The 90,709-nt window shown below is 64.8% G+C and carries 82 protein-coding genes, 1 pseudogene and 1 riboswitch (1 of these 84 running past the window's edge); of the genes and pseudogenes, 48 read left to right on the forward strand and 35 right to left on the reverse strand.

Annotated features, from left to right (window positions below; all coding sequences use genetic code 11):
* The 9 genes from QW887_RS17360 to QW887_RS17400 all read right to left on the reverse strand — a co-directional run.
* Positions 1–1,016, reverse strand: the 5' portion of a protein-coding gene (locus QW887_RS17360; protein WP_316175924.1) for a cation diffusion facilitator family transporter. 373 nt of this gene lie to the left of the window's left edge; only the first 1,016 of its 1,389 coding nucleotides appear in the window; its start codon is at positions 1,014–1,016; its stop codon lies beyond the left edge, outside the window.
* 108 nt (positions 1,017–1,124) lie between these two features.
* A complete protein-coding gene (locus tag QW887_RS17365; protein ID WP_316194737.1) occupies positions 1,125–2,093 on the reverse strand; it encodes a zinc-binding dehydrogenase in 969 nt (322 codons plus the stop codon).
* A gap of 137 nt (positions 2,094–2,230) precedes the next feature.
* A complete protein-coding gene (locus QW887_RS17370) occupies positions 2,231–2,650 on the reverse strand; it encodes a CBS domain-containing protein (protein ID WP_316194738.1) in 420 nt (139 codons plus the stop codon).
* Between the two features lie 220 nt (positions 2,651–2,870).
* Positions 2,871–4,190 (reverse strand): oxalate/formate MFS antiporter, encoded by a 1,320-nt coding sequence (gene oxlT, locus QW887_RS17375; RefSeq protein WP_315716168.1) that lies wholly within the window; start codon positions 4,188–4,190, stop codon positions 2,871–2,873.
* A 243-nt stretch (positions 4,191–4,433) separates the two neighbouring features.
* A complete protein-coding gene (oxlT, locus tag QW887_RS17380; RefSeq protein WP_315716169.1) occupies positions 4,434–5,720 on the reverse strand; it encodes an oxalate/formate MFS antiporter in 1,287 nt (428 codons plus the stop codon).
* A gap of 208 nt (positions 5,721–5,928) precedes the next feature.
* The gene (locus QW887_RS17385; protein WP_315716170.1) at positions 5,929–7,428 is read right to left on the reverse strand and encodes a tripartite tricarboxylate transporter permease; all 1,500 of its coding nucleotides are present in this window, start codon (positions 7,426–7,428) and stop codon (positions 5,929–5,931) included.
* 41 nt (positions 7,429–7,469) lie between these two features.
* Positions 7,470–7,964: a tripartite tricarboxylate transporter TctB family protein gene (locus tag QW887_RS17390; RefSeq protein WP_316194739.1), complete on the reverse strand. Its 495-nt coding sequence runs from the start codon at positions 7,962–7,964 to the stop codon at positions 7,470–7,472.
* A gap of 9 nt (positions 7,965–7,973) precedes the next feature.
* Positions 7,974–8,972, reverse strand: coding sequence for a tripartite tricarboxylate transporter substrate binding protein (locus QW887_RS17395; RefSeq protein ID WP_316194740.1), 999 nt, complete (start codon positions 8,970–8,972; stop codon positions 7,974–7,976).
* Between the two features lie 389 nt (positions 8,973–9,361).
* Positions 9,362–9,499 (reverse strand): hypothetical protein, encoded by a 138-nt coding sequence (locus QW887_RS17400; protein ID WP_315716173.1) that lies wholly within the window; start codon positions 9,497–9,499, stop codon positions 9,362–9,364.
* Positions 9,500–9,982: 483 nt separating this feature from the next.
* On the opposite strand from QW887_RS17400, the gene QW887_RS17405 reads away from it, so the two are divergent.
* On the forward strand, positions 9,983–10,459 hold the full coding sequence (locus QW887_RS17405; protein ID WP_315753028.1) for a peptidoglycan-binding domain-containing protein: 477 nt from the start codon (positions 9,983–9,985) through the stop codon (positions 10,457–10,459).
* A gap of 306 nt (positions 10,460–10,765) precedes the next feature.
* Here the strand turns inward: QW887_RS17405 and QW887_RS17410 are convergent, their stop codons facing one another.
* Positions 10,766–12,562 (reverse strand): ATP-binding protein, encoded by a 1,797-nt coding sequence (locus QW887_RS17410; RefSeq protein ID WP_316194741.1) that lies wholly within the window; start codon positions 12,560–12,562, stop codon positions 10,766–10,768.
* A gap of 937 nt (positions 12,563–13,499) precedes the next feature.
* Positions 13,500–13,811, reverse strand: coding sequence for a response regulator (locus tag QW887_RS17415; RefSeq protein WP_316194742.1), 312 nt, complete (start codon positions 13,809–13,811; stop codon positions 13,500–13,502).
* A gap of 654 nt (positions 13,812–14,465) precedes the next feature.
* Between QW887_RS17415 and QW887_RS17420 the strand changes: the two genes are divergently transcribed.
* Both QW887_RS17420 and QW887_RS17425 read left to right on the forward strand, forming a co-directional pair.
* On the forward strand, positions 14,466–15,602 hold the full coding sequence (locus QW887_RS17420) for an HWE histidine kinase domain-containing protein (protein ID WP_410051891.1): 1,137 nt from the start codon (positions 14,466–14,468) through the stop codon (positions 15,600–15,602).
* Between the two features lie 90 nt (positions 15,603–15,692).
* A pseudogene (locus QW887_RS17425) lies at positions 15,693–16,420 on the forward strand (PRC-barrel domain-containing protein).
* Positions 16,421–16,694: 274 nt separating this feature from the next.
* On the opposite strand, the gene QW887_RS17430 reads toward QW887_RS17425, so the two are convergent.
* A complete protein-coding gene (locus QW887_RS17430; protein ID WP_316194743.1) occupies positions 16,695–18,134 on the reverse strand; it encodes an IS1182 family transposase in 1,440 nt (479 codons plus the stop codon).
* A gap of 210 nt (positions 18,135–18,344) precedes the next feature.
* Between QW887_RS17430 and QW887_RS17435 the strand changes: the two genes are divergently transcribed.
* The gene (locus tag QW887_RS17435) at positions 18,345–18,944 is read left to right on the forward strand and encodes a hypothetical protein (RefSeq protein WP_316194744.1); all 600 of its coding nucleotides are present in this window, start codon (positions 18,345–18,347) and stop codon (positions 18,942–18,944) included.
* A 163-nt stretch (positions 18,945–19,107) separates the two neighbouring features.
* Here QW887_RS17435 and frc read toward each other — a convergent pair whose 3' ends face one another.
* From frc to QW887_RS17450, 3 genes are all read right to left on the reverse strand, one after another.
* Entirely contained in the window at positions 19,108–20,385 is a 1,278-nt protein-coding gene (gene frc / locus QW887_RS17440) for a formyl-CoA transferase (RefSeq protein WP_315718405.1), read from the reverse strand.
* Between the two features lie 66 nt (positions 20,386–20,451).
* Positions 20,452–22,185 carry an oxalyl-CoA decarboxylase gene (gene oxc / locus QW887_RS17445; RefSeq protein WP_315754568.1) on the reverse strand — a complete coding sequence of 578 codons (1,734 nt, stop codon included), beginning with the start codon at positions 22,183–22,185 and terminating at the stop codon, positions 20,452–20,454.
* Positions 22,186–22,246: 61 nt separating this feature from the next.
* A complete protein-coding gene (locus tag QW887_RS17450; protein WP_315718407.1) occupies positions 22,247–22,978 on the reverse strand; it encodes a GntR family transcriptional regulator in 732 nt (243 codons plus the stop codon).
* A gap of 188 nt (positions 22,979–23,166) precedes the next feature.
* On the opposite strand from QW887_RS17450, the gene QW887_RS17455 reads away from it, so the two are divergent.
* The 9 genes from QW887_RS17455 to arr all read left to right on the forward strand — a co-directional run bounded on the left by QW887_RS17455 (position 23,167) and on the right by arr (position 33,702).
* Complete coding sequence (locus QW887_RS17455) at positions 23,167–25,308, forward strand: acetate--CoA ligase family protein (protein WP_316187443.1); 2,142 nt, start codon at positions 23,167–23,169, stop codon at positions 25,306–25,308.
* Between the two features lie 126 nt (positions 25,309–25,434).
* Positions 25,435–26,256, forward strand: a complete 822-nt coding sequence (locus tag QW887_RS17460; protein ID WP_316194745.1) for an IclR family transcriptional regulator — start codon at positions 25,435–25,437, stop codon at positions 26,254–26,256.
* Positions 26,257–26,851: 595 nt separating this feature from the next.
* The gene (locus tag QW887_RS17465) at positions 26,852–28,654 is read left to right on the forward strand and encodes an adenine deaminase (protein WP_316194746.1); all 1,803 of its coding nucleotides are present in this window, start codon (positions 26,852–26,854) and stop codon (positions 28,652–28,654) included.
* A 171-nt stretch (positions 28,655–28,825) separates the two neighbouring features.
* Positions 28,826–30,613, forward strand: a complete 1,788-nt coding sequence (gene gcl, locus QW887_RS17470; RefSeq protein ID WP_315754561.1) for a glyoxylate carboligase — start codon at positions 28,826–28,828, stop codon at positions 30,611–30,613.
* Between the two features lie 34 nt (positions 30,614–30,647).
* The gene (gene hyi / locus QW887_RS17475) at positions 30,648–31,439 is read left to right on the forward strand and encodes a hydroxypyruvate isomerase (protein WP_316194747.1); all 792 of its coding nucleotides are present in this window, start codon (positions 30,648–30,650) and stop codon (positions 31,437–31,439) included.
* A gap of 149 nt (positions 31,440–31,588) precedes the next feature.
* A complete protein-coding gene (locus QW887_RS34925) occupies positions 31,589–32,122 on the forward strand; it encodes a HEAT repeat domain-containing protein (protein WP_410052610.1) in 534 nt (177 codons plus the stop codon).
* Between the two features lie 32 nt (positions 32,123–32,154).
* On the forward strand, positions 32,155–32,238 hold the full coding sequence (locus QW887_RS34930) for a hypothetical protein (RefSeq protein WP_410052612.1): 84 nt from the start codon (positions 32,155–32,157) through the stop codon (positions 32,236–32,238).
* Between the two features lie 295 nt (positions 32,239–32,533).
* The gene (locus QW887_RS17480; protein ID WP_316194748.1) at positions 32,534–33,166 is read left to right on the forward strand and encodes a glutathione S-transferase family protein; all 633 of its coding nucleotides are present in this window, start codon (positions 32,534–32,536) and stop codon (positions 33,164–33,166) included.
* Positions 33,167–33,288: 122 nt separating this feature from the next.
* Entirely contained in the window at positions 33,289–33,702 is a 414-nt protein-coding gene (gene arr / locus QW887_RS17485) for an NAD(+)--rifampin ADP-ribosyltransferase (RefSeq protein WP_315718415.1), read from the forward strand.
* Positions 33,703–33,873: 171 nt separating this feature from the next.
* Here the strand turns inward: arr and QW887_RS17490 are convergent, their stop codons facing one another.
* The gene (locus QW887_RS17490; protein WP_315718416.1) at positions 33,874–35,277 is read right to left on the reverse strand and encodes an ABC transporter substrate-binding protein; all 1,404 of its coding nucleotides are present in this window, start codon (positions 35,275–35,277) and stop codon (positions 33,874–33,876) included.
* 331 nt (positions 35,278–35,608) lie between these two features.
* On the opposite strand from QW887_RS17490, the gene QW887_RS17495 reads away from it, so the two are divergent.
* Both QW887_RS17495 and QW887_RS17500 read left to right on the forward strand, forming a co-directional pair.
* On the forward strand, positions 35,609–36,271 hold the full coding sequence (locus QW887_RS17495; RefSeq protein WP_315769951.1) for a hypothetical protein: 663 nt from the start codon (positions 35,609–35,611) through the stop codon (positions 36,269–36,271).
* A gap of 878 nt (positions 36,272–37,149) precedes the next feature.
* The gene (locus QW887_RS17500; RefSeq protein ID WP_315718467.1) at positions 37,150–37,539 is read left to right on the forward strand and encodes a DUF1236 domain-containing protein; all 390 of its coding nucleotides are present in this window, start codon (positions 37,150–37,152) and stop codon (positions 37,537–37,539) included.
* A gap of 52 nt (positions 37,540–37,591) precedes the next feature.
* Here QW887_RS17500 and QW887_RS17505 read toward each other — a convergent pair whose 3' ends face one another.
* The 3 genes from QW887_RS17505 to QW887_RS17515 all read right to left on the reverse strand — a co-directional run bounded on the left by QW887_RS17505 (position 37,592) and on the right by QW887_RS17515 (position 39,223).
* Positions 37,592–37,945, reverse strand: a complete 354-nt coding sequence (locus tag QW887_RS17505; RefSeq protein ID WP_315718418.1) for a VanZ family protein — start codon at positions 37,943–37,945, stop codon at positions 37,592–37,594.
* Positions 37,946–38,075: 130 nt separating this feature from the next.
* On the reverse strand, positions 38,076–38,675 hold the full coding sequence (locus tag QW887_RS17510) for a thiamine pyrophosphate-dependent enzyme (protein ID WP_315718419.1): 600 nt from the start codon (positions 38,673–38,675) through the stop codon (positions 38,076–38,078).
* Complete coding sequence (locus QW887_RS17515) at positions 38,672–39,223, reverse strand: thiamine pyrophosphate-binding protein (RefSeq protein ID WP_316194749.1); 552 nt, start codon at positions 39,221–39,223, stop codon at positions 38,672–38,674. Before QW887_RS17515 ends, QW887_RS17510 begins: the two co-directional genes overlap by 4 nt.
* Before the next feature lie 152 nt (positions 39,224–39,375).
* Between QW887_RS17515 and QW887_RS17520 the strand changes: the two genes are divergently transcribed.
* Positions 39,376–40,425, forward strand: coding sequence for a hydroxyacid dehydrogenase (locus QW887_RS17520; RefSeq protein WP_316194750.1), 1,050 nt, complete (start codon positions 39,376–39,378; stop codon positions 40,423–40,425).
* 432 nt (positions 40,426–40,857) lie between these two features.
* Positions 40,858–41,070 (forward strand): hypothetical protein, encoded by a 213-nt coding sequence (locus QW887_RS17525; RefSeq protein ID WP_315754543.1) that lies wholly within the window; start codon positions 40,858–40,860, stop codon positions 41,068–41,070.
* 9 nt (positions 41,071–41,079) lie between these two features.
* Here QW887_RS17525 and QW887_RS17530 read toward each other — a convergent pair whose 3' ends face one another.
* Complete coding sequence (locus tag QW887_RS17530) at positions 41,080–41,652, reverse strand: GNAT family N-acetyltransferase (RefSeq protein WP_315718423.1); 573 nt, start codon at positions 41,650–41,652, stop codon at positions 41,080–41,082.
* A gap of 8 nt (positions 41,653–41,660) precedes the next feature.
* Positions 41,661–44,018: an Orn/Lys/Arg decarboxylase N-terminal domain-containing protein gene (locus QW887_RS17535; protein ID WP_316184491.1), complete on the reverse strand. Its 2,358-nt coding sequence runs from the start codon at positions 44,016–44,018 to the stop codon at positions 41,661–41,663.
* A gap of 142 nt (positions 44,019–44,160) precedes the next feature.
* Here QW887_RS17535 and cobT point away from each other — a divergent pair, with 142 nt between their 5' ends.
* Genes cobT through QW887_RS17550 form a run of 3 tightly spaced genes read left to right on the forward strand, consistent with a single transcriptional unit; the run spans position 44,161 to position 46,525 of the window.
* A complete protein-coding gene (gene cobT, locus QW887_RS17540; RefSeq protein ID WP_316188181.1) occupies positions 44,161–45,216 on the forward strand; it encodes a nicotinate-nucleotide--dimethylbenzimidazole phosphoribosyltransferase in 1,056 nt (351 codons plus the stop codon).
* A complete protein-coding gene (locus tag QW887_RS17545) occupies positions 45,216–45,809 on the forward strand; it encodes a histidine phosphatase family protein (protein WP_315718425.1) in 594 nt (197 codons plus the stop codon). Before cobT ends, QW887_RS17545 begins: the two co-directional genes overlap by 1 nt.
* On the forward strand, positions 45,806–46,525 hold the full coding sequence (locus tag QW887_RS17550) for an adenosylcobinamide-GDP ribazoletransferase (RefSeq protein ID WP_315718426.1): 720 nt from the start codon (positions 45,806–45,808) through the stop codon (positions 46,523–46,525). Before QW887_RS17545 ends, QW887_RS17550 begins: the two co-directional genes overlap by 4 nt.
* Here the strand turns inward: QW887_RS17550 and cobD are convergent.
* Entirely contained in the window at positions 46,522–47,553 is a 1,032-nt protein-coding gene (gene cobD, locus QW887_RS17555) for a threonine-phosphate decarboxylase CobD (RefSeq protein WP_315718427.1), read from the reverse strand. The two genes, QW887_RS17550 and cobD, sit on opposite strands and share 4 nt — an antisense overlap.
* 37 nt (positions 47,554–47,590) lie before the next feature.
* On the opposite strand from cobD, the gene cbiB reads away from it, so the two are divergent.
* A complete protein-coding gene (gene cbiB, locus QW887_RS17560; RefSeq protein WP_315718428.1) occupies positions 47,591–48,562 on the forward strand; it encodes an adenosylcobinamide-phosphate synthase CbiB in 972 nt (323 codons plus the stop codon).
* Here cbiB and QW887_RS17565 read toward each other — a convergent pair.
* Genes QW887_RS17565 through cobU form a run of 3 tightly spaced genes read right to left on the reverse strand, consistent with a single transcriptional unit; the run spans position 48,549 to position 51,208 of the window.
* A complete protein-coding gene (locus QW887_RS17565; protein WP_315718429.1) occupies positions 48,549–50,042 on the reverse strand; it encodes a cobyric acid synthase in 1,494 nt (497 codons plus the stop codon). The genes cbiB and QW887_RS17565 overlap by 14 nt on opposite strands.
* 4 nt (positions 50,043–50,046) lie before the next feature.
* Entirely contained in the window at positions 50,047–50,655 is a 609-nt protein-coding gene (cobO, locus tag QW887_RS17570) for a cob(I)yrinic acid a,c-diamide adenosyltransferase (RefSeq protein ID WP_316194751.1), read from the reverse strand.
* 16 nt (positions 50,656–50,671) lie between these two features.
* Positions 50,672–51,208, reverse strand: a complete 537-nt coding sequence (gene cobU, locus QW887_RS17575) for a bifunctional adenosylcobinamide kinase/adenosylcobinamide-phosphate guanylyltransferase (RefSeq protein WP_315718431.1) — start codon at positions 51,206–51,208, stop codon at positions 50,672–50,674.
* Positions 51,209–51,242: 34 nt separating this feature from the next.
* A riboswitch (cobalamin riboswitch) is annotated at positions 51,243–51,436 on the forward strand.
* A 118-nt stretch (positions 51,437–51,554) separates the two neighbouring features.
* On the opposite strand from cobU, the gene QW887_RS17580 reads away from it, so the two are divergent.
* From QW887_RS17580 to cobJ, 8 genes are read left to right on the forward strand one after another with little or no spacing between them, the layout of a single operon-like run.
* Positions 51,555–52,187, forward strand: a complete 633-nt coding sequence (locus tag QW887_RS17580; RefSeq protein WP_315828430.1) for a HupE/UreJ family protein — start codon at positions 51,555–51,557, stop codon at positions 52,185–52,187.
* A 3-nt stretch (positions 52,188–52,190) separates the two neighbouring features.
* Entirely contained in the window at positions 52,191–52,586 is a 396-nt protein-coding gene (locus QW887_RS17585; RefSeq protein ID WP_315718433.1) for a DUF1636 domain-containing protein, read from the forward strand.
* A 20-nt stretch (positions 52,587–52,606) separates the two neighbouring features.
* Positions 52,607–53,644, forward strand: a complete 1,038-nt coding sequence (gene cobW, locus QW887_RS17590; RefSeq protein WP_315718434.1) for a cobalamin biosynthesis protein CobW — start codon at positions 52,607–52,609, stop codon at positions 53,642–53,644.
* A gap of 9 nt (positions 53,645–53,653) precedes the next feature.
* The gene (cobN, locus tag QW887_RS17595; protein ID WP_316192278.1) at positions 53,654–57,073 is read left to right on the forward strand and encodes a cobaltochelatase subunit CobN; all 3,420 of its coding nucleotides are present in this window, start codon (positions 53,654–53,656) and stop codon (positions 57,071–57,073) included.
* Positions 57,070–58,344, forward strand: coding sequence for a precorrin-3B synthase (gene cobG / locus QW887_RS17600; RefSeq protein WP_316194752.1), 1,275 nt, complete (start codon positions 57,070–57,072; stop codon positions 58,342–58,344). The genes cobN and cobG overlap by 4 nt, the downstream gene beginning before the upstream one ends.
* Positions 58,337–58,969, forward strand: coding sequence for a precorrin-8X methylmutase (locus tag QW887_RS17605; protein WP_315718437.1), 633 nt, complete (start codon positions 58,337–58,339; stop codon positions 58,967–58,969). The genes cobG and QW887_RS17605 overlap by 8 nt, the downstream gene beginning before the upstream one ends.
* Entirely contained in the window at positions 58,966–59,724 is a 759-nt protein-coding gene (locus QW887_RS17610; RefSeq protein WP_315718438.1) for a precorrin-2 C(20)-methyltransferase, read from the forward strand. The genes QW887_RS17605 and QW887_RS17610 overlap by 4 nt, the downstream gene beginning before the upstream one ends.
* Positions 59,721–60,488, forward strand: a complete 768-nt coding sequence (gene cobJ / locus QW887_RS17615; RefSeq protein ID WP_315718439.1) for a precorrin-3B C(17)-methyltransferase — start codon at positions 59,721–59,723, stop codon at positions 60,486–60,488. The genes QW887_RS17610 and cobJ overlap by 4 nt, the downstream gene beginning before the upstream one ends.
* Here the strand turns inward: cobJ and QW887_RS17620 are convergent.
* A complete protein-coding gene (locus tag QW887_RS17620) occupies positions 60,452–61,225 on the reverse strand; it encodes a cobalt-precorrin-6A reductase (protein WP_315718440.1) in 774 nt (257 codons plus the stop codon). The two genes, cobJ and QW887_RS17620, sit on opposite strands and share 37 nt — an antisense overlap.
* A gap of 14 nt (positions 61,226–61,239) precedes the next feature.
* Between QW887_RS17620 and cbiE the strand changes: the two genes are divergently transcribed.
* The 3 genes from cbiE to cobM are packed head-to-tail and all read left to right on the forward strand — an operon-like array spanning position 61,240 to position 63,634.
* Positions 61,240–62,475, forward strand: a complete 1,236-nt coding sequence (gene cbiE, locus QW887_RS17625; protein WP_315718441.1) for a precorrin-6y C5,15-methyltransferase (decarboxylating) subunit CbiE — start codon at positions 61,240–61,242, stop codon at positions 62,473–62,475.
* On the forward strand, positions 62,472–62,876 hold the full coding sequence (locus tag QW887_RS17630) for a cobalamin biosynthesis protein (RefSeq protein WP_315718442.1): 405 nt from the start codon (positions 62,472–62,474) through the stop codon (positions 62,874–62,876). The genes cbiE and QW887_RS17630 overlap by 4 nt, the downstream gene beginning before the upstream one ends.
* Positions 62,873–63,634, forward strand: coding sequence for a precorrin-4 C(11)-methyltransferase (cobM, locus tag QW887_RS17635; RefSeq protein ID WP_315718443.1), 762 nt, complete (start codon positions 62,873–62,875; stop codon positions 63,632–63,634). The genes QW887_RS17630 and cobM overlap by 4 nt, the downstream gene beginning before the upstream one ends.
* Here the strand turns inward: cobM and QW887_RS17640 are convergent.
* Positions 63,604–64,734: a cobalt-precorrin-5B (C(1))-methyltransferase gene (locus QW887_RS17640; RefSeq protein WP_315718444.1), complete on the reverse strand. Its 1,131-nt coding sequence runs from the start codon at positions 64,732–64,734 to the stop codon at positions 63,604–63,606. The two genes, cobM and QW887_RS17640, sit on opposite strands and share 31 nt — an antisense overlap.
* A 47-nt stretch (positions 64,735–64,781) precedes the next feature.
* Between QW887_RS17640 and QW887_RS17645 the strand changes: the two genes are divergently transcribed.
* Together QW887_RS17645 and bluB are read left to right on the forward strand one after the other, a co-directional pair.
* Positions 64,782–66,122: a cobyrinate a,c-diamide synthase gene (locus tag QW887_RS17645; RefSeq protein ID WP_315718445.1), complete on the forward strand. Its 1,341-nt coding sequence runs from the start codon at positions 64,782–64,784 to the stop codon at positions 66,120–66,122.
* Positions 66,119–66,775, forward strand: a complete 657-nt coding sequence (gene bluB / locus QW887_RS17650) for a 5,6-dimethylbenzimidazole synthase (protein WP_315718446.1) — start codon at positions 66,119–66,121, stop codon at positions 66,773–66,775. The genes QW887_RS17645 and bluB overlap by 4 nt, the downstream gene beginning before the upstream one ends.
* On the opposite strand, the gene QW887_RS17655 is transcribed toward bluB, so the two are convergent.
* Complete coding sequence (locus QW887_RS17655; protein ID WP_315718447.1) at positions 66,776–67,501, reverse strand: formyltransferase family protein; 726 nt, start codon at positions 67,499–67,501, stop codon at positions 66,776–66,778.
* 18 nt (positions 67,502–67,519) lie between these two features.
* Complete coding sequence (locus QW887_RS17660) at positions 67,520–68,851, reverse strand: hypothetical protein (RefSeq protein WP_316194753.1); 1,332 nt, start codon at positions 68,849–68,851, stop codon at positions 67,520–67,522.
* 941 nt (positions 68,852–69,792) lie between these two features.
* Here QW887_RS17660 and QW887_RS17665 point away from each other — a divergent pair.
* The 13 genes from QW887_RS17665 to cyoB all read left to right on the forward strand — a co-directional run bounded on the left by QW887_RS17665 (position 69,793) and on the right by cyoB (position 83,866).
* A complete protein-coding gene (locus tag QW887_RS17665; protein ID WP_316194754.1) occupies positions 69,793–70,497 on the forward strand; it encodes an RNA polymerase sigma factor in 705 nt (234 codons plus the stop codon).
* A gap of 138 nt (positions 70,498–70,635) precedes the next feature.
* Entirely contained in the window at positions 70,636–71,460 is an 825-nt protein-coding gene (locus tag QW887_RS17670) for a flagellin (protein WP_315718450.1), read from the forward strand.
* A gap of 61 nt (positions 71,461–71,521) precedes the next feature.
* Positions 71,522–73,237: a flagellar filament capping protein FliD gene (gene fliD / locus QW887_RS17675; protein ID WP_315718451.1), complete on the forward strand. Its 1,716-nt coding sequence runs from the start codon at positions 71,522–71,524 to the stop codon at positions 73,235–73,237.
* Positions 73,237–73,662, forward strand: a complete 426-nt coding sequence (locus QW887_RS17680; RefSeq protein ID WP_315718452.1) for a flagellar export chaperone FliS — start codon at positions 73,237–73,239, stop codon at positions 73,660–73,662. The genes fliD and QW887_RS17680 overlap by 1 nt, the downstream gene beginning before the upstream one ends.
* 231 nt (positions 73,663–73,893) lie before the next feature.
* Positions 73,894–74,166: a hypothetical protein gene (locus tag QW887_RS17685; protein WP_315718453.1), complete on the forward strand. Its 273-nt coding sequence runs from the start codon at positions 73,894–73,896 to the stop codon at positions 74,164–74,166.
* A gap of 364 nt (positions 74,167–74,530) precedes the next feature.
* Entirely contained in the window at positions 74,531–75,196 is a 666-nt protein-coding gene (locus tag QW887_RS17690) for a flagellar hook assembly protein FlgD (protein WP_315718454.1), read from the forward strand.
* 22 nt (positions 75,197–75,218) lie between these two features.
* Positions 75,219–76,457: a flagellar hook protein FlgE gene (gene flgE / locus QW887_RS17695; protein ID WP_315769942.1), complete on the forward strand. Its 1,239-nt coding sequence runs from the start codon at positions 75,219–75,221 to the stop codon at positions 76,455–76,457.
* Between the two features lie 2 nt (positions 76,458–76,459).
* Positions 76,460–76,729, forward strand: coding sequence for a hypothetical protein (locus QW887_RS17700; protein WP_315718456.1), 270 nt, complete (start codon positions 76,460–76,462; stop codon positions 76,727–76,729).
* A 15-nt stretch (positions 76,730–76,744) separates the two neighbouring features.
* The gene (locus QW887_RS17705) at positions 76,745–77,197 is read left to right on the forward strand and encodes a flagellar protein FlgN (RefSeq protein ID WP_315718457.1); all 453 of its coding nucleotides are present in this window, start codon (positions 76,745–76,747) and stop codon (positions 77,195–77,197) included.
* Positions 77,198–77,224: 27 nt separating this feature from the next.
* Entirely contained in the window at positions 77,225–78,982 is a 1,758-nt protein-coding gene (flgK, locus tag QW887_RS17710) for a flagellar hook-associated protein FlgK (RefSeq protein ID WP_315828417.1), read from the forward strand.
* A 15-nt stretch (positions 78,983–78,997) separates the two neighbouring features.
* Positions 78,998–79,906 carry a flagellin gene (locus QW887_RS17715; protein ID WP_315718459.1) on the forward strand — a complete coding sequence of 303 codons (909 nt, stop codon included), beginning with the start codon at positions 78,998–79,000 and terminating at the stop codon, positions 79,904–79,906.
* Positions 79,907–80,077: 171 nt separating this feature from the next.
* Positions 80,078–81,847 (forward strand): SDR family oxidoreductase, encoded by a 1,770-nt coding sequence (locus tag QW887_RS17720; RefSeq protein ID WP_315718460.1) that lies wholly within the window; start codon positions 80,078–80,080, stop codon positions 81,845–81,847.
* A 15-nt stretch (positions 81,848–81,862) separates the two neighbouring features.
* Positions 81,863–83,866, forward strand: a complete 2,004-nt coding sequence (gene cyoB / locus QW887_RS17725; protein WP_316194755.1) for a cytochrome o ubiquinol oxidase subunit I — start codon at positions 81,863–81,865, stop codon at positions 83,864–83,866.
* 60 nt (positions 83,867–83,926) lie between these two features.
* Here cyoB and QW887_RS17730 read toward each other — a convergent pair whose 3' ends face one another.
* From QW887_RS17730 to QW887_RS17755, 6 genes are all read right to left on the reverse strand, one after another.
* Positions 83,927–84,433 (reverse strand): hypothetical protein, encoded by a 507-nt coding sequence (locus tag QW887_RS17730; protein ID WP_315828413.1) that lies wholly within the window; start codon positions 84,431–84,433, stop codon positions 83,927–83,929.
* A 137-nt stretch (positions 84,434–84,570) separates the two neighbouring features.
* Positions 84,571–84,975, reverse strand: coding sequence for a BA14K family protein (locus QW887_RS17735; protein WP_316194756.1), 405 nt, complete (start codon positions 84,973–84,975; stop codon positions 84,571–84,573).
* Positions 84,976–85,098: 123 nt separating this feature from the next.
* Complete coding sequence (locus QW887_RS17740; RefSeq protein ID WP_316194757.1) at positions 85,099–85,881, reverse strand: alpha/beta hydrolase; 783 nt, start codon at positions 85,879–85,881, stop codon at positions 85,099–85,101.
* 3 nt (positions 85,882–85,884) lie between these two features.
* On the reverse strand, positions 85,885–87,180 hold the full coding sequence (locus QW887_RS17745; RefSeq protein ID WP_315718465.1) for an O-acetylhomoserine aminocarboxypropyltransferase: 1,296 nt from the start codon (positions 87,178–87,180) through the stop codon (positions 85,885–85,887).
* A 92-nt stretch (positions 87,181–87,272) separates the two neighbouring features.
* Complete coding sequence (locus QW887_RS17750) at positions 87,273–87,893, reverse strand: nitroreductase family protein (RefSeq protein WP_316194758.1); 621 nt, start codon at positions 87,891–87,893, stop codon at positions 87,273–87,275.
* An 81-nt stretch (positions 87,894–87,974) separates the two neighbouring features.
* Entirely contained in the window at positions 87,975–88,904 is a 930-nt protein-coding gene (locus tag QW887_RS17755; protein ID WP_315754570.1) for an aliphatic sulfonate ABC transporter substrate-binding protein, read from the reverse strand.
* 1,184 nt (positions 88,905–90,088) lie between these two features.
* Here QW887_RS17755 and QW887_RS17760 point away from each other — a divergent pair.
* Positions 90,089–90,709, forward strand: a 621-nt coding sequence (locus tag QW887_RS17760) for a transposase (RefSeq protein ID WP_316194759.1), incomplete at its 3' end; no start/stop codon positions are given.

Below are 90,709 nucleotides of genomic sequence, written 5' to 3' on the forward strand. Positions count from 1 at the left end.
AACAGGCTCATGTCGCCGTCGACCTCGAGGTCGATCGCCACGATCAGGCGGCCGCCGACGTCATGGACGGTGACGTGATGGATCGCGAGGCCGGAATTGCGCGCGATCACCATGATGCGCTCGCGCACGCTCTCATTGCTGAGCGCGACCGGCACCGTCGTGAAGGTGACGTCGGCGCCGGACAGGCTGGCATCGACCGCGGCCTGCGCATCGCGCTTGATCTCGTGCACGCGGTCGATCGGGTAGGTGCGCGGCACCTGCACCGTGGCGTCGACGAAATGCGTTGCGCCGACGAGCCGGACCCGCAGCCGCTCGACATCGACGACGCCGTTGATCGAACGGATCGCGGCGCGCGCCTTTTCGGCCGCGCCCTCTGGTGCACGGTCGAGCAGTGTTTCTACGGTGGAGCGCGCCAGCCGCAGGCCGAGCACCGAGATCATCAGGGCGACCGCGACCGCGGCGGCGGAATCCCCCCACCAGAATCCGAACGCGGTGAGGACCAGGCCGGCGATGACGGCAATCGAGCCGAGCACGTCGGAGGCGAAATGCAGCGCGTCGGCGGCGAGCGCCTGGCTGTGGGTCTCGTGCGCGGCGCGGTGCAGCGCGCGGGCGCGCCAGAAGTTGACGGCGATGTCGACCAGCAGCACCACGAACGGAATCGCCGACAGCGACGGCGGCGGCGCCGCCTCGCGCAGCCGGCTGACGGATTCGACCAGCACGCCGCCGGCCAGCACGTAGAGCAGGGCGATGACGCCGAGCGCCGACAGGCTCTCCAGCTTGCCATGGCCGTAATGATGTTCGTCGTCGGCCGGTCGGTCCGATACCCGAACCACCATCCAGGTGATCACGGTGGCGACGACGTCGACGGCGCTGTGCAGGGCCTCGGAGACGAGCGCGAGGCTGCCGATCAGGACGCCGACGATGAACTTCGCCGCGGCCATGCTGGCGCTGGCCGCGATCGAGATCGCGGCGACACGGGTTTTCCCGGAATCGACATGGGAGGCGGCGTCTCTCATGGCGGCGGATGTAGCAGCCGAGGCCGCACCATGAAAGCCGGGATCGCGCGGTCCATGTGCGTGGACCGCGCGCTGTTTTGAGTGCTTCTAAATCTCAGAAGGTTGCGTTCACAAGGTCACCACGATCTTGCCGAGATGCTTGTTCGCCTCCATGTGCGCGAACGCCGCGCCAATGTCGTCGAAGGCGAAGACGCGGTCGATCGGCAGCCGCAGCGTGCGCTGCTCGACCGCGCCCCAGATGTCCTTCTTCACCTCGTCGAAGATCGTACGGATCTCTTCGATCGAACGGGTGCGGAAGGTGACGCCGACATAGGTGATGCGGCGCGCCGCGTGCAGGTCGAAGTTGAAGTCGGCATGGGTGCCGCCGAGCCGGCCGACATTGACGATGCGGCCGAGGACCTTGGTCGCGGCGAGGTTCTGATTGGCGACCTTGCCGGACACCTGGTCGATGATCAGATCGACGCCCTCGCCGTTGGTCGCCTGCAGCACCTGATCGACCCAGGCGGGATCGCTGGAGTCGATGGCGAGATCGGCGCCGAACTCCTTGAGCCGTCCGCGGCGCATCGCATCGGTCGAGGAGCCCACCACCAGCGAGGCGCCCTTGAGCTTGGCGATCTGCATCGCCATCAGGCCGACGCCGGAGCTCGCACCCTGCACCAGCACGCGCTGGCCCGGCTGCAAAGCGCCGTTGGTGACGACGGCGTTGTGCATCGTGGTCAACGCGATCGGCAGCGTGGCGGCCTCGTCGAAATTCATGTTCGACGGCGCGTGGAACAGACGGCCGTGGTCGGCGAGAGTGTATTCGGCGAACGCCGCGCTGCCCGAGCCCATCACCTTGTCGCCGATCTTCACGCCCCTGGCATCGGGACCGAGCTCGGCGACCTCGCCGGCCCATTCCATGCCGAGCACCGTGCCGACGCCGCCGGCGGCGCCATGCACATGCCCCTTGGTCATGCCGAGATCGGCGCGATTGAGGCCGCAGGCGCGTACGTGAACCAGGACCTGCGTGCCCTTCGGCGCGGGCTTGGCGATATCGGTGATCGCGGCGCCCTGGGCGCCGTAGACATAGGCTTTCATCGCGAGGAATCCTGTCGGTCAGAATGAGCGGCGACCTTACTGTGCCGCTGTTCTCAGCGCACCGCCTAACCGGCGGCGCGCTGCTCCGACAAGACTCCCTGGGGGATGAACCGGTTCCGCTGACCGGGCTGGGCGCGTCAGGCGGCGACCGGAGCTTCTGCTTCGTCGAAGGCGCTGGAGACGTCGCGCATGCTGATGACGCCGGCGAGCGCGAAGTCGACGATGACCGGGAGGTGGCGGATGTGATGCACGTTCATCAGATGCCGCACGTGCTCGAGCGAGTCCTCGGTGCTGCAGGAGATCAGCCGCTGCGGCGAGATCAGCTGCGAGACCTTCATGGTGACGCCGGCGGCGCCGTGCTCGGCGATGGCGCGCACCACGTCGCGCTCGGTGAACATGCCGGCGGCGGTGTTGCCTTCCGTGCGGACGACGTCCTTCACGACGAGGGCGCTGACATTGCTGGCGCGCATCAACTGCGCCGCGACGCCGACGGTCTCATTCATTCGCACCGTGATCACGCGCGCCGTCTTGTTGCGCAGGATGTCTCCGACTTTCATGGCACCCTCCCGTTTGTTGTCTTGAACAGAAGGAAGTCTGGTATACGTTATGCCAGAAGTCAATTGGGATCTTGATGTTTTCTGGGCAGATGTCTGGAAAATAAGGTCAGTGATGCTGTCAAATGCATGCTCGGGTTGGCATCTGGCATGCACGGCGCGCCAAAAGAAAAGGAGGCGCATCGGGATGCGCCTCCTGCAGTCGCGGGAAGAAGCGGGTGATTTACGCCGTGGTGCGAACGTCCTGCGCCGCAGGCTGGGTGACCGCCGCCTCCTTGCCGAGGATGAAGGCGCGGCGCAGCGGCTTGATCACGAACAGCGCCATCAGCGCCGCCGTCGCGTTCAGCGCAACGCCGATCACGAACACGGCCTGCCAGCCATACTTGGCGGAGACGAGGCTCGCGAGCGGGACCAGGAGCGAGGCGGTGCCCTTCGCGGTGTAGAGCATGCCGTTGTTGGTCGCGGCATATTTGCTGCCGAACGTATCGCCCGAGGTCGCCGGGAACAGGCTGTAGATCTCGCCGAACACGCCGAAATAGACCGCGGTCGCGAGCACGAACACGATCGGGTTGTGGCCGTAATTCGCCAGCGTCAGCAGCATCAAAGCGGCGGTGCCGAAGGCGATGAACATGGTGTGCTCGCGGCCGATCGTATCCGAGATCCAGCCGAACACCGGACGGCCGAAGCCGTCGAAGATGCGGTCGAGCGAGATCGCAAACGTCAGCGCTGCCATCTGGAAGCCGGCGAGCGACACCGGCTCGTTGGCGATCTTGAAGTCGTGCGCGATCGGGGCGATCTGGGCGGCGGTCATCAGGCCGCCGGAGGCCACCATCACGAACACCAGATACATGATCCAGAAGATCGGCGTGCGCAGCACCTGCGGCGGCGTGTAGTCGATCTTGCTCTGCGGCAGGTTGAGCTGCTTCTTGCGCGCAGGCGCGGCGTGGGTCGGCGGCCGCAGGAAGATCGCGAGCACGAATACGATCAGGCCCTGGCCGATGCCGAAGGTGAAGAAGGCGCTCTGATAGCCGCTCGAGGCGATCATGCTGGCGATCGGCACGACGGTAAGCGCGGCGCCCGCGCCGAAGCCGGCCGCGGTGGCGCCGGCGGCGAGGCCGCGGCGGTCGGGAAACCATTTCAGCGCATTGCCGACGCAGGTGCCGTACACCGCACCGGCGCCGATGCCGCCGATGACGGCGCCGGCGTAGAGCAGGGTGAGCGAGTCGGCGTAGGAGTTCAGCACCCATGCCAGCGAGATCATGACGGCGCCGAACATGATGACGAGGCGCGGGCCGTATTTGTCGACGAACCAGGCCTCGACCGGCACGAGCCAGGTTTCGGTGACGACGAAGATCGTGAAGGCCAGTTGGATCGCCGTGCGACCCCAGTGAAACTTCGCGTCGATCGGATCGACGAACAGTGTCCAGCCATATTGCAGGTTGGCGATCATCGCCATGCAGATGATGCCCATCGCGAGCTGGAGCCAGCGGAAGCCGCTGGACTGTGCCTGGACAGGCGGTGTCGCCTCTGTGCTGGAAACCATGTGTCCTCCCTAACGCGCTCTCTTGGAGGATGCCGCTGCGAGCGCGCTCCTCGTCTGCGCACGAAGTCATTCTGGTATAATATATTCCAGTCTGCAATATGGCCTGCGACACAGCGTGCGACATGTTGCTTTGCAACGAGAGCGAAATCGTCCGCCAAGCAAAAGAAAACGCTCGGCAAAATGCCGAGCGTCGCCGATCTGGAAGCGTTCTTTTTTATTTTTGTTGCAGCGCGAAGGGGCGCGTCAGAGCGTCGATTTCTGCACCACGACCCTCCGCCAGGGCTTGAGCACCGCGATCGCCAGGATCGATGCCAGGATGTTGGCGCCGGCCGCGATGATGAAGACGCGGTCCCAATTGCCTGACGACTGCTGCATGTAGTTCGCGATCGGCACCAGCAGCGCTGCCGTGCCCTTGGCGGTGTACAGCAGGCCGGCATTGGTGGTGGCGAACTTGGTGCCGAAGGTGTCGGTGCAGGTCGAGGGGAACAGCGAGTAGATCTCGCCCCAGGCGAAGAACACGAAGCCGGACAGGATCACGAACCACACCGGATCGTGGCCCAGCATGTACAGCGCCCAGATGCCGATGCCTTCCATGCCGAAGGCGATGAACATCGTGTTCTCGCGGCCGATCATGTCCGAGATCCAGCCGAAGAACGGACGCGTCAGGCCGTTCAGAACGCGGTCGATGGTCGCTGCGAACGTCACCGCCGTCATCGTCATGCCGATCAGCGTCACCGGAATGTTGTCGACCTTCCAGTCGCCGGCGATCGGCTTGAGGTTGGCCGTCACCATCAGGCCGCCGGCGCCGACGATCACGAACATGAAGTACATCAGCCAGAAGATCGGCTGACGGATCACTTCGGTCGGGTTGTAGTTGCGGCGGCTCTGGACGAGGTTGGTGTTCTGAGTGACCGCGGGCACCTGGCCTTCCTTGGGGGCGAACAGGAAGAAGGCGAGGATGACGATGATGATGCCCTGGCCGAGACCGAAATACAGGAAGGTGGTCTGAAAGCCGGAGTCGCGGATCATGGCCTGGATCGGCGCGACGGTGAGCGCCGAGCCGGCGCCGAAGCCGGCCGCGGTGATGCCGGCCGCGAGGCCGCGCTTGTCGGGAAACCATTTCAGCGCGTTGCCGACGCAGGTGCCGTAGACGCCGCCGGCGCCGATGCCCGCGATGATCATGCCGAGATAGTAGCCGTTGAGCGAGGTGGCGTAGGCGTTGATCATCCAGCCGATCGCGCAGAGCACGCCGCCGACGAGCACGACGATGCGCGGGCCGTATTTGTCGACGAACCAGCCCTCGACCGGCACGAGCCAGGTTTCGAACAGCACGAACAGGGTGAAGGCCCACTGGATCGACGCGCGATCCCAGCCGAAGGTCTTGGCGATATCCGGGACGAAGAAGGTCCAGCCATATTGATAGTTGGCGATCATCACCATCGCCAGGACGCCAACCGCGAGCTGCGTCCAGCGATAGGCGTCGCTTACTCTTGCAGATGCGGGCGCCCCCGCGTGAGCCAAGTCCGTCATGTTTCCTCCAGGCTGTCTATTCTTGTCCTAACAGCTATGCGGAGTTTGGTATATGATATGCCAATAAACAAGCGGATTCATCGAGCCCGTGCCCGATGCTAGGCCAGCGAGCGATGAAAAAAGCCTGCAGAAGCAAGGCAAATCGCTGCAGCGACAATACGACGCAGCAGAGGATATTTGTAGTTCAACTATCGGAGCAAGGGCGAGTTTATGCGGCGAGCGCCCGCAACCGGTTGTAGCCCTGCTGGATCGCCGACCAGAACAGCGCGATCAACCCGAGTGCCATGATGGTGCCGACCAGCCCGTTGGAGAAGAAGATCGCGAGCGATCCCTGGGATCCCAGCAGTGACTGCCGGAAGGCCTCCTCGGCCTTGTCGCCGAGCACGATGGCGAGCACCAGCGGCGCGAGCGGATAGCCGCACTTCTTGAACAGATAGCCGAGCACGCCGAACACCAGCATCAGCACCACGTCGAACGTGCTCGAGTGCACCGAATAGGCGCCGATGGCACAGAGCACGAGGATGAGCGGTGCGATGATGCTGAAGGGAATGCGCAGGATCGCCGCGAAGACCGGGACGCAGGTCAGCACGACGAGCAGGCCGGCGAGGTTGCCGAGATACATCGAGGCGATCAGGCCCCAGACGAATTCCTTCTGCTCGACGAACAGCATCGGGCCGGGCTGCAGGCCCCAGATCAAGAGGCCGCCGAGCAGCACCGCCGCCGTGGGGGAGCCGGGCACGCCGAGCGACAGCATCGGCAGCAGCGCCGCCGTGCCTGCCGCATGGGCTGCCGTCTCCGGAGCGACGACGCCTTCGATCTCGCCATGGCCGAAATTCTTGCCGCGCTTGGAAAGGCGCTTGGCGATGCCGTAGCTCATGAACGAAGCCGGCGTTGCGCCGGCGGGGGTGATGCCCATCCAGCAGCCGATCAGGCAGGAGCGCAGCGACGTGACCCAATAGGCCGGCATCTCCTTCCAGGTGTGCAGCACGACACGCAGATTGATCTGCGCATTGCCGCCGCGGAAACTCAGGCCTTCCTCCATCGTGAGCAGGATCTCGCCGATGCCGAACAGCCCGATCACGGCGATCAGGAAGTCGAAGCCGTTGAGCAGTTCAGTGACGCCGAAGGTGAGGCGGAGCTGGCCGGTGATGGAATCCAGGCCGACAGCCGCGAGTGCGAAGCCGATCATCATCGCCGCAATCGTCTTGAAGGGTGGCTCCTTGCTCAGGCCGACGAAGCTGCAGAAGGCGAGAAAATAGACGGCGAATTTCTCGGCCGGGCCGAACTGAAGCGCGAAGCCGGCGACCAGCGGCGCGATCAGCGTGATCATGATGACCGCGAACAGCGCGCCGACGAAGGACGAGGTGAACGCTGCCGTGAGCGCCTCGCCCGCCTTGCCCTGCTGCGCCATCGGGTAGCCGTCGAAGGTGGTGGCGACCGACCATGGTTCGCCGGGGATGTTGAACAGGATCGAGGTGATGGCGCCGCCGAACAGCGCGCCCCAATAGATGCAGGACAGCATGATGATCGCCGAGGTCGGCGGCATGCTGAAGGTCAGCGGCAGCAGGATCGCGACGCCGTTGGCGCCGCCCAGTCCCGGCAGCACGCCGATGATCACCCCGAGCACGATGCCGAGGATCATCACCATGATGTTGAACGGTTGGAGGGCGACTGCGAAGCCGTGAAACAGATTGGCGAGTTCTTCCATACCAGCTTGGTCCTGCAACCCTCAGCGGATGAGTTTTCTTGTTAGAGCCCGAGCCAATCCTCGATCGGCCCCTTGGGGAGGGGGACCATGAACCAGCGCTCGAAGATCAGATAGGTCACGACCGGCGTGCCGACCGCGACCGCTGCCACCGTGAGCCAGCCATATTTGCCGAGCCACCGCATGAACCAGGCGATGAAGATCATGGACGCGAGGTAGAGGCCAATGAAGGGAAGGGCGCCGACATAGATCGCCGTCGGCACCACCACGCTCATGACCTGGCGGAGCTGGCCCCATTCGGCGAAGACACGGCCGTCGTTCTCGCGCAGCGTGTTGCGGACATTCATCGCGCTGGCCGCGACGATGAGCAGGCCGACGTAGAACGGGAAGAACCCCGCCCGCGGTCCCTCGGCGCCCCAATTGATCCCAGCCTTCACGCTGCCGATGATCACGATGATCCCGAACAGCGCGATGGCGAGCGTGACGCCGGCCTCGACCGCCTTATGGCTGGGGCCGGCCGATCCACCGTGACTTCTCATGCGAGCCGCTCAGTTCGAGGCCAGGAAGCCGGCTTCCTTCATCAGGAGCTCGTGCCGCTTCTCTTCGGTCTCGACCCACTTCGCGTAGTCCGCACCGGTCATGAAGGTGGTGTTGAAGGCGCCGGTCTTCATGAAGTCCTGCCATTCCGGCGTCTCTCGCACCTTCTTGAACAGGTCGACGTAGTATTCGATCTGGTCCTTGGTGGCCCGTGGCGACATGAAGATGCCGCGCAGCATCAGATATTCGATGTCGAGCCCCTGAGACTTGCAGGTCGGGATGTCCTTCCAGGCCTTGCCGTCGGCGATCGGCTCGTCAAAGCCCATCGGCTTGTCGTCGAACACGCAGAGCGGCCTGACCTTGCCGCCGCGCCACTGCGCCACCGCCTCGATCGGATTGTTGACGGTGGAATCGATGTGGTTGCCCACCAGTTGCACGGCCACTTCGCCGCCGCCCTTGTAGGGGATGTAGGTGAACTTCGCGCCGGTCGCCTTCTCCATGGCTACCGTGATGATCTGGTCTTCCTGCTTCGAGCCGGTGCCGCCCATCTTGAGGGTGCCGCCGGCCTGCTTGACCGCATCGACGTAGTCCTTGGCGGTGGTGTAGGGCTTCTCGGCATTGACCCAGAGCACGAACTCGTCGAGCGCCAGCATCGCGACGGGAGTGAGGTCCTTCCAGTTGAACGGAATGCCGGTCGCGAGCGGCGTCGTGAACAGGTTCGACAGCGTGATGATGATCTTGTGGGGATTGCCGGCCGACGCCTTGACGTCGAGGAAGCCTTCGCCGCCGGCGCCACCGGACTTGTTGATCACGACCAGCGGCTGCTTCATCAGGTTGTGCTTGGTGACGATGCCCTGGATCGTCCGGGCCATCTGATCGGCACCGCCGCCGGTGCCAGCCGGAACGATGAACTCGACCGGCCGGACAGGCTCCCATCCCGCCAGAGCCGGGATATGCCCTGCCATCAGGGCGATGCCAGCCATAACGGCCACGCGCACGGAACGCTTCATCGACGCTTTCTCCCCTTCATTCCCGAGAGCGCACGGCTTCTTCCGGCCGCTGTGCCCAATCGAACCACCGACCTGTCGAGCCCGCCGGTGTCATCCCCACCGTGACCAGCTTCAGGCCGTCGCCAGCCCCGGACTTCCTTGCCATGCCCATGCAGCCAAAAGTTGTGTTGGCAGCCGGGATCAGGCAGCAAGAGGAGCATCCGCAGCAAATCGACCGATTTGATTTTGGTATGAAGAGGTGACCGACCGCAATTGAGGAGATCGGGTGGGACGCCCACGGGGCCAATATGTCGCAGGTCGCGTGGGGGTCGCAAAAGCAAAAGCCCCGGAGATCCGGGGCTCTTGGTTGGGCTTCGAGGGTTGCCTGCGCGCGCGAAGCGCGCCGAGCCTCAGAGGCCGAAATAGGGCAGGTCGCCGTTGCGGTTGGCGGCGCGGGCGCTGGTCATCAGCACGCGGTCGAGGGTCGCCAGCAGGCGGCCGAACAGCGACACGGGCTGGACGAGGGGGAGGGCGACGGTCTTGGCCATGGTTTGTCTCCTTCAGTGAGGCGGTATGACGTTCTGACTGAGGAGAATTTACGTATACCAGATGCCAGATACAACGGATTATATTGCATGGCGGTATGAGCGTTTTGCGATGCAGCAGGAATGTGACGATTTGGATTTTCAATCGAAATTTGACTTCGCATGCAGAAAGAGCCGCCCAATGGGGAGCTCTGAGCAGTTGAAGGGTAATTAGATACGCATTCGCGGCTATGCGACGGCTTGCCTGCCGCGGCTGGCTCGCCCACGACGATCCGGGGATCGCGGCCACTGCTGGACACCTCCCAGGTGCGCTCCGATCGCGTGCTCCGCGTGCAACGCGAGGGAACAATGGCGCGGGGCCAGGGAACCGTGCCGCCCGGGCCGCAGTTACCCTGCAATCGCACGGAGCGGCATGACCGGATGTTGATCGTTCAGTTCGGCGCGCTGTATCTCTTCTAGAAACGTATCATCGGCGAAGGAAAGGCCATGCGCGCCTTGATCCTGGCACTGTCCCTCCTAGCGATCGCCGGAAGCGCGCAGGTCGCTCACGCTGGTCTGAGCAGCACACCTCGTGAAGCGTCGGCACCCGCCGATACCGTGATCGCTGCCCAGGACGCCAATCAGCAGGCCGAGAACCAGATCGGCCTCACCAAGGCGAAGCGTCGCGCGGTGCAACGAGGGCTGACCAGGCTCGGGTTCGGCACCAAGATCAACGGGACGTTCGACGAACAGACCCGCGCCGCCCTCGCCCATTGGCAGGAGGAGCGCGGCTACCCCACGACCGGCTTCCTCAATGCCGCCCAGCACAAGGTCCTGATGGACGCGGCCGCCGAGGCTGCCAAATCCGACCGCCAAGCCCGTCGCAGCACGGGACGCGCGCGACATCAGCGCAATGTCGGAGGTCCCATCGGCGCGATCGGCGGTGCGATGCACCGCGTGGTGGGCGGAATTTTCGGCAGGTAAGCGTTCAACCTCGAAAGAGCTGGAGGACGGCCATCGCAACCTGGCACGTTGTAGGACGGTTGTGACCACGATTCGCCGGGCGAACTCATGTTACCAGAGCATGCGCATGGCGGCGTGGATGTCGGGGGATGAAGCAGATCGGATCAACTTGCTTTGACCACTACGAGTCCTCCCACCCCTTGCGGGATGCGGCCTGGCGGGCCGCCGGATACGAAGAGGCTGTCGCATCTTCGGCAGATGTCTGCTGTGGCTCTCAACGACACCGTCGCAATCAATGACCTCTGGGCCCGAAATGGGCCAAGCACGTCACTTCACGTCGCCCAGGTCGGCGGCCCGGCCGAGCCGAGAGTCACCGCTATCAGTCGTTGCGTCGTTGCGCGCACGCGGCAGATAGATCGTGACCGTGGTTCCCTTGCGGAGCTCACTCTCGATCACCGCGACACCGCCGCATTGTTTGGCAAATCTATAAACGCTGGCGAGACCGAGCCCGGTGCCTTTGCCCGGCTCTTTGGTCGTGAACAAGGGCTCGAATGCAACCGCGAGGATTTCAGGCGGCATGCCCGAGCCCGTGTCGGAAACCGCGACTGCCACGTAATCGCCCGAGAGATTGTCGTGCTCGCTGTGCAGCGTCCTATTCATCGTCGATATTTGCACGGTGCCTTCCGCGGTCATGGCATCGCGCGCATTGACGACCAGGTTGATGATCGCCATCTCCAGTTGGGTTGCGTCGCCGCGTACGGGCCAAGCCTCCGATGCGAGGTTGAAGATCAGCTTGCCGATTGTGCCCAGCGACTGCTCCAGCACTCCCTCCATGGCAAGGATCGCCTGATTGATGTCGATGATCGTCACTGCCGACGGCTCTTGGCGTGCGAAGGCCATAAGGGAGCGGACGAGCTGCTGGCCCCGTTTGGCACTAGCCAGGGCATTATTGATACGCAATCGCGAGCGGGGATCATCGATCCGCTCCTCGAGCATATCCAAGTTTCCTAGGATCGGGGTGAGCAGATTTCCGAAATCGTGGGCGATGGTGGCGGCCATCTGGCCAATCGCTTCCAGCTTCTGTGATCGCCGGAGCGACTCCTCGATTTGCGCTTTTTGGTGCTGCGCCTCGTCGCGCTCGACCTCGCGCTGGTTGATCAATTGGGAAGCCGTTGTCAGAGCGTGACCTAGCTCGTTCACCTCCCGAATTTCGACCGTCGGGACATCAATCTTCCTGGACAGTCCCAGCGCAAGCGCCGGGGTCGTCATCGCGCGGATCGAGCGGACGATTCGCCTGCTGATACTTGCCGCCAACAACGCACCGAGCAACAGCACGAGGACCGCGGTAGCGCTCTGGATCATCAGTGCCCATCGCAGATTCGTCGTATAGACGCTCTTGGGAACGCCGAATGCGATCATCCAGCCCGTGATCGACGACCGGTGGTATCCGCCGATGACTGCGATACCTTCCAGCGTCGGGGTCTCGTATATGCCCTCCTGCGCCCTCGACGTCTGGCGTTGGAATTCAGGCGTTCCCTGCTGGCCGATGAACAGTTCCGGATCTTTGGTCCGGGCGACGATAGTCCCGCCGGTGTCGAGGATCGCCACGATCCAGCCCTCCGGTATCTTCTGCCGCTCCAAGATTACGGCAACATTCGCGGGAAGAATGCCCATCACAAGCGCATACGCGACCTTCCCGTCCCGAAACACGGGCACACCGACGGCGATTTGAGGCTGTCTCGATGTGGCTCCGATATAAAAATCGGAAATCGCAGGTCGGCCGGACTCGAAGATGGTGCGGACCAGGCCTGGGATGCTGGTTCTGGGCAACGGCTGACCGTAGGGGACCATCGTGCTGACCAGGAGTTGTCCGGCCGCGTCCGCGATGACAATTACATTGCCTGTCAGCCACTGCAGCAGTTCGCGCGAGTGCTCGTGAAAGGCAGCAAGATCACCGGACTGCAGGTAGGGTGACTTTGCAAGCACCCGCAAGCTCGACTGGACGCTGAGCAGCTCGCGGTCGACCGCCTGCATCAGCGCGCGTGTTGTGGCCACGGTATTGCGTTCTGCATTGTCGCGTGCCGCAATATACGAGTCGGTGATCAGGTAGCCGGCGACCAGCATTGCCGGAACCGTGCAGACCACGAGGAGCAACCCCAACCAGAACCGAATGGATCGACCACGGTTTTCGACAGGAGGTACGCGCCTGGACATGAACTCTTCACCGATAGAGTTTTGGAAAGAACCTCGCGACAGCCCACCATGCAAAACCCTATGAGCCTAAGGCGGGTTCTATTTGATTTGAGTCAAACGCCTACGATGAGAACGCGGGCCAACGCCCCGCCTCCAGGTATGGGATCGGGAATTTTCGCAGCCTCATGCCTGCCCTCAAGCTGAGGGAAGACCATCGTGTCGGTTCAAAGCAGAACTCTGGAAGGGGCCTTCGCTACTACAATGTGGGATGCTAGCGAGATGTCTCAGATGGGTCCACAAGCGGTCGAACCTCCGGCGACTGTGTCACGTCCGCTGCGTCCCTAATACCGGACATGCCGATACAGGCCCGATCGTCAGCCGTAGGCGGTGATCGCGCGGCTGGCCGTTTGTCCCCCTCTTGGCGGATTTCCACCGGTTAACTTTTCTGAGAGGTGATCTGTATTGATCAGCATGTTGGAGTGCGAGGGTAAAAGCTATTCCCACCGGTCAGTCGCGGGCATCTATCCGGTGACTGGGAGCATCGCGTTCACGTCTGATGCGAGGGAGTACGTCATGAGCCTGTTTTACGAGCCACCATGTCCTAAGTGCCGGAGACCCACAATCTTGGCGCGTATCACGCCCGGTTCGTCTGGTCTTGGTATCCGAACGTTCAAATGCCCCGCGTGTGAGGAAATTCATCAGCGGGTAATCGGATTCGTCGATCCAATGAAATCTCGAACGGTAGAGGGCTGGTTGCGCGGTGAATTGGGAGCGCCGGTGCAGAGCTCCGAGCGTAGCGTGTTCCAAATACACAACTCGACTCTGGAACAAGACAATTCCTTAAATGGAAACTACAATGCTTGAGAGGTTAGCTCCCGGAGTATCGAGGAGATGCTGTCAGAGCCATAAGGCTTAGGCAGAAATCTGCTTCCCTCCGGTAATCGGCTTCTTTGAACGCATGATGTCCTGAAGTCGCGATGATCTTGATCGGCGGCCAGCGACCACGCACAAAGTGCGCGAGCTTGAGCCCATCCATCGATCCGGCCATCTGGATATCGGTAAAGACGACATGAATATCCGGGCGCGTTTCTAGGATGGCAATCGCCTCGTCCGCGTTGCTAGCTTTAGCCGCCCTTCGCATCTGTTCCGCCACGCCGAGGGGCTTTTCGGAAGTGAGCACCGCGTCCGCGACTCCGGGCCTCCCCAATTGACGGCCTCACGCGCGCCAATCGGCAAATTATAGGCAATCCAGTCGCCGACGCGAGGATTGCGGAACTGGAACAATTTCTCGTTATGGCTGTTGTCATCCATGATCTCCGGAGTGGATAGATCGAGACGACCTGGGCAGCAAACCACAATGAAAAGATCATTCACAGCCCTCGGCATTTTCGCGCTTCTGGGAGCGCTGACAGTTGCCTTGCTTGGCTTTGCACCAAAGCTCGAAGCGAGCGAGGTCGCCGCGTTAGCCAAGGGAGACCGGCTGGCAGTGAGAACGGCGTCCGCAAACTGCTCAGCGCAGACGTGGCCTCACTTCACTACATCCTGTCTGCAAAATACGAGTTCAAGCCAAACAATCGTGCAAGCTCGTCTGGTAACGGCCGGCCGCTAAGGCGCTGAAAGCTATCATCGTCCAGCATACGTTGGTTCGTCGCGTGCCTGAAGACAATGGTCAGAAAAGCGCCAGCTTGCGAACTGGGGCTCGCAGAAGTGTCGGCCCGGCCGACGCGAACTCATGACGATGCCGTGAAACGCACTCATCTTCCTCTTTTCCAGGGTATGCATGACCTCCGATTTACCTGAAGTACCAAGAGTCCTCGTTGTCGAGGACGAAATGATGCTGCGTATGCGGGCGGTGGATATTGTGGAAGATGCCGGGTTCTCTCCCGTGCAGGCCGTCGATGCCGACGAGGCGCTCTCTATTCTCGAATCACGCTCTGACATATCGCTCCTCTTTACCGATATTCAGATGCCCGGCAGCATGGATGGGCTCAAGCTTGCTCACGCGGTCCACGACCGCTGGCCGGCCATCAAGATCATTTTGGTTTCCGGCCAAGTTGAGCCTTCCGACGCAGATAGGCCTCAGGACAGCCGCTTCTTTGGCAAGCCGCTAAGCAATGGCCAGATGATCACCGAACTGCAGGCGATGGTCGGTGCGGGCGCACTGACGACGATTCCAGACGCGTCCCTGTTGCCGACAGATAAGAACGGTTACAGCCCGGAAGCAATCGAACTTAAGCGAATATCCGCACAAGAGGCCGCGCTCTCCGCAGAGAATGATAGCCTTCGCTTATTACTTGAGCAGGCCAACATCGATGCCAAGGCCTTGCTCATGCAGTCTTCTATCGACGCAGAGCAGCGCGATGCAGCAGACAAGTTGCAGAAGCTGATCGTGGGCGAACTCCATCATCGCATAAAGAACAACCTCGCAACCGTCAGTGCCATCGCGTCGCAAAGCTTTCGGACCACAACCAGCATCGAGCACGGGCAGAAGGCTATGGAAGGCCGGTTGCTGGCGCTATCGCGCGCCCATGATTTGCTGATGCAAGTCAGTTGGTCGAATGCCAGCCTTACCCGCACCGTGAGCGGCGCAACCGAGCCCTTTGACAGTCAAGGAAACAGACGTTTCCATTTCAATGGGCCAGATATCAAGGTGGCCTCAAGTGCCGTTATTGCCCTCGCAATGACGCTCAATGAACTTTGCACCAACACCATAAAATTTGGCGCACTGTCGACCTCCGCTGGCAGCGTGGAGGTCGCCTGGAAGATAGATGAGGAAAAGCAGCGGCTTTGCCTGACTTGGACGGAACGAGGAGGTCCGCCCGTTCGGCCGCCCACGCGCAGCAGCTTTGGGACGCGCATGATGCAATCCCTCGGTCAGCAGCTCCATGGCCAGGTGCAGCTTTCTTACGAGCCGGCCGGCTTGATCTACTCGCTGGATGTGCCGCTAAGCTCAATCATCGCGAAAGCTTGAGCCATTCGGTCGATCCGGTTCGCAAGACTGTTGAACAGATTCGAGAACTGAGCGCATAAGAATATTACCGATAATCGGATCAACAAAATGATGAAGTTGCAAGCGCTGATAGTGACCATCTTTCTGGCAACCATTGGAGCCACAAGCGCTGAGGCAGAGTGTGAGATCGCCGACGCCAAGCTGGAGGAAGCTATACAACAGAATCCCAAGCTGCGTGGTCCCGCCAATAGTCAGTCGGTACGCGATCTAAGAAGTTTGCGGGATGCTGCATTCACGCTCCGATCCTACGGGCGTCAGGAGGACTGTGAGCGCCTTCTGGCAAATATCCGTGAATTGATAGCCGGGCCGCCAATGGGCTCGTTGGGCGATAATGACGAGGAAGATGCCGATAAACAAAACGCAGCGCGGGAGCCGAGAGCTAAACGCGGAGCGGCGCTGGGCAGTCGTGACAAAAAGGACGCAAAGCCGCTTTCAAGGATTGATGAACTCACCCCCGGCTTGAGGACGGACGAAATGATCGGCGCGGAAGTCCGCAGTTCCGACGACAAGATCGTAGGCGAGGTTAGAAATATCGTTTTTGGCACGAAAGATGGCCGAGATTACGCGATCGTCGCTTCTGGCGGCTTTTTTACAACGGGAAAGGAAAGCTCGTCGTGCCGATCAAATCGCTCAAGGTGACGCAGGATCGGTCGAGCTTCTTTCTTCCGATTTCCAGAGAGATCGTGAAAGCCGTGCCCCTCATGCCTGATCAGGACTACTTGTGGCTGTCGGATAAAAAGTGGCGTACCCATAATGACGGGTTTTTTCAGGGTCGCTGAGTACAGATGAACAATCTGGGTTCAGACTATAGGTGCGAGCAAACGCCCATGCTCGTCGGCCCCGATCGTCTGCAACGCTTCAATCGTTTCGTTGACCGTAACGTCCGACCATTCGATCTGGATGAAGAAATCTCCTAGATCGTCGTGAAACTCGGATCGTACGCGTTCATCTGGGCAACCTCGCGCAACTGCCTCAGGATGTCCGCTCCGGGTCTTGGTCGTGTAAAAACGGCCTTGCGGACGTCCGTCCTGACTACGAGGACGCGGGCGTTTCTCAGGCTGTGATTGCCGCGATCAACGGCTTGACCCCGACGATGTTCATGACCCGTGTGAGGTTGTAGGCCAGAACCGATAGGGCCATCTCGGCGGCTACTTTTGGGAGCGATTTAGTGAGGAAGTGCGTCGCTCCCATACGGGCCTTCATCGTGCCGAACGGATGTTCGACCGTCTCGCGCCGCTGGCGCATCGCTTCCGGGTTTGCGTCAAGGCGCTGCTGCACTGCCTCAAGCAGATGCTCGTGCTCCCACCGTGTAATCCGCCGCTCCGGCCCCGGCGTGCACTGGGATTTGAGCGAACAGGTTTGACAGGCTGTGGTCCAGTAGCGCCGCAACACCTTGCCGTCTTCTTCGTTTGTATAGCGATACGGTAATCGCTCTCCAGCTGGGCAGCGATAGGCATCCTGTTCTGGCAAATAGACAAAGTCCTGCTTACCGAAGCGTCCCTCCGACTTAGCATTTGACGTCTGCGGCTTGGGCAGCGTCACCGTGATTCCGGCCTCGTGGCACGCGAGGATCTCTGGGCTATTGAAGTAGCCGCGATCGGCTACAGCGTCGAGCGTCTCGCTCTTGAGAACGGCCTTTGCCTGTTTGGCCATGTTAGCAAGTTGGGCGCGATCTGAACCGCTGTTCGTGACCTCGTGCGTCACAATCAGATGGTGCTCGGTGTCCACGGCGACCTGTACATTGTAGCCGACAACGCCGGAGCCGCGGCCGCTCGTTGCCATCGAGCGGCTGTCGGGATCGGTCAGAGAGATTTGCTGATCGGACGACGCAAGCATCTGCTTCTCATACGCGGCAAGCATGCCCATTTCCTCCTTCAGCTTCGTGAGCTTCTCGGCAAGTCTCGTCACCTTCGCAGCCAGCGCCTCTGTCGGCTCCTGGCGGTCGGCCGTGTCAAGTTGGCTCAGATAACGCGCGACGCTCTCCTCCAGCTGAGCACGCCGCCGTTGGACCTTTGCCCGTGTGAAGTTCTTGTCTCGGTTGTTCACGGCTTTGAACTTGCTGCCATCGATGGCGACGCTCGCCGTCGCCAGAAGGCCCATCCCACGGCAGAGTTCGACAAAGCGCGCACAGACCACGCGAAGCGCCAGGCCGTTGTCTTTACGGAAGTCGGCGATGGTCTTGTGATCGGGCGCGAGCCGACCCAGCAGCCACATCACCTCGAGATTGCGGCCGGCCTCCCGTTCGAGCCGCCGGCTCGACTGCACCCGGTTCAGATAGCCGTAGATGTAAAGCTTCAGGAGAACCGAGGGGTGGTACGACGGCCGACCGGTGGCTGCCGGCTCCACCCCTTCAAAACCCATCTCAGACAAATCGAGCGCTTCGACAAATGCGTCGATCACGCGAACGGGGTTGCTCTCGTCAATGAAATCATCGAGGCATTCAGGCAACAGCGTCCATTGCCCACGATCCGCCTCTTCAACGAAGCGCCTCATCGATTCCCCCAAAAGAATCACAGGAGAATCATAACAGCCGCGCAGCGTTTTCACACAGCCAGGGTCAAAAGCCGTCGAATTCTCTACGACTGGGACAGGCGTCATCCAGACGCTCGCGTCGACATTGCAGATTTATCTAGCTAAGATCGACAACTATTGTTGTCCTCAGCTGGTCGATCGAACTGGAAGCGTTGGACGTTGGAGCCGGATATGGACGTCCCGAAAAGGCGCCTCATTTGGGACCTTGTGCAAGGAGGCCTCTCGGAGGAATCCTTCATCGCGCAATTCGGCGCAAATCCGCGAACTACGCCCGAGATCGTTCGCGTCGAGCTTGAGGAGAGTTTGACAGAGAGGTCGACCGATAACCTCAGATTTGCGCTCATCCTCGCATTTCGGTTTGGTCTCTCGCGGCAATGGGCTCCGTTGCTGTGCAAGCTGATGGGAGAAGATTGGCACCACAGTCACGAAGACATAGCCGGCGCCCTTCAAGATTTGCGTTTTCCGGTCACCATTGACTGCCTGTATCGGACCGCGTTGCGCAAGCATGATTATCTCGCCTACAACGACAATGAATCCCTGGCAATCAAGTGCATCTGGGCGCTGCACGATATCGGTACGCCCGAGGCAGCCGAGAAACTCCAACGTTTATCGCAGTCTGATTTGTCAGCGCGCGTTCGCGAGAAAGCTCTCAAGCGACTATCGGCGCTGGCGGTGACGCGACCCGGCGACCCGGTGCCAGCTTATCGCCGCGCAAGAGACCAAAAGGTTCGGCCCGACTGGGATTTGGGTGGATCTCAGCGCGACAAGTAGGGCAGCGGGCGATATCCTTCGCAGAAGCGTGCCAAGGAGAGGTCAAGTCAAGTCTCGGTGGGCGGGAATCAAAAAGCCGCCGGGCGATGCCGGCGGCTTGATGTCGGTGGGAGGTAGGTGCTGCGGCGCTCGCGCCGCTCCTGCCTTGGTGCTGCGTTGCCGCTTACTCAGCAGCTTCCTTGCGCGGCGGATCGAGTGCGCCGGAGTCGTGGATCTCGGCGACCTGATGGTCGCTGAAGCCCAGCACCTGGCGCAGGATCTCGTCGGTGTGCTCGCCGAGTAGCGGCGAGCGCGTGACGTCGGCCGGGCTGTCCGACAGCTTGATCGGGTTGCCGACCGAGAGATACTTGCCGCGGGTCGGGTGGTCGACCTCGACCAGGGTGCCGGTCTTGCGCAGCGACTCGTCCTCGGCGATCTCCTTCATCGACAGGATCGGGCCGCAGGGGATGTCGAACTCGTTCAAGATGTCCATGGCCTCGAACTTGGTCTTGGTCATGGTCCACTGCTCGATGCGGCCGAAGATCTCGTTCAGGCGCGGCAGGCGGGCGGCGGGCTTGGCGTAGTTCGGGTCGGTCTTCCAGGTCGGCTCGCCGATCACGTCGCAGATCTTCTCCCAGACCGGGGCCTGGGTGATGAAGTAGATGTAGGCGTTCGGGTCGGTTTCCCAGCCCTTGCACTTCAGGATGCGACCGGGCTGGCCGCCGCCGGAATCATTGCCGGCGCGCGGCACGGCGTCGCCGAACGGCACGCCCTCGCCGAACTGGCTGTATTCCTTCAGCGGGCCGTGCTCGAGGCGCTGCTGGTCGCGCAGCTTGACGCGGCAGAGGTTCAAGACGCCGTCCTGCATCGCGGCGGTGACGCGCTGGCCACGGCCGGTGTGGGTGCGCTGATAGAGCGCGGTGACGATGCCGAGCGCCAGGTGCAGGCCGGTGCCGGAATCGCCGATCTGCGCGCCGGTGACCAGCGGCAGGCCGTCACGGAAGCCGGTGGTCGAGGCGGCGCCGCCGGTGCACTGCGCGACGTTCTCATAGACCTTGCAGTCCTCGTAGGGACCAGGGCCGAAGCCCTTGATCGAGGCGACGATCATCTTCGGGTTGATCGCCTGGATCTTCTCCCAGGGGAAGCCCATGCGATCGAGCACGCCGGGGCCGAAATTCTCGACCAGCACGTCGCACTTCTTGATCAGCTCGGTCAGGACTTCCTTGCCCTTGGGGTTCTTGGTGTCGAGCGTGATCGACCGCTTGTTGTGGTTCAGCATCGTGAAATAGAGGCTGTCCACGTTGGGAATGTCCTGAAGCTGGCCGCGGGTGATGTCACCCACGCCCGGCCGCTCGACCTTGATCACGTCGGCGCCGAACCAAGCCAGCAGCTGCGTGCAGGTTGGTCCGGACTGGACGTGGGTGAAATCGAGAATGCGAACGCCCTCGAGCGCCTTGGTCATGTCTTGCTCTCCGTAACGATTGGTCATCCCGCGACAGCGGGCATCTGATGTCCTTGCGGGTGGCCTTTACTTCTTCTTCGTCAGCACGCTCTGCGGATTGAGGTTGCCGATGCGGCCGCTCTCGGATCCCGCAGCAGGATCGATCACGGCGTTGATCAAGGTCGGCTTGCCGGAATCCATCGCTTCGTTGACGGCGCGCTTCAGCTCGTCTGGCGAGGTCGCGTTGACGCCAACGCCGCCGAAGGCCTCCATCATCTTGTCATAGCGCGCGCCCTTGACGAACACGGTGGTCGCCGGGTCGTCGCCCGCCGAGTTCTGATCGGTACCGCGATAGATGCCGTCATTGTTGAAGATAACGACGCAGATCGGAAGATTGTAGCGACAGATCGTCTCGACCTCCATGCCGGAGAAGCCGAAGGCGCTGTCGCCCTCGATCGCCAGCACCGGCTTACCGGTCTCGACCGCGGCGGCGATGGCCGAGCCCATGCCGATGCCCATGACGCCCCATGTGCCGACGTCGAGCCGCTTGCGCGGCTGGTACATGTCGATGACGCCGCGGGCGAGGTCGAGCGTGTTGGCGCCCTCGTTGACCAGGATCGCATCCGGACGCTCCTTGATGATGGTGCGGAGCACGCCGAGCGCGCCGTGATAGTCCATCGGCGAGTTGTTGTTCATCAGCCGCGGCGCCATCTTGGCGACGTTGTCCTCGCGCTTCTTCTGCACCGCGCTCAGCCACTCGACCGAAGCCTTGGGCCAGTTGCTGCCCATCGCCTCGCTGAAAGCCGTGACGACCGAGCCGATGTCGCCGACCACGGGGGCCGCGATCTCGACGTTGGAGTCCATCTCCTTCGGCTCGATGTCGACCTGGATGAACTTCTTCGGCTGTTCGCCCCAGCTCTTGCCCTTGCCGTGCGACAACAGCCAGTTGAGGCGGGCGCCGATCAGCATGACGACGTCGGAGTCCTTCAGCACGGTCGAGCGCGCCGCGCCGGCGCACTGCGGATGCAGGTCGGGCAGGAGGCCCTTGGCCATGCTCATCGGTAGGAACGGCACGCCGCTCTTCTCGACGAAGGTCTTGATCGCCTCGTCGGCCTGCGCGTAGGCCGCCCCCTTGCCGAGGATGATCAGCGGGCGTTTCGCGTTCTTCAACAGATCGAGCGCGCGCTTCACCGAGTCGGGGGAGGGGATCTGCGCCGGGGCCGGATCGATCACCTTGACCAGCGAGGCCGCGCCGGCTTGCGCGTTCATCACCTGGCCGAACAGCTTTGCCGGCAGGTCGAGATAGACGCCGCCCGGACGGCCCGAGACGGCGGCGCGGATCGCGCGGGCGAAGCCGATGCCGATGTCCTGCGCGTGCAGCACGCGGAACGCCGCCTTGCACAGCGGCTTGGCGATCGCGAGCTGATCCATCTCTTCATAGTCGCCCTGTTGCAGGTCGACGATCTCGCGCTCCGAGGAGCCCGAGACCAGGATCATCGGGAAGCAGTTCGTCGTCGCATGCGCGAGCGCAGTGAGGCCGTTGAGAAAGCCGGGAGCGGAGACGGTGAGGCAGACGCCCGGCTTCTTGGTGAGGAAGCCGGCGATCGCGGCGGCGTAGCCGGCGTTCTGCTCGTGACGGAAGGAGAGCACGCGGATGCCTTCAGCCTGCGCCATGCGACCGAGATCGGTGATCGGAATGCCCGGCACGTTGTAGATCGTGTCGATCCCGTTCAGCTTCATCGCGTCGATGACGAGATGAAAACCGTCCGTGAGCTCCTCGTGCGTGTCGGGTGCCTCGGTCTTAACAGCAGTCTGCGCCATGCGCCTCTCTCCCTGGTCGTCTACGAAGGCGCTTTGCGGCGTCTTCTTCTGTTTGAACCTGTCAGCTGAATAATTCCTGGCCGTGCGTCTCGACATAGGTCGCGAGGCCCAGCGTGTGATCACGGGCGCGCTTCTCGGCGAGCTCGGTGTTGCGTTCCTCCAGCGCCTCGATGATCGCGAGATGCTCGGGCAGGGAGGCCGCGATACGATCGGTGCGCCCGATCGTGAGCTGGCGATAGCCACGCACGTGCAGCAGGATGTCGTTGGTCATGTCGACCAGCACCGGCGACTCCGACAGCGAGATCAGCGCCTGATGAAACGCGATGTTCGCCTTCGAATATTCCTCGACGTGCTCCTGCGGCGGGCGGTCCTTGCCGAAGTCCTTGAAGTAGTCGCGCAGCGCCGAGATGTCCTTCTTGCGCGCGATCGTCGTGATCAGGCGCGCCGCCATGCTCTCAAGCGCCGCCCAGGCGCGGATCATGTCGACGATCTCGCTCTTGGTCCGGCGCACCACGACGATGCCACGGCGCGGCACGGTCTTCACGAAGCCGTCCTGCTCCAGCATCGCGATCGCTTCGCGAATGGGCGTGCGGCTGACACCGAGGCGCTCGGAGAGAGCGCGCTCGTCGAGCATGACAGGCTCGGGCGAGGCGTAGATGTCCATCTTCAGAATGGCTTCTTTCAAGGCCTCATAGGCCTTATTCTTGAAGCTCGTCTCCGGGGCGATGCGAGCGATCGCGATGTCGGCCTCGGCCATGATGGGCAATGCCTTGTTCGTTTTTTCTGTAGACAAGACCGTCTCCTCTCCTTGGGAGATGCTTGTTTACAGCATTTTGCGTTCAAGTTTTTTGGCATACCAGATGCCAGGATGTCAAGCTGCGAGCTTTTTCAGCGTGTCCACATCTTCGTTGCGCTTGACAAAGTTTGCGTCTGGCATACCAAATGCCATAAACGACCAGCAATCCCCAGGAGGAAGCCCCGATGTCTGACGCCATCCCGAATGCCAAGGCCACGATCCGAGACGTTCTCGATCGTGTGAAGGCGGATAAACGCACCAGCCTCACCGCGCCCGAAGGCAAGATCGTGTGCGACGCCTACGGCATTCCGGTGCCGAAGGAGGGCCTGGCGAAGTCCGCGGCCGAAGCGGCCAAGCTCGCGGGCGACATGGGTTTTCCGGTCGTGATGAAGATCGTTTCGCCGGACATTCTGCATAAGACGGAAGCCGGCGGCGTCATTGTCGGCGTCAAGACCGCCGACGATGCGAAGACAGCGTATGAGACCATTCTCGCGAATGCGAAGAAGTACAAGGCCGACGCCAAGATCGAAGGCATCCAGGTGCAGCAGATGCTGACCGGCGGTACCGAGGTGATCGTCGGTTCGATCACCGACGGCTCGTTCGGCAAGCTGGTGGCCTTTGGCCTCGGCGGCGTGCTGGTCGAGGTGCTGAAGGATGTGACATTCCGCCTCGCCCCCGCGACCAAGGACGATGCCCTGTCGATGCTCGACGGCATCCAGGCCCACGAAATGTTGAAGGGCGTGCGCGGCGGCGATGCCGTCAGCCGCGAGGCGCTGGCGGACGTCATCGTCAAGGTGTCGAAGCTGGTCAGCGATTTCCCTGAAATCGTCGAGCTCGACCTCAATCCGGTGTTTGCGACCAAGACCGGCGCGATTGCGGCCGACGTCCGCATCGTCGTCGATTTCGACTACAAGCCCCGTCCGGCGCCGCGCTCGAACGAGGAAATCGTCACCGCGATGAACCGCATCATGAAGCCGCAGGCGGTCGCCGTGATCGGCGCCTCCGCCGAGGACGGCAAGATCGGCAACTCCGTGATGAAGAACCTGATCAACGGCGGCTACAAGGGCCAGATCTACCCGATCCACCCGAAGGCCTCCGAGATCCTCGGCTACAAGGCCTACAAGAGCGTCAAGGACGTGCCCGGCGTGATCGACACCGCGGTGTTCGCGATCCCCGCCAAGTTCGTCGCCGGCGCGCTGACCGAATGCGGCGAGAAGCAGATCCCGGGCGCGGTGCTGATTCCGTCGGGCTTTGCCGAAGCCAATGAACCGGAGCTGCAGGCCGAGATCGTCGAGATCGGCAAGAAGTACAATGTCCGCCTGATGGGGCCGAACATCTACGGCTTCTACTACACGCCGGCCAATCTCTGCGCGACCTTCTGCACCGCCTACGACGTCAAGGGCCACGCGGCGCTGTCGTCGCAGTCGGGTGGCATCGGCATGGCCATCATCGGTTTTTCGCGCTCGGCGAAAATGGGTGTGTCGGCCATCGTGGGCCTCGGCAACAAGTCGGATATCGACGAGGACGATCTGCTCGCCTTCTTCGAGCAGGACCCGAACACCAACCTGATCGCGCAGCACTGCGAGGACCTCAAGGACGGCCGTGCCTTTGCGGAAGCCGCCAAGCGCGTCTCCAAGAAGAAGCCGGTCATCGTGCTCAAGGCCGGCCGCACGTCTGCTGGCGCCAAGGCCGCCTCGTCGCACACCGGCGCGCTCGCCGGCAACGACAAGATCTATGAGGACGTGCTGAAGCAGTCCGGCGTCATCCGCGCCCGCTCGCTGCGCCAGCTGCTCGAGTTTGCCCGTGGCGTGCCGGTGCTGCCGACGCCGAAGGGTGAGAACGTCCTCATCATCACCGGCGCCGGCGGCTCGGGCGTGCTGCTCTCCGACGCCGTCGTCGACAACGGCCTGTCGCTGATGACCATGCCGGCCGACCTCGATGCCGCCTTCCGCAAGTTCATCCCGCCGTTCGGTGCCGCCGGCAACCCGGTCGACATCACCGGCGGCGAGCCGCCGATCACCTATGTGAACACGGTCAAGCTCGGCCTGTCGGACGAGCGCATCCACGCGCTGATCCTCGGCTACTGGCACACGATCGTGACCCCGCCGATGGTGTTCGCGCGCAACATGGTCGAGGTGAAGAAGGAGATGGAGGCCAAGGGCTTCGTCAAGCCGATCGTCGCCTCGCTCGCCGGCGACGTCGAGGTCGAGGAGGCCGCCGAATATCTCTACCAGAACGGCATCCCGGCCTATGCCTATTCGACCGAGCTGCCGGTCGAGGTGCTCGGCGCCAAGTACAAGTGGGCGCGCGGCGCGGGCCTGCTCTAAGTCAAATCGATGCGAATGCCGCTCCGGCGTCTCGCCGGGGCGGCACTTTCTTTGATAGCGTGACGAAGCAAGATCCGTCCGTCCGGCAACGGCGCCGCCTGTGAGGGCGGTGCAGAGAGGCGCCACGTGATCCGTCGCAAGACGATCGAGCCACGCGCGGATGCTGCGGCCGAACCCCGCGACGGCGGCGTGCAATCCGTCGGCCGCGCGCTCCAGATCCTGGAGATTCTCGCCGAAGACGACGAAGGCTATCGCCTCAGCGATCTCGCCGTCCGTGCCGGGCTTTCGACCTCGACCGTTCATCGCCTGCTGACCACGCTCGAGAAGCGCCGCTTCGTCCAGTTCGACCGCATGGAATCGAAATGGCACGTCGGCGCGCAGAGCTTTGCCGTCGGCGCGACCTTCACGCGTCGGCGCAATTTCGTCGCGCTGGCGATTCCCTATCTGCGAAGGCTGCGCGACCAGTCGCGCGAGACCGCCAATCTCGCCGTCGTCGACGATGAATCGCTGATGGTGCTGCTGCGGCTGGACAGCCGCGAGATCATGCGCTCGCTGACCAAGGTCGGGGGCCGCCTCGCCATGGTCGCCTCCGGCATGGGCAAGGCGGTGCTCGCGACCTATTCCGATGACGACGTCAACGGCATCATCCACCGCCAGGGCATGCCGCGCCTGACCGAGAAATCGATCATCCGCGCCAGCGACCTGTTCCGCGAGCTCGAGACCATCCGCCGCCAGGGCTACGCCGTCGACGACGAAGAGGCACGCCTCGGCCTGCGCTGCATCGCCGCCGTCGTCCACGATTCCTGCCGCGAGCCGCTGGCGGCGATCTCGGTGTCGGGCCTGGCGAGCCGGCTGACCGAGGATCGGGTGCCGGTGGTCGGGGGAATGGTGCGGGATATCGCAGGGGAGCTGACGGCGGCGCTCCGGGGCGTGGCGCAGCCTGACTAGCTTTGGCGTTCGGAACTACGCCGAATATAGCGGGGACCACGAGATAAATAGCTCGGTCGAGTGGGGGGACCTTAGAGGTCACCCCCATTTTCTATCCGACAGGAGAAATCTATCTACACTTTTGGCTGCAATTGCAGAACGGGAAGAGGTTGAGAGCCTAATGCTTCCTTGCAACACAATCTAAGGGGGAGTGCAAACTTTTTCACCATTTGCTCAAACGACTTGCCGAAATGGACGATCATTTGAACATAACAGGAACGAAATGTCAACCGAAAATCCGAAATCTAGTGTCAAACTTCGGAAGTCATAGGCCGGGGTCAACAGGATAAGCTAAAATCTGCGACCAACCACTATGATGCTAGCTTGTCCCGCAGTTACAACTTCCTTCATCGACTAGATTCCTCTTTATAGGCGTGAGTTGATTGCGTGAGGCGCTTACCCGCCGACTTGTTGCCCTCGAACCCGATCGGCACGGTCGTTCCCCCGCGTATGCTCAAGACGTGAGCAGGTCGCTAGCCTATTTGGGCTTGCGGGGGCCGCGACGTCGCGCAACGATCCTGCCGCAATAGGCCAGCACGTTCAGCGAGTTCACCGCATGACCAAACTCACGCGCTTCTCGGTCGGCCCCCTGCACACCATGACGCGGCGGCTCGCCGACGTCGCATCGGGTCGCGCCGCACCCGATCTCGTCATCACCGGCGCCCGCGTGCTGTCGACCTATTCGGAGCGCATTCTCCCGAACCGCGAGCTGTGGATCACTGGCGGACGCGTCGCGGCGGTGAAGCCGGCCGGGGCGCACAAGGCGATACCGAGCGGTTTCGCGATCCATGACGCGGCCGGCGGCATCATCGCGCCCGGCCTCGTCGATCCGCACATCCACATCGAATCCTCGATGGTGACGGCCTGCGCCTATGCGGAGGCCGCGCTGCTCAACGGCACCACGACGATCTTCTGCGACAGCCACGAGATCGGCAACGTCATGGACGTCGCCGGCGTCGAGGCGATGCTGGAGGATGCGCGACAGGCGCCGCTGTCGATCTTCCTCACCGTGCCCTCGACCGTGCCGGCGACTTCGGCCGCGCTGGAGACGGCGGGCGGGGATCTCACGCCGGACAAGATCGCCGGCCTGTTCGATCGCTGGCCGGAGGCGGTCGCGCTCGGCGAGAAGATGGATTTCGTGCCGGTCTGCATGGGCGACGAGCGCAGCCATGCCATCCTTGCGGCGGCTTTGCAGCGCGGACGGCCGGTGTCCGGGCATGTCTATGGCCGCGAGTTCGTCGCGGCCTATGCCGCGAGCGGCGTCACCGACACGCACGAGGCGATCGACCGCGACATCGCCGACGACCTGCTCGATGCCGGCGTCTGGATCTTTCTGCGCGGTGGTCCGCCGACGACGCCGTGGCACAGCCTGCCGCAGGCGATCCGCACCGTCACCGAGCTCGGCGCCTCGCACAAGCGCACCGCCGTGTGCACCGACGATCGCGATGCCGATGATCTCATGCTGTTCGGCCTCGACTGGGTGGTGCGCGAGGCGGTGAAGGCGGGGATGTCGCCGGAGCAGGCGTGGTCGATGGGCTCGCTGCACGGCGCGACGCGCTTTGCGATGGATGGCGAGATCGGCGGTCTCGGCGGTGGCCGCCGCGCCGATCTGGTGCTGCTCGACGACGGCCTGAAGCCGCAATCGACCTGGTATGGCGGCGAGCTGGTGGTGGACAAAGGCAAGATCACGCCGCGTCTCGATCAGGCGCTGTCGCAGCGCTATCAGTACCCGAAGGCCGCCTATGCCACGGTGAAGCTGCCAAGACAGATGACGCTGACGCCGGAGCTGCCCACCAAGGCCTGCACCGTCAATGCGATCAAGACGGCGCTGCCCGGCATCACGCTGATCCACGACAAGGTCGCGATAGAGCCGGCCAACGATTGGGAGACGCTGTTTGCGCGCTACGGTCTCTGCTTCGTCGCCGTGATCGAGCGCCACGGCAAGTCGGCCGGCAATGTCGCGCACGGGCTCTTGAAGGACTTTGGCCTCAAGCGCGGCGCCGTCGCCTCCAGCGTCGGCCATGACAGCCACAACATCATCGTCGCCGGCACCAACGAGGCCGACATGCGGGCCGCCGTCGCCGCGATCGGCGCGCAGCAGGGCGGCGTCTGCGTCGTCGCCGATGGCAAGGTGCGGGCGATGGTTCCATTGCCGATCGCTGGCCTGTTGTCGGACAAGCGCGTCACCGAGGTCGCCGAGGAGGTGAAGCTGCTCAAGAAGGAATGGGCGGAAGCCGGCTGCACCATTCCCTACATGGGCTTCAATTTGATTCCTCTATCGGTCATTCCGGAAATTCGTATCACCGACAAGGGCCTCGTGCTGGTGCCGCAGATGGAGCTTGCGCCGCTGTTCGAATAGCACCATCGAACCGTCATGCTGTTAGGACATGTCAGCTGTTTGTCGTCCTAACTAACTGAGGCCACCCGTGTTTTGCCGAGCGTGCCGCATCGTGGGAAAAATCGACGACTGAATTGAGATCGCAGCCGTCAGCAGCGATCCTCGCGCATCAACCAAAAGAGGAAGCGCGAGATGGCGAAGATGCGGGCGATCGATGCTGCGGTGCGAATCTTGGAGAAGGAAGGCGTCACCTGCGCCTTCGGCGTTCCCGGCGCGGCGATCAATCCGCTGTATTCCGCGCTGCAACGGCGCGGCTCGATCCGCCACATTCTCGCCCGCCACGTCGAGGGCGCCTCGCACATGGCCGAGGGCTACACCCGCGCCAAGGCCGGCAACATCGGCGTGTGCATCGGCACCTCGGGCCCGGCCGGCACCGACATGATCACCGGGCTCTATTCGGCGATTGCAGACTCCATTCCGATCCTCTGCATCACCGGCCAGGCGCCGCGCGCGCGGCTCCACAAGGAGGATTTCCAGGCCGTCGACATCGAGCAGATCGCCAAGCCCGTGACCAAGTGGGCGGTCACGGTGCGCGAGCCCGGGCTCGTGCCGCGGGTGTTCAGCCAGGCGTTCCACATCATGCGCTCGGGCCGTCCGGGCCCGGTGCTGATCGACCTGCCGCTCGACGTGCAGCTCGCCGAGATCGAGTTCGACGACGAGACCTACACGCCGCTGCCGGTCTACAAGCCCGCGGCGAGCCGCAAGCAGATCGAGAAGGCGCTGGAAATGCTCAATGCCGCCGAGCGGCCGCTGATCGTCGCGGGCGGCGGCATCATCAACGCCGATGCCAGTGATCTGCTCGTCACCTTCGCCGAGACCGTCAACGTGCCTGTGGTGCCGACCCTGATGGGCTGGGGCGCCATCCCCGACGATCATGTGCTGATGGCCGGCATGGTCGGCCTGCAGACCAGCCACCGCTACGGCAACGCCAACTTCCTGGAGTCCGATTTCGTGCTCGGCATCGGCAACCGCTGGGCCAACCGCCACACCGGATCGCTCGAGACCTACACCAAGGGGCGCAGCTTCGTGCATGTCGACATCGAGCCGACCCAGATCGGCCGCGTGTTCAATCCCGATCTCGGCATCGTCTCGGACGCCAAGGCGGCGCTCGAGCTGTTCATCACCGTCGCGCGCGAGTGGCGCAAGGCGGGCAGACTGCGCGAACGGCAGGCGTGGCCGGCGGCGTGCCAGGATCGCAAGCGCACGATGCTCCGGCGCAGCGATTTCGATCAGGTGCCGATCAAGCCGCAGCGCGTCTATCATGAGATGAACAAGGCGTTCGGCCGCGACACCTGCTATGTCAGCGTCATCGGCCTGTCGCAGATCGGCGGCGCGCAGTTCCTCAGCGTCAACCATCCGCGCCACTGGATCAATGCGGGGCAGGCGGGGCCGCTCGGCTGGACCCTGCCGGCCGCGCTCGGCGTCCGCGCCGCCGATCCCAGGCGCGAGATCGTCGCGCTCTCCGGCGACTACGACTTCCAGTTCCTGATCGAGGAGCTCGCGGTCGGCGCGCAGTTCAACCTGCCTTACATCCACGTCGTCGTGAACAATGCCTATCTCGGCCTCATACGCCAGGCGCAACGCGGCTTCTCGATGGACTATCAGGTGCAGCTCTCGTTCGAGAACATCAACGCGCCGGAGGTCGGCGGCTATGGCGTCGACCACGTCGCGGTCGCGCAGGGCCTCGGCTGCAAGGCGATCCGCGTCACCGACCCGCGCCAGGCGCAGGCTGCGTTCGCGACCGCGCGCGAATGGATGGCGGAATACCAGGTGCCTGTCGTGGTCGAGTTCGTGCTCGAACGCGTCACCAACATCGCGATGGGTACCGAGATCGACAACGTCGTGGAGTTCGAGGAGGTGCTCGATCTGCCGGTCGACGAGACGCCGGCCGAGCCGGCGCGCACCTTGCAGCCGGCTTGACCGCAGCCATCGCACTCAGTCGAGGACCCATGACATGCCGCGCTTTGCCGCCAACCTCACGATGCTGTTCAACGAGCTGCCGTTCCTCGACCGCTTCGCCGCCGCCAAGGCGGCCGGCTTCGGCGGCGTCGAATATCTGTTCCCGTATGATTTCGACAAGGCCGAGCTGCGCGAGCAGCTCGCGCGCCACGGGCTGACGCAGGTGCTGCACAATCTGCCCGCCGGCAATTGGGCCGCGGGCGAGCGCGGCATCGCCATCCTGCCGGATCGCGTCGACGAATTCCGCGACGGGGTGCGTCGTGCGATCGAGTATGCGAAGGCGCTGGATTGTCGCCAGCTCAACTGCCTCGTCGGCATTGCGCCCGACGATGCCGATCCGCGCGAGCTCAACCAGGTGCTGGTCCGCAACCTGCGCTTCGCCGCGACCGCGCTGAAGGCGCAGGGGATCAAGCTGCTGATCGAGCCGATCAACACACTCGACATTCCCGGCTTTGTCCTCAACCGCACGGCACAAGCGCTTCAGCTGATCTCGGAGGTCGAGTCCGACAATCTGTTCGTCCAGTACGACATCTACCACATGCAGATCATGGAGGGCGATCTCGCCCGCACGATGCAGAAGCATCTCGCCCGCATCGCCCACATCCAGCTCGCCGACAATCCGGGCCGCCACGAGCCCGGCACCGGCGAGATCAACTACGCCTTCCTGTTCCGCCATCTCGACGCGATCGGCTACCCCGGCTGGATCGGCTGCGAGTACAAGCCGCGGACGACGACGGGAGAGGGCTTGGGTTGGCTGACGGACCGCGCGGTCGTTCCCGCGAGCTGAGCTTGATTCCTTGGTCCCTTCACCGGCCTTTTCCAGTTAATGTCTGCGAGCCGACGTCGCCGGCGTCGGCTGAAAAGTCCGCGTTGGGCCAATTGCAGAACTGCCCCGCTTGGTGCAACAGTAGAACAATCCTACATTGGAACGCTGTCGTGTCCTGCAATTCGCCCTCCGGCGCGCACCCGCCGACTACCCACCAAGTCATACGCAAACTCGCCTTGCAAGAAGGTGCGGCGGCACTAAAGGCACTGGCCAACGCAGCCGGACTCGAAGATCAATTTGAACGACGGGCGGCTATTGATGCAATCGGACGTCACCCACATGGGCGCGAGTTGCGCTCTATCATTTTGAGGGCTCTCCGTGATCCATCAGAATACGTTGTGCGCACAGCGTGTGAAGTCGTCGCACAATGGGAGTTGCAAGAGGCGCACGAGCTTGTGGTAGCTCTACTGGCAAATCCATCCAAAGCGACACGGCAAACCGCTATTCGCACGCTGGGTAAAATCTGGGTCGATGCAGATTTCCGACGGTGTTTCGCATCTACAACGACGCCTCGGAAAATGAAATTCGGCGCGAAGCTGCTTGGGTCCTGCGGCAGCGAGCCCACTCTGCCCATTGGCGAACGCTTTTCGATGCATTCCAAGTTGATGAGCTTGCCCGACACCGGCAATGGGCTTGCGAGTTAGCCGAGAAGTTTTCAGTCCCTGACATTCTACCAGTGTTGTCACAGCTGTCCTCGGACGTCGACGGTCACGTTCGAAAGGCAGCGTGGCGGGCTATCCAAACACTTTCGAGCCGCTGATCCCAGCTCGTTTCGTAGGCTTAGGATGCCCGCTGCGGGCCAAATGCAGCCATTGAGGGCCTTGGTCGCCTGCTTCTGCTTCAGACCTGAAAGCGGGCTGTGCTCCCACCTGTTTGGACGGTTTGGGATGGGCTAGCCGCCGACATCTTTAGTGCGTCTTTTCATCTTCGAGTCTGATCACGATGTGCTGCGCCAAGCCGGAGTTCGAGGAGCCGCTGAGAAAATCTCCGGCCGCATGTCGGGCTGACGAACGGAGGGCCGTTCTGGGAGCGGACAACGGAGGAGGTTGCGAGCGATGATCACAGTGTTCGGAGAGGGCAGAGGCTTCCGGGTCGTCTGGTTGCTGGAAGAGATGGACCTCCCATACCGGCTGCGGGATGTGGATCTCCTGGCCGGGGTCGAGAACGACGCCGAGTTCCTGACGATCAATCCCGCCGGATTCATTCCGGCGATCCGCGATGGCGACGTCACGATGGTCGAGTCCGTTGCGATCATGGAGTACATCTTGGGGCGGTATGGGCCGACGGCGCTGGCGCCCGCGGCACATGATGTTGCTTTTCCTGCCTATCAGCAGTTTCTCCACCTCGGTGAGGCGGGCCTCGCAGCCTCGCTTTATTTCGTTTCGGGAGCCCGGCACCTTGCGCCTGAAAGCGAGTGCAACAACTGGAGCGCGCGGCAGGCGATGGACGTGTTCACGACCCGATTGAGCCTGGTGACGCGACGGCTGGAGCGCGGGCCATACATGGCCGGCGATGCGTTCACCGCGGCGGACATTTCGGTGGGCTACGCGCTCGAGATGGCGCGGAAGAACGTCGGTGTGGTGTTCGGTGATGCGGAGCAAGCATACATGACCCGGCTGCGAGTCCGCGCCGGCTACCAGCGGGCGCTGGAGACGTGCCAGGCCACGCGGCGCTGGTGGACCAGCTAGGTTGCGGAACGAGAGAGGCGAGTAGGTCGCCGACAATGTCTTCAACAGACGAAACGATCATTTGCATTCGACCGTCGCTCCGCGGCAGATGACGAGTGCTGGAAACCCATCCGAGGTCACCGATGTCATCTGTTGCGACCGTGTTTGCGCAATCGTTCTTCCACGGCACGCGCGCTGATTTGCGGCCGGGCGATCTGATCGCTGTCGGGTATCCGTCCAACTTCACCGAGGCGGAGCCGATGTCCTGGGTCTACTTCACGGCGACGCTGGATGCGGCGATCTGGGGCGCCGAGTTGGCTGCCGGTGACGGACGGGGACGGATCTACGTCGTCGAGCCCACAGGTCCGTTCGTTGACGACCCGAACCTGACGGACAAGAAGTTCCCGGGGAATCCGACGCGGTCTCATCGATCCCGCGCGCCGCTGCGCGTCATTGCCGAGGTCGTTCATTGGCAGGGGCACGCGCCGGATGTGGTGAGGCAGATGAAGGAGGGCGTTGCGCGCGCAATGACCGAGGGGCCGGGCATCATCGACTGAACGGCGCGGCGGCATCGCACTGCCGTCGATCCGTCGCGCCCGATGGCTGTTTGCGGATGCTGCGACGCGCTCGCCACGCGGCGCCCTCCGTCCAGAACATCGAAAAAGTCCGGTGGCAAGGTGCGTTCGAACTGGTGTCGACGCACGAAATCTCCTCCTCATGAGCCGAGCCTATCGCCGAGAGGCGAGGGTTGGACTTGGCGTCCATGATTGATCGGGGGCGCCGCTCGGCTGCGTCGCTCGCCTTTCGGCGACGGCATGGTTGAAGAGTTCGAGGACCAAGCCGAATGCCGCCAAGTCCTCTGGTTCGATGGCTCCATCGTCATAGCCCTTGAGTGTCTCGACGATGATCCCGTCGACCTCTCGTTGCCAGGTCAGCAGATCGTGTTCTGAGCCGGCATTGCGCACCTCCGAAACCACCGCAAGAATGCGGTTGCGGCCGCTGGTGTCGTCCTCCAGTTCATCCCGGTTCAGATAGCGGCGCAGCCATTCGGCGGCCGAACCGATGCCGGAAAGTACGAGCAAGGCGAACCAGAAATAATCGCTGTACTTGTCCAGAAAGGTTCGCTCCGTGCCGTTGATCACCGCCGCGGCGCCTCGATGTACGGAAGGCTCGGTCTCCTTCTCGGTATCGGGCTTCGTGATGTGCGAAGCACCGGCGAGGCCTTGCGTGATCGTGTCGCGGACCGCGAAAAGCTGCCGGTAGAAGGCCGCCGCCTTGGCTTCTGAAAGCTCCTTCTTGGCCAGGATCAGGTGATTGACGCTGATCGTGTCGACCTTGTCCTCCGGCCAGGCCGGTTTCGCGTTGAAGACGCTGGCTGGAATTTCCTCGGCCTCGTAGCGCGGATGCTTCAGGGCAATGGCCTCCGATGCTTCGATCGGAAGAAACGTCGGAGCTCCGCGGGCTCGGGAGGTCGCGGTGATGGCGTCCACCGTGATCCTGCTGTCGAGCGGACCGACGGCGAGATACGCATCGAGGGTAAGGTCTTGCGCAAGCTTCTCGATCTCGTCTGTCCCGAATTGAGCCGTGGCAACCTTATCGGGTTGCACGCCGGACCCCTCCAGAATGGTCTGGAGCACTGCGACGTTTGCTCCGGTCCTCCCGATGATGCCGACCTTGTGACCTGCCAGATGGGCGATATCTGCGATCTTGCCGCCGGCCTTCTGCTTGGGCTCGCTGCCGCGTCGCCCGGAGGGCGACCACAGCACGACATAGTTCTTGCGTAGGACCGCCAGCGTTTGCGCGTCGGGCGGCATGCCGAGGTCACCGCGGCCGACCGCCAGATCGGTTCTGTCGGCGGCCAGCAGGGCCAGGGATTCAGCCGCTCCGCCGGTCGTGATCGGGGAGAGCCGGACGGTCCTGCTTTCCTCACCGAAGGCGTCGGCCATCGCCTGGACCACCTTGTGGTCGTCGCTCGCCGCCGGTCCGACGGCGATCCGGAGAGTCTCGGGTTGCAAGACGTAGAACAGGCCGGCCGCAGCGGCGCCAAAGGCGACAAATCCCAAGGCCAACACGATCAGCAGCCTTCGTTGACGGCGGTCGTGAGCACTCCTGACCACATAGGACGATGACATCAGCGGACCCCTTGAGAAAACGCGTGTCGGCTCCAAGCGCACTGGAACTTGGGCGAACCGGTGTCAACCCGGAATGTTCCGTCGGCTGGATCAGGTACAGGGAACTTGGGGTCGACCTCGTCGATGTGCAAATGTCCGGTGCGCCATGGACCAGCTGTGGATGAAGCCCCCGCAACGGTGCTCTCAGAGAACAGACGTTTCTTGCGTCCAGTCGGAAGGTCCGCCGCCTCGGGCCGCAAGCAGACATGACCATCGCGCGTCTTTCGAAGCGATCATTTCATGGCTTATCAATCTGCGGTCAATATGATTGGAGCTTGATAGAGGAGTTGGAATGAAGCCCAGCCGATCATCTCAGCCGTGCCTTATGATTCTACGCATCTTGGTCATGGGTCTCGGGCTTCTCCACCCGCACCGGGCGACGGCCGCTGACGAGCTGCAATATTTCCACGACTGCGTGAAGCACGAACTGCCCGCGGCTTTGCGCCGCTTCGTCATCGCAAATGGTCCAGACAGACTGAACCGCGCGGAGGACAGTGCAAGAACTGACATTGTTAATGACCTGTTTTCGGCCTGTCGGCAGAGCGCATTGGATAGCGCGCGCCGCGCAGATGAGCGGTCCTACGTTGACGAGGCCGTAGGATCATTCTTCAAGGAGATCCCCTGGATCGTCGAACTGCAGCACCGGACGGAGCAGCTCTTGAAGACGGATCCAGATAAGGCGTTCGAAGAGCAAGCTGTACGCGCCTATTCCTTCTGTCTCGAGGGCACTGCTCGGCGGTTGGCTCAAACGTCCGAAGATCCTATCGACACGATTGAGCAAGGGGCACTCGTAGGGTGCAGCAGAAACAGACAAGTTGTCTTCGATACATATTCAAGTCATGGAAAGTCCTTTGCTCCAGTGGAGATGAAGGCTTTGGAGAAGGAGTTTCATGATAAAGTGTCTGCCATCGTGACAAAAATCCGGAACGATGTGCGTAAGACAAAGCAGCAGTAGCTGTGTCTGCTGTCGTCATTGATTTCAACCTCTTTGGAAACGTCAGAGTTGAGCTCGTGCCACGGCCTTCTTTCGTGCTCGTCGGGCAAATCACTGATGGGACTCGGCATGCGCCGTCCCATTTCGCGGTCGGATCGCCGAAGGTGTGTCCTTGAATCGATTCGAAAATCGCTAACTTGCTCAATCAGATGTCATCGATCGCCGTTGAGGAAGTGAGAATAGATGTTTCTTTTTTACAGAAATCATGCATGATGCACCCATCCTGTCTCGCCGAGAGGGGCGTTGCGCGCGATCGTCACGACACGTGGGGCAGGGATGCGGTGGCCGTGAGGTGTCGCAGCATGCGCTTACGCGCATGTGGACGAACGATGCAGCACGGACGCGAAGTCGTGTGGTCCTGGCCTCCCGGTGCCGAGGTCAAGCGCGCGACGAGGGCTCATGCCCTCGCGCGGGCGACGGGGTCAATCAGCCGGTCCCCGAGGAGAGCGCGAAAGAAGCGTTAAGACTGCCGCGCAGGGAATGCCGGTTGATCGGCTGAACCTGTGGTACCTGCCGCCTGCATTCTTTCAGCAGGCGGGCCATGGGTGAGGCCTTCACCCGGCATTCCCTGCGCCCTCTCGATTCATCGAAGGGCCGTCGATCGCGGGACTCGGGCGTGATCCGCCGCGAGAGTGCGAACCTGCGCGCGGTTGTTTGAAACGTGGATAGCAACTGAGCAATCTCTCCATCATCTCCGACGATGGTGAAGAGTTCGAGGTTTGGTTCCCTTGGCATGATGGTTCCCTTGGCATGATGAAGTTTCGGCCATTTGGAACCGGAACTGCAGGCGATCCCTTGGTGTTGAACGGCATCTCGAAAGCACTGGAGGAGAGACAATGATGAGAACCCGTCTTGCCGTTTCGCTGATCGCCACCTCGCTGCTGGCGTCGACCGCTGCGTTCGCCCAGTCCACGACCGTCGAAGGTGCCGCCAATGGTGCTGCGGCCGGCGGCGCCGTTGCCGGTCCGGTCGGCGCCATGGTTGGTGGCACGGTCGGCGCCGCCGTCGGTGCGGGCCTAGAGATTCCGAACGCGGTCATCAACTCGATCGAGGCCGAGCGCGCGCCGTCGGTGGTCGTCCATGAGCGTGTCGTGGTCGGCGAGCCGCTGCCCGCCACCGTCGAACTGCGTCCGGTACCGCGCTACACCGAGTATCGCTACGCCGTCGTGAACGATCGCCGCGTGATCGTCGATCCGCGCACGCGCCGCGTCATCAAGATCATCGAGTGATCTGACATTCTGACAGGCAGGGGCCTCGTCGCATCAGCGGCGGGGCCTCTTGTCATGCGGTTTGCGTGCGGATCTGTCGGATGAGCCAGTCGATGGCCGCGGACAGGCCGAATCCGATGCAGGCGGTCGCGGCGTCGACGACGAAGTCTTCCAGCCGTGCGTGACGCCCTGGCGCCAGGAACTGCGCGAGTTCGAGTGCACCGATCAGGATCACCGCAATCCCGGTGGTCAGCAGCCGATGACTGCGATAGGCGAGGCCGAACGCAAGGCCGATCAGGATGAAGGCGAGGGCGTGTTCGCCGTCCTGTCCAAGCTGCGAATGGGGCCTATAGCTGGGCGGGCCCAGCGTTGCGAAGGCAACGGCTGCGGCGAGCAGCCAGGCCGAGAGGCGGATCGCGATCTTCATGGACGCTGCTTAGCACGTTCCGGGCCACGAACCGGGGTCACGGTCGCTTGAGGCACCGGTGTAGTTAATGCGGCTCGGAAGCCGGACGTTGGCCTTCCCATCGTACCGCAGACAGCTTTCGTCAGGCGCCTCAGATCGGCTGCCGGACTCCCAGACCCTGCATGAAGCGCTCGCGGATCTGTGCCGGATCGCGCCTGGTGGCGCCCACACCGGGCTTGTCGTCGATCTTCGCCGCAATCAGCACCGGGCCGGGCGCCTCGAACGCAACATCGATCAAGCGTTCGAAATCTTCCTCGTCTGCGGCCCAATGGCTGGCGCCAATGCCGCAGCCGGCGGCAATGGCGACGATGTCGGCGTTCCGGGCCGGCGTCGGCTGGTTTCCGGTGATCTGGTAGACGCCATTGTCCATGACGATGATGGCCAAATTCTTCGGCGCCAGCGTCGCAATCGTGGTCAGGCAGCCGAGCTGCATCAGCAGCGAGCCGTCGCCCTCGAGCGCGAACACCCGGCGCTGCGGCTGCGCCAGGGCGACGCCGAGCGCGATCGGGCAGGCAAGCCCCATGCTGCCGAGCATGTAGAAATTCTGCGGCCGCGGGCCCGCCGCCCACAGATCGAAATTGGTGTTGCCGATGCCGCCGATGACAGCTTCCTCGTGCTTGAGTTTTGCGACCAGCCGGCAGGTGAGGTCAGCGCGGTTCATGACCTTGGTGTTGCTGATGGTCGCGCTCATGCGAACACCTTTCCGCCGGTCAGCAGCGGCGACAGGATGAGCGCCACCGGCGCCTGCGTCGCCACCGCCTGCTTGATCGAGCGGTCCATGATGAATTCGAGCTCGTCGAGGCGCGTCATGGTGTGATGCTCCATCGCCAGCGCATCGAGCACGGGGCGCATGGTCCGGCACACCAGCGACTGGCCGTAGTTGAATTCGCCGAGCGTGCCACGCTCGGACACGATCATGATCAGCGGGATCTGGCAGGGCAGGACCAGCGAGGCCAGCACGTTGGGCAAGGTCGCGAAGCCCGATGTCTGCATCAGGAGCGCGCCGCGGCGCCCGCCCATCCAGGCGCCCGCGAGAATGCCGACCGCTTCCTCCTCGCGCGCCGTCGCAAACGTCGTGAAGAACGGATCGTCGTGCAGGCTGTGGATCAGCGGCGTCAGGACGCGGTCGGGAACGTAGGGGATGAGGTCGACGGCGTTGCGCTTGAACGTCTGCAGCACGATCTCGTGCCAATTCGGCACGGTGCTTGCGGATCGCGCCGCATCGGCATCGGCGGCCATTGCTGTTCCTCCGGACGTCCCTGATGGGGGTGCGCTGTTTGGCGCTGAGCTTGACGGCACCGGGACGATTGTCAACATGCCGGCCCGGCCGGTCAGGCATCCGCCTTTCAAGTCCGACATCAAGAACCAAGACACCAGGAGGTCGCCTGTTCATGGCCGCGAATTCCAAGCGCGTCTTCTACGTCAAATATCTGGCCCACCCGATCTTCAGCGAGCTGCTCGCCGCACGCTCCGACGTCCGGCTCGACCGGCTGGAGAACGAGAGCTCCGAGGCCGAGACGGCGCCGATCCTCGCGGCGGCTCACGCCTACCAGATCGGGGCGGCCCGCGACGAACTCGCGCCGCGCTTCCATGTCGATGCAGACCTGCTGCGCCGCGCCCCAAACCTCCTCGTCGTGTCGAGCAACGGGGCCGGATACGACCCGGTCGACGTCGACGCCTGCACCGGGGCCGGCGTCCTCGTCGTGAACCAGTCCGGCGGCAACGCGCATTCGGTGGCCGAGCACACGCTCGGCATGATGCTGACCCTGTCGAAGCGCATCATCCAGTCCGACCGCCGGCTGCGCCGGGAGCGCGACGTCAACCGCAACGATCTGATCGGCAACGAGGTGCAGGGGCGGACGATCGGTATCGTCGGGCTTGGCCATGTCGGCCGCCGGGTTGCCGAGCTGTGCCGCGGCCTCCTCGGCATGACGGTGCTGGCCTATGACCCGTATCTCTCGCCGGAGGAGATCGCGGCACGCGGCGCGGAGAAGGTGGAACTCGATGACCTGATGCGGCGCTCTGATTTCGTCTCGATCAACTGCCCGCTGACGAGGGAGAGCCGGGGCATGATCGGTGCCCGCGAGTTCGCACTGATGCAGCCGAGCGCCTATTTCGTCACCACCGCCCGTGGCTTCATCCATGACGAGGAGGCGCTGCTCACCGCCCTCAGCGAAAAGCGCATCGCCGGCGCCGGCCTCGACGTCTGGGCCAAGGAGCCGCCGCCGCCGGACCATCCGCTGCTCCAATTCGACAACGTGCTGGCGAGTCCCCATACGGCCGGCGTGACTCGCGAGGCGCGGCAGAACATGGGCCGGATCGCCGCCGAGCAACTGCTCGCCACGCTCGACGGCGGGCGGCCGCCGCGCCTCATCAACCCCGAGGCCTGGCCGCGCTACAGCGCCCGTTTCCGCGAGGCATTCGGAGTGACACCCGCCTAGCCGGGGAGAGGGGAATTGCGAGGAGAAGATTTCATGCGTCGCAAGCCGCGAGGTGGCGACAAATCTTCTCTCCCGGGCGGCTTCCGCGAAGTGGACATTGCTATTTTCCGAGCTGTCTCGACAGCACGATGGAGGCTGATCATTTTTCCTGTGGCGCCATGAGCTTAGGCCACGTTTTTCGCTCGGCGCGGAAGGGAAGTTGGTCCGATGCGCAGGCTGAACGCGATCCTGAAGTCGACCCACGGCCGCGTCCGTCGCGCCGTCTCGCAGTTCGTCGCAATCGCCGCGGCGAGCCTGCCTTCGGTCGGTGCCTGAGCGCCGGTTCCACGAGCTGCGTCAAATATTTGCAGCGACCGCTTGATATCGGTCAACAGCGAGCTGGGAAGCGCGGTAACATCACCTCCGAGCACTCCGTGAGAGACAGGAGGTTGCATGTCGCGCTATGTCATCCATTTCATGAAGGACGTGCTGGGCGAGAACGGCCGCCAGTGCGAGATTTGCCAGAGCACGCTGGAGGTTGAGGCCGAGAGCGAAGGCGAAGCCGCAGAGATCGCAAAGTCCCGGTTCTGCGAACAGCAGGAGCTGCGCGACTGGTCGCTGCATGCCGACCGCATCGAGGTGAAGGCGGCCGACTTTCCCTCCTGACCCTGCGGCTCAGCGGCGCAGCCCAGCCGGCGCGTCGCTGGCCCCGGGGCCCAGCGAGCGTTGCACCATCACGGTGTCGCACCAGCGGCCGTAACGGTAGGCGACGCCCGGAAGCAGCCCCACCCTGGCGAACCCGAAGCGCTCATGAATGCCGAGCGAGGCGACGTTGTCGGCGTCGATATAGCCGATCATCTGGCGATATCCGGCCGCTGCGGAAGCATCGATCAGCGCCTGCATCAGCAGCCGGCCGACACCACGGCCGAGATGCTCATGGTGGACATAGATCGAATGCTTGACCGCGAACCGATAGGCTGGCCGCTTCCTGAACAGGACGACATAGGCATAGCCCACGACCTCGCCGCGGAATGTCGCGACCAGATGTGGCAGCCGATGATTGCGCAGATTCTTGCGCCGCTGCTTGAGATCGTCCGGCTCGGGCGCCCCGGAACCGGCGGCGCTGTCCTCGACCCCGCGGCGGACGTGCCGCCGGTAGATCGAGAGCATGGCCTCGACATCTTCGTCGCGTGACGGCCTGACGAGGACCGTCGGCTCGGTCTCGCGAGCCGTGATCGCGCTGTCCATGGTTCGAATTACTCTGCGCAGACATAGGTATGGAGCCGGATCCGGCCGGACTCGTCGAGCTCCTTGTACAGCCCCTGGATCTCGACGTCGAAACCGGGGTAGGCGTTGAACGCCCGCTCGAACATCTTGAGGTAATCGATCATCGGCTGGGCGCGTTCGGACAGCCGTTCGCCCGGAACGATGGTGGCGATGCCCGGCGGATAGACCACGAACGGCGTCGTCGCGATGCGCCCGGCGATCTGGTCGATCGGCAGGTAGTCGACCTCGTTGCGCATCAACGCACGCGCCGCCTCGCGCGGCGACATCGCGATCTCGGGCAAGTGCTGTGGCTGGAACTGCTTCGCCTGCAGCGCGCTCACCTCGGCCTCGCGGTAGAAGCGGTGCATCTCGGCGCAGAGGTCGCGCAGCCGCAGCTTGCCGTAACGCGCAAAGCGCTTGCGGGTGAACTCCGGAATCGCGTCCTCCAGCAGCACGTTGTCATCGTGGAGCCGCTTGAAGGCGACCAGACCGCTGATCAGGGTTCCGGCCTTGCTCGCCTCGACCCCCGGCGTCAGCAGGAAGAGCAACGAGTTGAGGTCGTTCTTCTCCGCCACGATGCGGTTCTCGCGCAGATATTGCGCGACGATCGGAGCCGGGATGCCGTGATCGGCATAGCCGCCGGTGGTGCGATCGAAGCCGGGGGTGAGCAGGGTCAGCTTGTTGGGGTCGGTCATGGTGAAGCCAGCGGCGAGATCCGGAAAGCCGTGCCATGCCGCCCCGGGCGCGAGCTGCCACAGCGCGGCATCGGTCGCGAGCTGGTCGGTCGAGAGCGCCTCCCAGGCCACGTCGTGGCTAGCCCCGGGATTGGCCGCATCGGGGATCGATACGCGATCCGGAACGAATGGCTCGAAGAACCAGCGCCGCGCCGGGTCCTTCTCCTTCTCCTCGAATTCGCGGCGCATCGCCCGGATCTTCTTGCGCAACTCGATGCCAAGCCGGATCGTGTCGTCCCACAGGACCTCGCCGGAGCGGCCCTTCATCATCTGCGCGCCGACGTCCAGCGAGGCGAACAGCGGGTAGAACGGCGAGGTCGAGGCGTGCTGCATGAAGCTTTCGTTGAAGCGGCGATGCTCGATCCGCCGCCGCTGTCCCTTGATGTGGCGGTCCTTGACGTGGATCTGCGATGCCTGGGAGAAACTCGCGAGCTGCTTGTGGGTCGATTGCGTGGCGATGATGCCGGGAGCGTCGGGCCCGAGATCGCCGAGGCCCATGGCGAAGCGGCCAGCGTAGAGCGGGTGGAATTTCATGAAGCCCGCCCAGGCCTCGTCGAACATGATGTAGTCGCAGAGGTGCCCGATCCGCTTCAGGATCATTTCGGCGCTGTGGATCGTGCCGTCATAGGTGCACTGCTCGACCACCGCGACGCGGAACGGGCGCGGCTTGCGCCAGGCGTCAGGATCCTTGACCAGCGGGTTGTCGCGGATCTGTTGCCGGAGGTGCTCCTCATCGAGCAGATCCCAGCGCATCGGGCCGATCAGGCCCCAGGGGTTGCGAACCGTTGGGACGTAGATCGGGACTCCGCCGGAGATCAGTAGCGCGCCGTGATGGGCGGCCTTGTGGTTGTTGCGGTCGAACAGCACGAGGTCGCCGTCGGTGACCAGGGCCCCGAGCACGACCTTGTTGGAGGTCGAGGTACCGTTGAGGACGAAATAGGTCTTCTCGGCGCCAAAGATCTGCGCCGCTTCCTTCTGCGCGCGCAGCGCCGGCCCCTCATGGGTCAGGAGATCGCCGAGATCGAGCACGGAATTGTCGAGGTCGTCCCGGAACACGGCCTCGCCGAGATGCTCGACGAACACCCGGCCGATCGGGCTGCGGCTATAGAACACGCCGCCATTGTGCCCGGGGCAGGTCCAGAGCTGGTTGCCTTCCTCGGCGTAGTCGACCAGCGCGCCGAAGAATGGCGTCTTCAGTGTCTCGGCATATTGCTTCAGCCGGCTGACCAGGTTCTTGGCGATGAAGGCGGGCGTCTCCTCCGACAGGAAGACGTATCCGTCGATGAAGTCGAGCACCTCGACCGGCAGATCCTCGAACCGCTTGCGGCGGATCAGGAGGATGATCGGGAAGTCCAGTCCGCGACGGCGCATCAGGTTGATCAGCGACGCCGTCTTGCCTTCCAGGCCCTTCTTGCCCCAATCGACGACCATGCAGCCGATCGCGGCATCCGTCTGCACGGCGATCTCGGCGTCCTCCAGCTTGCGGGCGCGCACCACCTCGAAGCCCGAGCGCTGGATCTCCTCGATGATCTGGTTGAAGCGGACGCCCGCAAGGTCGTCGGTCTCGAACACGGGAGCGGCGAACAGGAAGGTGAAGCGGCGGAAGTATTCCATGAGAGTCTTTCGGGCTGGGTGGCAGCCACCTGTCGTCACGTTCGATGACGGTTCGATGACAATAGGGCGCCTCACGGAGCTTGTCTCGGCCGCCTCGCGGTGGCAATCGTCCCGAACCCGAGTGATGCTGAAAGGATCCGTGGTGCTTCCCGAATGGATCAGCCTTGATTGTGTGGCCCCGTCCGAGCTCCATCGGCAGGCGGCGCTGGAACGCCAGGCCCAGTTGACCAAGCCGATTGGTGCCCTTGGGCGATTGGAGCAGGTGGCGGTCGAGCTGGCGGCGCTGCAGGCGTTGGAGCGGCCGGGGGCCGATCGGGTCCCGGTGGTGCTGTTCGCGGGGGATCATGGCATCGCGGCGCGGGGCGTGTCGGCGTATCCGCCGGAAGTGACGGTGCAGATGCTGCACAACTTCGCGGCCGGTGGCGCAGCGATCTCGGTGCTGGTGCGCAGCCTGGGCTGTCCGCTCGAGGTGGTCGATGTCGGTACGCTGGCGGATGAGCCGGTGCCCGGTGTCGTCGTCGACAAGCCGCGGCGCGGCACGCGCGACTTCAGCACCGGGGCGGCGCTGACGCCGGAGGAGGTTGCGTTCGCGGCCGACGCCGGACGGCGCGCGGTGGCGCGGCAGGCCGATCACGCGCCGCAGCTCGTGATCTTCGGCGAGATGGGGATCGGCAACACGACGTCGGCGGCAGCGATCGCCGCTGCGCTGCTGTCATGCGCGCCCGCGGACATCGTCGGCAGCGGCACCGGGCTCGACGCCGACGGACGGGCGAGGAAGGCTGCGGTGATTGCCGATGCGTTGGGGCGACACGGGCTCACGGCGGGAGCGGCCGTCGCGGACGTCCTGGCTGCCGTCGGCGGCTTCGAGATCATTGCGATGGCCGGCGCGATCGTCGCCGCCGCGCAGCGGCGCTGGCCGGTGCTGGTCGACGGCTTCATCGTCTCGGTCGCGGCGCTGGTCGCCGTCCGCCTCAATCCCTCCTGCCGTCCGTGGCTGCTGTTCTCGCATCGCTCGGCCGAGCGCGGCCACGCCATCGTGCTCGATGCGCTCGGTGCCCGTCCGCTGATCGACCTCGATCTGCGGCTTGGCGAGGCCTCGGGCGCCGCCACTGCGCTGCCGATCATCCGGCTCGCCTGCGCACTCCACAACGGCATGGCGACGTTCGCCGAGGCCGCCGTATCGGGTCGCGAAGCCTGATGCGGATCGATCTGCTGCGGCACGGGACGACAGGACGGGACGGCCATCTCGACGGCCGTACCGACCCGCCGCTCAGCGAGCCCGGCTGGGATCAATTCCGGCGGCAGACGCGGAGCCGGATCTGGCACAGCGTCGTCAGCTCGCCGTTGGCGCGCGCACGTGCGGCCGCGGAGGATTATGCCCGGCTGACCGGCTGCGCGCTGGACATCGACGCGGATTGGAGCGAGCTCGATTTCGGCCTCTGGGACGGGCGGACGCATCGCGACATCGCCGCGGAGCCCGGAGGCGAAGCCTTGCTCGACACCTTCCATGCCGATGCTGAGGTCCGGGCGCCGGGCGGTGAGAGCTGGTCCGATTTGCAGGCGCGAGTGGCGCGCGCAACACATCGTATCCTTGCCCGGCCCGAGCCTGCGCCGGTTCTGGTGGTTGCGCATGGCGGCGCCATGCGCGCAGCGCTCTCGCATCTGCTCGGCTGGCCGCTGCGCCAGCTGTGGAGCCTGCGCATCCGGCCCGGCACGCGGATCACGCTCGAAGCCGGGCTGGGCGGTGATGGTGTATCTTGGGGCGAAATCGTCGAGATCATCCAGCCATGAGTCTGCGTGAATTCTGGATCGCATTGCAGTTCCTGACACGGCTGCCGACACCGCGGGTCGCTGAGTCGCGACCGGACGATCTTGCACGGGCGTCGGTCTGGTTTCCGGCAGCCGGACTGGTGATTGGCGCCTGTCTGGCGCTGGTCGGCCGCCTTTTTCATGATGCCGATCCCTGGATCGTCGCGCTGACCGTGCTGGTCGCCTGGATCGGGATCACCGGCGCGCTGCATCTCGATGGGCTCGGCGACGTCGCCGACGCGTTCGGCGCCTCGCATGGCAAGCCGGAACGCTTCATCGCCGTGCTGGGCGATCCCCATGCCGGCAGCTTTGCCGTCGTCGCGATCAGCTTGCAGATCGCCGCCAAGCTGGTGCTGATCGCCGAGCTGGCGACGGGCCCGACGGCCTGGGCGCTGGTGCTGATCCCGGCCTGGGCACGCTGGGGGACTTTGATCTGCAATAAGACCCTGCTGTCGTTGAAGCCAGGGCTGGGGGCGAGCATCTCGAACAGCGTCGGCTGGAACGTCATCGTCGCCTGGGGCGGCGCGCTCGCGATCGGCGCGCTGGCCGGTGCGGTGCCGACGCTGATCGCGATCGCTCTGGTTCCGGGAATCGCGCTCTATTGGCAATGGCGGCTCGGCGGCATCACCGGCGATTGCCATGGCGCCAGCATCGAGGTCACGGAAACGCTGCTGCTTGCCGCCTGCGTTCTCGGCTAGGACGCGCTGCCGAGCGCCTGCGCTAGCCGCTGCCAGCCTGTCTCATGGCCCGGCAGGCCGAAGCGCAGCCAGCTTGTTTGAGCCGGAAAACGCCGGACATGGATGCCATGGCGGGCGAGCCGGTCGGCAATGTCAGGCGCGCTCGGCGATGTGATCAGTCTGAACAGCGGCGTGCCGCCGAGGACCGCGCAGCCGGCCATGCTCAGAAGATCGTCAATGCGCGAACAATCCTTCGCGAGACGGGCGCGTGTCTGGTGCAACCAGTTTTCATCCGCCAACGCCGTCGTTCCGATCGCGAGCGCCGGTCCGGACACGGCCCAAGGCCCGAGCGCATCACGGAGTTGCCGTACAATGTCGACGGAGCCGATCGCGAAACCGAGGCGGACGCCGGCAAGGCCGTAAACCTTGCCGAACGAGCGCAGCACGATCGTCGCCGGCGGCAAGTCGGCTGCCAGGCTGGCATCGGCGGGATAAAGATCGATGAATGCTTCGTCGACGATCAGCAGACCATCGCGCCGGCGCAGCCCCGCTGCGATGCTGACCAGTGCGTCGCGCGGCAGCAGGCGGCCGGTCGGATTGTTGGGATTCACGACCACGGCGACATCGGCGCCAGCGAGCGCATCGAGATCATCGACCAGACTGACGCGATGACCGCAACGGCGCCAGCACAGCGCATGCTCCTCATAGGTCGGCGCGAGCACGGCGACGGTCGCGGGTGGGCGCAGTCTGGGCAGGATCTGCAAGAGCGCCTGCGTGCCGGGCGCGGCAACGATCATGTCGGGCTCTGCCACGCCATGGCGAGCCGCGGCCGCTGCGCGTAAAGCGTCATTCTCGTATTTGCCAGGCAGACGCGCCCAGCTCTCAGCCGGGATCGCCGGCACGGGATAGGGGATCGGGTTGATTCCGGTCGACAGATCGATCCACGGCGCTGGCGCATCCGGATAGCGACGGCTGATCGCAGCGAGATCGCCGCCGTGAAGGATCGCTTCCGGCTCGTCCGCGCGCATGCTAGTCGCTCTGTCGTCCATCTCTTTCCTTTACATGTCTTTCCTTCAGCGGAGATCGATGTTCGTCTCTCTCGCGCTCACGGCGCTCCTCGTCGAGGCGGCGGTCGGTTATCCCCAGGTCCTGGTGCAGCGGATCGGTCATCCCGTGATGTGGGTGGGCGCGCTGATAGCATGGGGGGACCGCCGCTGGAACAGGGCAGCAGACGGCTTTGCCGCACGACGCGCGCGCGGCATTGCGCTCGTGTGCCTGCTCGTCGCGGGGATGATGGCCACCGGTCTCGCCGCAACATGGGTCATGCAGGCGCTCGTCGGCGAACCGGTCGCAACCATCATCCTTGGTGTGGCGGCAAGCAGCCTGCTGGCCCAGCGCAGTCTCGACACGCATGTCGCCGCGGTTGCAGAGGGACTGGGGCAGGAGGGGCTCGAGGGCGGCCGCAGAGCCGTCTCGATGATCGTCGGCCGCGATCCCGATCGGCTGGATGAAGCCGGCGTTGCGCGGGCCGCGGTCGAGAGCCTGGCAGAAAACTTCTCCGATGGCGTCGTCGCGCCCGTGTTCTGGCTCGTCGTCGGCGGGCTGCCGGGCATCCTGATCTACAAGGCTCTCAACACCGCCGACAGCATGATCGGTCATCTCTCGGACCGTCACCGCGCGTTCGGCTGGGCGGCGGCGCGGCTCGACGATCTCGTCAACCTGCCGGCCTCGCGCCTGTCCGCGCTGTGGATCGCAGCCGCCGCGGCCTGCATCCCGAGCGCCTCGGCTTCGGCCGCGGTGCGAGCCGTTGCACGCGATGCGTCGAAGCACCGTTCGCCCAACGCCGGCTGGCCCGAAGCGGCGATGGCCGGTGCGCTCGGACTGCGCTTGGCGGGGCCGCGCGTCTATCACGGTCATCTCGTCACCGATGCCTGGATGGGCGACGGGCGCGCCGATCTCGACGCGTCCGACATCCGGCAGGCCTTGCGGCTGTATCGGCTGGCCTGTCTGGTTCAGGCCCTGGTCGTCGCAGGACTCGTCCTGGTCAGGATCCTGTAGCCGCCACGGGCGGCGCGGGCTTGCTCGCCAATGCCAGGATACGGTCAACGTCGACGTAGCGCTCGAGATGCGCCGCGAGTGCATCCAACGTCGTGTCCACATCGATCTCATAGGAGAGGCCGCTGGTCGTCGCGCCGAGGCCGCGCAGCCAATGGCTGCGCAGGCCGTCGTCGGCGAACAGGCCATGCACGTAGCAGCCGGCTACCAGGCCATCAGGCGCGATGGCGCCATCGCGCCGGCCATCGGAGAAGGTCAGGAAGGGGCGCTGTGTCGCCCGTCCCTCCGTGCGGCCGATGTGCATCTCGTAGCCGCGGAACGAGAGCTTATCGTGCGTCAGCGTGCCCTGGACCTCGCGTAACGCCTTGTCATCGGTCAGGGTCGTTTCGACGTCGAGCAGGCCAAGTCCCGCGACGGAACCAGCTGCACCCTCGTGCCCATCGGGATCGCTGATCACGCGCCCCAGCATCTGATAGCCGCCGCAGATGCCGAGCACGCGACCGCCGCGGCGAAGATGCGCGATAAGATCGATGTCCCAGCCGGCGCCACGCAGGGCGGCGAGATCGGCGATCGTCGCCTTCGAGCCCGGCAGGATCACCATCGATGCGTCGCCGGGGATCGGCGTGCCTGGCCGCAAGAACTGCAGATCGATTCCATCTTCCAGCCGCAACGGATCGAACTCGTCGAAATTGGAAATGCGCGGGTAGGCGAGGATGACGACCTTCGGCCGTTGTCCTCCCGATGATCCGCGTTCAGCCAGGCCAAGCGCGTCCTCCGCTGGCAGGCGGCGCGCATCCGAAAAATGCGGAATGAGCCCGAGCGATGTCCACCCCGTCCGCTGCGCGATCTCGTTCATGCCCGACGCAAACAAGGCGGGGTCGCCGCGAAACTTGTTGACGAGGAAACCTGCCACGCGCGCGGCATCGTCGGGCGCGATCACCGTCTTGGTGCCGACCAGGCTCGCAATCACGCCGCCTCGATCGATGTCGCCGATCAGCACCACCGGAATCTGCGTCGCCTGCGCGAAACCCATGTTGGCGATGTCGCCGCCGCGCAGGTTGATCTCGGAGGCGGAGCCTGCGCCTTCGACCAGCAAGATGTCGGCATCCGCCGCGAGTTGATGGAAGCTGTCGAGCACGGCCGCCATCAGTTGCGGCTTCATCGCCTGATAGGCGGACGCCTTGGCGGTGCCGATGACGCGGCCCTGCACCACGACCTGCGACCCGATCTCGCTTTGTGGCTTCAGCAGCACCGGGTTCATGTGCACCGTCATCGGCCGCCGCGCCGCGCGCGCCTGCAGCGCCTGGGCACGGCCGATCTCGCCGCCATCAGCGGTGACGGCGGCGTTGTTCGACATGTTCTGCGGCTTGAACGGCGCCACCTTGAGGCCGCGCAATGTCAGCGCGCGCGCGAGCCCCGCGACGATCAGCGATTTGCCGACGTCGGAGCCGGTGCCCTGGAACATGATGGCCCGCGCGCTCATGAGCTCAGTACTCGATGCCTTCCTGCGCCCTCACGCCGGCCGCGAAATGATGCTTCACGAGGTTCATCTCGGTGACGAGATCGGCGGCCTCGATCAGCTCCGGCTTGGCGTTGCGCCCGGTGACGACGACGTGCAGATCGGGACGGCGCCCTGCGAGCGTGGCGACGACGTCTGCGATATCAAGGTGATCGTAGCGCAGCGCGATGTTGAGCTCATCGAGGACGAGCAGCCGGATCGACGGATCCGCCATCAGCTCCTTAGCCTTCGCCCAGGCGCGCTCGGCCGCGGCGACGTCGCGCGCACGATCCTGCGTCTCCCACGTAAAGCCTTCCCCGAGCGTGTGCCACGACACCTGATCGCCGAACTTCTCGATCGCCTTGCGCTCGCCGGTTTCCCACGCGCCTTTGCCGAACTGCACGACGCCGATGCGAAAGCTGCGGCCGAGTGCGCGCAGCATCAGGCCCCACGCCGCCGTCGATTTTCCCTTGCCCTTGCCGGTGTGAACGATCAGCAGGCCCTTCTCCACGGTTTTGGAGGCGACCTCGGCATCCTGCACCGCCTTGCGGTTCTCCATCTTCGCCTTGTGGCGTGAATCGTCGGCGCTTCCGGTCATCGGCATTGTCTCCTCGTCACTTCAACGTCAGCGGCAGTCCCGCCGCCATCAGGATCACGCGATCCGCTAAGGCCGCGATGTCCTGGTTCAGTCGCCCCTGGGCGTCGCGAAAGGCGCGCGCGAGCGCGTTGTCCGGCACGATGCCCAGTCCGACTTCGTTGGACACCGCCACGATCGGGCCATGCGCGTTCCTGAGCGCGTCGATCAGCTCGGCTGATCTTGCCGCCACGTTCATGTCGGCGAGCATCACGTTGCTGAGCCAGAGCGTCAGGCAATCGATCAGCATCGGTACGCCCGATTCTCCACTTGACCGGACGAGGCCCGCGAGATCATGCGCCGTCTCCAGCGTCTGCCATCCCTCGGCGCGGCGCGCCTTGTGCTGGGCGATCCGGTCGGTCATTTCGGCGTCGAAGGCCTGCGCGGTCGCAACATAGGTCCAAGGCGGCGGAAGGGCGGTGACGAGGGCCTCGGCATGGCGGCTCTTGCCCGAGCGCGCACCGCCGAGCACCAGCGTCAGGCGCGGCAGGGCGGGATGCGGCGGGGCGGGGACCATGGGGACGATTCCGATTGACGGGCTTTGGTGCGACCCGTATCTAACAGATGACGGTTCTCCGAAAGGAGAGATTTAGGGAACACGGTGCGGGTTCTTGACCCAAGGCCGTGGCTGCCCCCGCAACTGTAATCGGCGAGTGTGAGGCCAAGACACCACTGGGAAACCGGGAAGGTGGCTTCGTGCGGTGACCCGAGAGCCAGGAGACCTGCCGTCGACATTGCTGTTGGCCGACCCGTCGCGCGGGGAGTCGCGATGCTGGTTCTGATCCCGCCGGGATGGGCGGGGTGCCGTCGGATGCAGCGCATCGTCCGGTCCTCTGGGGAGCCGGCAAGCGACGGAGACGGCCATGAAGTTGACCCGTACCACGACCTTTGCAGCCGCGAGCCTGGTGCTGCTCGCCACCGATCCCGCCTTCGCGCATCACATGATGGGGGGCAAGCTGCCGCAGACGTTTGCGCAGGGGATGCTGTCCGGCCTCGGCCATCCTGTCATCGGAATCGACCATCTGGCGGCGATCGTGGGCGCGGGCATCGTTGCAGCGCTTCTGGGCCGCGGCTTCGCGCCGGTGCTCGCCTTCACCACCGCGATGATCGCGGGCGTCGGCCTTCATGTGGCCAAGGCCAACATCCCGGCTGCCGAGCTGCTGGTCGGCCTGACCACCGTCGTGGTTGGGCTGGTGGTGGTGATGCGTGGCCGTTTCGGTGTGCTGCCCGTCGCCGGCCTGTTCGCCGTGACCGGTCTCGTCCATGGATATGCGCTGGGCGAATCGATCGTCGGGGCCGAGAATACCCCGCTCGGGGCCTATCTCGTCGGTCTGCTCGTGATCCAGACCATCATCGCCGCCGGCGCGTTCCTCGGCACCAGGCTGCTGTCGGCGAAGGCCAAGACGGCTGCGCCGCTGGCGCTGCGGCTCGCGGGCGCTGCCATCGTGCTGGTGGGTGGGGTCGCCGCGGCGACGGCGGCCGGCGTGATCGGCTGATTGATGACCGCATCCGAGACTGGTGAGACGACGCTGTTCGTCTGCGTCACTTGCCGTTCGCAGGGGACGGAACCTACGCCGCCTGATCAGCCGCGGGCCGGAGCCCGTTTGCTCGCCGCGATCGAGACGTTGCCGACCGCGCAGCGCGCCGGTGTCACCGTTGTCGGTGTCGAGTGTCTGTCGAACTGCAATCGTGCGTGCACGGTTGCGGTGACGGCGCCGGGCAAATGGACCTATGTGCTCGGCGCGCTCGATCCGGATCTGCATGCGCGGGATGTGCTGACATTTGCGCAACTGCATCAGCGCCATGACGCCGGCCTGCCGGCCTGGCGCGAGCGTCCCGAATACATTCGCAAGAACACCGTCGCGCGCGTGCCTGCGCTGTCAGCGCCACGCTGAAAACGAGAGATCGTATCGCCATGACGAAGTCGTTCGCCAAGACGCCTTGCACCATCGTCACCGGTTTCCTCGGCGCCGGCAAGACCACGCTGGTGCGCAACCTGATCGAGACCGCGAACGGTCGCCGGCTCGCCATCATCGTCAACGAGTTCGGCGATGTCGGCATCGACGGCGACATCCTGAAGGGGTGCGGCGTGCCGGATTGTCCGGAGGATCGCATCGTCGAGCTGTCGAACGGCTGCCTGTGCTGCACCGTTGCCGATGATTTCGTCCCCGCGCTCAGGAGCCTGCTGGATCAGAAGGAGCCGCCTGAGCATATCGTGATCGAGACCTCGGGGCTGGCGCTGCCGAAGCCGCTGGTGCAGGCCTTCAACTGGCCCGAGATCGCGACGCGCGTCACCGTCGACGGCGTCGTTGCGGTCGTCGATGGTCCGGCGGTGGTCGCGGGACGCTTCGCCGATGATCCCGAAGCGCTCGCCGCGCAGCGCGCCACCGATGCGTCGCTCGATCACGACAATCCGCTGGAGGAGGTCTACGAGGACCAGCTGTTGTGCGCCGATCTCGTCGTGATGAACAAGAGCGACCTGATGAGCGAGGAGCAGCGCAAGGATGTCGCCGCCGAGATCGCGGCGAAGGTGCAGCGTGCCGTCAAGGTGATCGCGACGGAGCACGGCAGGCTGTCGGCTTCGGTGCTGCTCGGACTCGGTGCCGCCGCGGAGGACGATCTCGCGGCCCGGCCGTCGCATCACGACAACGAGGCCGAGCACGATCACGACGATTTCGAGAGTTTCGTGCTCGACGTTCCGGCGCAGGCTTCGCCCGATGCGCTCGTCGACCGCATCGCGGCCGCCGTCGACGCACATGATGTGTTGCGGGTGAAAGGGTTCGTGGAAGTCGCCGGCAAGCCGCTGCGCCTCCTGGTGCAGGCCGTCGGCAGCCGCATCCAGCATCAGTTCGAGCGCCCGTGGCGCTCGGGCGAATCGCGGCAGGGGCGGCTGGTGATCATCGGCGAGCGCGGCCTCGATGCCGCCGCCATCCAGAGCCTGATCACAGGATAGGCGTCACCGATGCACCTGCTGGCGACAACGGGCGCGGATCTCGACGACCTCGAACAGGCCGTGGATCTTGCACAGTCGCCGGCCGAGATCGTCGTGCTGTCGTTCTCGGACACCGACCTGTCGGCGCTGGCCGAAGCCTGGACCGTGTCGTCGGATGACCTGCCGAGCCTGCGCCTCGCCAGCTTGAAACGGCTGAAGCATCCGATGTCGGTCGATCTCTATGTCGACCGCGTCGTGCTGGGCGCGCGCGCCGTCGTCGTGCGCTGTCTCGGCGGGCTCGACTATTGGCGCTACGGGCTGGAGCGCATCGCATCGGTCTGCCGCAGCCGCCACATCCTGTTCGCGGCACTGCCGGGTGACGATCGCGCCGACGACAGGCTTGCTGAGCTCTCGACCTTGCCGCAGGACGCGACCTCGCGTCTCTACGGTTATCTGCACGAGGGCGGGGTCGGCAATGCGCGCGAGGCCCTGCGCTATCTCGCGACGCTGCTCGGGCGCGACGCGCAGTTTGCCGAACCGATCGCGATCGGTTCGATCGTCGGCTTCATGCCCGATCGCGGAGCCGTCGGCATCGATGATCTCTGCAGCCATGATGATGCGCGGCCGAGCGCGCTGATCGTGTTCTACCGTGCGAGCCTGCTCGCTGCCGATACGGCCGGGATTGCTGAGCTGATGCGGGCGATCGAAGCCAAAGGGCTGGCGGCAGTCGCGGTCGCGGTGACCAGCCTGAAGGATCCCAATATTGGGGATGCACTGGCGCGACTCGTCCAGCGCCGGCGTCCTGCGATCATTTTGAACGCCACCGCGTTCTCGGCGCTGCGCGACGACGGCACCACGGTGCTCGACGTGGCCGATGCACCAGTTCTGCAAATCATCCAGGCGCAGAGCACGGAAGAGGCCTGGGCCTCGTCGGTGCGCGGACTGTCGCCGACGGACCTTGCGATGAATGTCGTGCTACCGGAGCTCGACGGCCGGCTGTTGGCGCGCCCGATTGCGTTCAAGGGCGAGGCGCCGGCGGATGAGCGTCTGCAGTTCAGCGCGATGCGCTATGTGCCTCAACAGGACCGCATTGCTTACGTCGCGCAACTGGCGGCGCGATGGGCGCAATTGCGGGGGCTGCCGGCCAGCGAGCGGCGCGTGGCGCTGGTACTCTCCGATTATCCGTCGCGCGGCGGGCGTTGCGGCTACGCCGTCGGTCTCGACACCAGCGCAAGCGCAGCCGCCATTGCGCGGTTGTTGGCGGAGGCGGGGTACGATATCGGCCGTGTAGCGCCGACTGCGGACGATATCGAAACGCTGCTGCGGGACGAGGCAGATCAGCTCGTGGTGCCGCTCGCGGCCTATCGGTGTGCTCTGGCGCCGTTGCCGGACGATCTGCAGCGTGCGCTACATGACATCTGGGGAGAGGCGGAAGCGGACCCGGCGTTCCGGGATGGCGCCTTCCATTTTCCGGTGCTGCGTGCGGGAAAACTCCTGATCTTGTTGCAACCGGATCGTGGCAGTCGCGCCGATCGCAAGTCCGGTTATCACGACACCAGCGTGCCGCCGCGGCACGCCTATGTCGCGCTCTATGCATATCTGCGAGAGGCCGAGCGGATCGATGCGCTGATCCATCTTGGTGCGCATGGCACGCTGGAATGGCTGCCGGGCAAGGCGCTGGCGCTGTCAAATGCGTGCTGGCCCGAGGCCGTACTGGGCCCGCTGCCGGTGATCTACCCCTTCATCGTCAACAATCCCGGCGAAGCGATGCAGGCCAAGCGGCGGTTGTCGGCACTGACGCTCGGGCATCTGACGCCGCCGCTGTCGCAGGCCGGTCTGCACGGATCCCTGCTGGAGCTGGAGGGGCTGGTCGAGGAATATGCCGAGGCGGATGGCCTCGACAAACGCCGCCTGAAACTGCTCGAGGAGGAGATCGTCGCGCGGGCCTGGCAGGGCGGCCTGGCCGCCGATTGCGGGCTCGACCGTGCCATGACCGGACGCGAGGCGATCGCGCAGCTCGACGCGCAGCTCTGCGACATCAAGGAGCTCGCGGTGCGCGACCGCCTGCACGTGTTTGGGGAGGCGCCCGACACGGCGGCGACCGCCCTGCTGGCCGATGCGATCACGGCGGCGATGGGGCAGGCGGTGACGGTCGATCGCGCCGACATCGCCGCACGGATCGCCGCGAGCGCTGCGGCCGAGCGCAGCGCGTTGCTCGCCGCGCTCGATGGCCGGCGCGTTGCTGCCGGTCCCGCCGGAGCGCCGAGCCGCGGCCGTCTCGACGTGCTGCCCACGGGCCGCAATCTGACCGCGATCGATCCGCGCGCGATCCCGACCCGGACCGCGGCCCTGGTCGGCGTACGCGCGGCTGATGAGGTGATCCGGCGCTATTTGCAGGATCATGGCGACTACCCGCGCGCGCTCATGCTCGATCTCTGGGCGTCCGCATCGCTGCGCACGGGCGGCGACGATCTGGCCCAGGCCTTGGCTTATCTCGGCGCGCGGCCGCGCTGGGACCTCAACTCCAATCGGGTCACCGGCGTCGACGTGCTGCCGTTGGCGATGCTCGACCGCCCGCGCATCGATGCGACGCTGCGGATCTCGGGGCTGTTCCGCGACCTGTTCGAAGCGCAGATCGCGCTGTTTGATCTCGCCGTGCAGAAGGTGGCGTCACTCGACGAGGACGATGCCGACAATCCGCTGGCCGCGGCACGGCGGCGCGGCGAGAGCCTGGCGCGCGTGTTCGGCGGCGCACCCGGCAGCTACGGCGCCGTTGCCGCCGACCTCGCGCTCGGGATGGACTGGACGAGCCGGTCGCAGCTCGGCGAAGCGTATCTTGAGAGCACCGCTTACAGTTTCGGCGGAGCGCATGACGGCGTGTCGGCCTCCGACACGTTCCGCGCCCGCGTCCGTAGCGCCGATGCCCTCGTGCATCCGCAGGACGATCGTGAGCGCGACCTCCTCGATGGCGAGGAGGTGGCCGATTTCGCCGGAGGCTTCGCAGCCGCTGCAGCGTCGCTCGGCGCGTCGCCCGTACTGCTGCATCTCGACACCAGCCGTCCGGAGGCGCCCGCGGCGCGGAGCTTCAGCGAGGAGATTGCCCGCGTGGTGCGCGGCCGTCTCACCAATCCGCGCTGGATCTCGGGAATGCTCGCGCATGGCTATCGCGGCGTCGCCGAGATCGCGCAGGGCGTCGACGCGCTCTACGCCTTTGCGGCTACCTCCGACACCGTTGCCGAGCACCTGTTCGATCTGGCGCATGGCGCGCTGCTGCGTGACGAGGCCGTGCTGGACGGCATGACCGCACGCAATCCCGCGGCCGTCGCCGCGATCGTGGCGCGATTCGAAGACGCGCTGCGTCGGCAGCTGTGGGTGCCACGCCGAAATGCCGTCGCCGATGAGCTTGCGCATGCCCGCACGCGCCTGACGCAAGCGGAGAGCGCGTCATGACCGCCTCGGTCGAGATCAAGGGCTGGTGCCCGGGCGCGCGGCGGCCGATGCCGAGCGGCGACGGCCTCATCGTTCGTGTCCGGCCGCATGGCGGCGCGTTGCCGGTGTCGGCGCTGCGTGAGCTTGCCGAGGCCGCTCGGCGCTACGGCAACGGCCAGATCGACCTCACGCGCCGCGCCAATCTGCAAATACGCGGCGTATCGTCCGAGACGCTCGCGCCGCTGTGGGAGCTGATGGCATCGCTCGGCCTGCTCGATGACAGCGCCGAGCTCGAGGCCATCCGCAACATCGTCGTCAACCCGCTGGCGGGACTCGACCCGGCCGAATGGGTCGACATGCGCCCCGTCGCCGCCGAGCTGGAGACGCTGCTGGCCTCGGATCAGGCGCTCCATGCGCTGCCGCCCAAGTTCGGCTTTGCGCTGGACGGTGGCGGCAGGCTGCCGCTGACCGGGCTCGCCGCGGACGTTCGTCTCGTCGCCTGTGGTGGTACTGAGGCGAGGCGGATCGCCGTCGGCATTGCCGGTTCAAACGACTATGTGTGGCTGGGAACGGCAGCCGTGACCGACCCGGCGTCGACGGCCGTTCACCTCGCGCGGCTGGTGCTGCAACACAGCCCGACGCGACGTTCCGCGACGTTGCCGCCGCAAGCGAGCGCTGCCATCCGCGCCGAACTGGGCCTCGATGTTTCAAACGCCGTCGCGACGGCGTCGGCAACCATTTCGCAGCGACGTTGCGGCGTCATCGCTCTGACGGATCAAACCTGCGCCGTCGGTCTCGGCGTGCCGTTCGGCCGCATTGATAGCGGCACGCTGGCGCGGCTTGCGGCCATGCTTGCGGCACACGATGTCGCCGAGGTCCGCTTGTCACCATGGCGCGCGCTGTATGTCGCCGCGGGTGCCGTGATCGCGGAGCAACTGGCGGCGGATGCCGCCCGGCTCGGTCTGGTCGTCGACGATGCCGATCCACTGATGCGCATCGACGCCTGCTCGGGCGTCGGCTGCTGTCCATCGACCGGACTGGCGACGCGACAGCATGCCGGCCTGCTCGCGGATGCGATGGCTCGGACCGGATTCAACGGCACGCTGCACGTCTCCGGCTGCGCCAAGGGCTGCGCACGCTCGGCAGCCGCGGACGTCGTGCTGGTCGGCGAGGGCGAAGGTTATCACGTCGTCCGCAACGGCACGGTGAAGAGCGAGCCCTGCGGCATGCTCGATCCCACCGAGATCGACGTCGACGGACTGTTCGAAACGAAAGAAAAGGCCGATGTCTGAGCTGCGCGACTACATCAAGGACGGCGCGGAGATCTATCGCCGCTCGTTCGCGACCATCCGCGCCGAGGCCGATCTGTCGCGCTTCCGCGGACTGGAAGAGAAGATCGCCGTGCGTATCATCCATGCCTGCGGCATGGTCGAGATCACCTCCGACATCGCGATGTCCGAACACTTCGCCGCCGCGGCGCGGGAGGCGCTCGATCGTGGCGCGCCGATCCTGTGCGATGCCAAGATGGTGGCGCAGGGGATCACGCGGGCGCGGTTGCCGGCGAGGAACGAGATCATCTGCACGCTCGATGCGCACGAGGTGCCGGCGCTCGCCGCGCAGCTCGGCACGACCCGATCCGCAGCAGCGCTGGAGCTGTGGCGGCCGCACCTCGGCGGCGCCCTGGTGGCGATCGGCAATGCGCCGACGTCATTGTTTCATCTGCTCGACATGCTCGATCAGGGCGCGCCGCGACCGGCGGCGGTGATCGGAACGGCTGTGGGGTTCGTGGGAGCCCGCGAGTCCAAGGAGGCGCTCGCGGCCGATGGTCGGGTACCGTATCTGATCGTCAAGGGCCGCAAGGGCGGCAGCGCCATGGCGGTTGCGGCGGTGAATGCGATCGCGAGCGACGTCGAATGAGCCTGCTCGACACCATCGCGGGCTCGGCCGATCCGGGTACGCTGTACGGCATCGGCGTCGGTCCGGGCGACGTTCGCTATCTGACCTTGCGCGCCGCTGGTCTGGTTCGGTCCGTCGATGTGGTGGCGTTCTTTGCCAAGCGCGGCATGGAAGGCAACGCGCGACGGATCGTGGCGCCGTTGATGGAATCCGGCCGCCACGAGCTGCGGCTCGAATATCCGGTCACGGAGGAATTGCCCGTCGCCGACTTGTCCTATCAGTCCCAGATCGCCGATTTCTACCGGCGCGCGTCGGAGAGCATCACCGCGCATCTGGCGGCGGGGCGATCGGTCGGTCTGCTGTCCGAAGGCGACCCGTTCTTCTACGGCTCGTTCATGCATATGTGGCGGCGGCTCGAGCGCGATCATCCGGTCGAGGTCGTCCCGGGCGTCACCGGCATGTCCGGCTGCTGGACCAAGGCCAATGTTCCCATCACCTGGGGCGACGATGTCCTGTCCGTGCTGCCGGGCACGCTGGGCGAGGACGTCCTGCATGACCGGCTGACGCGTTGCGAGGCCGCCGTCATCATGAAGGTCGGGCGCAACCTTGCTAAAGTGAAGCGCGCGATCATCAGCGCCGGATTGCTCGATCGCGCGCTCTATGTCGAGCGCGGTACGATGGAAGCGCAGCGTGTCGCGCCGCTGGCCGAGGTGGAACTGGACCGCGGCCCCTATTTCTCGATGATCCTGATCCCCGGACAAGGGCGTCGGCTATGACGGGTACGCTGACGATCGTGGGCGTCGGCCCGGGGCGGGCCGAACTGATCACGCCGGCCGCCGCGGCCGCCATCGCAGGCGCGACCGATCTGATCGGCTATGGACCGTATCTCGACAGGGTGACGACGACGAGTCCGGGTCAAATCCGGCACGCCAGTGACAATCGCGTCGAGCTCGACCGCGCCCGCCACGCACTCGGGCTCGCAAGCGACGGCAAGCAGGTCGCGGTGGTGTCGGGCGGTGATCCCGGCGTGTTCGCGATGGCCGCGGCGGTGTTCGAAGCGGTCGAGGCGGGACCGGCGGCGTGGCGTGACCTCGACATCCGCGTCGAGCCTGGTGTCACCGCGATGCTGGCGGCGGCGGCCGAGGTCGGGGCGCCGCTCGGTGGCGACTTCTGCGCGATCTCGCTGTCCGACAATCTCAAGAGCTGGACGACCATCCGCCGCCGCCTCGAGGCGGCTGCCGCCGCCGACTTCGTCATCGCGCTGTATAATCCGCTGTCCAAGGCGCGACCTCATCAGCTGGGCGAGGCGTTCGCGCTGTTGCGGCGGATCAAGCCGGAGTCGACCGTCGTCGTCATGGTGCGGGCCGCCGGCAGTGGTGATGTCCGACGGATCATCACCACCTTGGGTGAGGTCGATCCCGGCAAGGCGGACATGCGAACGCTCGTGCTGATCGGATCGACCGCCACGCGCCTGATCGCGCGCGAGGGAAAGGCGCCCTACGTCTATACGCTGCGCCGCGAGGTCGAGGGCGGCGCATGAGCCAGTCGTGCCTCCAGCCATTGCAACGCGGCTCGCGCGCCGCCCAGCGCGACGCCCTGCGGCTTGTCGGGTCGGGCGATCATCACCACGGGAATCGCGAGCCGCCGCGCGGCTGCGATCTTCGGATAGGTCGCGGCGCCTCCGGAGTTCTTCGACACCACGAAGGCGATGCGCTCCTGGGTCAGAAAGGCTCCCTCTGTCGCCTCGTCGAACGGCCCGCGATCGTGGACGAAGCGAATGTCGGGCGGCAACGCGACGTCGCCAGGCGGATCGATGGTTCGCGCGACGTAGTGATGCTGAGGGGCTGCTGCGAAGGCTGCGAGCTCCAGGCGACCAAGGCTGAGGAACACACGCGCCGTATCTGCTCCGAGCGCGGAAGCCGCGTCGTCGGCACTGCTGACCTCGATCCAGCGGTCGCCGTCCTGACGTTGCCATGCCGCGCGCCGGATCGACGCCAGCGGCACCGACAGCGCATGGCAGGCTGCAACCGCATGTCGCGAGATCTGGTCGGCGTAGGGATGCGTGGCATCGACGACGGCGTCAATTGCATGATCGCGCAGCCAGGCTTCCAGTCCGGCGATGCCGCCGAAGCCGCCGATGCGCGTCGGCAGCGGCTGCGGTCTGGGCGAAGCGGTGCGGCCGGCGAGCGAGAGCGTCGCAGCGAACCGGTCGTCGCCGGCGAGCAGCTTCGCCAGCTCCGAAGCCTCGGTCGTCCCGCCGAGAATGAGGATGCGCATGCGGGGCAGGGTCCATGGTGAACTCGGCCGCAACTTGCAACGCGCAGCGCTGGCTGTCCATCGTCGGGATTGGCGAGGATGGTGTTGACGGTCTCTCAACGTCTGCACGACGTCTCATCGCGCAGGCGGCGCTCGTGGTCGGCGGCGCGCGCCATCTCGAGCTTGCGGCGCCGTTGATTGCGGGGGAACGGCTGGCCTGGCCCAGCCCGCTGAAGCTCGCGTTCGACCAGATCGCGGCGCGACGGGGAGAGCCCGTCGTCGTTCTCGCAAGCGGCGATCCTTTCAACTACGGCGTCGGCAAGCAGCTGATGCAGCGTTTCGCGTCCGCCGAGATGCTTTGCGTCCCGCAGCCCTCGGCCTTCAGCCTCGCAGCGGCACGGCTCGGCTGGCCGCTGCAGGATGTGACGCAGGTGACGCTGCACGGCCGCCCGCTCGAAGGGATCATCCGCCATCTCGCGCCGGCGGCGCGCATTCTGGCCCTGGCCTGGGACGGTTCCACTGCCGCACGGCTCGCCGCGCTGCTGACCTCACGCCGCATGGGACGCTCGCGCCTGACGGTGCTGGAAGCGATCGGCGGCGCGCACGAACGGGTGCGCAGCGCGTCGGCCGACGCGTTCGATCTCTCTGATATTCATCCGCTGACGACGATCGCGATCGATGTCGAAGCGGAGGTTGATGCGCCCGTGATCCCGCTGACCGCCGGTCTTGCCGATGACCTGTTCGAGCATGACGGCCAGTTGACCAAGCGCGAGCTCCGCGCCGTGACGTTGTCGGCCCTGGCGCCGCGTCCGGGCGAGCTGTTGTGGGACGTCGGGCTGGGCTCGGGTTCGGTGGCAATCGAGTGGCTGCTGCGTCATGGCTCGTTGCGCGCAATCGGCATCGAGGCGCGCCAGGACCGGGCCGACCGGGCGATGCGCAACGCGCTGGCGCTCGGCACTCCCGAGCTGACACTGGTGACGGGGCGCGCGCCAGCGGTGCTGGCGGATCTCGAAACGCCGGATGCGGTCTTCATCGGCGGCGGCATTTCGGAAGCGGGGGTGTTCGAAGCCGTCTGGTCGCGGCTGAAACCCGGCGGCCGCCTCGTCGCCAACGTGGTGTCGCTCGAAGGCGAGACGCGGCTGAGCGCGTTGTTCGGCCAGCATGGCGGTGAACTGATCCGCATCGCCGTTTCGCGCATCGAGCCGGTTGGCCGCATGCATGGCTGGCGGCAGGCCATGCCGATCACGCAGTGGCGGGTGACGAAGCCATGATCGCGCTCGGGATTGGTTGCCGGCGTGCCGCCGACGTCGCAGATATCGAGGCGGTCATCGCGCATGCGCTCTCGCTTGTGCGCCTCGCGCCCGCAGACGTGGCGGTGCTCGCCACTGCGGCTGACAAGGCCAGTGAGCCTGGCGTGATCTGCGCCGCGCAACGGCTTGGCCGTCCGCTCGTCGCCATCGCCTCTGCTGACATGGCGGCTGTTGCCGATCGCGCGATCACGCGGAGCGATCGCGTCAGGTGCTTGAAGGGTGTACCTTCGGTTGCCGAGACGGCGGCGCTCGCTGCCGCCGGCGTGAATGCCCGACTGATCCTCGTGCGCGTCGCAAACGCCGTAGCGACCTGCGCGGTGGCGGAGGGCGACGGCGCCATTGTTGCGGAGCCTGCCTCATGACGGTGCATTTCGTTGGCGCGGGTCCAGGCGCGCCGGACCTGATCACCTTGCGCGGCCGCGACCTGATCGCGCGCTGCCCGGTGTGTCTCTATGCGGGCTCGCTGGTCCCTCGGGCGCTGCTCGATCATTGTCCACCCGGCGCGCGTATCGTCGACACGGCACCGATGTCGCTCGACGAGATCGTCGCCGAAATCGAGCGCGCCACGCTCGCGGGCGAAGATGTGGCGCGACTGCATTCCGGCGATCTCTCGATCTGGAGCGCGCTCGGCGAGCAATTGCGGCGCCTCGATGCGTTGCGGATCCCGTACACGATCACACCGGGCGTGCCGTCGTTCGCGGCGGCTGCCGCCGCGCTTGGCCGCGAACTGACCTTGCCGGGCCTCGCCCAATCGGTGGTGCTCACGCGGACGTCCGGCCGCGCGTCGGCCATGCCGGAGACGGAGCAGCTCTCGCTGTTCGCGCAGTCGCGCGCCACGCTCGCCATCCATCTCTCGATCCACGTTCTCGATAGAGTCGTTGACGAGCTGCGGCCGCATTACGGCGACGACTGCCCGGTGGCGATCGTCTATCGCGCGAGCTGGCCGGATCAGTTGGTCCTGACCGGCACGCTGGCGACGATCGTCGGACAAGCCGCGGCTTCCGCCGTGGAGCGGACCGCGCTGATCCTCGTGGGCCGCGCGCTCGCAGCCGAGGATTTTCGCGACAGCGCGCTGTACGATACCGGCTATCAGCGGCGCTTCCGGGGGAGGGGCGAATGAGCCGGTCCCTGACTTTGTCCCACCAGCCGGCCGTCACGGTCGAACACGGCGACGTCGAGGACCATGTCGTTGTCGCCCAGCGCACGCCGCGCCGTCTTCCAGGCGGCGAGCGCGACGGCCTCGCCGGCGGGAAATCCGACCCGCTCGGCCTCCTGCAGCACCTGCAGCGCGGTGTTGGCCGTGCGTGCGCTCGTGACCAGCGTGGCCGGCGCCCCCGCGTCATGCAGCGTGTTCGCGAGCCAGCCGAGATCGACCTCGCCGGCGCGCGAATGCAGGTCGAGCAGGCCCTGGCCGAGCTTGGTCATCTTGGCGAAGCCGCCGGCCACGGTGACGCGGGCGACCGGATGCCGGCGCAGATATTTCAACATGCCGCCGGCGAAATCGCCCATGTCGATCAGCGCCGTCTCCGGCAGGCCATGGAGCTGCTGCACGGCCTTCTCGGACGTGCTTCCCGTCGCGCCGGCGATGTGCGGCAGGCCAGCCGCGCGCGCGACGTCGATACCGCGATAGATGGAGTGGATCCAGGCAGCACAACTGAACGGCACCACGATTCCCGTGGTGCCGAGGATCGACAGGCCGCCGACAATGCCGAGCCGCGGGTTCAGCGTCTTCCTGGCGAGCTCCTCGCCGCCGGGAATGGAGATCTCGACGGCCACATCGCGCGCCGCGCCGAGCGCTGCAGCGGCCTCATTGATCGCCGCCGCGATCATCTCGCGCGGCACCGGATTGATCGCAGGTTCTCCCGGCGGCAGCGGCAATCCCGGTCGCGTCACTGTGCCGACGCCGGGGCCGGCGCGGAACGTCACGCCGGACTTGTCTGCACCGCGCTGCAGAGTCGCTTTGACCAGCGCACCGTGCGTGACATCGGGATCGTCGCCGGCGTCCTTGACGACGCCCGCGGTTGCCTTGGTGCCGTCGGTCTCATGCATCGCGATCGCAAAGCCGACGCGACGTCCGCCGGGCAAGGCGATCTCGACCATGGCAGGACAGTTGCCCGTGATCAGCAGCTCGTAGGCGGCGCGCGCCGCAGCCGTGGCGCAGCTGCCGGTCGTCCAGCCACGCTTCAGCGGTTGGTTCGGCGGATCCGCAGTTTCCTTCATGTCCGTTCGCATAGCACATTTTGCCAAGCCTCGGCGGCGTTGCGGCCATGACCATGGTGGCGCCCAACGGAATCATCGTCGCCGCGCCGCGTTCCGGCGCCGGCAAGACGACGGTCACGCTCGGGCTCTTGCGTGCGCTCAGCCGGCGCGGCGCGCGCGTGCAACCCTTCAAATGCGGCCCGGACTATATCGATCTTGCCTATCACACGGCCGCTGCAGGACGGACGAGCTACAATCTCGACGGCTGGTCGATGTCGGCGCGGCAACTGCTCGGGCTTGCCTGCAGCGTTGCCGCCGACGCCGATATCGCCATCATCGAGGGCGTCATGGGCCTGTTCGATGGTGCGTCACATCCCGGGCGCGCGGGCAGCGGCTCGGCCGCGGATCTCGCAGCCCTGACCGGCTGGCCAGTCGTGCTCGTTCTCGATGTCAGTGGGCAGACCGAGACGGCCGCCGCCGTCGCGCTCGGCTGCGCGCGTTTTCGCGACGATGTTCGCGTGGCCGGGGTGATCCTCAATCGGGTCGCGAGCGAGCGCCACCGAGCGCTCATCGAGCCGGCGTTCGCGGCTATCGGAATCAAGGTCCTCGGCGCTCTGGCGCGGGACGCGCAATTGACCTTGCCGGAACGTCATCTCGGCCTGGTCCAGGCCCAGGAGATCACGGCCATCGAGGCCCATCTCGAGCGTCTCGCGGCCAGCGTGTCCGGATCGGTCGATCTCGACGCGCTGCTCGCTCTCGCGAACCCGATCCGCGCGCCCGATCTGGCGGCGCAGACATCCAGCCTCGGCCTCAAACCGCCCGGACAGCGCATCGCGTTCGCAGCAGATGCCGCCTTCTCGTTCAGCTATCCGCACCTCCTCCGGCACTGGCGCGCTCAGGCCGCGGAGACCATTCCGTTCTCGCCGTTGAACGACGAGGCTCCCGATCCCGCAGCCGACGCGGTCTGGCTGCCAGGCGGCTATCCCGAATTGCATGCGGGACGGTTGGCCTCGGCGCGGTCGTTCCTCGATGCGTTGCGCGCGATGGCGTTACGCGGCGTGCCGATCCACGGTGAGTGCGGCGGCTACATGACGCTGGGGACAGGACTCGAGGATGCTCACGGTGTCCGGCATGCGATGGCCGGGCTGCTGTCGCTGGAAACGTCGTTCGCGCGCCGCCGCCTGCATCTCGGCTATCGTCAAGCGACGCTCTTGGCCGACTGCAGTCTCGGCGGAAGAGGGGCCGTCGTTCACGGTCACGAATTCCACTATGCAACCATCCTGAGCGAGGCAGACGATCCGCTGATCGCGTGCCGCGATGCGTCGGGCGGCGTTGTCGCCGAGCACGGCGCCCGGCGCGGGTCGGTGACCGGATCGTTCCTGCACGTCCTGAGCGGGGAGGGCGCATGAGCGAGCCAGGCCGAAGCCCTCCGCAGTTCGACGCGACATTCCGGCAGCGCTTTGCCGAGCTGGTGCGCTGGCGTCGCGACGTCCGCCGTTTCCGCGCCGATCCGGTCTCCCCAGAGCTGATCGAACAGTTGCTCGCGCTCGCGTCCCATGCGCCATCCGTCGGCTTCTGCCAGCCCTGGCGGTTCGTGCTCGTCGAGAGCCCTGAACGCCGCGCGACGGTCATCGAGAACTTCCAGCACGCGAACCAGGCCGCGCTCGCCGGCTATGATGGTGAGCGCCGCGCGCTCTATGCAAGCCTCAAGCTGGAAGGCTTGACGCAGGCGCCGGTCCATCTCGCAGTCTGTGCCGACGAGGGCGCTGCCACCGGCCATCGTCTCGGCCGCGCCACGATGCCGGAAACGCTCCGCTACTCGGTGGTGGCCGCGATCCAGACGTTCTGGCTGGCAGCGCGCGCGGAAGGTCTCGGCGTCGGCTGGGTGTCGATCCTGGACCCGGCGGCTGTCTGTCGTGAACTCGAGTTGCCGTCCGACTGGAGCCTGATTGCGTATCTCTGCGTCGGCTGGCCGCAGGAGGAGCATGACGATCCCGAGTTGGAACGTCACGGCTGGGAAACGCGGCTCGACCAGACCGTGATCAAGCCGCTCAAGCGCTAGTCACGATGCGAGCGCCAGCGCCGGTGCGTCAACCGTCATCGGCTCGCCGACAGCGTCCGCGGCGCGCATGAGCTGAAACCGTGTGCCGTGCAGGTTGAGGGTCAGTGGAATGCCGCGGAAATCGTCGTGAAAGGCGCGGATGCGGCGCGCCATTTCGGCCGGATCGATGTCGACGGGCATGTCGCACATGGCGGCGTACATCTGCCGGGTGCTCTTCGCGCCGCTCCAACCGGTGCCGAGTGCCGGCAGCGGGCCGGCATGGCAGGCGAGGTCGCGCGACATCCGCCAGAACAGATAGGCGAGCCGCACGAACGTCATCTGCTCCAAGCCGCGGACATCGACGCCTCGCGGGATGTCGAACGTCTCGACACCGACGATCGCGCCGCAGTCGACCCGGGCCTCCATCGCATGGGCCGTCGCGCCGAAGCGCGTCGCACCGTCGTACATCGCGAAATGGGCCGGTGCCCAGCCGGGATAATCCGGCGGGCCCGGATGAAAATTGTAGGCGCCGTGGCCGACCGCCTGAAGGATGGCGGCGGGCACGATGACGCCGGTCGTGAAGGCAAGCAGGCGGGATCTGCCGAGCACGTCGCGCTCGATGGCTTCGATGTCCTGCAGGCTGACCGCGAAACGGAATGCGAGGGCAGGGTTGTGCGCCCGCAGGAGCTCCGACAATGCGAGCTGCTGGTCGCGGCTGCCGGTGAGAAGGATGATGGTGTCGAACATGATTTGTCCTGGCTGGCGTCAGTGGCGATGGGCGTTGAAGCTGGCGGGCCGGCGCGTCGCTTCCGAGGCGGCGGTGGCGGCGAACAGATCCGCCGGCAGTTCCCGACCGGGGATGATCTCGAGCACCATGTTGTCGGCCAGCAAAGCGGCCTCCCTCGCGATGCGAACCTCCGGCGGCCACGAGCACAGCGAAAGCTCGAGGCGGCCAAAGCCGCCGCAATCGGCGACGAAGGCGCTGGTCAGCCTCTCGATGCTGTCAGCCGTTGCGCGTGCGCTACTGCGTTCGACGTCGCGCAGGATGACCGTGATGCCCCGGTCGGACTTCACTCTCGAGCGCACCACGAGCAGCGACTCCAGCGCGCCGACGCGCCCAGCCCGCCGCGGCGACCGCGCCACCTCGGCGAAGTCCGGGTCGGGACCAAGATCAGCCTTGGTCGGCTTCAGATTGTGCACGATCGTCGCGTTGCGGACCCCGGCTTCCCCTGCAACGGCATGAAAGCTGCGGGGAAGCCAGACCGTGTCGAGCGCGATCTGAGACGTTACCGCACTCCAGGCCTGGTCGATCAGATAGCCGCCCCAGACATCGGGGTATGACGAGGCGATCTCGCGCCAGGTCGTCAGCATTGTCTCGGCCGCCTTGGAGCGACCGAAATAGAGGGTGCGCGGCGACATCTCCCAGCCGTTCCACTTATGGACGGCGAAGTCGCAGCCCGTCAGATGAGGAAGGTCCGGGGAGGCTTGAAACATCACGTCGGCCTCGACGTACAACAGCGGCTCGCGGTGACGCTGCCACATCCGCGCGATGAAGTCGGCCTTGTCGGCAGCGCTCAGACGCTCGCCGGGGCGTCGATCGATCGCCTCGATGTCGAATGGGAGCCCGAACCGCTGCAGCGAGCGTCTGAGATGATAGACGTGCAGGTCGCCGACGGTCGTTGGATGGCAGGACACGACACGCATCGCGGCTGCGGGTGCCGCCTCCGGAGCAGGCCAGTCGCGGCCGCCCCACCACAATTCATGCGGACCGTCGGCTGAGGTGCCGACGGTACCGAACGCGGTCAACTTGGATTTCAGGAAATCGAACGCAGGATTTTCGCCGAAGGGGATGACCACGGCGTCATACGTTGTCAGCGAGCCATGCAGCAGTTCGGCACCCGCGCCCGTCGGCGGGTCGAGCAGGACGACCGTACGGCCACGGCCAAGCGATGGACGGTCGCCGCAGTGAATCGGCGGCCCGAACGTCCGCGACAGCCATTGGAGACGACGACCTTGCTGCTGACCGAGCTTGACGCCGAGAGCGCGCAGGGCTTGCACCGGGTCGTCGTCAATGGTCTTCGGGTCTTGTCGCGTCATGCCGGGTCCTCCTGCACAATCAAACGGACCACGTCAGCCAATCAGGCGCGTCGATCGCGCATGTGCTTGCGCCGATGACTTGCGATGATGCGCGTAGGACGAGGCTCTCGACACGGAAAACGCGAACTTCGTTTCGCAATGTTGCAGGGCGCGCCGCTCGAATCCCCAACGGTTGAATCGACATCGTGATTGCAGAAGCGGAAGTACGAGCATTCGCGTCCGGTCTGATCAAGTTGACCAGCACTGACGTGAGCGATTGGGCGCGCAAAAGCGATCGCTGTGCGGATCCCGCGCTTCACGCTGATACGTTGAACGCAACTCCGCTCCGGAGAGTCTGTATCGATCGAAACATTCAGCAACATTCGGTGACGCTATGGACATCGATGGACATCCAGGCATGTGTCGATGGCGCGCGACGCATCACGTCGTTCGCTCCATTTTGTCGCGTCATCAGCAACTACAACGTACGAACGCGACAGATCAGGCGCGTCATGTCGCAAAAATCGTCACGCGATTCAAAAATCGCGTCTGCGGCAACTGACAGAGTCGAAAAATGAGATAATTTCGTCGAGGTGATTCGGAAAAAATTGCCGAGCGAGATGATCGTTTCGCAAGAATTCCGGACCTTGCGCGAGCGCGGATTTGGCGTGCGCGGTATGCATCCACGGATGCTGTTAGTAAGCGTTGCAGCTCGCGTTTTCTGCTGAATTCGTCTTCCGGAATGAAATCCCCGCCATGCCGAACATCGGCCTTTCCTCCTCAACGACCGTCGAGCGCTCGATCCGCGTGCGGCAGAATTTGCCTGTCCCTAGGCAAAACATTCCACCTAACTACCTGAAAAGTCACAAAAAATCTTCGCCTGCTTCTCTCGATCGCATCGTTCAACGATCGGAAGCCGTCTGCGAATTGCGTAGTCGGCATTGCGGGTTGGAGATTCGGAAATGAGCTACGCGCTGGACGTCTGGGCCCCGGCCGATGGCGTATCTTCGAAGGAGCCGGAGGCGCCGGACGTTGCGACGCTGCTGTCGAGCGAGTCGGCCAGCACCGTTCCCGACTCCGCGCCGCCAAGCGAGGCCGCGATCTGTGACGAGGACAAGGATCTGCTCGACCGGCTGGCCACCGGAGAGGAACTCGCATTTCGTCTCCTCGTCGAGCGCCACATCGACCGCGCCTATGCGATTGCGTTGCGCATCGTCGGCAATGCCGCCGATGCAGAGGACGTCGTGCAGGATACGATGTTGAAGGTCTGGACGCACCGGGGGCGGTGGCAGCACGGCCGCGCCAAATTCTCGACCTGGCTCTATCGCGTCGTCAGCAACCGCTGCATCGACATCCGGCGCAAGCCGCGGACCGAGAATGTCGATGTGGTGCCCGAGGTTGCGGACGGCAAGCCGGATGCAGTGAGCGTCATCGAGCGTGCGGAGCTCAGCGACCTCCTGGAAGGAGCGATGCAGCGGCTTCCGGAACAGCAACGGATCGCTGTGATCCTGTCGTATCACGAGAACATGAGCAACGGCGAGATCGCCGAGGTGATGGACACGACAGTGGCCGCCGTGGAGTCGCTGTTGAAACGGGGACGCCAGCATCTGCGCGACATGCTGCGGCGTCACGAGCGCGACATTCGCGGCGCCTTCACGGATTGCTAACCATAAAAATCCCGTCGCGGGAGAATTCCCGCCTGATTCCCGCAGGCGCTTCCGTTTGATCGGTCAGACGGGGCCGATCCGCACCGTCAGTCCTTCCACGATGCGGCGTGCTTTGCCGATCACTCAGGAGTCCTCACCGTGCCCGCAATTTCCACCAACATCGCCGCCAACTCCGCCGTCCGCTACCTGAACATCAACTCCAACCAGGAGACGAGCTCGCTCTCCAAGCTGTCGAGCGGTTCGCGCATCACGTCAGCCTCGGACGACGCGGCCGGTCTCGCCATTTCGACGCGTATCTCGTCGGACATCACCACGCTGCAGCAGGCCGCGACCAACACGGCGCAGGCGACGTCGATCCTGCAGACCGCGGATGGTGGCGCATCCAACATCAGCGACATCCTGGCGCGCATGAAGTCGCTGGCCTCCGAGTCCGCATCGGGCACCACGGTCGGAACTAGCCGCACCTACATCCAGTCGGAATTCTCGCAGCTCACCAGTGAAATCTCGTCGATCGCGACCGGAACGCGCTATAGCGGCCAGAGCCTGCTCGACGGCACCAGCACCTTCTCGTCGGGCGTCTCGGTCCTGGTCGGCTCGTCCGCGTCCGACACCATCAACATCACGCTGTCGGATCTCACCGCGAGCACGCTCGGCGTCTCGTCGCTCGACGTCAGCACCCAGACCGGCGCGACCGCAGCCTTGACCGCTCTCGACACCGCGATCGACACCGTGTCGAAGGCCCGCGCTGACATCGGCGCGCAGGAGTCGCGCTTCAACTTCTCGGCCGACTCGATCTCCACGCAGACGCAGAACCTGCAATCGGCCAATTCCGCGATCAAGGACGTCGACATCGCGTCCGAGCAGGCGAAGCTGTCGTCGGCGCAGGTGAAGACCCAGGCCGCGGTGTCGGCGGAAGCCGCCGCCAACCAGATCCCGCAGTACCTCCTGAAGCTGCTGGGCTGAGCCGTGATCTGCCGGGCCGGCGCCTCGCCGGTCCGGCTTCTTCCTTGGAGGACGACGACGGATGACGGTGAGCAGCGCAACCTCGAGCACGAGCAGCACGACGTCGTCGTCTTCATCATCGTCGACGAGCTCGAGCAGCTCGCTCACGACGTCGGGCACGAGCACGACGAGCACGATCGACTGGACCGCGCTGATCGAGTCCGCCGTCAATGCCAAGCTCACCCAGGCGACCCAGATCTCGACCAAGATCACGGCCAATGAGGCCAAGATCACGGCGTATCAGACGCTGCAGACCGCGCTGAAGACGCTGTCATCGGGATTGTCGTCACTGGCGACGTCGATGGTGAACTCGCTTGCGACCAACGCCTTCGCCACGCGGGCCGCCACCATCAGCGCGACCGGCGACGTCAGCGCCTCATCGGCTCTGTCGATGTCGGTGAGCAACGGAGCCGCGACCGGCAGCCACACGCTGACGATCAGCCAGGTCGCCACGGCTCACAAGGTGACGGGCGCGACGCAGTCGAGCCAGACCGCGGCACTCGGCTATTCCGGTACGTTCTCGCTCGGCCTGTCCGGGGGCAGCACGGCCGACATCACCATCACCAGCGGCATGTCGCTGCAGGATGTCGTCGACGCGATCAATGCCCAGAGCTCCACGACCAATGTCGAGGCGTCGATCGTCCAGGTATCGAGCGGGTCCTATCAGCTGGTGTTGACGGGGACCCAGGATGCGGCGGACATTACCTATGCAAGCTCGTCCGGGGACGACATCCTCAACAAGCTCGGGGTGACCGACAGCTCGGGAGCCTTCGCGACGGTGCTGCAGACGGCCCAGGCCGCGGAGTTCACGCTCGATGGGATCAGCCTGACGCGCGATACCAACGACATCACCGACGTTCTCAGTGGCGTCACCTTCGACCTGCTGCAGGCGACCCCGTCCGGAACGACGCTGACCGTCACGATCGGGACGGACACGAGCCAGATCTCGTCGGCATTGCAGACATTCGTTACCGACTACAATGCATTCCGCGATGCCGTGATCGCGCAGCAGACCACCAATTCAGACGGGACGGCGTCCTCGAGCTCCGTCCTGTTCGGCGACGGCACCATGCGCGACATCATGAATTCGCTTCAGGCCGTGCTCGGAACCTCGGTCGGCGGGTTGACGATGGCCGACCTTGGCCTGTCGTTCAACGAGAAGAACGAGCTCGAACTCGATACCAGCACGCTGTCGACGATCCTCAGCACCAATCTGAGCGGCGTGACGACGTTGTTGTCGGCGCAGACCAAGACCTCGTCGAGCCAGCTCAGCGTGGTCAATACCGGGTCGTCGCCGCAGTCGTTCACCCTTGATCTGACGGTGGATTCGTCGGGAAATCTTTCGGCGGCGTCCGTCGGTGGCGACAGCTCCCTGTTCACGGTGAGCGGCAACACGATCGTGGGCAATTCCGGGACGATCTATGCCGGGATGGCCTTCACCTATGCCGGCTCGACGTCGCAATCGATCACCGTGACCTCCACACAGGGGCTCGCGACCCAGATCTACCAGATCGCCAAGACCGCATCATCCAGCACGGGATCGCTGCAGACGCTGATCGACAATCTGACCTCGCAGGACGACACGATGCAGGCCAAGGTCGATGACATCAAGAGCTCGGCCGCCACGTTCCAGACGCAGCTTACGGCGCAGTACGCCAAATATCAGGCTGCGATCGAGAGCGCCAACAACACGCTCACTTATCTCAAAGCCCTTCTCAACGCGAGTTCGAGTAACTGATGACCCAGAATTCGATGGCGCAATTCGCAAGTCAGGCCTATCGCGGCGCTGCGGTGGCCGTTCCGCCGCTGCGGGCCGTCATCATGCTGCTCAATGGAGCGATGATGAGCTTGCAGAAGTCGCTGCAGGCGCAGGAGGCTCGCCGCTTCGAGGAGGGGCACATCCATGTGACCCGGGCGACCGCCATTCTGCGCGGCTTGAGTCTTCACCTCGATCCGACGCGCGGCGGGCCGGTCGCCGACCAGCTGTTCGGAACCTACAACGCCCTGATCGTGGCCGCGCTGCGGGCCTACGGTCGACCTCACATGCGCGAGAATTTCCAGCGGATCACCGAAAGTCTGCTGGCGCTGCGGGAGGCGTGGGAGGCGGTCGAGGCGGCAGCCCGGGGAAAGCGAGCGGCCGGTGATTCGGCCAACCCTCGGTAGCTCTGGCGAATCAGGCCCCTGCCGCACTGCGGAAATCTTGGGAAACGGATCAGAAACGGGCTGCATTGTCTCCCGTTTCGGTATCCAGTGCGGCCTCGCGTGCATACGGCTCCCGAAAAATACGGAGTTTTCCGTGTCCGGTTGCGGTCGATCGCCACAATTGCCGATATCAATTTCGTTCGCGGGCTGAATGCTTTATGACCAAGCTGGAAGCGCTGGATTGGGCGGACGATGGACGTCAGGGAATTCGAGGATCTGATCGGCAGGCTGGGTGAGGACATCTCGCGCTGGCCAGCGGAGCAGCGTCAGTCAGCTGCTGATCTGCTTGCCTCCTCTCCCGAAGCCGATCGATTGCTGTCCGAGGCACGTCTTGTTCGTGAGGCGCTGTCGTCGCCGCCGACGCGTGCACCCGCGGGCTTGACGTCGCGCATCCTTGCTGCGGCCCATCGCCTGACCCAAGAGGAAGCGGCAACCGCCCCGGCCGACGCCCACCAGCCTGGCTGAGCCCTAGCCAGGGCCGAGCTTGGGCGGCTACGCTTTGGCCGGTTGGACTTCGGCGCTGGAAGCGCAACACCATCGCATCTGTCATCTCGCTCAATCTGTCGAGCTCGCTTGCGCGCGAATCCAGGCGCCCGAGTGCGGCGACGGCGAGCCGTCGCGCCGATGCAGATCGGGGCCTCGCACCAGGCGATTTTTGCCCACTCAGCGCAACCGCGCGGCGGCAAAATCTGCCGTCGGATCAACTAATTCGACCGACTAATTGTGCGCCTGGAATCGGCGTTCCGGCCGTTTGATCAGCAAACGCCTTCACGACCGCGTGGTCGTGCTGTGTCCCGCCGCCGTTCGCGGCGCGAGCCGGAGTTCTGCCATGACCGTTTCCGCCGCGAGTTCGTCGACTGCGACCACCTCATCGACCTCATCATCCAGCGACACATCTCGTACGACGCTCAGCTCGACCGACTTTCTTCAGCTCCTGGTGAGCGAACTCCAGAACCAGGATCCGCTCAACGCGACCAGCGTGACCGACTTCATCAACCAGATGACGTCCTACGCCAACTACACCTCGCAGCAGTCGCTCAACAGCAGCATGACCTCGCTGGCCGGCTCGTTCTCGAGCCTGGTGACGCTGAATTCGGTGAACTACATCGGTCACACCGTCGAGGCCAAGAGTGACACCGCCGTTCTATCGAACGGCTCGGCGACGTTCGGCTATTCGCTGTCGTCGGCGGCATCGAACGTTTCGATCTCGATCAAGGATTCCTCCGGAAGCACGGTCTGGACCGGCACCGGGACCGGCAACAAGGGCGCCAATTCGATCACCTGGGACGGCACCGATTCCAGCGGCAATCAGCTCAGCGACGGCGGCCAGTACACGATCTCCGTGACGGCGACGGACTCCGCGGGCACCTCGGTCCTCAACTACACGACGGTCACCGGGACCGTAACCGGCATCGACACCTCGACCAGCACGCCCTCGCTCACCGTCGGCGGCGTTCCTGTCAGCGCCAGCAACATCATCGGCGTCACCTCCTGACGGCATTACCCGGAGTACAATCATGAGTCTTTCTGGAGCCCTGTCATCGGCGATCTCGGCGCTCAATGCGCAGAGTTCGTCGCTCGCCATGATCAGCGACAACATCTCCAACGCCGATACGACCGGATACAAGACCACCTCCGGCCTGTTCGAGCAGCTGGTGACGGCATCGAGCAGTTCGAAAGCCTATTCCTCGGGGGGCGTCTCGGTCTCCGGCCGTGCCAACATCACGCAGCAGGGGCTGCTGGCCGCCACCACCAACGCGACCGACGTCGCAATCCAGGGCTCGGGTTTCTTCGTCGCGACCAACTCGACTTCGGCCGGAGGCGAGACTTTCTACACCCGCAACGGCGCGTTCACCACCGACAATGCCGGCTATCTCGAGAACGACGGCTACTATCTCGAAGGCTGGCGCACCGATGCAACCGGCAACGTGGTCGGCAACGGCCTCGAGCCGGTCAATACGAAGGTGGCGCTGACGAATGGTGGGGCGACGACCAAGACGTCGCTTGCGGCCAACCTGCCGGCCGATGCCGCGAGCGGAGACACCTTCAGCAGCTCGATGACCGTGTACGATTCGCTGGGGCAATCGCACACGCTCAACGTCACCTGGACCAAGGGGGCGACGGCGAACGAATGGACCGCTGATTTCGCGCCGGCGACGGCGTCGGACGGCACCGTGACGAGCGGCACCTATACGATCGATTTCAACTCAGATGGTTCGCTCAGCACGGTCTCCTCGACCAATCTCGGTATCACCTGGAACAACGGCGCCGCGGCGAGCTCGATCGCGCTCAGCTTCGGCACCACCGGCGGCGGTACCGACGGCCTGACCCAGTTGTCGTCCGGCAGCACGACGCCGAGCGTCTCCAACTTCAGCGCCAATTCCGATGGCATCTCGTTTGGCACGCTGAGCAGCATTTCGGTCGGCAAGAATGGTCTCGTCGAGGCGACCTATTCCAACGGACAGACGGTTCCGATCTACAAGCTCGCGGTAGCGACCTTCGCCGATCCCAATGGTCTCGTGGCGCATAGCAGCGGCATGTACACGTCGACGGCGACGTCGGGCAATGCGACCCTGCAGGCGTCCGGCGAGAATGGTGCAGGAACCATCTACGGCAGTGAGCTGGAATCGAGCACGACCGACACCACGGGCCAGTTCAGCAACATGATCTCGGCTCAGCAGGCCTATTCGGCGGCATCGCAGGTGATCTCGGCCGTCAACAAGATGTACGACACGCTGATTTCGTCGATGAGGTGATCATGGCCGACCTGAAGAGGGAGCGGCTCGGCGAGGGCGAGGCTCTGCTGAAGAGGCTGCGGCGGCTGAGACTGCGCGCTGCGACCGCCGGCAAGGACGACCGCGCGCAACTGCTGGCCTTGATCGACGATATCGAAACGGTCCGACGAAAGCTGCTGCGTGAATGCGCGCTGCTCGACGAAGAGCTCAAGGTCGCCACCGTGAGGGTGACGGCGCTGAATACCTACGCCCGTGTCGCGCAGATCAGCCGCCGACCGCAGCGTGAACAGTAGGATGGGAGCGACAGGATGAAACACGCAATTCAGGCCGATCAGCGGCCGGCCAGCGAAGATGAAGTGCGGACCTTGATCGCGCTGATCGACGAACTCATCGCGGTGGTGTCGGAGGAGAATGCGGAGCTTGCCAAAGGGCTCCCGGCCTCGCGTTCCAAGCAGCTCGACGACAAGAATCGGCTCGCCGGGCTGTTTGAGCAGCGGGTCGCCGAATGCGCCAGGCGAACGGCGAGCCTCGACGTCCGCGACCGTGTGCTGCGCGAGCAGCTCATGGAGCACATCTTCAACCTTCGTGGCGCGATGGACGAGAACCTCGTTCGGCTGCGGGCTGCGATCGAAGCCAGCAATCGTCGCATCGAGGCGGTGATGCAGGCGATCCGCGAGCAGATCGCGAATGCCTCGCCCTATGGCGCCGGTGGACGTCGTACCGCGCGTGCGACGTCCTGTGGAACCAACGTGAGGGCGTGATGGCCAGCCAACAGCGGGAGTAGGGCAATGTCGCTCGACATAGCACGGCTGGTCGCCTTCAGCGGCATCTCGGCCACGGAGCTGCAGATCAGCGTGGCGTCGTCGAACATCTCGAACGCCGACACGAAGGGGTATACGCAGAAGACGGCCAACCAGGTCACGAACGTGACCGGCGGAGTCGGGACCGGCGTTTCCATTACCGGCATTTCGAGCAATGTCGACAAGCTGCTGCTGAAATCCTTGATCGGAGCCAATTCGGAGCTCGGCGCGGCCGACACCACGAACAACTATCTGACGCAACTGCAGCAGCTGTTCGGCAGCGCGTCCACATCCGGCACCTCGACGACGGGAACGTCGCTGGCAAACTCGCTGGCATCGCTGGAGTCCGCCTTGTCGTCGCTGGCGAGCTCGCCCAGCAGTGTTTCGCTGCAATCGGCAGTCGTCAGCGCGCTGGATGACTTCGCCAGCCAGCTGCGCAGCACGTCGAGCGGTGTGCAGACGTTGCGGGCCAACGCCGACAAGGACATCGCGTCGTCGGTTCAGAGCGCCAACGACGACCTGCAACAGATCGCCGATCTCAATGTCGAGATCCGCAAGATGGCGGCGTCCGGCCAATCGACCGCCGATCTCGAGGACGAGCGCAATGCCGCGTTGCAGGACCTTTCGTCCTATATGAACGTCAGCTACTACGCGGCGTCGAACGGCGACCTTCAGGTCTATACCTCGTCGGGGCGAGCTCTCGTCGACAGCTCGGCGCACACGCTGAGCTATACGGCCTCGGCGAATGTCTCGGCGGCGTCGAGCTATGCGTCCGGCGGCTTCAGCGGCATCATGGTCGACGGCGTCGACGTCACGTCGCAGATCACGTCGGGCAAGATCGGTTCGCTAGTCACGTTGCGGGACGAGACCCTGCCGGCCGCGCAGACCCAGCTCGATCAGCTGGCCTCGCAGCTGAAATCGTCGCTGAATGCGATCACCAATGGCGCATCGGCCGTTCCACCTCCGACCGCTCTGACCGGGTCGGCGAGCGTCAGCAGTACGACGGCCCTGTCGGCGTCCGGAACGGTCCGCATCGCCGTGGCTGACCAGAGCGGCAATCTCGTTTCGTACGAGGATCTCGACCTGTCGTCCTATGCGACGGTGGGCGATCTGGTCACGGCGCTCAACGGCATCTCCGGGGTCTCTGCCTCGATCGATTCCAGCGGACACCTGTCGATCAGCGCCACGTCGTCGTCGAACGGCATAGCGATCAACGACATGACCAGCGCGGTCGGCGGCAGCGGCTTCTCCGACTATTTCGGCATGAATGACCTCGTCACCGGCACGAGCGCCGCCAATTTTGCCGTCAACAGCAGCATCCTGAGCGGCGCGGCCGGTTTGCCCACCGGCACGCTCGACGGCTCCGCGACGTTGACGACCGGCAGCCAGGTGCTGACGGCCGGCTCGGCGACGGTCATCGACGCGCTCGTTGACAAGCTGACCGGCTCGACCAGCTTCGCCTCGGCTGGCGGCCTGAGCGCAACGACCGGCTCGTTCGCCGACTACGCCGCGGCGATCGTCGCCAATGTCGCCAGCAAGGCGTCGCAGGCCTCCACTGCCTACACCGCGAAGTCGACGGCCCAGTCGAGCTATGCCAGTTCGCTGTCCTCGCAATCGGGCGTCAACCTCGACGAGGAGACGGCGCGGCTGAGCTCGCTGCAGAACAAATACGCTGCCGCCTCGCAGCTGATCTCCGTGGTCAACAGCATGTTCTCGTCGCTGCTCACTGCCGTGCAATCGACCTAGTCCGGAGTGGACATCATGACGATGCGGATTGCGACATTCTCGAACTCCGACCAGATGATCACGGGCGCGCTGCGGACGCAGGCGACCATGGCCAACCTCCAGGTGCAGGAGGCCTCGGGGCTGAAGGCCGAGTATCTCGCCGGTTACGGCGCCGACACCCAGCACGTCGTCAATCTGCAGGTCTCTGTCGCGCGGGCGCAGTCCTACATCGACGCTGCGACTCTGGCGGACAGCAAAGTGCAGGTCATGTACTCTGCCGTGGGGCAGGTGTCGGACATCGTCAGTCAGCTGCGCACGGCCCTGAGCGCTGCGAGCTCCGGCAGCAGCACGGGAACCACGTCCGCGATCAGCAGTGCGCAGCAGTTGCTGCAGCAGATGTCGGGCATTCTGAACACCCAGTACGACGGGCAATATCTGTTCGGCGGTGCGCGGACCGCGACGGCGGCGGTCGATACGTCGAGCTTCGCCTCCGGCACGGGATCGTTGACCACGACGGATACCAGCTATTGTCAGGGCGACAGCGAGCTTGCCTCGGTCCGGGTTTCCGATGGGCAGTCGGTCACCTATGGCGTTACTGCCGACAATCCGGCGTTCGAGGAGGTCATGCGGGTCCTGAAGTTCGTGGCCAACAGCTCGACCCTGTCCGGAACCGACATCACCTCCGCGCTGTCGCTTGCCGATCAGGCGGTCGACGATGTCGCCACGGTACAGGCCAAGCTCTCCGATGCGGCGTCCCGGATCGAGAGCGCGAAGTCGCAGCAGACCGATTACAAGAGCTATGCCGAGAGCCTGGCGACCGACCTGACCAGCGTCGATGTGGCGGCGGTGACCGCCCAGCTCTCGACTTATCAAGCCCAGCTCACGGCGAGTTATACCGCCATCTCCAAGATCCAGAGCCTGAACCTGGCCAGTTACCTGCGTTGAGCCCCGACTTATCGCGCGGCGATGCAGGGCGCAGGGACCCGAGCAGAGCCGGATCTGCCGGGCGGGCATAGACCTTGCCGGCGGCCGGCCTTGGGATCCGCATTCCCAGCCGATTGAAACCATGCGCCGCGCCGGAGGTTTGTTGACGGGCATCTCGTCGGCGGAACTCTCATGGACCAGATAACTCAGCCTCGAAGCGACGGCCATGGCTTGCGGCCCGTGGCGGACAATGTGTGGATCGTCGACGGCGGCCGGATTCGGGCCGCCGGACTGCCGCTCTCCGTGCGCATGACGGTGATCCGCCTGTCGAGCGGTGATCTGCTGCTGCACTCGCCCACGCGCTTCACTCATGCGCTGCGGGAGGAGCTGGAGCAGCTGGGACCCATCAAATATCTGCTCGCGCCCAACGTCGCGCACTGGATGTTCCTGCCGGACTGGCAGGCGGCCCTGCCGAATGCGCAGGTCTTCGCTGCGCCGGGCTTGGCAGAGCGCCAGCAGGTTCGCCGAAGCGGCCTGCGTATCGATCGTGAGCTGACCGATGTCACGCCGGACGAATGGTCCGCAGATATCCAGTTGGTGCTCGTTGCCGCACCGATGTTCACCGAAGTGGAGCTGTTTCACAGGCCGAGCCGCACACTCGTCCTGACAGACCTCGTGCAGAACCTGGCACCGGAAGGTCTGGGCATCGTGGCGCGGACCGCGGCGAATCTGCTCGGGATCACCGCGCCTGATGGCAAGGCACCGACCCATCTGCGGATGCTGCTGCGGCTCGGCGGCCGTGCCGTCCGGCTCGCGGCGGCGCGGTTGATTGCGCTGGCGCCCGAACGTGTCGTCTTTTCCCATGGCCGATGGTTCGACACCGGCGGCGCGCACCAGCTGCGCCGCGCGCTCGGCTGGCTGCTGGATGCCTCCCCCGAGGCGCGCCGGCTGATGCGTGATCTGAAGGGAACGCGCGTCGTGGTGACGGGCGCCTCGAGCGGCATCGGCCGGGCGACGGCACTCGCCTTGGCGCGGGAAGGGGCCAGCATCGTGCTGGCCGCGCGGCGCGTGGACGTTCTGAAAGACGTCGCGGCCGAATGCGAAACCCTTGGCGGGCGCGCCATCGCCGTCGGCACCGATGTGACCGATGCAGCCGCGGTCATGCACTTGGCCGATCAGGCCGTGCAGACGTTCGGTGGCATCGATGTCTGGATCAACAACGCCGGAACCGGGGTGTTCGGCGCCTATCAGGACGCCGACATCGCGCTCCACCGTAAGACCATCGAGGTCAATCTGCTGGGGACGATGAACGGTGCCTATGCGGTTCTGCCGGTCTTCCTGCGGCAGCAGCGCGGAACCTTGATCAACAACATCTCGCTCGGCGGATGGGCTCCGACTCCGTTCGCCGCCGCCTACACCGCCAGCAAGTTCGGCCTCCGCGGCTTCTCGGCGAGCTTGCGTCAGGAACTCGCCGGTCACAAGGATATCCACGTCTGCAGCGTATTCCCCGCGATGGTCGACACGCCCGGCTTCGTGCATGGCGCCAACATGTCCGGCCGCCATCTCGGTCCAGGACCGCTGCTGTATCGGCCCGAGGACGTCGCCGAGACGTTCTTGCAGTTGATCCGCGCTCCTCACGACGAAGTCGCCGTCGGCTGGCCGGCGCGGCTCGGGCAGATCTCCTATGCCCTGGCGCGCTGGCCGACCGAGCGACTCCTGAGCACGGCGTTCCGTTTCCTGTTGTCGCGCGCGAAGGGCGCACCACGCAGCACAGGTGCCGTGTTGGCGCCGATCGCCGCTGGCACCGCGGTGAGCGGCGGCTGGCTCGTGCGCAAGAAGCTGCCGCCGGCCGGGCAGCTCAGCAGAATTGGATTGGCACTTGGGCTCGGAGGCATCGCGTTGGTTGCTCTTGCGCGCGCCCGCCGGCCTTCGCGGCCATCGCGCCGACATATTACTCGCTGATCCCCGGGGGCGTCCATGCTCGGCAAGCTCGATTGGTCGGCGATCCCCTTTGGCCAGCCCATCCCGCTCGTGGCCGCAGGCCTCGTGCTGGTGGCGATCCTCGGTGTCCTCGGATGGGTCTTGGCGAAGGGGTACTTCCCTTATCTCTGGCGTGAATGGATCACCAGCGTCGATCACAAGCGGATCGGCGTGATGTACATGCTGCTCGCCTTCATGATGCTGCTGCGTGGCGGCACCGATGCGATCATGATGCGAACGCAGCAGGCGGTGGCGTTTCATTCCAACGGCTATCTTCCGCCGGAGCACTACAACCAGATCTTCTCCGCCCACGGCACTATCATGATCTTCTTCGTGGCGATGCCGTTCGTGATCGGGCTGATGAATCTGGTCGTGCCGCTGCAGCTCGGGGTACGGGATGTCGCCTTTCCCACGCTGAACTCCGTCGGCTTCTGGCTCACGGCCACCGGCGCGCTGCTGGTCAACGTGTCCCTCGTGGTCGGCGAGTTCGCGCGCACCGGCTGGCTGCCGTTCCCGCCCTTGTCGGAGTTGACCTACTCGCCGGGAGTCGGCGTGGACTATTACATCTGGGCGCTGGAGATCTCCGGCGTCGGGACCCTGGTCAGCGGCATCAACCTGGTCACCACCGTCCTCAAGCTGCGCACCCGGGGCATGAGCTATCTGCGCATGCCGATGTTCTGCTGGACCACGCTGGCAACGAACCTGCTGATCGTCGCGGCGTTTCCGATCCTCACGGCGACGCTGACGATGCTGATGCTCGACCGCTATTTCGGCTTCCACTTTTTCACCAACGAGGCCGGCGGCAACATGATGATGTTCATGAACCTGATCTGGGCCTGGGGACATCCCGAGGTCTACATCCTGGTTCTGCCGGCGTTCGGGATCTACTCCGAGGTGGTCGCGACGTTCTCGAGCAAGTCGCTGTTCGGCTATCGCTCGATGGTGTTGGCGACCATGGCGATCTGCGTCATCTCCTTCATGGTCTGGCTGCATCATTTCTTCACGATGGGGGCGGGCCCCAACGTGAACGCGATCTTCGGCATTGCGAGCATGATCATCGCGGTGCCTACGGGCGTGAAGATCTACAATTGGCTGATCACGATGTATGGCGGGCGGGTGCGCTTCACGACGCCCATGCTGTGGTCGGTCGGCTTCATGATCACCTTCATGATCGGCGGGCTGACCGGCGTGCTTGTCGCGGTGCCGCCGGCGGATTTCCTGCTGCACAACAGCTTGTTCCTAGTCGCCCATTTCCACAACGTCATCATCGGCGGCGTGCTGTTCGGGGTGTTCGCGGGTGTCACTTACTGGTTTCCAAAGGCGTTCGGCTTTCGGCTGTATGAGAGCTGGGGCAAGGCGGCGTTCTGGTTCACCCTCATTGGCTTCTACGTGACCTTCATGCCGCTCTATGTCGTCGGCCTGCTCGGCATGACCCGACGGATGCAGCACTACGATGTCGCGGAATGGCGTCCCTGGCTTGCAGTTGCAACGTTCGGCACGGCGCTGCTCGCGATCGGCGTCATTCTTCAGATTCTCCAACTGGTCTTCAGTATCCGCGATCGCGAGCTCCTACGCGATACGACCGGCGACCCCTGGGACGGCCGCTCGCTCGAATGGGCCACGTCCTCACCGCCGCCGGTGTTCAATTTTGCGGTGCTGCCGAATGTGACGGGGCAGGATGCGTATTGGCGGATCAAGGAAAATGCAAAAGACCAGCAGCTCCATACGCGGGAAAAGGACTACCAGGACATCGAGCTGCCAAAAAACTCCCCCACGGGATTCGTCTGCGCCTTCTTCGCCACGGTCATGGGCTTCGCGCTGATCTGGCACATCTGGTGGATGGTGGCGCTCGGCGCAATGGGCGCGTTGGCGACATTCGTCGTGTTTGCCTGGCGCGATCACGACGAGTACGTCATCCCTGCGGCGGAGGTCGCCCGGATCGATCGGGGCATCATCGAAGCGCGGCAGGGATTCTCGTCGTCAGCGGCTGCCGGGGCCTGAGACCCATCGAAGGGAAGCTGCCGGTGCGTCGGGCCAGCCGCACGCACCGGCGAATTCACATCACCAGCGATGATGGGCGCGGATCACGCCATGGCCGTGGCGGTGATGGCCCCAACCCGGACCGCGGTAATAGCCGTAGCTGTGGCGCCACGGCCGCGGGCCATAGGAATAGCCGTAGCTGCGATAGATCGGGCGCGGCACGTAGCTGTAGCCGTAGCCGCCGTAATAGGGGCGGTAGGCCGGGTAGTAGCCGCCATAGCCGTAGGGATAGGCAGCGTAGCGATACCCGCCGTAGTAGGGATAGGGCGCGTAGCCGCCATAGTAGGAGGGGGCGGCGATCGCCGATCCGATCAGGGCCCCGGCCAACAGTCCCGCGCCGATCGCGGCACCGCCGCCCCAGCCGCCATGCCAGCCGCCGTAGCGGACCTGCACGGCATTCGAGCTTTCGGCGCCCGGTTTGGCGGCTGCTGACAGCGACGTCAGCGGCGCAGCCGAGACCGAGTGCAGCGTGGATACAGAAAGTGCGCCGGCGATGGCGAGCGTCGCGGCGGCTTTGAAGGTGACCATCCTGATGTCTCCCGTTGGTTCAGCGCTATGCTCAACCGGACGAGACGAACTTCGTTGCATTTGTCGCAGCGGACGTTTTGTCACGCGCCATTGGTTCAGGCGGCGGTCGATGCCGGGGGGCATCGACCTTGGTGTCGTTACGGGCAGGAATGGCGCAGGCCGTCATTGCCGAGATAGGTGCCGGAGCCCGGGTCGTAGGACCGGAAGCGCTGGGCGCAATAGGCCTGGGCGTTGGCGGCCTCGGCGCGGCTGTTGGCGATGGCGCCCCCGATGATCGCGCCGGCCGCGAGGCCGCCGAGGGCGGCGGCACCCGCACCATAGCCGTGGCGATGCCCGCCATAGCGATGGCCGTAATAGCCGTGGCGATGACCGTAACCGCCGCGCCAGTGGCGATATTGCACCTGCTCCAGCTCGGTCGCGTTCTGCGTGGCTGGGGCCGGCGCCGGGTGGTTCGGCAGCAACGGCGCGGCGGCGAGCGGCGATGCGACCGCGAGCGACATCGTTCCGATCGTTGCGACCGTCAAAAGTTTGCGCAGATCCATCTGCGTGCTCCTTTCTGTTCGTTGTGCCGGAGGGCAACGGCTCGCCGTCGCCCTCCGTTCCGCGCTGCAAAGGAGCATGTCGGCGGCACGAGGTCGCAGCAAAGAGCGAACCGTGACCGCAAGCTACTCGATCAGCGCGTCGAGCAGCGCATCCGGACATTCCGTCATCATCGTATGCCCCGCGCCAGGCAGCACGATGGTGCGCGATTGCGCGATTGCAGCCGCCAGCGCCTTGCCGGCCTTCAGCGGCGTCATCATGTCCTTCTCGCCGAGGATCAGCCGCGTCGGCACCTTGATCCTGGCCGCCGATGCCAGCGCATCCTGATAGTCGTTGCAGGCGGAGAGATCGTTGAACAGCACGCCCGGCGCGCAGCGCTCCAGGGTCGCCTGCGCGCCGCCATGCATCCACAGCCCGGGCGCGCGGCTGCCGCCGAGCTCGGCGGCAAAACCGAGGCCCCAGATCGAGACCATGTCGATGGCGGCGTGATCGTTGGCTTCGGCGGCCTTCAGGAGGTCAGGTCCGACCGTCATCGCTGCCGCGGTGCCGATCAGGCTGAGCGCCGACACGCGATCGGGATGGCGCGCCGCGGCATCCAGCGCAATCAGCGATCCCATCGAATGGCCGATCAGGTGAGCGGGCTTCGCGTTCGCCGCCTGCAACAGCGCGACGATCCAATCCGCCATGGCGGTGATGGTCGGCAGCGCCGGCCCCGTCGAGCGGCCATGGCCCGGCAGATCGGGCGCCAGCACGGCAAAGCCGTGATGGGCGAACCAGCGGCTGTGCAGCGCCCAGACCGAATGATCGAAGCCGGCGCCATGGATGAAGACGACGGCGGGCAGGGACGAATCGAACTCGCGGCCGCCCGTGGCAGCGAAGACCTCATGATCTCCGATCGACAGCTGCATGGCTCACACCTTCTGCGAGGCGCGCAGCGCCTGTCCGAGATCGTCGATGATGTCGCCGGCCGCCTCGATGCCGACCGAGAGCCGGATCAGCTCCTCGCCGATTCCGGCCGCGGCGAGCTGGGCTGCGTCCATCTGCTGATGCGTGGTCGAGGCGGGGTGGATCACCAGCGTCTTGGCGTCGCCGACATTGGCGAGATGGCTGATCAGCTTCAGGCTCTCGATGAACTTGCGTCCCGCGGGACGTCCGCCCTTGATACCGAACGAGATGATCGAGCCGGCGCCGCGCGGCAACAGCTCCTTGGCGAGCGCATGGTCCGGATGGGTCTCGAGCGAAGGATGCAGCACCCAGTCGACGGCCTTGTTGGCGGTCAGCGCCTCCAGCACCGCGCGGGTGTTGGTGACGTGCCGCTCCATGCGCAGATGCAGCGTCTCTACGCCCTGCAGCAGATGGAACGCGTTGGTCGGCGACAGGCAGGCGCCGAAATCGCGCAGGCCTTCGGTCCGCGCGCGCATGATGAAGGCGGCCGCGCCGAACTGCTCGTCGAAGACGATGCCATGATAGCCGGCATAGGGTTCGGTGAGCTGCGGGAACTTGGCCGAGGCGCGCCAGTCGAACCGGCCGCCATCGATGATCGCGCCGCCGATCGCGATGCCATGGCCGCCGAGCCACTTGGTCGCGGAGTGCATCACGATGTCGGCGCCTTGGGAAATCGGCTGGCTGAGATAGGGCGTAGCGAAGGTGTTGTCGATCAGGAGCGGCACGCCGGCCGCGTGCGCGATCGCCGAGACCTTGGGGATGTCCAGCACCTCCAGACCGGGATTGCCCAATGTCTCGCCGATCAGGAGCCGCGTGTTCGGCTTGATCGCAGCGCGGAAACCGTCGTGATCCCTGGGCTTGACGAAGCTCGTGGTGATGCCGAAGCGCGGCAGCGTGTGCGCGAGCAGGTTGATGGTGCCGCCATAGAGCGAGGAGGAGGCCACGATGTGATCGCCCGCATTCAGAAGCGTGGCGATGGCCAGATGCAGCGCCGCCTGGCCGCTCGCGGTGCAGACCGCGCCGACGCCGCCTTCGAGCGCGGCGAGCCGCTCTTCGAGCACGGCCGTGGTCGGGTTGGAGATGCGGGTATAGATGTGGCCGGCGCGTTCGAGATTGAACAGCGCCGCGGCGTGCTCGGTGTCGTCGAACACATAGGACGTGGTCTGATAGATCGGCACCGCGCGGGCGCCGGTTGCGGGATCCGGGTGCTGGCCCGCGTGCAGGCTCAGGGTCTCGAAGGCGGGCGGTTTCGGCGGCGGCATGCGGATCAACTCTCCTCAAGCAGAACGCGTCTTCTGCCACAGATTTCGCCGTCCGTCAGGGGCGGCGCGGCACGCCGCCCCTGCGACATCGATCAGCCGCCGAAGCGCTGCGGGAAAAGGCCGGCGGAGGCGATCTCGACGATGGACAGGCGTGCGCTCGGCTTCTCGCGCTCCTTGAGCATGGCCGGCAGCTTTTCGCCATCGCCCTTGCGGCCGACCGCGATCGCGATCTCCACGGCGAAACCGTCGGGCACCCCGAGGGCCGTCTGCGCGGCGGTGACGTCGAAGCCGCTCATGCCATGGGTGACCCAGCCGGACACCGCCGCCTGGTTGGCGAAATTGGCCCAGGCCGCGCCGGCATCGAAGGAATGCGTGCGCGTCGGTGCCGGCTCGGTCTTGCCCGCCGGGATGAAGGTCTTCTTCGACAGCACGTAGACGATCGCCGCGGCATGCTGCGCCCAGCCGCGGTTGAACTCGACCAGCGGCGCCAGGAAGGTGTCGAACTCGGCCGAGCCGCGCAGCGCGTAGAGGAAGCGCCAGGGCTGCGAATTGTAGGAGGAGGGCGCCCAGCGTGCCGCCTCGATGAAGGTCAGGAGCTCCGTCTCGGGAAGCGCCTCGTCGCTGAAGCCGCGCGGCGACCAGCGATCGACGAAGATGCGATGCGCCGGATGCTCGGTGATGCGGCCGGTCGGGGGAGGAAGATGGGCAGTCACGGGTGGTCTCCTTCGTTCAGGCTCGTCGTCGGGCCTCGTGCCGCGCTTCGCTGCCGGGCACAATCTCGGCTCCTGTGTGGCTCACGGCGCTTTGGGAGTCCAGATCGCCAACGCCGATGTGTCCACCTTCGCCGGCAGCACGCGCTCCGCCAGGAAAGCGTCCGCGATCTTCTGCTGTTCCGACAGGCCGGCCGCGGTGACCGCGCCGACCTGGTAGGAGCGGTGGCTGTTGGCCTTCTCGACGGTGGCGGCATCGATGCCCCACAGGGCAGCGAGTTGGCTCGCCGCGGCGGCCGGATTGGCCTTCACCCATTTGCCGGTTTCGACGAGCTTGCCGTAGATGACGTTGAGGGCGTCGCCATGTCCGGCGGCGTAGTCGGCGGATGCGAGATAGTAGCGCTTGTAGCTGGCAAGCCCGTCGCTGCCGTCCGCGAGCACGCGCGCCCCTGACTGGCGGATGGTGCTGGTCAGGAACGGATCCCACGCGACCCAGGCATCGACATTGTTGCTGACGAAAGCGGTCCTGCCGTCGGCGGGCGGCAGATAGGCGGGGGTGATGTCCTTGAAGGTGAGACCCGCTTTGGCGAGCGCGGCGAGCAGCAGATAGTGGCTGCCGGCGCCCTTGGTCACCGCGATCTTCCTGCCTTTCAGCTCAGCGAGCGTCTTGGCCGGCGAAGCCGTTGCCACGAGGATCGCCTGCGCCGACGGCGAGGCGGCCTCCTCGGCGACATAAGCGAGCCTCGCGCCCGCGGCCTGCGCGAACACCGGGACGGTATCGGCGACATCGGCGCCGACATCGATGCTGCCGATGTTGATCGCTTCCAGCAGCGGCAGGCCGCTGGAGAATTCGTGCCACGACACCTTGATGCCGAGCGGCGCCAGCGCCTTCTCCAACTCGCCATTGGTTTTGAGGAGGGCGATCAGGGTCGAGGATCTCTGATAGCCGATGCGCAGCGTCTCGGCTGCGTCGGCTTGCGACGTGGCGAGCGCGCCGAGCAGGGCCGCGGCCATCATCAGGACGCCGCGACGGGCGAGATGCAAGGGCCGCGCGCGACGCAGGCCGCTGAAGGACGGTGTCATTCGGCAATCTCCCAAACAGGCGGTTGCATGCAATTGTCCAGGATCATTCGCAGGATCGTCAGCCCTGCGCAATTTTGCAGATCTGTTCATATGGAGAGGAAAGTTTCTCATGTGCCCATGCCGCGAGAAGTTTTGTTTTCTTGGCGCGCGAGATCTGACGAGACAGCCGTTCGCATCCTCGCCACGCGCAGAGCGTACGAGAGATGTCTGCCGTTCGTCCCTCCATCGAGAGAGGGCACAGGGAAGGCCGGGCGTCGACTGACACCCATGGCCCGCGTGCAAAAAAGGAAGCACGCGGCGGTTACCACAGGATCAGCCGGACATCCGGCCTTCCCTGCGCAACGGGCTTACGGCTTATACGCGTTCTCCCCGGCGCGCCGAGCTTTCTGGCCACCGTCGCCTGCGCGAAGCCGAGCCTCGTCGCAGACTTGATACTAGCATCGGAGTATCAGGACCACGCGATTTCGCCGTCCGGCTCCCATCGTTCGTCCGCGCGCTTGACGCACGCTGCGACGAGAACCGGCCATCGCATCCCGCACCAACGTTTCGTGACGTTCGCGAAGCGCCCCTCTCGATCGGGCGGGATGGGGTGATACAACCATGAATTCTGAAAAAAAGAAACAAGAATATTTTTCGTCGCGGGACTGGACAGGGCAAATCAGCCTGAGAATGCGGGCGAATTCCGCTTCGTCGCGCACGCGCGAGGAGAAGCCATTGGCTCGTCACGCAAGCCCTGGGGCTTCGGCATATCACAGTCAGCTTGTGCCCCTCTGCCGCGACGGCATGGCAGGGCCTCGGCCCGGCCATGACGTCTTAACGACTCTCCACAGAGGTCTGGGCGGGCATGTCCTATCGAACTGCCGGCCGAAATGAAGCGCGGGAGCTCACGAGCGGATTTGGCCGGAGGCCTCCGACTTGCGCGGTGCGCCGAGCCGGCAGCCATGGGGGGCAGGAGCCGCGGAGCGGACGCATTCGAGAGGACAGCCCGTGACTAAGGCAGACCTCCGCGATCGAGTCGGCGGCGTCCGCATTCAGCCGATTTCGTTGAAAAAGTCAGCAGTTGCGACGCAGAGATATCGGTGATTCAGTCTGTCTAGTGGGCAGGACTGAAGGTCATGATGGGGCATCGGCAAGTCGAACAGGCTGCGTTGTTCTATGAGTTCTCGCTGGAAAGGCACATCCCAGCCGACCACCTCGTGCGGTCGATCGATAGGTTCGTCGACCTTGAGGACTTACGGCGGGAGCTGGCGCCGTTCTACAGCAACATCGGGCGGCCCTCGATCGATCCGGAGCTGATGATCAGGATGCTCTTGATCGGCTATTGCTTCGGCATCCGATCGGAACGGCGCCTCTGCGATGAAGTCCATCTCAATCTGGCATACCGCTGGTTTTGCCGGCTGGGTCTAGATGGAGGCGTCCCCGATCACTCGACGTTCTCGAAGAACAGGCACGGCCGCTTCCGTGAGAGCGATCTCTTCCGTCGCGTGTTCGAGACCGTCTTGCGCCGCTGCATCCGGGAGCGCCTGATCGGCGGCGAAGGGTTCGCAGTCGACGCGAGCCTGATCAAGGCGGATGCCAATCGGCAGAAGGGAATCGAAGGCGATAAGAGGCTTCCGCCGGAGGCTGCGGGTCGAGCGATCGACGAGTATCTTGCCGTTCTTGATGATGCCGCGTTCGGTGCCGCGACGGAGGTCACGCCCAAGTTTGTATCGCCCTCCGACCCGGCGGCGCGCTGG

The organism is Bradyrhizobium sp. SZCCHNRI3052, assembly GCF_032484895.1.
Classification (GTDB): Bacteria; Pseudomonadota; Alphaproteobacteria; order Rhizobiales; family Xanthobacteraceae; genus Bradyrhizobium.

What these genes read in the sequence shown, in the direction of transcription:
- QW887_RS17365 (WP_316194737.1), bottom strand. Translation starts at nt 2,093, where the DNA reads ATGAAAGCCTATGTCTACGGCGCCCAGGGCGCCGCGATCACCGATATC.
- QW887_RS17370 (WP_316194738.1), bottom strand. Translation starts at nt 2,650, where the DNA reads ATGAAAGTCGGAGACATCCTGCGCAACAAGACGGCGCGCGTGATCACG.
- oxlT (WP_315716168.1), bottom strand. Translation starts at nt 4,190, where the DNA reads ATGGTTTCCAGCACAGAGGCGACACCGCCTGTCCAGGCACAGTCCAGC.
- oxlT (WP_315716169.1), bottom strand. Translation starts at nt 5,720, where the DNA reads ATGACGGACTTGGCTCACGCGGGGGCGCCCGCATCTGCAAGAGTAAGC.
- QW887_RS17385 (WP_315716170.1), bottom strand. Translation starts at nt 7,428, where the DNA reads ATGGAAGAACTCGCCAATCTGTTTCACGGCTTCGCAGTCGCCCTCCAA.
- QW887_RS17390 (WP_316194739.1), bottom strand. Translation starts at nt 7,964, where the DNA reads ATGAGAAGTCACGGTGGATCGGCCGGCCCCAGCCATAAGGCGGTCGAG.
- QW887_RS17395 (WP_316194740.1), bottom strand. Translation starts at nt 8,972, where the DNA reads ATGAAGCGTTCCGTGCGCGTGGCCGTTATGGCTGGCATCGCCCTGATG.
- QW887_RS17400 (WP_315716173.1), bottom strand. Translation starts at nt 9,499, where the DNA reads ATGGCCAAGACCGTCGCCCTCCCCCTCGTCCAGCCCGTGTCGCTGTTC.
- QW887_RS17405 (WP_315753028.1), top strand. Translation starts at nt 9,983, where the DNA reads ATGCGCGCCTTGATCCTGGCACTGTCCCTCCTAGCGATCGCCGGAAGC.
- QW887_RS17410 (WP_316194741.1), bottom strand. Translation starts at nt 12,562, where the DNA reads ATGCTGGTCGCCGGCTACCTGATCACCGACTCGTATATTGCGGCACGC.
- QW887_RS17420 (WP_410051891.1), top strand. Translation starts at nt 14,466, where the DNA reads ATGCTGCGTATGCGGGCGGTGGATATTGTGGAAGATGCCGGGTTCTCT.
- QW887_RS17430 (WP_316194743.1), bottom strand. Translation starts at nt 18,134, where the DNA reads ATGAGGCGCTTCGTTGAAGAGGCGGATCGTGGGCAATGGACGCTGTTG.
- QW887_RS17435 (WP_316194744.1), top strand. Translation starts at nt 18,345, where the DNA reads ATGGACGTCCCGAAAAGGCGCCTCATTTGGGACCTTGTGCAAGGAGGC.
- frc (WP_315718405.1), bottom strand. Translation starts at nt 20,385, where the DNA reads ATGACCAAGGCGCTCGAGGGCGTTCGCATTCTCGATTTCACCCACGTC.
- oxc (WP_315754568.1), bottom strand. Translation starts at nt 22,185, where the DNA reads ATGGCGCAGACTGCTGTTAAGACCGAGGCACCCGACACGCACGAGGAG.
- QW887_RS17455 (WP_316187443.1), top strand. Translation starts at nt 23,167, where the DNA reads ATGTCTGACGCCATCCCGAATGCCAAGGCCACGATCCGAGACGTTCTC.
- QW887_RS17465 (WP_316194746.1), top strand. Translation starts at nt 26,852, where the DNA reads ATGACCAAACTCACGCGCTTCTCGGTCGGCCCCCTGCACACCATGACG.
- gcl (WP_315754561.1), top strand. Translation starts at nt 28,826, where the DNA reads ATGGCGAAGATGCGGGCGATCGATGCTGCGGTGCGAATCTTGGAGAAG.
- hyi (WP_316194747.1), top strand. Translation starts at nt 30,648, where the DNA reads ATGCCGCGCTTTGCCGCCAACCTCACGATGCTGTTCAACGAGCTGCCG.
- QW887_RS17480 (WP_316194748.1), top strand. Translation starts at nt 32,534, where the DNA reads ATGATCACAGTGTTCGGAGAGGGCAGAGGCTTCCGGGTCGTCTGGTTG.
- arr (WP_315718415.1), top strand. Translation starts at nt 33,289, where the DNA reads ATGTCATCTGTTGCGACCGTGTTTGCGCAATCGTTCTTCCACGGCACG.
- QW887_RS17490 (WP_315718416.1), bottom strand. Translation starts at nt 35,277, where the DNA reads ATGTCATCGTCCTATGTGGTCAGGAGTGCTCACGACCGCCGTCAACGA.
- QW887_RS17495 (WP_315769951.1), top strand. Translation starts at nt 35,609, where the DNA reads ATGAAGCCCAGCCGATCATCTCAGCCGTGCCTTATGATTCTACGCATC.
- QW887_RS17500 (WP_315718467.1), top strand. Translation starts at nt 37,150, where the DNA reads ATGAGAACCCGTCTTGCCGTTTCGCTGATCGCCACCTCGCTGCTGGCG.
- QW887_RS17505 (WP_315718418.1), bottom strand. Translation starts at nt 37,945, where the DNA reads ATGAAGATCGCGATCCGCCTCTCGGCCTGGCTGCTCGCCGCAGCCGTT.
- QW887_RS17510 (WP_315718419.1), bottom strand. Translation starts at nt 38,675, where the DNA reads ATGAGCGCGACCATCAGCAACACCAAGGTCATGAACCGCGCTGACCTC.
- QW887_RS17515 (WP_316194749.1), bottom strand. Translation starts at nt 39,223, where the DNA reads ATGGCCGCCGATGCCGATGCGGCGCGATCCGCAAGCACCGTGCCGAAT.
- QW887_RS17520 (WP_316194750.1), top strand. Translation starts at nt 39,376, where the DNA reads ATGGCCGCGAATTCCAAGCGCGTCTTCTACGTCAAATATCTGGCCCAC.
- QW887_RS17525 (WP_315754543.1), top strand. Translation starts at nt 40,858, where the DNA reads ATGTCGCGCTATGTCATCCATTTCATGAAGGACGTGCTGGGCGAGAAC.
- QW887_RS17530 (WP_315718423.1), bottom strand. Translation starts at nt 41,652, where the DNA reads ATGGACAGCGCGATCACGGCTCGCGAGACCGAGCCGACGGTCCTCGTC.
- QW887_RS17535 (WP_316184491.1), bottom strand. Translation starts at nt 44,018, where the DNA reads ATGGAATACTTCCGCCGCTTCACCTTCCTGTTCGCCGCTCCCGTGTTC.
- QW887_RS17545 (WP_315718425.1), top strand. Translation starts at nt 45,216, where the DNA reads ATGCGGATCGATCTGCTGCGGCACGGGACGACAGGACGGGACGGCCAT.
- QW887_RS17550 (WP_315718426.1), top strand. Translation starts at nt 45,806, where the DNA reads ATGAGTCTGCGTGAATTCTGGATCGCATTGCAGTTCCTGACACGGCTG.
- cobD (WP_315718427.1), bottom strand. Translation starts at nt 47,553, where the DNA reads ATGGACGACAGAGCGACTAGCATGCGCGCGGACGAGCCGGAAGCGATC.
- cbiB (WP_315718428.1), top strand. Translation starts at nt 47,591, where the DNA reads ATGTTCGTCTCTCTCGCGCTCACGGCGCTCCTCGTCGAGGCGGCGGTC.
- QW887_RS17565 (WP_315718429.1), bottom strand. Translation starts at nt 50,042, where the DNA reads ATGAGCGCGCGGGCCATCATGTTCCAGGGCACCGGCTCCGACGTCGGC.
- cobO (WP_316194751.1), bottom strand. Translation starts at nt 50,655, where the DNA reads ATGACCGGAAGCGCCGACGATTCACGCCACAAGGCGAAGATGGAGAAC.
- cobU (WP_315718431.1), bottom strand. Translation starts at nt 51,208, where the DNA reads ATGGTCCCCGCCCCGCCGCATCCCGCCCTGCCGCGCCTGACGCTGGTG.
- QW887_RS17580 (WP_315828430.1), top strand. Translation starts at nt 51,555, where the DNA reads ATGAAGTTGACCCGTACCACGACCTTTGCAGCCGCGAGCCTGGTGCTG.
- QW887_RS17585 (WP_315718433.1), top strand. Translation starts at nt 52,191, where the DNA reads ATGACCGCATCCGAGACTGGTGAGACGACGCTGTTCGTCTGCGTCACT.
- cobW (WP_315718434.1), top strand. Translation starts at nt 52,607, where the DNA reads ATGACGAAGTCGTTCGCCAAGACGCCTTGCACCATCGTCACCGGTTTC.
- cobN (WP_316192278.1), top strand. Translation starts at nt 53,654, where the DNA reads ATGCACCTGCTGGCGACAACGGGCGCGGATCTCGACGACCTCGAACAG.
- cobG (WP_316194752.1), top strand. Translation starts at nt 57,070, where the DNA reads ATGACCGCCTCGGTCGAGATCAAGGGCTGGTGCCCGGGCGCGCGGCGG.
- QW887_RS17605 (WP_315718437.1), top strand. Translation starts at nt 58,337, where the DNA reads ATGTCTGAGCTGCGCGACTACATCAAGGACGGCGCGGAGATCTATCGC.
- QW887_RS17610 (WP_315718438.1), top strand. Translation starts at nt 58,966, where the DNA reads ATGAGCCTGCTCGACACCATCGCGGGCTCGGCCGATCCGGGTACGCTG.
- cobJ (WP_315718439.1), top strand. Translation starts at nt 59,721, where the DNA reads ATGACGGGTACGCTGACGATCGTGGGCGTCGGCCCGGGGCGGGCCGAA.
- QW887_RS17620 (WP_315718440.1), bottom strand. Translation starts at nt 61,225, where the DNA reads ATGCGCATCCTCATTCTCGGCGGGACGACCGAGGCTTCGGAGCTGGCG.
- cbiE (WP_315718441.1), top strand. Translation starts at nt 61,240, where the DNA reads ATGGTGAACTCGGCCGCAACTTGCAACGCGCAGCGCTGGCTGTCCATC.
- QW887_RS17630 (WP_315718442.1), top strand. Translation starts at nt 62,472, where the DNA reads ATGATCGCGCTCGGGATTGGTTGCCGGCGTGCCGCCGACGTCGCAGAT.
- cobM (WP_315718443.1), top strand. Translation starts at nt 62,873, where the DNA reads ATGACGGTGCATTTCGTTGGCGCGGGTCCAGGCGCGCCGGACCTGATC.
- QW887_RS17640 (WP_315718444.1), bottom strand. Translation starts at nt 64,734, where the DNA reads ATGAAGGAAACTGCGGATCCGCCGAACCAACCGCTGAAGCGTGGCTGG.
- QW887_RS17645 (WP_315718445.1), top strand. Translation starts at nt 64,782, where the DNA reads ATGACCATGGTGGCGCCCAACGGAATCATCGTCGCCGCGCCGCGTTCC.
- bluB (WP_315718446.1), top strand. Translation starts at nt 66,119, where the DNA reads ATGAGCGAGCCAGGCCGAAGCCCTCCGCAGTTCGACGCGACATTCCGG.
- QW887_RS17655 (WP_315718447.1), bottom strand. Translation starts at nt 67,501, where the DNA reads ATGTTCGACACCATCATCCTTCTCACCGGCAGCCGCGACCAGCAGCTC.
- QW887_RS17660 (WP_316194753.1), bottom strand. Translation starts at nt 68,851, where the DNA reads ATGACGCGACAAGACCCGAAGACCATTGACGACGACCCGGTGCAAGCC.
- QW887_RS17665 (WP_316194754.1), top strand. Translation starts at nt 69,793, where the DNA reads ATGAGCTACGCGCTGGACGTCTGGGCCCCGGCCGATGGCGTATCTTCG.
- fliD (WP_315718451.1), top strand. Translation starts at nt 71,522, where the DNA reads ATGACGGTGAGCAGCGCAACCTCGAGCACGAGCAGCACGACGTCGTCG.
- QW887_RS17680 (WP_315718452.1), top strand. Translation starts at nt 73,237, where the DNA reads ATGACCCAGAATTCGATGGCGCAATTCGCAAGTCAGGCCTATCGCGGC.
- QW887_RS17685 (WP_315718453.1), top strand. Translation starts at nt 73,894, where the DNA reads ATGGACGTCAGGGAATTCGAGGATCTGATCGGCAGGCTGGGTGAGGAC.
- QW887_RS17690 (WP_315718454.1), top strand. Translation starts at nt 74,531, where the DNA reads ATGACCGTTTCCGCCGCGAGTTCGTCGACTGCGACCACCTCATCGACC.
- flgE (WP_315769942.1), top strand. Translation starts at nt 75,219, where the DNA reads ATGAGTCTTTCTGGAGCCCTGTCATCGGCGATCTCGGCGCTCAATGCG.
- QW887_RS17700 (WP_315718456.1), top strand. Translation starts at nt 76,460, where the DNA reads ATGGCCGACCTGAAGAGGGAGCGGCTCGGCGAGGGCGAGGCTCTGCTG.
- QW887_RS17705 (WP_315718457.1), top strand. Translation starts at nt 76,745, where the DNA reads ATGAAACACGCAATTCAGGCCGATCAGCGGCCGGCCAGCGAAGATGAA.
- flgK (WP_315828417.1), top strand. Translation starts at nt 77,225, where the DNA reads ATGTCGCTCGACATAGCACGGCTGGTCGCCTTCAGCGGCATCTCGGCC.
- QW887_RS17715 (WP_315718459.1), top strand. Translation starts at nt 78,998, where the DNA reads ATGACGATGCGGATTGCGACATTCTCGAACTCCGACCAGATGATCACG.
- QW887_RS17720 (WP_315718460.1), top strand. Translation starts at nt 80,078, where the DNA reads ATGGACCAGATAACTCAGCCTCGAAGCGACGGCCATGGCTTGCGGCCC.
- cyoB (WP_316194755.1), top strand. Translation starts at nt 81,863, where the DNA reads ATGCTCGGCAAGCTCGATTGGTCGGCGATCCCCTTTGGCCAGCCCATC.
- QW887_RS17730 (WP_315828413.1), bottom strand. Translation starts at nt 84,433, where the DNA reads ATGGTCACCTTCAAAGCCGCCGCGACGCTCGCCATCGCCGGCGCACTT.
- QW887_RS17735 (WP_316194756.1), bottom strand. Translation starts at nt 84,975, where the DNA reads ATGGATCTGCGCAAACTTTTGACGGTCGCAACGATCGGAACGATGTCG.
- QW887_RS17740 (WP_316194757.1), bottom strand. Translation starts at nt 85,881, where the DNA reads ATGCAGCTGTCGATCGGAGATCATGAGGTCTTCGCTGCCACGGGCGGC.
- QW887_RS17745 (WP_315718465.1), bottom strand. Translation starts at nt 87,180, where the DNA reads ATGCCGCCGCCGAAACCGCCCGCCTTCGAGACCCTGAGCCTGCACGCG.
- QW887_RS17755 (WP_315754570.1), bottom strand. Translation starts at nt 88,904, where the DNA reads ATGGCCGCGGCCCTGCTCGGCGCGCTCGCCACGTCGCAAGCCGACGCA.